Source organism: Acidisoma sp. C75 (genome assembly GCF_054665095.1).
In genome coordinates, this window is record NZ_BAAFHD010000010.1 from 1 (window position 1) to 113,288 (window position 113,288).

Annotated in this window: 107 protein-coding genes and 1 tRNA gene (1 of these 108 running past the window's edge); 51 read left to right on the plus strand and 57 right to left on the minus strand. The window is 66.2% G+C overall.

What is annotated here, in order from left to right:
* Positions 1–93: 93 nt before the first annotated feature.
* Positions 94–168 (minus strand) — tRNA-Gly (locus ACYQ7X_RS13730).
* Positions 169–390: 222 nt separating this feature from the next.
* Between ACYQ7X_RS13730 and ACYQ7X_RS13735 the strand changes: the two genes are divergently transcribed.
* From ACYQ7X_RS13735 to ACYQ7X_RS13745, 3 genes are read left to right on the plus strand one after another with little or no spacing between them, the layout of a single operon-like run.
* Positions 391–1,323 carry a tetratricopeptide repeat protein gene (locus ACYQ7X_RS13735; RefSeq protein ID WP_459697620.1) on the plus strand — a complete coding sequence of 311 codons (933 nt, stop codon included), beginning with the start codon at positions 391–393 and terminating at the stop codon, positions 1,321–1,323.
* 18 nt (positions 1,324–1,341) lie between these two features.
* Positions 1,342–2,010, plus strand: a complete 669-nt coding sequence (locus ACYQ7X_RS13740; RefSeq protein ID WP_459697621.1) for an LON peptidase substrate-binding domain-containing protein — start codon at positions 1,342–1,344, stop codon at positions 2,008–2,010.
* Between the two features lie 32 nt (positions 2,011–2,042).
* Positions 2,043–2,267, plus strand: coding sequence for a Trm112 family protein (locus ACYQ7X_RS13745; protein ID WP_459697791.1), 225 nt, complete (start codon positions 2,043–2,045; stop codon positions 2,265–2,267).
* 88 nt (positions 2,268–2,355) lie between these two features.
* Here ACYQ7X_RS13745 and ACYQ7X_RS13750 read toward each other — a convergent pair whose 3' ends face one another.
* Positions 2,356–4,440, minus strand: a complete 2,085-nt coding sequence (locus ACYQ7X_RS13750; protein WP_459697622.1) for an FUSC family protein — start codon at positions 4,438–4,440, stop codon at positions 2,356–2,358.
* A gap of 142 nt (positions 4,441–4,582) precedes the next feature.
* Entirely contained in the window at positions 4,583–7,276 is a 2,694-nt protein-coding gene (acnA, locus tag ACYQ7X_RS13755) for an aconitate hydratase AcnA (RefSeq protein ID WP_459697623.1), read from the minus strand.
* Positions 7,277–7,505: 229 nt separating this feature from the next.
* Between acnA and ccmA the strand changes: the two genes are divergently transcribed.
* Positions 7,506–8,129 (plus strand): heme ABC exporter ATP-binding protein CcmA, encoded by a 624-nt coding sequence (gene ccmA / locus ACYQ7X_RS13760; RefSeq protein WP_459697624.1) that lies wholly within the window; start codon positions 7,506–7,508, stop codon positions 8,127–8,129.
* The gene (ccmB, locus tag ACYQ7X_RS13765; protein WP_459697625.1) at positions 8,126–8,794 is read left to right on the plus strand and encodes a heme exporter protein CcmB; all 669 of its coding nucleotides are present in this window, start codon (positions 8,126–8,128) and stop codon (positions 8,792–8,794) included. The genes ccmA and ccmB overlap by 4 nt, the downstream gene beginning before the upstream one ends.
* 75 nt (positions 8,795–8,869) lie before the next feature.
* On the opposite strand, the gene ACYQ7X_RS13770 is transcribed toward ccmB, so the two are convergent.
* The gene (locus tag ACYQ7X_RS13770) at positions 8,870–10,132 is read right to left on the minus strand and encodes an ammonium transporter (protein ID WP_459697626.1); all 1,263 of its coding nucleotides are present in this window, start codon (positions 10,130–10,132) and stop codon (positions 8,870–8,872) included.
* A gap of 83 nt (positions 10,133–10,215) precedes the next feature.
* Positions 10,216–10,554: a P-II family nitrogen regulator gene (locus ACYQ7X_RS13775; RefSeq protein ID WP_459697627.1), complete on the minus strand. Its 339-nt coding sequence runs from the start codon at positions 10,552–10,554 to the stop codon at positions 10,216–10,218.
* Positions 10,555–10,800: 246 nt separating this feature from the next.
* Between ACYQ7X_RS13775 and ACYQ7X_RS13780 the strand changes: the two genes are divergently transcribed.
* On the plus strand, positions 10,801–12,015 hold the full coding sequence (locus tag ACYQ7X_RS13780) for a UbiH/UbiF/VisC/COQ6 family ubiquinone biosynthesis hydroxylase (RefSeq protein ID WP_459697628.1): 1,215 nt from the start codon (positions 10,801–10,803) through the stop codon (positions 12,013–12,015).
* A 16-nt stretch (positions 12,016–12,031) separates the two neighbouring features.
* Here ACYQ7X_RS13780 and gpt read toward each other — a convergent pair whose 3' ends face one another.
* Both gpt and ACYQ7X_RS13790 read right to left on the minus strand, forming a co-directional pair.
* On the minus strand, positions 12,032–12,520 hold the full coding sequence (gpt, locus tag ACYQ7X_RS13785; RefSeq protein ID WP_459697629.1) for a xanthine phosphoribosyltransferase: 489 nt from the start codon (positions 12,518–12,520) through the stop codon (positions 12,032–12,034).
* Entirely contained in the window at positions 12,520–12,864 is a 345-nt protein-coding gene (locus ACYQ7X_RS13790) for a tRNA-binding protein (RefSeq protein WP_459697630.1), read from the minus strand. The genes gpt and ACYQ7X_RS13790 overlap by 1 nt, the downstream gene beginning before the upstream one ends.
* Before the next feature lie 172 nt (positions 12,865–13,036).
* On the opposite strand from ACYQ7X_RS13790, the gene ACYQ7X_RS13795 reads away from it, so the two are divergent.
* From ACYQ7X_RS13795 to ACYQ7X_RS13810, 4 genes are all read left to right on the plus strand, one after another.
* Positions 13,037–14,137, plus strand: a complete 1,101-nt coding sequence (locus ACYQ7X_RS13795; protein WP_459697631.1) for a S1C family serine protease — start codon at positions 13,037–13,039, stop codon at positions 14,135–14,137.
* An 80-nt stretch (positions 14,138–14,217) separates the two neighbouring features.
* Complete coding sequence (locus ACYQ7X_RS13800; RefSeq protein WP_459697632.1) at positions 14,218–14,904, plus strand: winged helix-turn-helix domain-containing protein; 687 nt, start codon at positions 14,218–14,220, stop codon at positions 14,902–14,904.
* Positions 14,905–14,925: 21 nt separating this feature from the next.
* Positions 14,926–16,443: a sensor histidine kinase gene (locus ACYQ7X_RS13805; protein ID WP_459697633.1), complete on the plus strand. Its 1,518-nt coding sequence runs from the start codon at positions 14,926–14,928 to the stop codon at positions 16,441–16,443.
* A 20-nt stretch (positions 16,444–16,463) separates the two neighbouring features.
* Positions 16,464–16,625, plus strand: a complete 162-nt coding sequence (locus ACYQ7X_RS13810; protein WP_459697792.1) for a DUF2256 domain-containing protein — start codon at positions 16,464–16,466, stop codon at positions 16,623–16,625.
* Here the strand turns inward: ACYQ7X_RS13810 and ACYQ7X_RS13815 are convergent.
* From ACYQ7X_RS13815 to ACYQ7X_RS13840, 6 genes are all read right to left on the minus strand, one after another.
* Complete coding sequence (locus ACYQ7X_RS13815; protein ID WP_459697634.1) at positions 16,606–18,111, minus strand: glycosyltransferase family 39 protein; 1,506 nt, start codon at positions 18,109–18,111, stop codon at positions 16,606–16,608. The two genes, ACYQ7X_RS13810 and ACYQ7X_RS13815, sit on opposite strands and share 20 nt — an antisense overlap.
* A gap of 309 nt (positions 18,112–18,420) precedes the next feature.
* The gene (locus tag ACYQ7X_RS13820) at positions 18,421–19,500 is read right to left on the minus strand and encodes an OmpA family protein (RefSeq protein WP_459697635.1); all 1,080 of its coding nucleotides are present in this window, start codon (positions 19,498–19,500) and stop codon (positions 18,421–18,423) included.
* A 350-nt stretch (positions 19,501–19,850) separates the two neighbouring features.
* Positions 19,851–20,471, minus strand: coding sequence for a DUF2155 domain-containing protein (locus ACYQ7X_RS13825; protein WP_459697636.1), 621 nt, complete (start codon positions 20,469–20,471; stop codon positions 19,851–19,853).
* Entirely contained in the window at positions 20,461–20,721 is a 261-nt protein-coding gene (locus ACYQ7X_RS13830; RefSeq protein ID WP_459697637.1) for a hypothetical protein, read from the minus strand. Before ACYQ7X_RS13830 ends, ACYQ7X_RS13825 begins: the two co-directional genes overlap by 11 nt.
* On the minus strand, positions 20,718–21,239 hold the full coding sequence (gene mlaD, locus ACYQ7X_RS13835; RefSeq protein ID WP_459697638.1) for an outer membrane lipid asymmetry maintenance protein MlaD: 522 nt from the start codon (positions 21,237–21,239) through the stop codon (positions 20,718–20,720). Before mlaD ends, ACYQ7X_RS13830 begins: the two co-directional genes overlap by 4 nt.
* A gap of 1 nt (position 21,240) precedes the next feature.
* A complete protein-coding gene (locus tag ACYQ7X_RS13840) occupies positions 21,241–21,612 on the minus strand; it encodes an NADH:ubiquinone oxidoreductase subunit NDUFA12 (RefSeq protein ID WP_459697639.1) in 372 nt (123 codons plus the stop codon).
* 175 nt (positions 21,613–21,787) lie between these two features.
* On the opposite strand from ACYQ7X_RS13840, the gene ACYQ7X_RS13845 reads away from it, so the two are divergent.
* Positions 21,788–23,323 carry a TSCPD domain-containing protein gene (locus ACYQ7X_RS13845; protein ID WP_459697640.1) on the plus strand — a complete coding sequence of 512 codons (1,536 nt, stop codon included), beginning with the start codon at positions 21,788–21,790 and terminating at the stop codon, positions 23,321–23,323.
* A gap of 154 nt (positions 23,324–23,477) precedes the next feature.
* Positions 23,478–24,797, plus strand: a complete 1,320-nt coding sequence (locus ACYQ7X_RS13850) for a UDP-glucose dehydrogenase family protein (RefSeq protein WP_459697641.1) — start codon at positions 23,478–23,480, stop codon at positions 24,795–24,797.
* A gap of 69 nt (positions 24,798–24,866) precedes the next feature.
* On the opposite strand, the gene ACYQ7X_RS13855 is transcribed toward ACYQ7X_RS13850, so the two are convergent.
* Genes ACYQ7X_RS13855 through gnd form a run of 3 tightly spaced genes read right to left on the minus strand, consistent with a single transcriptional unit; the run spans position 24,867 to position 28,164 of the window.
* A complete protein-coding gene (locus ACYQ7X_RS13855; RefSeq protein ID WP_459697642.1) occupies positions 24,867–25,652 on the minus strand; it encodes an ROK family protein in 786 nt (261 codons plus the stop codon).
* Positions 25,637–27,172, minus strand: coding sequence for a glucose-6-phosphate dehydrogenase (gene zwf / locus ACYQ7X_RS13860; RefSeq protein ID WP_459697643.1), 1,536 nt, complete (start codon positions 27,170–27,172; stop codon positions 25,637–25,639). The genes ACYQ7X_RS13855 and zwf overlap by 16 nt, the downstream gene beginning before the upstream one ends.
* On the minus strand, positions 27,169–28,164 hold the full coding sequence (gnd, locus tag ACYQ7X_RS13865) for a phosphogluconate dehydrogenase (NAD(+)-dependent, decarboxylating) (protein WP_459697644.1): 996 nt from the start codon (positions 28,162–28,164) through the stop codon (positions 27,169–27,171). Before gnd ends, zwf begins: the two co-directional genes overlap by 4 nt.
* Before the next feature lie 236 nt (positions 28,165–28,400).
* On the opposite strand from gnd, the gene ACYQ7X_RS13870 reads away from it, so the two are divergent.
* Both ACYQ7X_RS13870 and hydA read left to right on the plus strand, forming a co-directional pair.
* A complete protein-coding gene (locus tag ACYQ7X_RS13870) occupies positions 28,401–28,916 on the plus strand; it encodes a hypothetical protein (protein WP_459697645.1) in 516 nt (171 codons plus the stop codon).
* Between the two features lie 87 nt (positions 28,917–29,003).
* Positions 29,004–30,461 (plus strand): dihydropyrimidinase, encoded by a 1,458-nt coding sequence (gene hydA, locus ACYQ7X_RS13875; RefSeq protein ID WP_459697646.1) that lies wholly within the window; start codon positions 29,004–29,006, stop codon positions 30,459–30,461.
* 3 nt (positions 30,462–30,464) lie between these two features.
* On the opposite strand, the gene ACYQ7X_RS13880 is transcribed toward hydA, so the two are convergent.
* Positions 30,465–31,496 (minus strand): LLM class flavin-dependent oxidoreductase, encoded by a 1,032-nt coding sequence (locus tag ACYQ7X_RS13880; protein ID WP_459697647.1) that lies wholly within the window; start codon positions 31,494–31,496, stop codon positions 30,465–30,467.
* A 382-nt stretch (positions 31,497–31,878) separates the two neighbouring features.
* Here ACYQ7X_RS13880 and rpsB point away from each other — a divergent pair, with 382 nt between their 5' ends.
* From rpsB to add, 19 genes are all read left to right on the plus strand, one after another.
* Entirely contained in the window at positions 31,879–32,670 is a 792-nt protein-coding gene (gene rpsB, locus ACYQ7X_RS13885; protein ID WP_459697648.1) for a 30S ribosomal protein S2, read from the plus strand.
* A gap of 190 nt (positions 32,671–32,860) precedes the next feature.
* Positions 32,861–33,769, plus strand: a complete 909-nt coding sequence (gene tsf, locus ACYQ7X_RS13890) for a translation elongation factor Ts (RefSeq protein WP_459697649.1) — start codon at positions 32,861–32,863, stop codon at positions 33,767–33,769.
* Between the two features lie 232 nt (positions 33,770–34,001).
* Complete coding sequence (gene pyrH, locus ACYQ7X_RS13895) at positions 34,002–34,724, plus strand: UMP kinase (RefSeq protein WP_459697650.1); 723 nt, start codon at positions 34,002–34,004, stop codon at positions 34,722–34,724.
* Positions 34,725–34,783: 59 nt separating this feature from the next.
* Complete coding sequence (gene frr / locus ACYQ7X_RS13900; protein ID WP_459697793.1) at positions 34,784–35,305, plus strand: ribosome recycling factor; 522 nt, start codon at positions 34,784–34,786, stop codon at positions 35,303–35,305.
* A gap of 121 nt (positions 35,306–35,426) precedes the next feature.
* Positions 35,427–36,101 (plus strand): polyprenyl diphosphate synthase, encoded by a 675-nt coding sequence (gene uppS / locus ACYQ7X_RS13905; RefSeq protein ID WP_459697794.1) that lies wholly within the window; start codon positions 35,427–35,429, stop codon positions 36,099–36,101.
* Complete coding sequence (locus tag ACYQ7X_RS13910) at positions 36,098–36,964, plus strand: phosphatidate cytidylyltransferase (protein ID WP_459697651.1); 867 nt, start codon at positions 36,098–36,100, stop codon at positions 36,962–36,964. Before uppS ends, ACYQ7X_RS13910 begins: the two co-directional genes overlap by 4 nt.
* Positions 36,961–38,118, plus strand: coding sequence for a 1-deoxy-D-xylulose-5-phosphate reductoisomerase (locus ACYQ7X_RS13915; protein ID WP_459697652.1), 1,158 nt, complete (start codon positions 36,961–36,963; stop codon positions 38,116–38,118). The genes ACYQ7X_RS13910 and ACYQ7X_RS13915 overlap by 4 nt, the downstream gene beginning before the upstream one ends.
* Before the next feature lie 37 nt (positions 38,119–38,155).
* Positions 38,156–39,268, plus strand: a complete 1,113-nt coding sequence (rseP, locus tag ACYQ7X_RS13920; RefSeq protein ID WP_459697653.1) for an RIP metalloprotease RseP — start codon at positions 38,156–38,158, stop codon at positions 39,266–39,268.
* Between the two features lie 338 nt (positions 39,269–39,606).
* Complete coding sequence (gene bamA, locus ACYQ7X_RS13925; RefSeq protein WP_459697654.1) at positions 39,607–41,886, plus strand: outer membrane protein assembly factor BamA; 2,280 nt, start codon at positions 39,607–39,609, stop codon at positions 41,884–41,886.
* Between the two features lie 29 nt (positions 41,887–41,915).
* Positions 41,916–42,740 (plus strand): OmpH/Skp family outer membrane protein, encoded by an 825-nt coding sequence (locus tag ACYQ7X_RS13930; RefSeq protein ID WP_459697655.1) that lies wholly within the window; start codon positions 41,916–41,918, stop codon positions 42,738–42,740.
* Positions 42,741–42,751: 11 nt separating this feature from the next.
* Positions 42,752–43,801 (plus strand): UDP-3-O-(3-hydroxymyristoyl)glucosamine N-acyltransferase, encoded by a 1,050-nt coding sequence (gene lpxD, locus ACYQ7X_RS13935; protein ID WP_459697656.1) that lies wholly within the window; start codon positions 42,752–42,754, stop codon positions 43,799–43,801.
* 98 nt (positions 43,802–43,899) lie between these two features.
* Complete coding sequence (gene fabZ / locus ACYQ7X_RS13940) at positions 43,900–44,322, plus strand: 3-hydroxyacyl-ACP dehydratase FabZ (protein WP_459697795.1); 423 nt, start codon at positions 43,900–43,902, stop codon at positions 44,320–44,322.
* Positions 44,319–45,134, plus strand: coding sequence for an acyl-ACP--UDP-N-acetylglucosamine O-acyltransferase (lpxA, locus tag ACYQ7X_RS13945; protein WP_459697657.1), 816 nt, complete (start codon positions 44,319–44,321; stop codon positions 45,132–45,134). Before fabZ ends, lpxA begins: the two co-directional genes overlap by 4 nt.
* Before the next feature lie 13 nt (positions 45,135–45,147).
* A complete protein-coding gene (locus tag ACYQ7X_RS13950) occupies positions 45,148–45,987 on the plus strand; it encodes an LpxI family protein (RefSeq protein WP_459697658.1) in 840 nt (279 codons plus the stop codon).
* A gap of 116 nt (positions 45,988–46,103) precedes the next feature.
* On the plus strand, positions 46,104–46,499 hold the full coding sequence (gene gloA, locus ACYQ7X_RS13955) for a lactoylglutathione lyase (protein WP_459697659.1): 396 nt from the start codon (positions 46,104–46,106) through the stop codon (positions 46,497–46,499).
* A 394-nt stretch (positions 46,500–46,893) separates the two neighbouring features.
* Entirely contained in the window at positions 46,894–50,517 is a 3,624-nt protein-coding gene (locus tag ACYQ7X_RS13960) for a vitamin B12-dependent ribonucleotide reductase (protein WP_459697660.1), read from the plus strand.
* A 271-nt stretch (positions 50,518–50,788) separates the two neighbouring features.
* Positions 50,789–51,625, plus strand: a complete 837-nt coding sequence (gene olsC / locus ACYQ7X_RS13965) for an ornithine lipid ester-linked acyl 2-hydroxylase OlsC (RefSeq protein ID WP_459697661.1) — start codon at positions 50,789–50,791, stop codon at positions 51,623–51,625.
* A gap of 27 nt (positions 51,626–51,652) precedes the next feature.
* Positions 51,653–52,252, plus strand: a complete 600-nt coding sequence (locus ACYQ7X_RS13970; protein WP_459697662.1) for a nitroreductase family protein — start codon at positions 51,653–51,655, stop codon at positions 52,250–52,252.
* On the plus strand, positions 52,249–53,256 hold the full coding sequence (add, locus tag ACYQ7X_RS13975) for an adenosine deaminase (RefSeq protein ID WP_459697663.1): 1,008 nt from the start codon (positions 52,249–52,251) through the stop codon (positions 53,254–53,256). The genes ACYQ7X_RS13970 and add overlap by 4 nt, the downstream gene beginning before the upstream one ends.
* An 80-nt stretch (positions 53,257–53,336) precedes the next feature.
* On the opposite strand, the gene ACYQ7X_RS13980 is transcribed toward add, so the two are convergent.
* Both ACYQ7X_RS13980 and ACYQ7X_RS13985 read right to left on the minus strand, forming a co-directional pair.
* Positions 53,337–54,521: a BaiN/RdsA family NAD(P)/FAD-dependent oxidoreductase gene (locus ACYQ7X_RS13980; protein WP_459697664.1), complete on the minus strand. Its 1,185-nt coding sequence runs from the start codon at positions 54,519–54,521 to the stop codon at positions 53,337–53,339.
* The gene (locus ACYQ7X_RS13985) at positions 54,518–55,681 is read right to left on the minus strand and encodes an AI-2E family transporter (protein ID WP_459697665.1); all 1,164 of its coding nucleotides are present in this window, start codon (positions 55,679–55,681) and stop codon (positions 54,518–54,520) included. The genes ACYQ7X_RS13980 and ACYQ7X_RS13985 overlap by 4 nt, the downstream gene beginning before the upstream one ends.
* Positions 55,682–55,948: 267 nt before the next feature.
* On the opposite strand from ACYQ7X_RS13985, the gene ACYQ7X_RS13990 reads away from it, so the two are divergent.
* Both ACYQ7X_RS13990 and ACYQ7X_RS13995 read left to right on the plus strand, forming a co-directional pair.
* Positions 55,949–56,359, plus strand: coding sequence for a rhodanese-like domain-containing protein (locus ACYQ7X_RS13990; RefSeq protein ID WP_459697666.1), 411 nt, complete (start codon positions 55,949–55,951; stop codon positions 56,357–56,359).
* Positions 56,360–56,379: 20 nt separating this feature from the next.
* A complete protein-coding gene (locus ACYQ7X_RS13995; protein ID WP_459697667.1) occupies positions 56,380–56,925 on the plus strand; it encodes an ester cyclase in 546 nt (181 codons plus the stop codon).
* Between the two features lie 37 nt (positions 56,926–56,962).
* Here ACYQ7X_RS13995 and ACYQ7X_RS14000 read toward each other — a convergent pair whose 3' ends face one another.
* The 4 genes from ACYQ7X_RS14000 to ACYQ7X_RS14015 form a co-directional block, all read right to left on the minus strand.
* Positions 56,963–57,844 (minus strand): DUF2272 domain-containing protein, encoded by an 882-nt coding sequence (locus tag ACYQ7X_RS14000; RefSeq protein ID WP_459697668.1) that lies wholly within the window; start codon positions 57,842–57,844, stop codon positions 56,963–56,965.
* Entirely contained in the window at positions 57,841–58,926 is a 1,086-nt protein-coding gene (mtnA, locus tag ACYQ7X_RS14005; protein WP_459697669.1) for an S-methyl-5-thioribose-1-phosphate isomerase, read from the minus strand. Before mtnA ends, ACYQ7X_RS14000 begins: the two co-directional genes overlap by 4 nt.
* A complete protein-coding gene (locus ACYQ7X_RS14010) occupies positions 58,923–59,441 on the minus strand; it encodes a UPF0262 family protein (protein ID WP_459697670.1) in 519 nt (172 codons plus the stop codon). The genes mtnA and ACYQ7X_RS14010 overlap by 4 nt, the downstream gene beginning before the upstream one ends.
* Positions 59,442–60,228: 787 nt before the next feature.
* Complete coding sequence (locus ACYQ7X_RS14015) at positions 60,229–60,702, minus strand: hypothetical protein (RefSeq protein ID WP_459697671.1); 474 nt, start codon at positions 60,700–60,702, stop codon at positions 60,229–60,231.
* Positions 60,703–60,784: 82 nt separating this feature from the next.
* Here ACYQ7X_RS14015 and ACYQ7X_RS14020 point away from each other — a divergent pair, with 82 nt between their 5' ends.
* A complete protein-coding gene (locus tag ACYQ7X_RS14020) occupies positions 60,785–61,369 on the plus strand; it encodes a hypothetical protein (RefSeq protein ID WP_459697672.1) in 585 nt (194 codons plus the stop codon).
* A gap of 247 nt (positions 61,370–61,616) precedes the next feature.
* Here ACYQ7X_RS14020 and ACYQ7X_RS14025 read toward each other — a convergent pair whose 3' ends face one another.
* The 5 genes from ACYQ7X_RS14025 to ACYQ7X_RS14045 all read right to left on the minus strand — a co-directional run bounded on the left by ACYQ7X_RS14025 (position 61,617) and on the right by ACYQ7X_RS14045 (position 67,638).
* Positions 61,617–62,678 (minus strand): glycosyltransferase family 4 protein, encoded by a 1,062-nt coding sequence (locus tag ACYQ7X_RS14025; RefSeq protein WP_459697673.1) that lies wholly within the window; start codon positions 62,676–62,678, stop codon positions 61,617–61,619.
* Between the two features lie 10 nt (positions 62,679–62,688).
* Positions 62,689–63,255, minus strand: a complete 567-nt coding sequence (locus tag ACYQ7X_RS14030) for a GNAT family N-acetyltransferase (protein WP_459697796.1) — start codon at positions 63,253–63,255, stop codon at positions 62,689–62,691.
* 41 nt (positions 63,256–63,296) lie between these two features.
* Positions 63,297–65,252: an RNA polymerase sigma factor RpoD gene (gene rpoD, locus ACYQ7X_RS14035; protein ID WP_459697674.1), complete on the minus strand. Its 1,956-nt coding sequence runs from the start codon at positions 65,250–65,252 to the stop codon at positions 63,297–63,299.
* 78 nt (positions 65,253–65,330) lie between these two features.
* Positions 65,331–67,169: a DNA primase gene (dnaG, locus tag ACYQ7X_RS14040; protein WP_459697675.1), complete on the minus strand. Its 1,839-nt coding sequence runs from the start codon at positions 67,167–67,169 to the stop codon at positions 65,331–65,333.
* 10 nt (positions 67,170–67,179) lie between these two features.
* Positions 67,180–67,638 carry a GatB/YqeY domain-containing protein gene (locus ACYQ7X_RS14045; protein WP_459697676.1) on the minus strand — a complete coding sequence of 153 codons (459 nt, stop codon included), beginning with the start codon at positions 67,636–67,638 and terminating at the stop codon, positions 67,180–67,182.
* A 98-nt stretch (positions 67,639–67,736) separates the two neighbouring features.
* Between ACYQ7X_RS14045 and carA the strand changes: the two genes are divergently transcribed.
* The 9 genes from carA (at position 67,737) to ACYQ7X_RS14090 (ending at position 79,581) form a co-directional block, all read left to right on the plus strand.
* Positions 67,737–69,146, plus strand: a complete 1,410-nt coding sequence (gene carA / locus ACYQ7X_RS14050; RefSeq protein WP_459697677.1) for a glutamine-hydrolyzing carbamoyl-phosphate synthase small subunit — start codon at positions 67,737–67,739, stop codon at positions 69,144–69,146.
* Between the two features lie 4 nt (positions 69,147–69,150).
* Entirely contained in the window at positions 69,151–72,393 is a 3,243-nt protein-coding gene (gene carB, locus ACYQ7X_RS14055) for a carbamoyl-phosphate synthase large subunit (RefSeq protein ID WP_459697678.1), read from the plus strand.
* Between the two features lie 84 nt (positions 72,394–72,477).
* The gene (greA, locus tag ACYQ7X_RS14060; protein WP_459697679.1) at positions 72,478–72,951 is read left to right on the plus strand and encodes a transcription elongation factor GreA; all 474 of its coding nucleotides are present in this window, start codon (positions 72,478–72,480) and stop codon (positions 72,949–72,951) included.
* A gap of 11 nt (positions 72,952–72,962) precedes the next feature.
* Entirely contained in the window at positions 72,963–74,162 is a 1,200-nt protein-coding gene (locus ACYQ7X_RS14065) for a threonine ammonia-lyase (RefSeq protein WP_459697680.1), read from the plus strand.
* A gap of 291 nt (positions 74,163–74,453) precedes the next feature.
* Complete coding sequence (locus tag ACYQ7X_RS14070) at positions 74,454–75,527, plus strand: LacI family DNA-binding transcriptional regulator (RefSeq protein ID WP_459697681.1); 1,074 nt, start codon at positions 74,454–74,456, stop codon at positions 75,525–75,527.
* A gap of 137 nt (positions 75,528–75,664) precedes the next feature.
* Positions 75,665–77,425, plus strand: a complete 1,761-nt coding sequence (locus ACYQ7X_RS14075; protein WP_459697682.1) for a cation:proton antiporter domain-containing protein — start codon at positions 75,665–75,667, stop codon at positions 77,423–77,425.
* Positions 77,400–78,569, plus strand: a complete 1,170-nt coding sequence (locus ACYQ7X_RS14080; protein WP_459697683.1) for a benzoate/H(+) symporter BenE family transporter — start codon at positions 77,400–77,402, stop codon at positions 78,567–78,569. Before ACYQ7X_RS14075 ends, ACYQ7X_RS14080 begins: the two co-directional genes overlap by 26 nt.
* Before the next feature lie 67 nt (positions 78,570–78,636).
* The gene (locus ACYQ7X_RS14085) at positions 78,637–79,260 is read left to right on the plus strand and encodes a PadR family transcriptional regulator (RefSeq protein ID WP_459697684.1); all 624 of its coding nucleotides are present in this window, start codon (positions 78,637–78,639) and stop codon (positions 79,258–79,260) included.
* 6 nt (positions 79,261–79,266) lie between these two features.
* Positions 79,267–79,581 carry a DUF2218 domain-containing protein gene (locus ACYQ7X_RS14090; protein WP_459697685.1) on the plus strand — a complete coding sequence of 105 codons (315 nt, stop codon included), beginning with the start codon at positions 79,267–79,269 and terminating at the stop codon, positions 79,579–79,581.
* A 1-nt stretch (position 79,582) separates the two neighbouring features.
* Here the strand turns inward: ACYQ7X_RS14090 and ACYQ7X_RS14095 are convergent, their stop codons facing one another.
* Positions 79,583–80,383 carry an exodeoxyribonuclease III gene (locus tag ACYQ7X_RS14095; protein ID WP_459697686.1) on the minus strand — a complete coding sequence of 267 codons (801 nt, stop codon included), beginning with the start codon at positions 80,381–80,383 and terminating at the stop codon, positions 79,583–79,585.
* A gap of 18 nt (positions 80,384–80,401) precedes the next feature.
* A complete protein-coding gene (locus ACYQ7X_RS14100) occupies positions 80,402–80,746 on the minus strand; it encodes a HesB/IscA family protein (protein ID WP_459697688.1) in 345 nt (114 codons plus the stop codon).
* A 52-nt stretch (positions 80,747–80,798) separates the two neighbouring features.
* Between ACYQ7X_RS14100 and ACYQ7X_RS14105 the strand changes: the two genes are divergently transcribed.
* The 6 genes from ACYQ7X_RS14105 to ACYQ7X_RS14130 are packed head-to-tail and all read left to right on the plus strand — an operon-like array spanning position 80,799 to position 87,078.
* Positions 80,799–81,947: a deoxyguanosinetriphosphate triphosphohydrolase gene (locus ACYQ7X_RS14105; protein WP_459697689.1), complete on the plus strand. Its 1,149-nt coding sequence runs from the start codon at positions 80,799–80,801 to the stop codon at positions 81,945–81,947.
* Positions 81,948–81,955: 8 nt separating this feature from the next.
* Complete coding sequence (locus tag ACYQ7X_RS14110) at positions 81,956–83,743, plus strand: arginine--tRNA ligase (protein WP_459697797.1); 1,788 nt, start codon at positions 81,956–81,958, stop codon at positions 83,741–83,743.
* Complete coding sequence (locus tag ACYQ7X_RS14115; protein WP_459697690.1) at positions 83,744–84,598, plus strand: SPOR domain-containing protein; 855 nt, start codon at positions 83,744–83,746, stop codon at positions 84,596–84,598. It begins immediately after the preceding gene.
* 5 nt (positions 84,599–84,603) lie between these two features.
* A complete protein-coding gene (gene nagZ, locus ACYQ7X_RS14120) occupies positions 84,604–85,596 on the plus strand; it encodes a beta-N-acetylhexosaminidase (RefSeq protein ID WP_459697691.1) in 993 nt (330 codons plus the stop codon).
* Complete coding sequence (locus ACYQ7X_RS14125) at positions 85,593–86,297, plus strand: site-2 protease family protein (protein ID WP_459697692.1); 705 nt, start codon at positions 85,593–85,595, stop codon at positions 86,295–86,297. Before nagZ ends, ACYQ7X_RS14125 begins: the two co-directional genes overlap by 4 nt.
* Before the next feature lies 1 nt (position 86,298).
* On the plus strand, positions 86,299–87,078 hold the full coding sequence (locus ACYQ7X_RS14130) for a segregation and condensation protein A (RefSeq protein WP_459697694.1): 780 nt from the start codon (positions 86,299–86,301) through the stop codon (positions 87,076–87,078).
* Here the strand turns inward: ACYQ7X_RS14130 and ACYQ7X_RS14135 are convergent.
* The 27 genes from ACYQ7X_RS14135 to terL form a co-directional block, all read right to left on the minus strand.
* The gene (locus ACYQ7X_RS14135; RefSeq protein ID WP_459697695.1) at positions 87,047–87,478 is read right to left on the minus strand and encodes a hypothetical protein; all 432 of its coding nucleotides are present in this window, start codon (positions 87,476–87,478) and stop codon (positions 87,047–87,049) included. The two genes, ACYQ7X_RS14130 and ACYQ7X_RS14135, sit on opposite strands and share 32 nt — an antisense overlap.
* A 45-nt stretch (positions 87,479–87,523) precedes the next feature.
* Positions 87,524–87,982: a hypothetical protein gene (locus tag ACYQ7X_RS14140; RefSeq protein WP_459697696.1), complete on the minus strand. Its 459-nt coding sequence runs from the start codon at positions 87,980–87,982 to the stop codon at positions 87,524–87,526.
* A 55-nt stretch (positions 87,983–88,037) separates the two neighbouring features.
* The gene (locus ACYQ7X_RS14145; protein WP_459697697.1) at positions 88,038–90,119 is read right to left on the minus strand and encodes a hypothetical protein; all 2,082 of its coding nucleotides are present in this window, start codon (positions 90,117–90,119) and stop codon (positions 88,038–88,040) included.
* Positions 90,119–92,089, minus strand: coding sequence for a phage tail protein (locus ACYQ7X_RS14150; protein ID WP_459697699.1), 1,971 nt, complete (start codon positions 92,087–92,089; stop codon positions 90,119–90,121). The genes ACYQ7X_RS14145 and ACYQ7X_RS14150 overlap by 1 nt, the downstream gene beginning before the upstream one ends.
* A 122-nt stretch (positions 92,090–92,211) precedes the next feature.
* Positions 92,212–93,300: a hypothetical protein gene (locus tag ACYQ7X_RS14155; RefSeq protein ID WP_459697700.1), complete on the minus strand. Its 1,089-nt coding sequence runs from the start codon at positions 93,298–93,300 to the stop codon at positions 92,212–92,214.
* 21 nt (positions 93,301–93,321) lie between these two features.
* Complete coding sequence (locus ACYQ7X_RS14160; protein ID WP_459697701.1) at positions 93,322–95,877, minus strand: right-handed parallel beta-helix repeat-containing protein; 2,556 nt, start codon at positions 95,875–95,877, stop codon at positions 93,322–93,324.
* 4 nt (positions 95,878–95,881) lie between these two features.
* Positions 95,882–96,373 (minus strand): phage fiber-tail adaptor protein, encoded by a 492-nt coding sequence (locus ACYQ7X_RS14165; RefSeq protein ID WP_459697702.1) that lies wholly within the window; start codon positions 96,371–96,373, stop codon positions 95,882–95,884.
* Between the two features lies 1 nt (position 96,374).
* The gene (locus ACYQ7X_RS14170) at positions 96,375–97,616 is read right to left on the minus strand and encodes a glycine-rich domain-containing protein (RefSeq protein ID WP_459697703.1); all 1,242 of its coding nucleotides are present in this window, start codon (positions 97,614–97,616) and stop codon (positions 96,375–96,377) included.
* Between the two features lie 8 nt (positions 97,617–97,624).
* Positions 97,625–98,299 carry a hypothetical protein gene (locus ACYQ7X_RS14175; RefSeq protein ID WP_459697704.1) on the minus strand — a complete coding sequence of 225 codons (675 nt, stop codon included), beginning with the start codon at positions 98,297–98,299 and terminating at the stop codon, positions 97,625–97,627.
* Positions 98,300–98,308: 9 nt separating this feature from the next.
* On the minus strand, positions 98,309–99,436 hold the full coding sequence (locus tag ACYQ7X_RS14180; RefSeq protein ID WP_459697705.1) for a baseplate J/gp47 family protein: 1,128 nt from the start codon (positions 99,434–99,436) through the stop codon (positions 98,309–98,311).
* Positions 99,437–99,463: 27 nt separating this feature from the next.
* Positions 99,464–99,829 carry a hypothetical protein gene (locus ACYQ7X_RS14185; protein ID WP_459697706.1) on the minus strand — a complete coding sequence of 122 codons (366 nt, stop codon included), beginning with the start codon at positions 99,827–99,829 and terminating at the stop codon, positions 99,464–99,466.
* A 2-nt stretch (positions 99,830–99,831) separates the two neighbouring features.
* Entirely contained in the window at positions 99,832–100,404 is a 573-nt protein-coding gene (locus ACYQ7X_RS14190; RefSeq protein WP_459697707.1) for a phage baseplate assembly protein V, read from the minus strand.
* Between the two features lie 9 nt (positions 100,405–100,413).
* Positions 100,414–101,511 carry a hypothetical protein gene (locus ACYQ7X_RS14195; protein ID WP_459697708.1) on the minus strand — a complete coding sequence of 366 codons (1,098 nt, stop codon included), beginning with the start codon at positions 101,509–101,511 and terminating at the stop codon, positions 100,414–100,416.
* Positions 101,498–101,683 carry a hypothetical protein gene (locus tag ACYQ7X_RS14200; protein ID WP_459697709.1) on the minus strand — a complete coding sequence of 62 codons (186 nt, stop codon included), beginning with the start codon at positions 101,681–101,683 and terminating at the stop codon, positions 101,498–101,500. The genes ACYQ7X_RS14195 and ACYQ7X_RS14200 overlap by 14 nt, the downstream gene beginning before the upstream one ends.
* A complete protein-coding gene (locus ACYQ7X_RS14205; protein WP_459697710.1) occupies positions 101,684–102,424 on the minus strand; it encodes a hypothetical protein in 741 nt (246 codons plus the stop codon). It abuts the gene before it with no gap.
* A 1,312-nt stretch (positions 102,425–103,736) separates the two neighbouring features.
* Entirely contained in the window at positions 103,737–104,039 is a 303-nt protein-coding gene (locus ACYQ7X_RS14210; protein ID WP_459697711.1) for a hypothetical protein, read from the minus strand.
* A 166-nt stretch (positions 104,040–104,205) separates the two neighbouring features.
* The gene (locus ACYQ7X_RS14215; RefSeq protein ID WP_459697712.1) at positions 104,206–104,544 is read right to left on the minus strand and encodes a hypothetical protein; all 339 of its coding nucleotides are present in this window, start codon (positions 104,542–104,544) and stop codon (positions 104,206–104,208) included.
* Positions 104,544–104,975 (minus strand): hypothetical protein, encoded by a 432-nt coding sequence (locus tag ACYQ7X_RS14220; RefSeq protein ID WP_459697713.1) that lies wholly within the window; start codon positions 104,973–104,975, stop codon positions 104,544–104,546. The genes ACYQ7X_RS14215 and ACYQ7X_RS14220 overlap by 1 nt, the downstream gene beginning before the upstream one ends.
* Positions 104,976–104,990: 15 nt before the next feature.
* Complete coding sequence (locus ACYQ7X_RS14225) at positions 104,991–106,550, minus strand: phage tail protein (RefSeq protein WP_459697714.1); 1,560 nt, start codon at positions 106,548–106,550, stop codon at positions 104,991–104,993.
* 15 nt (positions 106,551–106,565) lie between these two features.
* Entirely contained in the window at positions 106,566–107,402 is an 837-nt protein-coding gene (locus ACYQ7X_RS14230) for a hypothetical protein (RefSeq protein WP_459697715.1), read from the minus strand.
* Entirely contained in the window at positions 107,402–108,055 is a 654-nt protein-coding gene (locus tag ACYQ7X_RS14235) for a hypothetical protein (RefSeq protein ID WP_459697716.1), read from the minus strand. Before ACYQ7X_RS14235 ends, ACYQ7X_RS14230 begins: the two co-directional genes overlap by 1 nt.
* Positions 108,055–108,432 carry a hypothetical protein gene (locus ACYQ7X_RS14240; RefSeq protein ID WP_459697717.1) on the minus strand — a complete coding sequence of 126 codons (378 nt, stop codon included), beginning with the start codon at positions 108,430–108,432 and terminating at the stop codon, positions 108,055–108,057. The genes ACYQ7X_RS14235 and ACYQ7X_RS14240 overlap by 1 nt, the downstream gene beginning before the upstream one ends.
* 181 nt (positions 108,433–108,613) lie before the next feature.
* A complete protein-coding gene (locus ACYQ7X_RS14245) occupies positions 108,614–108,922 on the minus strand; it encodes a hypothetical protein (RefSeq protein ID WP_459697718.1) in 309 nt (102 codons plus the stop codon).
* A 6-nt stretch (positions 108,923–108,928) separates the two neighbouring features.
* Positions 108,929–110,251 (minus strand): DUF4043 domain-containing protein, encoded by a 1,323-nt coding sequence (locus tag ACYQ7X_RS14250; RefSeq protein ID WP_459697719.1) that lies wholly within the window; start codon positions 110,249–110,251, stop codon positions 108,929–108,931.
* Positions 110,252–110,284: 33 nt separating this feature from the next.
* Positions 110,285–110,695: a hypothetical protein gene (locus ACYQ7X_RS14255; RefSeq protein WP_459697720.1), complete on the minus strand. Its 411-nt coding sequence runs from the start codon at positions 110,693–110,695 to the stop codon at positions 110,285–110,287.
* Positions 110,682–112,091, minus strand: coding sequence for a phage portal protein (locus tag ACYQ7X_RS14260; RefSeq protein WP_459697721.1), 1,410 nt, complete (start codon positions 112,089–112,091; stop codon positions 110,682–110,684). The genes ACYQ7X_RS14255 and ACYQ7X_RS14260 overlap by 14 nt, the downstream gene beginning before the upstream one ends.
* Before the next feature lie 33 nt (positions 112,092–112,124).
* Positions 112,125–113,288, minus strand: the 3' portion of a protein-coding gene (gene terL, locus ACYQ7X_RS14265) for a phage terminase large subunit (RefSeq protein ID WP_459697722.1). 189 nt of this gene lie beyond the right edge of the window; 1,164 of the gene's 1,353 nt are visible here — the last part of the coding sequence; its start codon lies off the right edge, out of view — the gene reads right to left on this strand; its stop codon occupies positions 112,125–112,127.

Below are 113,288 nucleotides of genomic sequence, written 5' to 3' on the forward strand. Positions count from 1 at the left end.
TGCAACCCATCGACAACCCGTTCGGCACGAGGTTGTCACCCATCTCTTAGGAACAAGGTGTTACCTATCTGTCCAGACTGGACAAAGGAAATCTGGAGCGGGCGAAGGGATTCGAACCCTCGACCCCAACCTTGGCAAGGTTGTGCTCTACCCCTGAGCTACGCCCGCGCTCCGTGAGCCGGGTTTTATGCGGGGTGCTCGGCAAATGCAAGAGCAGCCCCGCCATGCATGTAACCCCCTAGCTCGCCCGCACGTCCTGGCGAGCAACCGCCGGGGCGCTCCGCTGCGGCGCCTTGCCGGCTTCGGGCCGAGCGGCCCCTGGTCCATTTTGGAATGACCGCGAACCGCATTATGATCCGCCGCAACGCTCATAGAGACGGACGATCAGCCATGGACCTCACATTCGGCCAACCCGCCGGGCAAGGCGCTCAGGAGCCCTTCATCCTCGATGCCACCCAGGCGACCTTCATGAAAGAGGTGATCGAAGCATCGCGCCGCCTTCCGGTCATCGTCGATTTCTGGGCCACTTGGTGCGGGCCGTGTAAAACGCTGACCCCGGCGCTGGAAAAGGTGGTTACCGCCGCCGGGGGCCGGGTGCGGCTCGTCAAGGTCGATATCGACCAGAACCGGGCGCTCGTCTCCCAGCTCATGCAACTCGGCATCCCCCTCCAATCCGTGCCCACCGTCGTCGCCTTCTGGCAGGGGCAGATCGCGGATGTGTTCCAGGGCGCACTGCCGGAGAGCGAGCTTCGCCGCTTCGTCGAGGCGCTGCTCAAGATGGCGGGCGGCTCGATGCCGGCGACGGATCTGCTCGAAGCAGCGCGGGCCGCGCAGGAGGAAGGGGATCTCGAAACCGCTGCCGAACTGTTCCAGGCGCTGATGCAGGAGGAGCCGGAGAGCCCGGAAGCCTGGGGTGGGCTCATCCGGCTTTTGCTGGCCGCCGGCCGGGAAGAGGAGGCGGAGACGCTGCTCGGCCAAGTCCCGGCCAAGATCGCGGAACATGCCGAGGTATCCGGCGCCCGCAGCGCGCTTGCGCTCGCGATGGAGGGGCGCCGCGCCTCCGGCCAGCTGCGTGAGTTGGAAGCAAGGCTCGCCGCCGATCCGGACGACCATGAGGCGCGCTACGAATTGGCGACCGCCCTCAATGCCACTGGCCGCCGTGAGGAGGCGGCCACCGCGCTGCTCGATATCATGAAACGCCAGCGCGGCTGGAACGACGATGCGGCGCGGCGGCAGCTGCTTAAATTCTTCGAGGCCTGGGGCCTGGAAGACCCGGTCACCATCGCCGCCCGCCGCCGCCTCTCCGCCCTGCTGTTCAGCTGAAGCGCCATGGCATCCGGGATGAGGCCGTTCCATCCAGCGCCGGGCCAGCTGCCGCGGCAGATTCCGGTCTTCCCCTTGCCGGGTGCCTTGCTGCTGCCGGGCGGCCGCCTGCCGCTCAACATCTTCGAGCCGCGCTACCTCGCGATGGTCGAAGAGGCCATGGCGCATGGCCGGATGTTCGGCATGATCCAACCGGATGCGATGCGGCCCGAGGAGGAGACCGGCCCCGCGCTGTTTCGCGTCGGCTGCCTCGGCCGGATCACCTCTTTCGCCGAGACGGAGGACGGACGCATCATCCTCTCGCTGCTGGGCCTCACCCGGTTCGTGGTGGAGGAAGAATTACCGCTGCGCCTCGGCTTCCGGCGGCTGCGGGTGGATTACGAGCCTTACCGCGCGGATCTCACCGGGGTGGCGGAGCCTCTGGACCTGCCGCGCGAGGAGCTTCTCACCTCGCTCGAAGGCTATTTCGCCCGCCATCAGCTGAGTGCGGATTGGGAGGCGGTGAACGCGCTTGAGGACGAAGACCTGCTGACGGCGCTTTGCATGATGTGCCCGTTCGAACCCTCGGAGAAGCAGGCGCTTCTCGAAGCAGGCTCCTTGCAGGAGCGGGGCAGGATTCTGCAGGCATTGCTGACATTCGGCCTGCATGCGCAGGATCCGGAAAGCGGCACGACGCGGCTGAGCTGAAGGATAGAACCATGACCGACCCCATCGCGCCGATGCCGGCCGATACCGAGAGCCTGGCGCAGGCGGAGCAGAGCGCGGCCGAACAGCCGGTGGACCCGCGCCTGCTCGAAATCCTGGTCTGCCCGGTCAGCAAGCAGCCTCTGGTCTATGACCGCGCGCGGAACGAACTGATCAGCCGGGCGGCTGGCCTCGCCTATCCCATTCGCGGCGGGATCCCGATCATGCTGGCCGATGAGGCGCGGGTAATCGACGGCTGAGATTATGGCCGAACGACCGGCCGAGCCAGAAGTCTAACCCGGATGTCGTTTCGCGTGGTCCGGTGATCTTTGCGGCCGAAAACTCAGCCTAGCTATCGAGTTTTGGCAAGGTGCCGGCGATGAGCTCGATCTGCCGGCTGAGGCGGAGCAGGGCATCGGCCACGGGCGCCGGCACCTGCTCTTCGAAGCGGGGCCGGGGGGCGAGAACGGGGGCGAGGCGGCTGCCCGGCGGATGGCTGAGCATTCCCGCCAGGCTGTCAACCGCCCAGCGCCGCCAAAGGGCGAGGGCAGGGGGCGCTGGGGTTCCGGCCGGCCAGACCACGCGCAGCACCGTCAGACGACCGGAGATGCGCCGCAGGGCCGCGTCGATCGTGAGGGCTGCGTTGAGATGGCGGTTCGGCACCAGGCGCGGCTCCAGCATGCTGCGGCTGAGCGCCGATTCCAGAGAGTTGCTGGCAATGCCGGCCTCGCGCCGGATGGCATCCGATTGGGCGGCGCTGCCCTCGCCCAGCAGTTCGCCCAAGACGATATCGATGAAGCGGGCGTGCAGCGCGATTGCGGCGCGCACTTCGCCAAGGGCCCGTTGCGGCTGCCGCCCGGGCCAGAGCGCGAGGCTGCAGACAAGCGCGAGCGCGCCGCCGATGACGGTGTAGAGCGCCCGCATCAGCGCGATGGTGACCTCCGAAGCGCCGGGCGTGGCCGCCTCCACCAGCAGGATGATCATGGGTGTGAGCGCAGCCAGGAAGAGCCCGAAACTGACCTTCCGCAGCGTGAAGGCGATCACCGCCAGGGGGAACATCGCGAGGCTGACGGTGAGCGGGGTATGCAGCGCGAGGCTCAGCAGGGCGGCGATCAGCCCGCCCAGCACCGTGCCGCCGATCCGCTCCAGCATCCGCTGCCAGGTGAGGCTGAAATGCGGCTGCATCGTCATCAGCAGCGTGATCGTCAGCCAGCGCTCATATTCATGCTCGTTCTGAAGGGTATAGGAGAGGCAGAGCAGCGCCGCGAAGCCCGCCATGCCGGCATGGCGAAGATGGGAAGAGGAACCGTCGAGATTGGCGCGGATCGGCGCCCAGAGCCGCTCGCGCCAGCCGAGAGCCGGCTTGCCGTCGGGCAAAGACCCTGGGCGGAGGTTTTCCGGCGCTGAGAGGGTGACGGTGACGAACAGGCGCTCGGTCACGGTTTCGCCCAGGCGGCGCAGCGGGTCATAGGCGCTGAGCTGGCCGAGCAGGGCACCGATCCGCTGCAGGCTCTGCGTCATGCGCGCAATATCCGGCGCACGATCGGCATCGTTGCTATGGGCGAGCACGAGGATTTCGTTGCGCAGATGGCGCAGCAGGGCGAGGGCGAGGGCGCGGTTGGGCACATGCTCGGCATCGAGGATATCCGCGAGGCCGCTGACGGCGGCGAAGGCCTGGTCGAGCGCTTCGAGGCGGAGCCAGGCGCGGCTGACACGCGGTTCGCCATTGCCATGCACCCGGGCGAAATCGAGGATGTTGATGCGCGCCGTCTCGATCGCGGCGCGGCCACCTCCGCGATACACGCGGCCATTGTGCTCCCAGCGGGCGGCACGCTCCTCATCGCTGAGGCGGCTTGCCAGGATATCGCGCATGTCCTGGATCATGGCGGCGAGCGCGCGATAGCAATCGCCGATCCCATGGCGCAGCGGCACGGTCGGCTGGATGCGCCAGATCAGGCTGGTGAGCACGATCGCCCAAAGCGATCCGGCCGCGAACATTCCGCCTGAAATCACGGCATGCGAAAGGCTCGGCTGCGGGATATCCACCGCCAGCACGATCCAGACGGACAGCAGATTGCCTACCTGCATCCCGGACGGGCCATAGATTCGCGCGAAGCTCGCGCAGGCGATGCCGATCCCGGCGAGCGGCACGGCAAGCCATAGCCCTTGTGCCCGGGCAAGGCCGTAGAGAATGCCGATGAGGCAGCCGAACAGGGTGAAGGCGAAGAGCGGCGGCAGTCGCTCCTCGCCCGGCGTGCCGGCATCGGCCAGGCAGGTCAGCAAGGCGCCGAGTGCGGTGAGCAGCAGCAGCGGGAAATCGAACCAGGCGTGCAGAACCACGAGGGCGGCGACCGAGAGCCCCGCGCGCACCCCCTCCTGGATACTGAAGCCGGTCAGGTCGATCGTGAAGGAGGAACGTCTGAGATCGGTCACGAAGGAGCAGCACTCATCTCGGCCAAGCCCTCTTTATGAGGGGGAAGCGGCGCCGCGCCCAGGGGCAGGATTGCCGCCAAAGAAAAAGCCGCGCGGCGGGGCCGCGCGGCTTTCCGAGAGGCCAGGCGGGCGCTCCGCGCGATCAGGCCGCCTTGGCCATTTCGCGCAGCACGTAATGCAGGATGCCGCCATGCTGGTAATAGGCGACCTCATCGAGCGTATCGACGCGGCAGAGCAGCTTCACCTCATCCCGCTGGCCGCTCGGCCGGTGGATGACGAGGGTGAGGTCCATGCGTGGGCGCAACTCCTCGAGGCCGAGGATATCGAGCGTCTCCTGGCCGGTGATCTGCAGGCTTTTCCGGTCCATGCCGTCCTTGAAGGTCAAGGGCAGCACACCCATGCCGACGAGGTTGGAGCGGTGGATGCGCTCGAAGCTCTCGGTGATCACCGCCTTCACCCCGAGCAGCATGGTGCCCTTGGCCGCCCAATCGCGCGAGGAGCCGGTGCCGTATTCCTTGCCGCCGAAGACGACGAGGGGCGTGCCCTCGGCCTTGTAGAGCATCGCGGCATCATAGATCGGCATGACGCGGCCGGACGGGTAATGCGTGGTGACGCCACCCTCGGTTCCGGGCGCCATCTCGTTCTTGATGCGGATATTGGCGAAGGTGCCGCGCATCATCACTTCATGGTTGCCGCGCCGCGCGCCGTAGCTGTTGAAGTCCTTCTGCTGCACCTGATACTGCAGCAGATATTCGCCGGCCGGGCTGCTCTTCTTGATGCTGCCGGCGGGGCTGATGTGGTCGGTTGTGATGCTGTCGCCGAGCACCGCGAGAATGCGGGCGCCGGTGATATCGCCCACGGCTGCGGGCGTCATCGTCATGCCCTCGAAATAGGGCGGGTTGCGGACATAGGTCGAACTGTCGTTCCAGGCATAGGTCTTGCTGCCGGCTTCGACCTCGATCTCCTGCCACTGGCGGGGGCCTTTGAACACATCCGAATAGCGGGCCTGGAACATTCCGCGGCTCAGCGTGCTGCCGACGATGCCGTTGATCTCGTCCGCGGTCGGCCAGATGTCCTTGAGATAGACCGGCTTGCCATCGGGCGTTGATCCAAGCGCGGTTGTCGTGATGTCCTCGTTCATCGTGCCGAGGAGCGCGTAGGCGACGACCAGCGGCGGGCTCGCGAGATAATTCGCCCGCACATTCGGATGCACCCGGCCTTCGAAGTTGCGGTTGCCGGAGAGCACGGAGACGGCGACGAGCTTGTTGCTCTCGATCGCGTCCACGATCTCCTCATCCAGCGGGCCGGAATTGCCGATGCAGGTGGTGCAGCCATAGCCGACCGTCTGGAAGCCGAGCGCGTCGAGATCGGCGGAGAGGCCAGACTTCTCCAGATACTCCGTCACCACCTGGGAGCCGGGGGCGAGCGAGGTCTTGACCCAGGGGCGGGGCGTGAGGCCGAGCGCGCGCGCCTTGCGCGCCACGAGGCCGGCGGCCACCAGCACATAGGGGTTGGAGGTATTGGTGCAACTGGTGATGGCCGCGATCACCACATCGCCATGGGTGATGGTGTAGTTGCGGTCGCCCACCTTCGCATGCACGCCGGTATCATTGGCCGGCACGCCGAGGCCCTTGGTGAGTTCGGCCTTGAAGGCGGAGGAGGCATCCTTCAGCGCCACCCGATCCTGCGGGCGCTTCGGCCCGGCGATCGACGGTTCGACGGTCGAAAGATCAAGCTCCAGCGTGTCGGTAAAGACCGGGTCGGGCGTCGTCGTATCACGCCACAAGCCTTGCGCCTTGGCATAGGCCTCCGCCAGGGCGATGCGCTCATCCGTCCGGCCGGTCAGCCGCATGTATTCGACGGCGAGCTTATCGAGCGGGAAGAAGCCGCAGGTGGCGCCGTATTCGGGCGCCATATTGGCGATCGTCGCGCGGTCGGCGAGCGGCATATGGTCCAGCCCGGGGCCGAAGAATTCCACGAATTTGCCGACCACGCCCTTCTTACGCAGCATCTGCGTGACCGTCAGCACGAGGTCGGTCGCCGTCACGCCCTCTTTCAGCTTGCCGGTGATGCGGAAGCCGATCACATCAGGGATGAGCATGGCGATCGGCTGGCCGAGCATGGCGGCTTCAGCCTCGATCCCGCCGACGCCCCAGCCGAGCACGCCGAGGCCGTTGACCATCGTCGTGTGGCTATCGGTGCCGAAGAGCGTATCGGGATAGACATAGGTTTCGCCATCGGCTTCGGCGGTCCAGGCGTTCTGGGCGATGTATTCGAGGTTCACCTGATGGCAGATGCCGGTGCCGGGTGGCACGACGCCGAAATTGTCGAAAGAGCCCTGGCCCCAGCGGAGAAAGGTATAGCGCTCGCCATTACGCTCGAACTCGATATCGACGTTCTTTTCGAGACTGTCCGCTGTGCCGCTGACATCGACCTGCACGGAATGGTCGATCACGAGGTCCACTGGGATGAGCGGGTTCACCTTGTCCGGATTGCCGCCGAGCTTGAGGATGCCATCGCGCATGGCAGCGAGATCGACGACCGCCGGCACGCCCGTGAAATCCTGCATCAGGATGCGGGCGGGGCGGAACGGCACTTCGCGGCTGGAGGTGCCGGCCTCAAGCCAGCCGGCCATGGCTTCGGCATCCTCCACCTTGTAGGTCCGGCCGTCTTCGAAGCGGAGGATGTTCTCGAGCAGCACCTTGAGGCTGACGGGAAGGCGGGAGAGGTCGCCAAGGCGCTTCTCAGCGGCGGGGATGGAGAAGTAGGTGTAGCGCTTGCCGCTGACATCGAGCGTCTGCTTCGTGCCCAGACTGTCCTGCCCGCTCATCTTCATGCTGCTGTGTCCCTATAGGAGGAGCGCTCCCGCGCGGGAGGCGCCAAGAATCCAAGAGGCTTAAACCATACCCGCCGCCTTGGGTCCACGCCGCAGGCATAAAGAGCCGCCATGTTTGCCGCGGGTGCGTGATAGGCGGCCGGCGCCGCTTTGCGGTCGATCGGTCGCGGCCTAAACCATGGGACCATGGCGGGCCGCGCCAGGTCCGGCGCGCGAAGGGAGAGAGAGCGTGAGTTTGCTGGAGGCGGAGCGGCTCGCGGCCTTTCGCGGCGATCATCTCGTGCTTCAGGAGGTGAGCTTCACGCTCCGCCCGGGCGAGGCGCTTCTCCTGCACGGGCCGAACGGCGCCGGCAAGACCACGCTGCTCCGCCTGCTCGCCGGCTTCCTGCGGCCGGCGGCGGGGCGGCTTTTATGGGATGGCGGCAATGTGCTGGATGATCTGCCGCTGCACGGCCTCCGCATCGGCTGGCTCGGCTATCAGGACGGGATCAAGCCGGGGTTGACGGTCGCTGAAAATCTCGCGCCTTGGCAGCGCGCGGCGCATGCCAGTGGCGCCGGTCTGGGGCAGGGGCAGAGGATGGCGGCGCTTGCCGCTATGGGCATGGACGCCTTCGCGGATCTGCCGAGCCGCATGCTTTCGGCCGGCCAGCGCCGGCGCCTCGCGATCTGCCGCCTGATCCTGGCGGAGGCGCCGCTCTGGTTGCTCGACGAGCCGACGGTCGCGCTGGATAGCAAGGCGATCGGCCAATTGGGCGCGCTCCTCGCCGCGCATCGGACCGCGGGCGGCATGGTGATCGCCGCCACCCATGTCGATCTGCCTTTGCCGCAGGCGGCACGGCTCGATCTCGTATGAAGGCGGCGGTTCTCCGGCTCCTGCTGCGCGAGCTGCGCCTCGCTTATCGCCACGCCGCCGATAGCGTCGCGGCGCTGCTCTTCTTCCTCCTCGTCGTCGCGCTCTTCCCGCTCGGCCTCGGGCCGGATGCCGGGCAGTTGCGCGCGCTTGCGCCCGGGGCGGTGTGGATCGCCGCCCTGCTCGCGGCACTTCTGCCGCTGGACCGCTTGTTCGGTGCCGATTTCGAGGATGGCTCGCTGGATCTGCTGCTGTTGCAGGGCTTGCCGGGCGGTGTCGTCGCGCTCATCAAGGCGGCCGCCCATTGGCTTTCCACCGGGCTGCCGCTGCTGCTCGCGGCGGCACCCGCCGCCATCATGCTGCGCCTGCCGGGAAGTCGGGTGCTCCCGCTGCTGCTCAGCCTGCTGCCCGGCACGCTCACCTTGTCGCTGCTCGGCAGCCTCGGCGCCGCCCTGGTGATCGGCGCGCGCCGCGGCGGTGTGCTGCTGCCGCTGCTCGTTCTGCCATTGGTGACCCCGATCCTCATCTTCGGCACGGCTGCGGCCGGCGCATCCGGCACCGGGCTCGCAGCGCATCCGGCCTTTCTCATCCTCTGCGCCTATCTCTGCCTCTGCCTGCCGCTCTGCCCTTGGGCCGCCGGAGCCGCGCTCAGGGCGGCGGTAGAGTAGGCTAGGCATGAAAAAGCCCCGGAAGAGCTTGCTCTTCCGGGGCTTCCCGCAGGCTCCGACCTAGCGGGGCCGAGGTTAGACGATCTGCTCGCCGTGCAGCGTGATATCCATGCCTTCGACTTCCTCGTCCCGCGTGATGCGCAGGCCCATCGTCATGTCGATGATCTTGAGGATGACGAAGGACATGCCGCCCGACCAGACCAGGGTCGCGAGGACACCGACGCACTGGATCAGCAGCTGGTGGAAGCTGCCGCCGGTGCCGCCATAGAGGGGCCCGAAGGCGAAGACACCGGTGAGCAGCGCGCCGATGATGCCGCCGATGCCATGCACGCCCCAGCAGTCGAGGCTGTCATCGTAGCCGAAGAAGTTCTTCACCGTGGTCGAGAAGAAGTAGCAGCCGACGCCCGCGGCGACGCCGATGATGATCGAGGGGCCGGGCAGCACGAAGCCGGAGGCGGGGGTGATGGCGACGAGGCCGGCGACCGCGCCGGAGACGATGCCGAGGAGGCTCGGCTTACCCTTGGTGATCCATTCGGCGAACATCCAGGCGAGGGCGGCGGCGGCGGTCGCGATCTGCGTCGCGGCCATCGCCATGCCGGCGCGGCCGTTGGCGGCGACCGCGGAACCCGCGTTGAAGCCGAACCAGCCGACCCAGAGCAGGCTCGCGCCGATCATCGCATAGCCGACGTTGTAGGGGTGCATGTTGTCATGCCCGTAGCCGACGCGCTTGCCGAGCACGAGGGCGCACATCAGGCCCGCGACGCCGGCATTGATATGCACGACCGTGCCACCCGCGAAATCAAGCACGCCGAGGGCGCCGGCCCAGCCGGTGGCAGACCACACCCAATGCGCGATCGGGCTGTAGACGACGATGGACCACACGACCATGAAGACGCACATGGCGCTGAACTTCATACGGTCGGCGAAGGCGCCGCAGATGAGGGCCGGGGTGATGATCGCGAAGGTCATCTGGAACATCATGTAGACGCTCTCGGGGATCGTCTGATCATTGGTGCCGAGAAAGAAGTCCTTGTCCCAGGTCTTGCCGAAGCCATTCAGCATGAAGCGGGAGAGGTCGCCGATATAGGCGTTGCCGTTGGTGAAGGCGAGGCTGTAGCCGCAGACGCACCAGACGATGGTGACGAGGCAGCAGATCGCGAAGGACTGCATAAGGGTCGCCAGCACGTTCTTCTTGCGCACCATGCCGGCGTAGAAGAGGGCGAGGCCCGGAATCGTCATCATCAGCACCAGCGCCGTGGAGGCAAGCATCCAGGCCGTATTGCCGGTGTCGATCTTCGGCGCGTCCGCCGCGAAAGCCGGAGCCGAAAGCGCCAGCATCGGCAGCGCCAGGGGCAAGGCCCGGGATAGGCGCCGGGAGGTTTTTGAGGATAGCATGGATAGTCCAGTCATCCGGGTTTCCTTCACAGAGCTTCTGCGTCGAGTTCACCCGTGCGGATCCGCACGGCGCGTTCGACTTCCATGATGAAGATCTTGCCGTCGCCGATCTTGCCGGTATGCGCGGCTTTCATGATCGCTTCGACCACCTGTTCGGCGAGTTCGGAGGGAACGGCGACTTCGATCTTCACCTTCGGCAGAAAGTTCACGTGGTATTCCGCGCCGCGGTAGATCTCCGTCTGTCCCTTCTGGCGGCCGAAGCCTTTGACTTCGGACACGGTCAGTCCTTGCACGCCCAGCGGGGTCAACGCTTCGCGCACATCGTCGAGTTTGAACGGCTTGATAATGGCCATGACCAATTTCATCTCGGCCTCCTCTCTTCGTGGCTCAGTCCTGGTCCGCGCCAAAAGGGCGAGGCCCGTATTCCCGCACGGGAGGTATTCAAGAGCCGTGCCAAAGCGCGGAGGAGCCGGCTGGGCTTATTCCCGGCGCGTTATCTCTTTCGCGTGAGCATCCCTGCATAATTTTTAGGCAAGAGACGGTGGTGAGGCTGCTCTGCTTCGCGCCTGCCCGGCCCGCGCGTATAGAGAGGAGAAGAGAAGGGGTAGCCGATGAGCCTGAACGAGCATTTCGATCTCTGTATCCTGGGCGCAGGCCCGGTGGGCGCAGCCCTCGCTTGCCGGATGGCCGAAGCCGGGCTGCACGTTCTGATCATCGACCGTGCCGCCCTGCCGCCGATGGAAGATCCGGATTTCGACGGCCGTGCCTATGCGATCGCCGCGGGCTCGGTCCCTCTGTTGCAAGAGGCCGGGCTGTGGCAGACGCTGCCGATCTTGCCTTGCCCGATCGAACAGATCCATGTCTCCGATGGCCGGCCGGGACAGCCAGCCTCACCGCTCTTCCTACATTTCGATCGCCGGGAACTCGGCGCGGAGGCCGGCCCCTTCGGCTGGATGGTCGAGGCGCGGGCGCTCCGCGTCGCGCTCAACCGGCGCCTGCACGCAGGCCAGGGCATCACGCTCATCGCGCCGGCCGAAGCACGGGTGCGGCGGGATGCGGAGGGTGCCGAGATCACGCTTGCGGACGGGCGGGCTTTCACGGCGGCCCTGGTCGTCGGCGCGGAAGGGCGACGCAGCCCGCAGCGTGCGGCCGCGGGCATCCCGGTCATCCGCTATCCGTACCGGCAGAGCGGGGTGGTTTGCGCCATCGCCCATGATGCGCCGCATGAGAATACCGCCCTCGAGCATTTCCTGCCGGGCGGCCCCTTCGCGCAGCTGCCTCTCGGGCCACTGCCGGAGGCGCCGCACGTCTCGGCGATCGTCTTTACCGAGAAGACCGCGGTGGCGGAGGCTCTTGCCCGCCTGCCGGAAGCGGCCTTCACGCGGGAGGTGGCGCGGCGGCTCGGCGGCCATCTCGGCGCCATCCGGCTGCTCGGCAAGCGCTGGGTCTATCCGCTCTCCGCCCTCCTCGCCACGCGCTATGTCGATCGGCGGCTCGCGCTGGTTGGCGACGCGGCGCATGGCATCCACCCGATCGCGGGGCAAGGCTTCAACCTTGGCCTGCGGGACGCGATGGCGCTATCCGCCTTGCTCATCGAAGCCCAGGCGGAGGGGGGCGATCTCGGCGATGCCGCGCTCCTCGCCCGCTATCAGCGCCAGCGCCGGCCGGACAACCTCGCCATGCTGGCCGCGACCGATGCGCTCGACCGGCTGTTCAGCAACGATCACCCGCTGGTGCGGGCGGCGCGCGATCTCGGTATCGCGACGGTCCATCGCCTGCCGCCGGTCAAGCGGTTCTTCATGCGCCGTGCGATGGGCATCGGTTGAGACGAGGGGCGGGGCTTCAGCCCTCGGCCTTCGGCGTCCGCGCGATGGGGGCAACGAATTGCGGCGCGGCATCGGTATCCCAGGGGAATAGAATCCAGGTCTTCTGGCTGACCTCGGTGACGAAAGTATCGACCGCATCCTTGCCGAGCGGCTTCGCATAAACGGTGGCGAAATGCGCTTTCGGCAGGAGGCTGCGCACCACCCGCGCTGTGGTGCCGGTATCGACCAGATCATCGACGATGAGGAAGCCTTCGCCATCCCCGGCCGCCGTCGGTGCCTTGGTGACCACCGGACGGCCGATCTGCTCCTCCTGATAGGTCTCGATCGAGACGCTCTCAATCAGCCGGCACTCCAATTCGCGGGCGATGATGGCGGCGGGGATAAGCCCGCCGCGGGTGACGGCGACGATGCCGCGCCACGGCCCCTGGTCGATAAGCCGCCAGGCGAGCGCCCGCGCGTCGCGATGCAACTGGTCCCAGGTGACCGTGTAATATTGCTGGGCCATCAGAAAAGCTTTCCCCCGTCGGGCACCTTGAAATCCGGCGCGATCAAAACGATCCCGCCTTGCGCATCCGGCAGGCCCAAGGTCAAGACCTCGCTGACGAATGGGCCGATGCGCCGGGGCGGAAAATTCACCACCGCGCAGACCTGCCGCCCGATCAGCTGATCGGGGGCGTAGTGCAGGGTGATCTGGGCGGAGGAGCGCTTGATGCCGATTCCCTCCCCGAAATCGATCCACAGCTTGATGGCCGGCTTGCGCGCTTCCGGGAAGGCCTGAGCCTCGGTCACGGTGCCGACGCGGATGTCGATCGCCTCGAAGTCCTCGATCGTGACCGTGCTGCCCGCCATGAGCCAGAATCCCTTGAATGCGAATCGCGCTGCGATGAAAGAATGGCGCAATCGGGGCCGGTGAGGCCAGGGGTTGCGCGGTGGATGGAGCTTGGCGGCGGAAGCCGCTAAAGCTCGGCGGTGAGCGAGGTTCCGGCTGGCAGGGTGGCCATGGCGGGCGAAAAGGGGCGGGATGAACGCGGTGATGGTGCGCGCAGGCAATCTGCGGGAGCGGGGGCCAGGTGCTGCTTGGGCAATTCTCCCGGCAGCGCCCCGTCTCTGCCTTCTGCTGCTCGTGCTCCTCGCCGGTTGCGCCGGCGGCCAGGGGGCGCTGGCGCAGAACGGGCCGCCGAGCTTTCGCGCCCTCGCCAAGCTCGTGCTGCCGGCGGTCGTCAGCATTTCCGTGACGGAGAGCGCCGCCGCGGCCGCCGCTGAGGCGAGCGACCAGGGCGACCAGCCGCCCATCCCGGATCGCCACGGCAAGGTGCTCGGTGCCGGTTCGGGCTTCATCATCGACCCGTCCGGCATCATTGTGACCAACGATCACGTGGTGAACGGGGCGAGCAAGATCATCGTCTCTCTCAATGACGGCAGCCAGCTGCCGGCACGTGTCCTCGGCGTCGATCAGCTGACGGATATCGCTGTGCTCAAAGTGGCGGCGAGGGGGCCGCTGCCGGCCGTGCATTGGGGCAATTCCGACGATGTCGAAGTGGGGGATTGGATCCTGGTCGCCGGCAATCCCTTCGGTCTCGGCAGCACGATCACGGCGGGGATCATCTCGGCGCGCGGGCGCGATATCATGAGCGGCCCGTTCGACGATTTTCTGCAGCTCGACGCGCCGATCAACCCAGGCAATTCCGGAGGCCCGACCTTTGATATGGCCGGTGGCGTCGTCGGCGTGACGACCGCCATCATCTCGCCGACCGGCGGCTCGGTCGGCATCGGCTTCGCGATCCCGAGCAAGATCGCGCAATCCGTCGTCGCCCAGATCCGCGCCCACGGCCATCTCGATCGCGGCTGGCTTGGCGTCGGCGTCGAGGATAGTGGGAATAGCGGGGCAAGCGTGCGGATCACCACGATCGAGCGCGGCGGCCCCGCGGCCCGCGCCGGGCTGCAGGTGGGGGATGTGATCGAGAGCGTCAACGGGCGGCCGGTCGGCTCCGCGCTCGGCCTCATCCGCGCGATCGCCGAGATCCACCCCGGGCGGCGCGCGGCGCTGCGGCTGCGCCGCCGCGGGCATGCCTTCACCGCCGATGTAACGGTAGGCTTGCGGCCCGAGACAAGCGCACCATGATGGGCAATCATCCGGCATGCGCCTGCGCTTCGGATCGTTCCGAGCGCGGCCATGAACCGGGCCAGTGAGGGGATAGGGGAATGCGGATTCTGCTGGTTGAGGATGACCGCGATGTCGCCGGCTTCGTCATGAAGGGCCTGCGCGAGGCGAATCACGTGGTGGAACACGCCGCCAACGGGCGCGACGGCCTCTTCATGGCGGCGAGCGAGCAGTTCGACGCGATCATTCTGGACCGCATGCTCCCCGGCGGGGTGGATGGTCTGCGCCTGCTGGAAACGCTGCGCGCGCAGGAAAACAAGGTGCCGGTGCTGTTCCTCTCGGCCCTCGGCCAGGTGGATGACAGGGTCAAGGGTCTCAAGGCGGGAGGGGATGACTATCTCACCAAGCCTTTCGCTTTCGCGGAGCTGCTCGCCCGCGTGGAAGCGCTGACGCGGCGCGGCAAGTCCGACAGCCCGGTCACCCGCCTGGTCGTGGGCGATCTGGAGATGGATCTCCTCTCGCGCAGCGTGAAACGCGCCGGGCAGAAGATCGACCTGCAACCGCGGGAATACCGCCTTCTCGAATATCTCATGCGCCATGCGGGCCAGGTCGTCACCCGAACGATGCTGCTCGAAGGCGTGTGGGATTATCATTTCGACCCGCAGACGAACGTGATCGACGTGCATGTCTCCCGCCTCCGCCAGAAGGTGGACAAGCCCTTCCCGAAACCGCTGCTGCATACCGTGCGCAATGCCGGCTACATCATGCGGCCGGATAATGAGGGCTAGGCCGCGGCCGGGCGTGGCGTGATGCGGCTCATCCCCGGCATCCCCTCGCTGAGCGAGTTGCGGGAGAGCCGGTTGCTGCGCTCCGCCGGGCTGCGCTTCGCGGCCCTCTATGCGGTGATCTTCGGCCTCAGCGCCGTCGCGCTGGCGATCTTCCTGTGGTGGGCGACGGCCGGGCTGCTCAACCGCCAGGTGGAAGCGGCGATCAACGCCGATGCGCAGGGCTTGGGTGAACGCTACCAGGAGGGCGGCATTCCGGCGCTGATCCTCACCATCCAGGACCGGCTTGCGCAGAATGTGGACGAGAATGCGATCTATCTGCTGGTGGACAATGATTACCACCTGCTTGCCGGCAACCTCGCGGCCTGGCCCAACGAGGTTTCGGGCGCGGATACCTGGTTCGAGCTTTCCGTCCAGCGTGCAGGCCGCAGCGCCTTGGCGCGCCTGCGCCGCTTCGATCTGCCGGGCGGCTTTCATCTGCTCATCGGGCGGGATATCGGCTCGCGCGCCAAGCTCCGCTCGCTCCTGACGGCAGGGCTCCTCTGGGCGGTGCTGGTCATGATCACGCTCGGCTTCGCTGGCGCCATCGCCATACAAAGCCTGTTCCGCCGCAGCCTCGCCGACGTTTCGGCCACCGCCAATGCGATTTCCCGTGGGGATCTCTCCAACCGGGTACGCATCTCCGGGCGGGGCGATGAGTTCGACCGTCTGGCCGAGACCATCAACGACATGCTGGACCGGATCGCCCGGCTGATGGATGGCGTGCGCCAGGTCTCCAACGCCATCGCCCATGATCTGCGCACACCGATTACGCGGGCGCGGGCACGGCTCGAAGATGCGGCGCTGCATGCGCGCGATGCGAGCGACCTTCTCGCCGCGATCGAGCGGGCGACCTCCGATCTCGATGGCATCGTCTCGGTGTTCCAGGGCCTGCTGCGCATTGCCGAGATCGAGGCCGGAGCGCGGCGCTCGGCCTTCGCCTCGCTCGATCTGCATCCGCTGCTCGCCGATATGCATGAGCTTTACGGCGCGGCGGCGGAGGAGCAGGGGCTGCAGATCGACTTTCTCGCCAAGCCGCCTTTGCCCGTGTTCGGCGATCACGACCTGTTGCAGCAGGCCGTCGCCAATCTTTTGGAGAACGCTCTCAAATTCTCTCCCCCAGGCAAGCCGATCCTGCTCGGCGCGCGGCGATTGGGCGACCGGATCGAGATCGTCGTCGCCGATTCGGGCCCCGGCATTCCGCCGGAGGACCGCGCGCGGGTGACCGAGCGATTCTATCGCGGCGAAAGCGCCCGCAGCACGCCAGGCTCGGGGCTCGGCCTATCGCTCGTCCAGGCGGTGGTTCAGCTGCATAACGGCACGCTGGACCTGCAGGACAATCATCCGGGCGTGCGCGCCGTGATCTCCCTGCCGGCCGAGTTCAGCACCAGCCGTCGCTTGGCGCGGGCGGAGCGAGCGGTCGCGCAGGCGGAGCCGACGGCGGCTGCCCCTCTCCCCGTCTCTCCCGACGATCCGGCGGCTCCTGGCGCTGGCTCTGCGTAAGGGGCGGCGCCGTGCCAAAGATGCGGAAGAAGGCGGATCTGCCGGCAAAGACCTGCGCCACCTGCGGCCGCCCTTTCGTGTGGCGGCGCAAATGGGCCAAGGTCTGGGCGGAGGTGCTCTACTGCTCCGATGCCTGCCGCGATCGGCGGGGAGGCGGGCCGCTCAAACCCGCGGTGGAATGACCGTGATGACGAAGGAAACCGGGCGCGCGACATGCCCCCAGAAGTGGTGGGCGAGCGTTACCGTGGTCCGGCTCGCTTTCGGGGTGAGGAACTGCGCGGTGTTCGCGAGGCATTGCTGGTCGGTCGTCAGGCAGATCGAGAGCAAGCCGTGCCGGGCGATGGCCGCCGGCGTCACCCACAAATTCTCGAAGTAGTTGAAGTTGACGAAGCTGTGTGGCCGGTCCTTGCTGTAGAAGGCGGTTTCGTTGTCGTACCAGGAGGAGCCGGCGACGTATTCCAGCGGCAGCCCCGTCTTCTCATGCCAGATGTGGGTGGCCACGGCGGCAACTTCCTGGAAAGGCTGCACCTTCATCGCTGCCGGGGAGTGCCAGGTGCGCCACCAGGCAAAGGCGGGCGCGGTGATCAAGGCACCGAGGGCGAGCGCGACCGCCAGGGGCGCCGTGAGGCGGAACAGCCGCCGGCAATCGGAGAGCCGCGCGAGGTCGATCGCGAGCAGGGGCAGAAGCGGGAAGGTCCCGATCATCATCTCGGAGGTGATGAGGGTGCGGGTCGCGATACCGCTCACCATGGTGAGCAGGAAGGGCATCAGCGTCAGCGTCGCCACCACGCCCCGCATCGGGTCGGCCGGGCCGCGGGCCTCGCGGCTCCGCCACCGCGCCAGCGCCACGATCACCACCGCGCTGATATTCATCCCGATGACGCTGAAGAAGGCGTCGATCGCGTAATGCTTCACCCAGGACCATGGCCAATCGAGCCGGCTGACGAGATAGTGCAGCGGCGGCGCGCGGTTTTCCACCGCCCACCAGACATGCGGCGCGAAGATCGCCCCGGCGATCGCAACCGATAGCCAGGGCGAAGCCGAGGCGAAATACCGGCGCCGGGAGGGGTGCTGCAAAGCGGCGAGGAACAGCGTCGCGACCAGGATCAGCGCGTAGTATTTGGACATCATCGCGAGCCCGACGCAGAGGCCGAGCCAGGCCGCATCCTTCGCCCGCCGCCCTTGCAGCGAGCGCATGAAGAAATGCAGGGTCCAGGGCCAGATCGAGATGAAGATGATGTTGGCGTCGTATTTATAGGCGTAGAAAGTATAGAGCGGGGTCAGCAGCAGCAGCGCCCAGGCGGCCCGCTGGCGGAAACCGGTGGCGAAATTGCCGATCGCCCGCCAGGCGCCGAGCAGGCCGATGCCGGCATTGAGGCTGCTGAGTGCCGCGAAGGCCCAGAGGCTGCGGGGGAAGATGCGAAACCAGATGCCGCAGACCGCCGCCCAGAAGGGCGGGTGCTGATTGTAGCCGAGCTGGAATTGCCGCCCCCAGGCATAGGCCTCCGCCATATCGTGCTTGATGGCAACGGGCGCTTCCGTAATTGAGAAGAACCCCGTCCAGATGAGGACGAAGGCCAGGAGAATTCCGAGGATCGCATAAGGGCTGGGCTCTGCGGCATCAGGGCTTCGTGTTCCGCTGGGGCGGAGGGCAGCGTCAAACATCATCGTGCGCACAATACATCCGATTTATCCGGTGCCTCAGAGGCGTGGCGCAGGCATAGCCTTCCCGAGCGCGTGGATGAAGCATCTTTCGCGCGCGGCTTGCCCGCGATGGGCGTGCGGAGAGGCTCAAGGGCTTTTCTGCAGGTTGGCCGGTGAGGCGCAGGTGTCAGGCTGGTCAAGCCGCTCGGGCTTGGGCCGCTCTGGCCCAGCGATGCGTCAGCCAGGGTCGCGCTGCCGATAGTCCGGGCAAAAGAAAAGGGCGCCCTGTTGCCAGGGCGCCCTCCACCACGCGGTAACGTCCTTTGCAGGAAATTACTTGATGATGATTTCGACGCGGCGGTTCTGCGGCTCGCGAACACCCGGGCCGGTCGGAACCAGCAGATGGGTCTCGCCGTAGCCGGCGATGGAGATCGCGGAAGCCGGAACGCCATCGGCGATCAGCTGAGCCTGCACGCTCTTCGCACGGCGGATGGACAGGCCCATGTTGTAGGACGGCGTGCCCGAGGTATCGGTGTAGCCGTTAACCTGGATCTGCGTGTACTGCACGTGGGTCGAGTTCGCGGCCGCCTCGGCGATGATTTCCTTGGCGCGCGGCGTCAGGTTGTACTTATCCCAGTCGAAGAAGACGAGGTAGGTACGAGCCGGGGCCGGGGCCGGGGCCACAACCGGAGCGGGCGGCGGCGGGGGCGGGGACGGGGTGTTGAAGGCGTAGCGCAGGCCAACCATGACGGTCTGGTTGGAAACCGGGCCGAAGGTGTAGGAGGCCGGGGCGCCGTTGTAAGAGCCGTTGAAGCTCTCTTTGCCGGTCTGCCCGATGTAGGAGTACTGCGCGGTGATCGACAGGCCCGGAGCCGGCGGAACCGGAACCGAGAAGCCAACGATGCCCTGGTAGGCAAAGCTGCCATGGGTGCCGTTGATGTTGGTGACGCCCGCGGTATCGACGGAGTTATCCTTCATGCCCGTCCAGAGGTAGCCGGCGCCGGCACCGATGTACGGGTAGATGTAGGGGCTGCCGATGTCGATGTCATACAGCGCGTTGACGAACCCGCCGTACTTCTGGGTGTAGCCATGGTAGTCGAACTTCGGGTCGATGTAGCCCGGCTTCCACTGCTTGTTCTGATCGCGCAGGTAGATGCCTTCGACTTCGAAGCGCAGACCGTTGCCGAGGCCGTAGCCGAGGCTCGCCTCGCCAGTGAAGCCGCCCTTGTAGAAGATGCGGCTGCCACCGAGACCACCCGGAGCCGAGGTCACCTTCTGAGTACCCTGATAGTTATAGCCGGCGCCAGCGCCGACATAGAGACCAGTGATCGGCTGGGCCTTCGCAAGGCTAGGAAGTGCGAAAGCCGGAACCGCCAACACAGTCGCCGCCATAAGCGCGCTGCGGAGCTTCATTCTACTTCTCCTCTTTGACCGACGCATACCATTCAGCCCGGGCGGGTCGCGCAGAAGCGTTGCCTGCTGTTCGGTGCGCCTAGATTTACCATCTTCCACGGGCTTTCCCAGCCTTTTCGCTGCGTTTCCGTCACACAGTGACAAAATGGCAACAGTGATGCCCGGCATCGCAAAAGCTGGAAAAACTCTAAAGAATTCCGTCCCTTATACGCAGGGATGCGATCGGTGCGGAAGGCGACAAAATTGCGCTGCACCGATGTCTGAAACACTAACCCGTGAGTGGCGCGAAGAGGCAGGCGCCGGAAGGCCGATTTGGCGAGAAAACACCATCGGGCGGCGCGCTAAAGGGTTCAGTGGCAGCCGGTCAGCGAGATATCGGTCGCTGAATCGGAGACACCGGAAAGAGCCGGCTCGGCCTCGAAAATCCAGCCTTTGAATTCGGGCGGAGAGCCGGCGGGCGCATGCGTGTCCACCACCTGCACGAAGGCGGCGGCGTCAGGCGGCATGTTCGGCGGGCGCACCCAGCAGGCGAGAACCGTCACGGTGAGAAAGCGCACCGCGAAGGGCGTGCCCACGGTCGCCGTCATCCGCTTCGAACTGCCATAGATCTTGTCGAGGATCAGGAGATCGGCACTGGTTTTCGCGGCCCAGGCGGTGGGCGCGGGGACCATCGGGTTATGCGTACCGGGCGGCGGTTCCGGCGCGGGTGGCACCGTCATCGGCGCCGGGGCCTGTTGGCTGCCCGGGCCGAGCAGATTCGATTCGCTCGTATTGGGTGGGGGAGGCAGGGGCTGATCCTGGATCGCGCCGGCCGCGGCGCCGGCATCGGGTGCCACTGTCGTCGCGGGTGCGGTCGGCGCGGTCGATTGGGCCAAGGCCGGCACGGCCGGGCCGGTGATAAGGCCCAGGCCGACGAGCAGGCCAAGGCATCGTGTGAGGGGGCGCATCGTCGCGCCGCGCTCATCCCGCATCCTGGCTCTCCGGCGGTCGGCGCGGGTCTTGCAACTGATCGACCAGGCTGTGGAGATAAGCGCGCAAGGCGGTGGCATCGACGCCCATAAGAACCGCATCCTCGAAACCGTCCCGCAACACCTGGGTCAGCTCGGCATCATTGGCCCGCAGCATGCGCAGCTTCTCGCGGCAATCGACAGGCTGGCCATTCGCACCGGGCCAGAGATCAGCCGCCGGGTCGATCCGGTCGGCACCGCCGGCACCCGTCACGGCGCCGAGCCCTGGCTTTGCCCGGAACCGCCACTCGTGCCGGTCGCGCTATTCTTCTTGAGGGATGAGACCAGGTCGGTCACGCTGAAGATGAACTTACCCAGGAGATCTTCGAGGCTGACGGAGCCCTGGGTGACCGTGATCGCGCCGCCCGGCTTGATCATCGTCTCTGATCCGCCCGGCACCAGCGACAGGTATTTCCCGCCAAGCAGGCTCTGGCTGGCGATGGCGGCCGAGCTATCGGTCGGCAGGGCGATATCCTTCGCCACGGTGAAGTCCACTTTGGCGAGGTAGGTTTGCGGGTCGATCGCGGTTTCGGTGACGGTGCCGACCTTGACACCCGCCATGCGCACATCGGAGCCGACCGAGAGCCCGTCGATACGATCGAAGCTCGCCGTGTAGATATTGCCGGGGATCGAGGCGGCGCCGGAGGTCGCCAAGGCATAGGCGAGAAACCCAGCCGCGACGACGAGAACGACGAGACCCGCCAGAACCTCGGCGGCATTACGCCGCGCCATGTTATTCGCCCGGCGCCCAGGCGTCATAATCGCCCGTGGCCCGATGCCGGTGGCCGCCGCGATAATCGTGTCCTGCCGGGCGATAGCTGTACGGCGTGCCGGTGCGGTTCGGGAGATGCGGCTTCATCCAAGGCCGGCGCGCGGTCTCGGGGATCGGCGCATCGGTGGTGTAGTGCAGCCAGGCATGCCATTCGGGCGGCACCGTGGTCGCCTCGATCGGCCCGCCATAGACCACCCAGCGCCGGGCCCGCAGGCCGGGGCGGGCGGATTTCTCTTCGAAATAGCGGTTGCCGAACCCGTCCTTGCCGACGGCGCGTCCACGCAGCCGGGTAAACAGGGAGGTGCCGATATAACCGATCTTCGCGAGCTTCATAGCCGCTCTATAGGCGATGCCTCGCCGCTGGTCCATCCGGGCTTCTATGCGGGCGCGGCAAAGATGCGACGGCGCCCCGCACCGGGCGGGTCGCCATCTAGAATTTGTGGATTGCCTGTTGCCCGACCCCTAGATGATGCTTTCCCGAGTCGTTTGAATGCGTTAGCTTGCCGGCATGAAGACGAACAAAGCTTGGCATGGTGTGCGGCTGCGCTGGGTAGAGGCGGCGCCCGATCCGGATGCGGCGGCCCTGCAGGTCCAGCTTCCTGCCGCCTGGGAGCCGGCGGCTGCCATGGCGGTGGCCCAACTGGCAGAGCCCGGCACCCGGCGTGTGAGCCTGCCGGAGGAAGCTGGGCGGTGGATCGGCCTCGCCGCCGCGCGGGCCGATGCGGCCGGGCTTGGGGCGGCCGAGGAGGTCTGCGCCCGCCTGCACGATCTGCTCCTGCGCCGCCGTGGCGCGCCTGGCCTCGCCAGTTGGCGCCCGGGGCTCGCGCCTCAGGAGACGCCGCCACGCTTCGTGCTCAATCTTCCCGCCTTTCATGACGCTGAGAGCGGCTTCGATCACGCGGCCTTCGCCGTGGCGGCGGAATGGGGCGCGCTCAGCCTCGCGCTCATTCACCCCGGCGCGCGGCGTCTCGCGGTGGGCTTCGCCGATCTCGATGGTCTGCTCGCCCGCATGGGCCTCGCCTATGAGGGCGCCGCGGCGCGGGATGTCGCGGCAGCGATCGCGACGCTGCTGCGTGGCCGCGCCGAATGCGCCTCCGCCCGGCTCGCCGATGCGGCCGGGCCGCAACTGTTGCCCGATATGTGGCAATGCCCGGCCCTGGCCTCCTGCCCGGCGCCGCTTGCCGCGGCGGCGGCGGAAGCCTTTCACGCCGCCGCGCATCTCGGCGGTTGCGCGCATGCCCAGGTGGTGGCTCTGACGCCGGCGGATATGGCGGAACTGCTGCTCGGCGTGGAGACCACGGGCTACGCCCCGGCCTTCGCCCGGATCGACGGCGCGGGGCGGCTGACGGGCGCCGCGCGGGGTCTGCTCGCGGCGCGCGGACTTTCCGCCGAGGCGGCCCTCGCCGCGACGCTCGGTGGCGATGCGCCGCTCGCCTTGCCGGGGGCGGAGGCTGCGGCCGCCATGCGCGCGGCGCTTCTGCCGCTCCTGCCGCTCCCCGCCGTGCCGCGGGACCGCAGCCAAGGAAAGATGGACGAGACGCAAGGGCACGCTGGCCCGCTCCCTGCCCATGCGGTCGATCTGCCGCGCCGGCGGAGCGGCATGATGCAGCGGGTGACGATCGGCGGCCACCGCCTCTATCTGCAGACGGCGGAATATCCCGGCGGCCAGCTCGGCCAGATCGACATTACCCTGCAGCGGGAGACGCCCGCCTATCGCGCCCTGATGGATGCTTTTGCGAGCGCCGTGAGCATCGGGCTGCAGCATGGCGTGCCGCTCCGCGCCTTCGTCGAGGCTTTCGCCGGGTCGCGCTTCGGCGCGGCGGGGCCGGTGGAGGGAGATGGGCAGATCGCGCTTGCCACCTCCGCGCTCGACTACGTCTTCCGCCATTTGGCCGAGACCTATCTGGGCGAGATCCTGCCGGAGCCGGACGAGGCCGATTTCGCCCATGGCGCCTCCGCAAGCGAGGCGGCGCCCACCCTGCCGCTCGACTGGCCCGAGGATACGCCCGAGACGCGCCGCCGCCGCTTCCGCCTCGTCGGCTGAAGCCCGCCGCAAAAGCGGCGCAGATCCGTCACAGAATCAGCGGGATGACATCGCAAGCCGGACATGGTGTGGTTGGTCGGCCTGAGGGCCTTGACCCGAGGCTGTGTTCTCGAGGTCTGGGAATGCGCCGGATGCGGCGGGCAAGGAGGTTTGCGTGCGTATAACGATGATCGGCGGCGGCTATGTCGGCCTGGTCTCCGGGGCCTGCTTCGCGCAGTTCGGCATGGAGGTCGTGATCGTCGAGGCCGATTCCAAGCGCCTCGGCGCGCTCCAGGAAGGCCGCATCCCGATCTTCGAGCCCGGGCTCGATACGCTGGTCGCCGATAACGTGGCCGCCGGGCGGCTGTCTTTCACCAGCGACATGGACGCGGCACTCCGCGGCAGCGAGGTCGTTTTCATCGCCGTCGGCACGCCGACGCGCCGCGGCGATGGCCATGCCGATCTCACTTACGTCTATCAGGCGGCCGAGCAGGTCGCCCGCAAGCTCTCCGGCTACGCGGTGATTGTAACGAAATCGACCGTGCCGGTCGGCACCGGGCGCCAGGTCGCGGAAATCGTGCGGGCGACGCGCCCGGATCTCGATTTCGATGTCGCCTCCAACCCGGAATTCCTCCGCGAAGGCAGCGCGATTGCTGATTTCATGCGCCCGGACCGGGTGGTGATCGGGGTCGAGAGCGAGCGGGCGGAAGCGGTGCTCCGCACCCTCTACCGGCCGCTCTTCCTGATCGAGACGCCGATCATCGTCACCTCGGTGGAAACGGCGGAACTCACCAAATATGCGGCGAACTCCTTCCTCGCCATGAAGGTCACCTTCATCAACGAAGTCGCCGATCTCTGCGAGAAGGTCGGCGCGGATGTGCATGATGTCGCGCGCGGCATCGGGCTCGATGGCCGCATCGGCCGCAAATTCCTCCACCCTGGGCCTGGCTTCGGCGGCTCCTGCTTCCCCAAGGACACGCTTGCCATGGCCCGCATCGGCCAGGATGCCGGCGCGCCGCAACGCCTGGTGGAGACGGTGGTGGCGGTGAACGATGCTCGCAAATCCACCATGGCGCGGAGGGTAACGGCGGCCTGTGGCGGCTCGGTGCGCGGCAAGAAGATCGCCGTCTGGGGGCTGACCTTCAAGCCGGAGACGGATGACATGCGCGATGCGCCCTCGATCCCGGTGATCAGCCGCCTGGTGGAGGAGGGGGCCGAGATTCACGCCTTCGATCCAGAAGGGATGGAGGCGGCGAAGCCGCATCTGCCGCCCGGGGTAGTCTATGAAGGGGATGCCTTGGCCGCGGTTGCGGGCGCTGACGCGCTGGTGGTGCTGACGGAGTGGACGCTGTTCCGCGCGGTGAGCCCCGCCCGGCTCGAATCCCTCATGCGAGGCCGGGTCATCGTCGATCTGCGCAATATCTTCGACCCTGCGGCCATGCGCGCGGCCGGTTTCGCCTATAGCTCGATCGGGCGGCCCGCAGCGCAGGCGTGAAGCCGCTCTCGTGTGCGCGATCGCCCGGGCAGGCTCCGGCCAGAGATGTCTCCCTGACCGGACGCGGCGTTAACGGCCGATATCGTATTCCGGGTGCCGCCCGCGGCGGGGAGACCAGAGCGCCGCGCCGCCATCGATCCCCGCCTCGTTCGAAACCAGGCTGACGGTTTTTGGCAGGTCGAGCGTCACATGCTTCGAATTGCCGCCGCCGATATAGAGATGGTCGAAATGCGTGAGGTTGCGCACCGCCTCGATCACCCGCTCCACCCGCTTGTTCCAGCGCTTCTTGCCGATCTTCTCGAAGGCTTCGTTCCCCACATAGGTATCGTAGGTGTACTTCTTGTGGATCGGATGGGTCGAAAGTTCGAGATGCGGCGCCAGGTCGCCATTGTAGAAGATGCCGGTGCCGCAGCCGGTGCCGAGAGTGAGGATGAACTCCAGCCCCTCGCCCTTGATCACCGCGAGGCCCTGCATCTCGGCATCGTTGACGATCTTGGTCGGCACATCGCCCAGCCGTTGCGAGACCAGGGCGGCGAGGTTGACGCCGTGCCAGACCTCATCTCCGAGATGCGGGGCGGTAAGGATGATATTGGCCCGTACCGCGCCCGGAAACCCGATCGCGACGCGATCGAAATGCGGTAGCGGCTTCACCAGGGTGGCGATCGCTTCGACCAGCACCCCGGGTGGCGCGGGATGCGGGGTCGGCACCCGCACCTTGTCCACGATCATCTTGCCATGCCGGTCGATCACGGAGGCTTTGAGCCCGGTGCCGCCGATGTCGATGGCCAGGATGTTCTGGGCCTCGTCCGCGGCCGCAGGCTTCGCGGCGTTTTCTGTCGTCAGATCGGTAGCCAAAAGTGCCCCTCCCGTTCGAGCAGTTCGTTCGCTTCTTCGGGCCCGGCCGAGCCCGCGGCGTAGTTCGGGAAGGAAGCGTCATGCGCCTCCCACCTGTCCACCACCGGCTGCACGATCTTCCAGGCCGTCTCCAACTGGTCTGCGCGCTGGAAGAGCGTTGCATCGCCGATGAAGCAATCGAAGATCAGTGTCTCGTAGCCGGTGGCGGGCGCCTGGCGGAACCAGTCATCATAATTGAAGTTCATCCCCACGCGCTCGAAGGTCAGGGTCGGCCCCGGGCGCTTGGCGTTGAACTGGAGCTGGATGCCTTCTTCCGGCTGGATCGAAATGATCAGCCAGTTGTCACCGAGGGAATCGACCCGCGTCTCGCGGAACATGGCGAAAGGCGCCTGCTTGAAGCGGATGGCGATTTCCGTCTTGCGCTTGGTCATGCGTTTGCCGGTGCGGAGATAGAACGGCACGCCCGCCCAGCGCCAGTTGTCGATCTGCAGCTTCATCGCGACGAAGGTTTCCGTCCCGCTATGCGGCGACACATCGGGTTCGCTGCGATAATCCTGCACCGGCTGGCCGTTTATGACGCCGGCCGCATATTGCCCGCGCACCGCATCCTCGGGCGAGAGGGGATGGATGGAGGTAAAGACCTCCGCCTTCTTCGCGCGGATCGATTCCGCATCGAAGGCGGCCGGTGCCTCCATGGCCGTCATCGCCAGCAGCTGGAACACATGGTTCGGCACCATGTCCCGTAGCGCGCCGGTCGCCTCGTAGAATTTGCCGCGCCGCTCCACACCCACCGTTTCCGCCACCGTGATCTGGACATGGTCGATCCGATCCCGGTTCCAGATCGGCTCGAACAGACCATTGGCGAAGCGCAACGCCATGATGTTCTGCACCGTTTCCTTGCCGAGGAAATGGTCGATCCGATAGACCTGCTCTTCTTCCAGAACCGAGAGCACCTGCTTGTCGAGCGCGATCGCGGAAGCGAGATCGTGTCCGAAAGGCTTTTCGATGACGACGCGGCGCCAGCAACCGCCTTCCTGCTTCGTGAGCCCGGCGCGGCCGAGATGCTCGACCGTTGGCCCGAAGAAGCGTTCGGCGACCGCGAGATAGAACAGTACATTGCCGCCGAGGCCACCCTGGCGATCGCATTCCGCCAGATGATCGCGAAGCTGCTCGAAAGTCGTGTCGCTCGAGAGATCGCCCGAGAGATAGGTCATCCGGTCGGTGAGGCGCTTCCAGGCCGCCTCGTCGATCACCTCGCCCGGCTCGGTTCCCTCACCACCCTTCTTGAGGGTGGCTTGCAGGAAATCATGCAGGGTTTTGCCCCAGGCTGCCGCTTCCTGCTGCACGAGATCGACGCCGACCAGCGCGAAGTTCTTGGGCAGCAGCCCGGAGCAGGAGAGGTTGTAGAGCGCGGGCATCACCAGGCGCTTGGTGAGATCGCCGGCCGCGCCGAAGATCACCATGGCGCAGGGCGGCGCCTCTGGCGGTGTCCGCGCCGCTGCTTTCGCCTGCGTGCTCATTCGACGACGCTCGGCGTCGTGCTGTGACCCTCGACATGGCCGCCGAACTTGTTGCGCATGGCCGAGAGCAGCTTTTCGCCGAAGCTGTTGCCGATGCGCGAGCGGAAGCGCACGAAAAGCGCGGCCGTCAGCACTTCGGCCGAGACTGCTTCTTCGATCGCGGCGTTGATCGTCCAGCGGCCTTCACCCGAATCATCCACCTTGCCGGAGAATTCCTCGAGGTTCGGGCTCTCGTTGAGCGACATGGCGGTGAGGTCAAGCAGCCAGGAGGAGATGACGCTGCCGCGGCGCCAGACTTCGGCGATATCGGCGAGGTCGAGCGAATAGCGCTCATGCTCTGGCAGGGTGGTCGAGCTTTTGCCGCGGAGGATCTCGAACCCCTCGGCATAGGCCTGCATCAGGCCGTATTCGATGCCGTTGTGCACCATCTTGACGAAGTGGCCGGAGCCGGCGGGGCCGGCATGGATATAGCCGTGCTCGGCGCGGTGATCGCCTTTGAAATCCGGCGTCCGTTCGATCGAGCCGAGCCCGGGTGCCAGGGTCGCGAAGATCGGGTCGAGGTGATCAACCACCGTCTTTTCGCCGCCGATCATCATGCAGTAGCCGCGCTCGACACCCCAGACGCCGCCCGAGGTGCCGACATCGACGTAGTGCAGCCCCTTCTCCTTGAGCGCCGCGGCGCGGCGGATATCGTCCTTATAGAAGGTATTGCCGCCGTCGATGATGATATCGCCGGCTTCGAGGATGCCGGCCAGTGTGTCGATCGTCGACTCGGTGATCTGCCCGGCGGGCAGCATGACCCACACGGCACGGGGCTTTTCCAGCGCCGCGACAAGTTCGCGCAGCGAATGGGTCGGCTTGGCATGCTCCTTGGCGAGGTTCTCAACGCTTTCGGGATTGACATCGAAGACGGCAACCGAATGGCCGTCCTTCATCAGGCGGCGGGCGATATTGCCCCCCATGCGGCCAAGACCGATCATACCGAGTTGCATGCGAGCCCCCTCTGGTGAGTAAGAATTAGACGTTATCGTGATGACGATGCCGAGACTAGCTACGCTTGCTCTTACACTTTCGTGTAAGGCCGCCCGGCCTCTCCGCGGAGGCTGGCCGGGCGGAGGCCAAGCGTGGCGCTCTGCCCTGCTTCGGGCCTCAAAAAGTCGCAGTCGAATGCCAATCTGCGGGCATAGGCGTCGGGTGCTTACCCGGATGCGATGAGGATGCCTTCGACATGCGGCTTTCCTGGACGAGGCTGATCGCGTGCTGTGTCGCCGGAGCGGCCCTCACCTCGCTCGGAGGATGCTACTACCCTTACGGAACGAGCGGCTATGGCTATCCTTATGGCGCCAGCAGTTACGGCTACAGCGGCTACACGGCGAGCCCGGGCTATGCCGCGGTCTATCCTGCCCCCTCGGTGATCGTCGGCGGTGGCAGCTATTGGGGCGGCGGCGGTGGCGGCTACTGGCAGGGTGGCGGCTGGGGCGATCATCCGCCGCCGGAGGGCTGGCACGGTGGCTGGCACGGCGGCGGCCCTTGGCACGGTGGCTGGCACGGGGACGGCCCTTGGCACGGTGGCTGGCACGGGGATGGCCCTTGGCACGGCGGTTGGCACGGGGATGGGGGGCATGGCCCCTGGCATGGTGGTGGCCCCCCGCCGCCCATGGGTGGGCCGCCGCCGATGCGCCCCTTCGGCGGCCCTGCCCCGGGCCCCGCGCCCTTTCGGCCCTATAATCCGCGCGGCGGCTGATCCGGGCCTTGCGGTCCCTGCCGATCTGCGGTCGATTGAGAAACTGTATCCAGTTCGATCGTCGGGTGCTGAGCGGGGAGCAGGCAAGTGGCAGGGTTTGACCGGGTTGTGCGCGGCGGCGTGATTGTCACCGGCGCGGATCGCATGCGGGCCGATATCGGCATCCGGGGAGAGGTGGTCGCGGCGATCGGCCGCGATCTCGACACGGCTGGGGCCGAGGTGATCGACGCGGGCGGGCTTTTCGTCCTGCCGGGCGGCATCGATACCCATTGCCATATCGAGCAGTTGCAGCCCGACGGCTCGGCCTATGAGGATAGCTTCGCCCAGGCTTCCGCCGCCTGCTTCGCCGGCGGGACAACGAGCGTTATCACCTTCGCAGCGCAATTTCGCGGGCAGCGCCTGGGCCCGGTCGTCGAGGAATATCACCGCCGGGCGGCGCGCGGCATGGTCGATTACAGCTTCCACCAGATCATCAACGATCCGTCGGACGCGGTGGTGCGGGAAGATATCCCCGCGATCGTCGCTTCCGGCATCCGCAGCCTCAAGGTGTTCCTCACCTACGACGATGTGCGGATCGACGATCGGCAATATCTGCGCGTGCTGGCGGCCGCGCGCCGCGCCGGCGCCTTCGTCACCGTGCATGCCGAGAACTATGACGCGATCGCCTGGCTGACCGAGGCGCTGCTCAAAGCGGGCATGACGGCGCCGAAGTATCACGCGTGGGGCCGGCCCACGGTGATCGAGCGGGAGGCGACCCACCGCGCTATCGCGCTCGCCGAGCTTGTCGATCAGCCGATCCAGATCTTCCACGTCTCCGGGCCGGAGCCGGCGGAGGAGATCGCCCGCGCCCAGGCGCGCGGCGTGAAGGTCTGGGGCGAGACCTGCCCGCAATATCTCGTCCTCTCGGCAGAGGATATGGACCGGCCCGGCTTCGAGGGGGCGAAGTTCATCTGCAGCCCGGCGCCGCGCGGCCGCGCGGAAAGCGAAGGATTGTGGGAGGCGATCCGCGCCGGCACGATCGACATCATCTCCTCCGACCATAGCGGCCACAGCTTCCATAAGGAGGGGATGGGCAAGCGGAAGAACGGCGCGGATGCGCCCTTCACTCTGATCCCGAACGGCGTGCCGGGGCTCGCCGCACGCTTGCCGCTGGTCTTCAGCGAAGGCGTCTCCGCCGGGCGGATCGATCTTGAGCGCTTCGTGCGCCTTACGGCGACCAACCCGGCCAAGCTCTTCGGCCTCTACCCGCGCAAGGGCACGATCGCGCCGGGGGCGGATGCCGATCTCGTGCTCTGGGATGCCGGGCGGGAGGTGACGATCACCAACCGCCTGATGCAGCATGCGATCGATTACACGCCGTACGAGGGAATGCGGGTGACCGGCTGGCCGGCGATGACAATCGCGCGCGGCCGGGTCGTGATGAAGGACGATCTGGTGACGGCGGAACCCGGCTCGGCGAAATTCCTGCCGCGCGGCCCTTATGAGATGATCCGCCCGCGCGGCGTGCTGCCCAATGGCTTCGATGCCGCATCACTCATGGCATAAGGCTTAGGCCGCGGCCTCGGCGGGAGCGAAGGCCTCGGCCAGCAGGGCGTAGGAGCGCAGACGCGCCGCGTGGTCGTACATGATGTTCACGACCATGACCTCGCCCGCGCCATATTCCGCGGCCACCTCGTGCAGCCCGTCCCGCACCTCCGCCGGCGTGCCGAGGATGAGCCGGCGATCCCGGCTGCTCTTCGCCTGATCCGCCTCCAGAAAGCGCGCCGCCTCCTCGGGTGAGGGCACGGCGATCAGCTGGCCGCGATGCAGCAGCTTGAACAGCATGCGCGACGAGCTGGCGAGATGCTCGGCCTCGGCCCTGCTATCGGCGGTGATCGACCAGACGGCGACCATCACCATGGGCTCGGTGATGCCGCGCTGCGGATCGGGCCTGAAGGCATGGCGATAATGGGCCGCGAGATCGGCGCCGTGCGGATTGATGAAATCGGCGATGCAGTAGGGCAGGCCGAGGCTCGCCGCCCAGGCGGCGCTATCCGGCGAGGTGCCGAGCAGCCAGGGTACCGGTTTCTCGGCGCCCCCGGGCAATGTCTTCTGGAGAGAGGCGAAGGGGTGCGTCTCGGGGATCGTGCCGTCCAGATAGCCGAGCAGTTCCGCGAGCTGTTGGGGGAAGTCGTCCGGCGCGCGCTCCCGCCGGTCCCGCTGCAGGGCATAGGCCGTGCGCCCGTCCGAGCCCGGCGCGCGGCCGAGGCCGAGATCGATGCGGCCAGGAAACATGCCGGCCAGCATGCTGAAGGTCTCGGCGACCTTGAAGGGGCTGTAATGCGGCAGCATGATGCCGCCCGTGCCGATGCGCAGCCGCTCGGTCGCCATCGCGACGGGGCCCACGAGAACCTCGGGGCTGGCGGAGGCGAGCCCCGGCGTCGCGTGGTGTTCGGCGATCCAGAAGCGGTGAAAGCCCGCCCGGTCGGCAAGCTTGGCGAGGTCGATCACCTGGCGGAGCGCCTGGCCGCCGGAGCCGTTGGCGGCGATCGGCGCCTGATCGAGCAGGCTGAGGCGAAGGGCTGATGCGGGGTCGGTCATGAAACGGCAAGCTGGTCCTGATCGGCGGGAAACTCAAGCGGTGCCCCGCGCCCCAGAGGCGGTATGAGCTATGCCGGCGGAAGCAGGAACGGGAAGGGCACCACCCAAGGCCCCGTCACTGCCGCTCGCGCGCTGGCCGCCTTTTGCGAACCGCCGGACGTCAGGTTCTCGGAATGGCTGCCGCGCCGGGCGCTCCGCCCTCTCCGGCTTGCAATGGCTGGCGGGATGCGCGATAGCTCCCGCGTCCTCGCCTCCGGCCCGCCGGGGCGCTTGGGCAAATTCGCACGCGGGGCGCCTTTCTCGGCCAGTTGGACCGGGTCCGGTGCTTTGAACGGCATGGCCCCGCGGAGGATCAACCGGACGACAGGAAAGGAGCTCGCTCATGGCGATGCCCGAATTCACTCTGCGCCAGCTGCTCGAAGCCGGCGTTCACTTCGGACACCACACCCGCCGCTGGAACCCGGCGATGGCGCCTTATCTCTTCGGCGTCCGCAACCAGGTCCACATCATCGACCTGCAGCAGACCGTGCCGATGCTCGATCGGGCGCTCCGCGCGCTGCGCGACACGACGGCCGCCGGCGGCCGCGTGCTCTTCGTCGGCACCAAGCGCGCCGCGGCCGATCATGTGGCCGAGGCCGCGCGCCGCTGCGGCCAGTATTACGTGAACCACCGCTGGCTCGGCGGCATGCTCACCAACTGGAAGACGATCACCGCCTCCATCAAGCGGCTGCGCCAGATCGAAGAGCTGGTGGCCGGCGACACCCAGGGCCTGACCAAGAAAGAGGTGCTGGAGATCACCCGCGACCAGGAGAAGCTGGAGCGCGCGCTCGGCGGCATCAAGGAAATGGGCGGCCTGCCGGATATCCTCTTCATCATCGACACCAACAAGGAAAAGCTCGCTGTTCAGGAAGCCAACAAGCTCGGCATTCCGGTCGTCGCGGTGCTCGACAGCAATTCCGATCCGCAGGGCGTGACCTATCCGATCCCGGGCAATGACGACGCCATCCGCGCGATCATGCTCTATTGCGATCTGGTGTCGAACGCGGTGCTCGACGGCATCAGCGCCGAGATGGCGGCCTCAGGCCGCGATATTGGCGCGGCTGAGGAACTGCCCTCCGCCGTGCTTCCGGCCGAGGAAGAACCCGTCGCCGAAGAGGCCGTGGCCGAAGGCTAACACGCGCGACCCGAGGGGAGAGGCGCCGCTCTCCGGCAGCACTCCCCTCGGGACGGCTTCTTTCTATGTCAGGCGGATGACGGGGCGCGCCTGCCCCTTCTCCGACGGGCGAGGGCCGGTTTATAGCCTCGTCCCTGGAATTGGATCGCGGCGCCCGCGCAGGGTGCCGCGCAAGCATATGGAGACCGAAATGGCGGAGATCACGGCCGCGCTGGTGAAAGACCTGCGCGAGAAGAGCGGCGCCGGCATGATGGACTGCAAGAAGGCGCTCAACGAAACGGGCGGCGATATCGACGCCGCGATCGACTGGCTGCGCAAGAAGGGTCTTTCGGCCGCGGCCAAGAAGTCCGGGCGGGTTGCCGCCGAGGGCCTCATCGGCGTCGCCAGCGCCCCGCAGGTGGCCGCCATGGTGGAGGTCAACGCCGAGACCGATTTCGTGGCGCGCAACGAGACCTTCCAGGAGTTCGTCGAGGCGGTGGCCAAGATCGCCCTTGATGCCGGCGAGGATATCGAGGCGATCAAGGCCGCACCCTTCCCGGGCACCAGCCATACGGTGGCCGACCAGTTGACCCAGCTCGTGGCGACCATCGGCGAGAACATGACGATCCGCCGCGCCCGCGTGCTCCGCGTGCCGTCGGGCGTCGTCGCGACCTATGTCCATGGCGCGCTCAAGCCGGGGCTCGGCAAGATCGGCGTTCTCGTGGCGCTCGAAGCGCCGAGCGAGATCGACGGGCTGGAGCAGCTGGGCCGCCAGGTCGGCATGCATGTCGCGGCCGCCCGGCCCGATGCGCTGGATGTCGATTCGGTCGATCCCGCGGCGCTCGATCGCGAGCGCGCGGTGCTTTCCGAGCAGGCGCGGGCCTCCGGCAAGCCGGAAGCGATCATCGAGAAGATGGTCGAGGGCCGGATCCGCAAATACTACGAGGAAGTGGTGCTGCTGGAGCAGGTCTGGGTGCATGACGGTGAGAGCCGGGTGCGCGCCGTGGTGCAGAAGTCCGGCGCCAAGCTGGTGGGCTTCGATCGCTTCCAGCTCGGTGAAGGCATCGAGAAGCAGGTCTCCGACTTCGCGGCCGAAGTGGCGGCGACGGCGGGGGTCTGACGCGAGCGGGGGGAAGCCGGGCCGCGGCGCTTGGCGCCAGGCTGCCCGGCCGAACCGCCCTCGCCGGGCCTCCTCGCGGCCCGACACTCATTCCCGCCCGTCTGCGGCCGCCTGCCGCTCTCAGCCAGAGGCTTGTGGCGCCCCGGCGCTCTCTTTAGGGTGCGGCGCGGGCCAGGGCCGCCTTGGCCCGCATGAGACCGCAGCGGTTCACCCCGGAACCCCCAAGGGAACAATGAACGGTCAGCCTCTCTACAAGCGTGTGCTGCTCAAGCTCTCGGGCGAAGCTCTGCTGGGCGCGGGCGAATACGGCCTCGATACCAATACCGTCCGGCAGATCGCCCAGGATATCGGCGCCGTCACCGCCATGGGAGTGGAAGTCTGCGTCGTCATCGGCGGCGGCAACATCTTCCGGGGCGTCAAGGGCGCCGCCGCGGGGATGGACCGCGCCCAGGCCGATTACATGGGCATGCTGGCGACGGTGATGAATGCGCTGGCCATGCAGAGTGCGCTCGAACTCTCGGGCCTGCCGACGCGGGTGCAATCCGCGATCCCGATGGCGAGCCTGTGCGAGCCCTATATCCGCCGGCGGGCGATGCGGCATATGGAGAAGGGCCGCATCGTCATCTTCGCCGCCGGCACCGGCAACCCCTTCTTCACGACCGATACCGCCGCCGCCCTGCGCGCGGCCGAGATGGGGTGCGATGCGCTGCTGAAGGGCACCCAGGTCGATGGCGTCTATTCCGCCGATCCGAAGAAAGTGCCGGATGCGCGGCGCTTCGAGACCCTGACCTATCTCGATGTGCTGGCCCAAGACCTCAAGGTCATGGATGCGGCGGCAATCAGCCTTGCGCGTGAGAGCAAGCTGCCGATCCTGGTCTTCAACCTGCACAAGCCCGGCGCCTTTGCCTCCGCCATGCGGGGCGAGGGCGCCTATACCGTCATCCGCGACGTTTGAGGAAGGAGGGGCCCTTGCCCATCGACCTGAACTCCCTGAAGCAAGATCTCACCCGCCGAATGGAAGGCGCGGTGGACACGCTGCGCAAGGATCAGAGCGGCCTGCGCACCGGGCGCGCGAGCCCCGCGCTGCTGGAGCCGGTGCGGGTCGAGGCTTATGGCACGCTGACGCCGCTGACCCAGGTGGGCACCATCGCGGTGCCCGAGGCGCGGATGATCACCGTGCAGGTCTGGGATCGCAGCCTGGTCAATGCCGTGGTCGCCGCGATCCGCGATTCGGGCCTCGGCCTCAACCCCGGCGCCGATGGCCAGATGGTGCGGGTGCCGATCCCGCAGCTCACCGCAGAGCGCCGCGTCGAACTCGCCAAGGCCGCGAATAAATATGCCGAGAATGCCCGCATCGCGGTGCGCGGCGTGCGGCGCGACGGGATGGAGCAGATCAAGGCGGCCGAGAAGAAGAGCGAGATCAGCAAGGACGAGGCCGAGGACTGGTCGGGCGAGGTGCAGAAGCTCACCGATAGTTTCGTGAAGCGGATCGATGAACTCGCGGCCGAGAAAGACCGCGAAATCCGCCAGGTTTGAGAGCTTTCGGGGCATGACGCGTGCGCCCGCCGCCGAGCGCAAGACAGGGCGGACCCCGCGGCTAGCCTCCGAGGAGGAGAGCGTGCCGCCCGCGCGCGTGCCGGTGCATGTGGCGGTGATCATGGACGGTAACGGCCGCTGGGCGAAAGCCCGCGGCATGCCGCGCATCGCGGGCCACAGGGCGGGGGCGAAGGCTGTGCGCCGCACGCTGGAAGCCGCGACCGAGCAGGGCGTGCAGTGGCTGACCCTCTTCGCCTTTTCGAGCGAAAACTGGCGACGGCCGGAAAGCGAGGTGATGGAACTCACCGGCTTGCTTCGCCAATATCTGCGCAGCGAGGTCGCGGAACTCGCCCGCAACGGGGTGCGCTTCCGGGTGATCGGCGATCGCGCCCGCTTCTCGGACGATCTGCGGGCCGAGCTGGAGGCTGCCGAAGCCAAGACCGCGGCCGGCACGCGGCTCAACCTCAACCTTGCCCTCTCCTATGGCGGGCGGGGCGAAATCGTCGCCGCGGCGCGAGCGGTGGCGGAAGCGGTGCGGGCCGGAGAACTCGACGTGGCGGCCCTCGACGAGGCGGCCTTCAGCCGCTTTCTCTTCACCGCCGGCATGCCGGACCCGGATCTCCTGATCCGGACCAGCGGCGAGCAGCGCCTCTCCAATTTCCTGCTCTGGCAATGCGCCTATGCGGAACTCGTTTTCACCGATGTCCTCTGGCCGGATTTCGATGCGGACCATTTCGCCGAGGCGCTGGCCGCCTTCGCGCGGCGGGATCGTCGCTACGGCGCGCGCGTGGCGTGACAGGGGGGCAGGTGGCGGAGCAGCAGCAGATGCCGGCGGACCGGGGGCGGCGGACCGGCCGCTGGGGTGATCTCGGCAAGCGCGTCAGCTCGGCGGCCATCCTGGCGCCGCTCGCGCTCGCCTGCCTCTGGTTCGGCAAGGAAGCCTGGGTCGTGCTCATCGCCATCGGTAGCGCGGGCTGTGCCGCCGAGTGGACGCGGCTTTGCGGCGCCAACCCGAGGCGGGGTGGCGGGGCGCTGCTGTCCCTCGGCATCGCGCTTCTGCCCTTCGTCACCTATTTCGGAGGCTTCGCGCCAGCCGCGCTCGCGGCCCTGGTGCTGCTCTTCCTGGTCTGGGGCGCGATGGGGGGCGGCGCCCGAGCGCTTTGGCTCGCCGGCGGCGTGCCCTATCTGGCGCCGGCGGCGATCGGGATGATCGTGCTGCGCCATACCCCGGTCGTCGGCCGGTGGGACATGCTGTTTCTGGTGCTGATCATCTGGGCGAGTGATATCGGCGCCTATGTCGTCGGGCGCATGGTGGGTGGGCCGAAGCTCGCGCCGAGCATTTCGCCGGGCAAGACCTGGTCCGGGGCGGTGGGGGGGTTGATCGCCGCCGCGCTCATCGGGCTGGCGGTCGCCCTCGCCCTCGGCGGGCGGCTGCCGGTGGCGCATGCGGCGGGCATCGCCATGCTGCTCGGCATCGCCTCGCAACTGGGCGATCTGCTGGAAAGCGGCTTCAAGCGGCATTTCGGCGTAAAGGATTCGGGCCGCTCGATCCCGGGCCATGGCGGCCTGCTCGATCGGCTGGATGGTATGTTGACGGCGGTACCGATCGCCGCGGTGGTGGCGGTTCTGATCGGGGAGGGAGTATGGCTGTGGCAATGAGAACGATCAGCATCCTGGGCAGCACAGGAAGCGTCGGCACCCAGACGCTCGACCTGATCCGTGCCGAGCCTTCCCGCTATCGGGTGCGGGCTCTGGTGGCCGGGCGGAATGCCGAGCTTCTGGCCGAGCAGGCGCTCTCCTGCCGGCCGGAGATTGCGGTAATCCACGATCCGAAGGGCCTGCCGCGCTTGCGCGAGCGGCTGGCGGGCAGCGGCATCGCCACGGCCGCCGGGCCGGAGGCCGTCTGCGCCGCGGCCGATATGGCGGCCGATTGGACGATGGCCGCGATCATCGGCATGGCGGGGCTCCACCCGACGCTCGCGGCCATCCGCCGCGGCGGGGCGATCGCTTTCGCGAATAAAGAGGTGCTGGTCTCGGCCGGGGATATCATGATGGACGCTGTGGCCGCGGCCGGCGCCCGCCTGCTGCCCGTCGATTCCGAGCATAACGCGATCTTCCAATGCTGGGAGCCGGCCAATGCGCGGGCGGTGGAGCGGATCATCCTCACCGCATCCGGCGGCCCATTCCGCGAGACGAGCCGTGAGGCCATGGCCGCGATCACGCCGGAAGCGGCGCTCCGCCATCCCGTCTGGTCGATGGGCGCCAAGATCACCATCGATTCGGCGACCATGATGAACAAATCGCTCGAGGTGATTGAGGCCGCTCGCCTCTTCCGGCTGCGGAGTGCCGCGGTCGAGGTGCTCGTGCATCCGCAATCCGTGGTGCATGGCATCGTCTGCTATTCCGATGGCAGCATGCTGGCGCAGCTTGGCGCGCCCGACATGCATATCCCGATCGCCCATGCGCTGGGCTGGCCGGACCGTCTGGTGACGACGGCGAAGCGGCTCGATCTCGCGGCGCTTTCCGGCCTCGATTTTCTCGCCCCCGATGCCGAACGCTTCCCCGCGCTGCGCCTCGCCCGCGAGGTGCTGGAAGCCGGCGGCGGGGCGCCCGCGATCATGAATGCCGCCAACGAGGTGGCGGTTGCCGCCTTCCTCGCCCGGCGCATCGGCTTCCTCGATATCGTCGGCACGGTGGAGGCGGTCCTCGATCAGCTCGGGGCGCCGCCGGCGCCCGATCTCGATGCCATCATCGGCCTCGATGCCGCCGCTCGGCAGGCGGCCGATGCTCTGATATTGTCCCGCGCCGCCTGAAGCCTTCGCCGCGCCTCATCCTTCAAAGCCAGGGACTATGACCGATCTCGTCAGCCTGCTCCGCACCCTCATTTCCTTCGCCGTCGTGCTCGGCATCCTCGTTTTCGTGCATGAGATGGGGCACTACCTCGCCGCCCGCTGGCGGGGGGTCTATGTCGAGACCTTCTCGATCGGCTTCGGTCAGGCGATCGCGCGGTGGTCGGATCGGCGCGGCACGGTCTGGAAGCTCGCCTGGATACCGCTTGGCGGCTATGTGAAACTGCACGGCCAGGAGCGGCCCGAGGACGCGACGCCGGAAGAGCGTGCCGCCTGGCAGACGGGCCGCACCTTCCACGAGAAATCCGTCTGGTCCCGGATGATCGTGATCGCGGCCGGGCCGGTGGCCAATTTCCTGCTCGCGATCATCCTCTTCATCGCCCTCTTCCTGGCCGTGGGCAAGCCGATCCCCGAGCCCATCATCGGCCAGATCGTCGCGGGCTCCGCCGCTTCCCACGCCAATCTCAAGCCCGGCGATCTCATCACCTCGGTGGGCGGCAAGCCGGTCAAGACCTTCGCCCAGATCCAGCATGCCGTCGCCCCCAATCCGGGTAAGGACCTCAGCATGAGCGTCAAGCGTGGCGACACGCTGATCGTGCTGCAGGTGAAGGTCGGCGCGGTGAGCAACGGCCATGGCGGGGAGCGGGGCGTGCTCGGCATCGTCGAGGGAGCGCCGCGCTTCGAGCGCCTCGGCCCGGTCCAGGCGGTGGTGCAGGGGGTGGTGCAAACCTGGACGATCGGGGCGCAGACCCTCGTCGGGTTGTGGCAGATCATTGCCCACCACACCGGCCTCAACCAATTGGGCGGCCCGCTGAGGATCGCCTCCCTCTCGGGGCAAGTCGCGCAACTCGGGCTCGCGAGCTTCGTCTCCTTCATCGCCGTGCTCTCGGTCAATCTCGGCCTGATCAACCTTTTCCCCATCCCCGTGCTCGATGGCGGCCACCTCGTTTTCTATATCGCCGAGGTGGTGCGTGGCCGGCCGATCCCGCCCAAGGCGCAGGAAATCGGCTTCCGCGCGGGCTTCCTCCTGCTGTTCTGCCTCTTCGCTTTCGCGACCTGGAATGACGTGAACCAACTCGGCGTGGTGCGCTGGGTGGCGCATCTCGCCGGCTAAGGTTAAGAGAGCTTGGCTTTTTGGCCAGAAATGCCTTGCCGCGATGCTCGGGGCTGAGATAGGGCAGGGCCACTGGGTTTGCCTGGGTCCGGTTTCCGAGGAAGCGTGGATTCGCCCGGGATCAGGGCAGGTCTTGGCCCGCACGGGCTGGACGGCGCCCCTGGCTGGCGGCGGCGCCCGGTTCGGCCCGCCGGTTCATGGTTTGCCCGCCTGCCGATCGGGCTGGTTCTGCTGACCGGCATCTGCCGGAACTGAGGGAGACGCGTTCTTTGCTTCGCACTCGTGCTGCGCTGTTAGCCACAGCCTGCCTCCTGCCCGCGCTCGTCCCCGGTGCCGCGTTGTCGCAGACCATCAAGAGCCCCGCCCCGCGCGCCCGCCATGCGCAGGCGCCGGTGCCGGTGGGCGACACCATCCATGCGGTGATCGTCAAAGGCAATCACCGCATCGAGGCGGGGACGATCGAATCCTACATGCTGCTCGGCGCGGGCGATCCGTTCGACGCGCGCAAGATCGATCAGAGCCTCAAGACGCTCTACGCCACAGGTCTCTTCAAGAACGTCTCGATCGCCCGCCAGGGCAATGATCTCGTCGTCAATGTCAGCGAAAACCCCATCATCGCCCAGGTCGCCTTCGAGGGGAATCATGAGCTGATCAAGAAGGATCTGGCCAATATCGTCTCGCTGCGCGCCAACGCGGTCTATACGCCGCAGGCCGCCGAGCAGGACCGCCAGGCGATCCTCGATGCCTATGCCCAGAAGGGCTATTATACGACCACGGTGGTTCCGCAGATCATCAAGCTGCCGGAAAACCGCGTTAATCTGGTCTATAAGATCAATGACGGCAAGGCGAGCTACATCAGCCGCATCGCCTTCGTCGGTGACAATCATTTCAGCCAGAGCACGCTCCGCGATGTCATCAGCAGCCGTGAGAGTGCCTGGTGGCGTTTCCTCTCGAACGCGGATTCCTACAATCCGGCGCGTGTCGCGCTCGATCAGGATCTGCTCCGCCGGTTTTATTTCCGCAGCGGCTATCCTGATTTCAAGATCCTCAACACCGAGTCTGAACTCGCGCCCGACCGCTCCTCCTTCTACCTGACCTTCGTGCTGGACGAGGGGCCGCGCTATCGCATCGGCAAGATCCATCTCGTCTCGCATCTGCATAACCTCGATGCCAAGACGGTGCGGAAGGATCTCGAGATCGCGCCCGGCGATTGGTACAATGGCGACGCGATCACCCATAGCGTGCAGGCGATCACGACCGACGTGCAGGGCCGCGGCTATGCCTTCGTCGATGTGAAGCCGATCGAGGAGAAGCGCGTCAATGCCCGTGGGCAGCACGTCGTCGATCTGACCTTCGAGATCGACGAGGGGCCGCGCGTCTTCCTCGAGCGGATCAACATCACCGGCAACAGCCGGACCGAGGATAAGGTCATCCGCCGCGAGTTCACGATCGCCGAGGGCGATGCCTTCAACGCGGAGAAGATCAAGAAGTCCCGCCTGCGGTTGCAGGAGCTGCAATATTTCAAGACGGTCGATATGACGACGCAGCCGGGCTCGGCGCCGGATAAGATCGTCCTCAACACCAATGTGCAGGAGCAGGCGACCGGCTCCTTCACCATCGGCGGCGGCTATTCGACCGATAGCGGCGCGCTCGTGAATCTCGGCCTCAGCGAGCGCAACCTCATCGGCACCGGCATCACCGCGGCGATCAACGGCGTGCTGGCGCAGAAGGCGACCCAGCTCGACCTTTCGGTGACCGACCCCTATTTCCTCGACCGCAACCTGCTGCTGGGCGGCGAGGTTTTCGACACGACCAACAACAATCAGAGCATCTCGCAGTTCGATGAGCAGCGGCTCGGCTTCACCGTCCGCACCGGCTATGCCTTCAACGATTTCCTCTCGCAGACCGAGAGCTACTCGCTGGTTGATCGTAACGTCTATAACGTCGCCTCGACAGCCAGCCTCTACGTGAAGAACGAGGCCGGCTGGTCTCTCCTCTCGCAGATCGGGCAGACGATCACCCTCGATCACCGGGACAGCACGCTCGATCCGCACAAGGGTTATATCCTCCGGCTGTCGACCGATCTCGCTGGCCTCGGCGGCACGTCGGATTTCGTGCGCGTCAAGCTCGACGGCGCCTATTACGTGCCGCTCGACTACTTCACCGGCAACAGCAACTGGACGCTCGAATTCCGGGCCGGCGCCGGCTACCTCTATCGGTACGGCGGCAACTACTACCTGATCGATAACTTCTTCCTGGGCGGCGATAATATGCGCGGCTTCCAGCAGGGGGGCGCCGGCCCGCATGATATCGCGACCGGTGACAGCCTCGGCGGCGACACGCTTGCAACCGGCACCGTCTCGCTCCACTTCCCGCTGCCGATTTCGCCCGATATCGGCCTGACCGGCCGCGTATTCACCGATATCGGCACGCTCTTCGGGGTGACGGACAGTTTCGGTGACGTCTATCAGAACGACGCGCCGCGCGTTTCGGTCGGCGTCGGGTTCTCCTGGAACACACCCTTCGGGCTGATCAATATCGACCTCGCCGACCCGATCGTTAAATACCAATACGATCAGACGCAGGTCTTCCGCTTCGGCTTCGGCACCAGTTTCTAATTCCCCGGCTTCGGTAAGGTTTCTTCCCTTTGCGATACCTCTCTCGTTCCCTGTGCCTCGCGGCGGCTCTCCTCCTCTCTTCCGCGGGTTCGGTCTATGCCCAGTCGTCCCCCGGCTGGTTCGTTCCTGGCCAGGCCAAGGGCCAGGCGCCACAGCATGCAGCCCGCCCCGCCGCCGGCTCCATCCAGGTGCCGGATCTCGGGCCTGCCTTGCCGAGCGCGCCGAAGCTTGACGTTGCGGCACAGAAAGCTGCCGAAGCCCAGGCCAATGCGCCGATCCCCGCGCTGCCGCCGTTGATGAAGGAAAGCCCGCCGCCCGCGCCTGTGATCGGTGTGATCGGCGTGCCTGACGTTCTGCAGGCCTCCACCGCGGCCCAGGGCGTGCAGAAGGAGATTGAGAAGCGCCGGGCTGAGCTGACGGCCGAGGTGAAAAAGGAAGAGGATATCTGGCGCCGGGTTCAGGCGGCGCTGGCTGATCCGCGGGCGCATCTCTCCCAGGAAGAGCTGCGCAAGCGCGAACTTGCCTTGCAGCAGCGGATCGCGAGCTCGCAGCTCGCCTTCCGCAACCATGAGGCGCGCATCCAGGCGGCCGCCCAGGTGGCGCTCGGCCAGATCGAGCGGACGCTCGTGGCCGTCATCCGCCAGGTGGCGAACAGCCGGGGCATGAATATCGTGCTGCATCGCAGCCAGGTCGCCCTCAATATGAACGAGTTCGACATCACGGCCGAGGTCTTGAAGCAGCTCAATCAGGTGCTGCCCTCGGTGACGGTGCCGCCGGATGCCGCCTTTGCCAATGTCACTGCCGCCTCGCTTCAGGATCAGCAGCAGGCGCAGCAGGCGGCCCTCGGCCAGTAAGGGCGGGGTCCATGGCTGAGGCTTTGGCCGGAGATCCGCGCTTTTTTCGCCAGGCGGGCCCACACCCGCTTTCCACAATCGCCGCGGCGTCGGGAATCGACGCCGCGGGCCTGCCGGCAGACCGGATCTTCTCCGGCGTCGCCCCGCTGCAAACCGCGGGAGCCGGGCAGATCAGCTTCCTGACGAATACGAAATACCTCGACATCCTGGCCGCATCGCGCGCCGGCGCGGTGGTGATCGAGCCGGGGATGGCATCCCGCGTGCCGCCGGGCATGTTGGCGCTGCCAACGCCCCGCCCAGTCGCGGCCTGGGCGCGAATCGCGGCGCTTTTCCACCCTTCCGAGGTGGTGAGGCCCGGCATCCATCCGACTGCCGTGGTCGACCCGACGGCGCGTGTTTCGCCCGAGGCCGAGATCGGCCCGCTCTGCGTTATCGGGGCGCGGGCGGAGATCGCCGCGGGCTGCCTGATCGGGCCGCTCGTCTCGATCGGCGAAGGCGTGGTGATCGGCCAGGATAGCCGCATCTGCTCGCACGTTTCCATCAGCCACAGCCTGATCGGGGAGCGGGTGCTGATCTATCCCGGCGCGCGCATCGGGCAGGACGGCTTCGGTTTCGACCCTGAGCCGACGGCGCGCGGCTTCGTCAGCGTGCCGCAACTCGGCCGGGTCATCATCGAGAACGATGTGGAGATCGGGGCCAATAGCATGGTCGATCGCGGCTCCTCGCAGGATACCGTGATCGGCGCTGGCTCGCGTCTCGACAATGCGGTGCAGATCGCCCATAACGTCCACCTTGGCCGCTGTTGCGTCATTGTTTCCCAGGCCGGCATCTCTGGCTCGACCATCCTCGGTGATTATGTAACCCTGGCCGGTCAGGCAGGGATCGTTGGTCATGTGCGGATCGGTGATGGCGCCCGCATCGGAGCCCAGGCCGGCGTGATGGCGGATGTCGTGCCGGGGGCGACGGTGGTTGGCAGCCCGGCGGAGCCGGTCAAGGAGTTTTTCAAGCAAGTCGCCTTCCTGCGCCGCATGATGCGGCGGGAGGGCGCGGCGAAGCGTTAGTGTGGTGCGGGCCTGAGGCGATGGATGCAGAGATTGATCAAGGCCGCGAGGTGACGCGCGAGACGGGCGAGCGGCATAATGTGAGCCTGGCGGAAATCATGCTCGATATTCCGCATCGCTACCCGTTTCTTCTGATCGACAAGGTCGTCGATATCGAGAAGAACGTCTCGGCCGTCGGCATCAAGAACGTCACTATCAACGAGGGGTTTTTCCAGGGGCATTTCCCCGGCCATCCCGTGATGCCCGGCGTGCTGATCATCGAAAGCATGGCGCAGACGGCAGGCGTGCTGGTGGTCGAGACCCTCGGCCCCGAATCCCGCGGCAAGCTTGTCTATTTCATGTCGATCGAGAGCGCGAAATTCCGGCGGCCGGTGGTTCCCGGCGATCAGCTGCATGTGCATGTGAGCAAGGACCGGAACCGCGGCAATGTCTGGAAGTTCCATGGAGTCGTGCGGGTGGATGGCGTCTCGGTCGCGGAAGCGAGCTTTTCCGCGATGATCCGGGATCGCGACGCATCGTGAGCTCGGTTCACCCGACGGCGATCGTCGAAGCGGGGGCCAAGCTCGGCACGGGGGTCGAGGTCGGGCCATGGTGCCATGTCGGCCCGCATGTGGTGCTGGAAGATCGCGTCCGGCTGGTGTCGCATGTCGTGGTGGATGGTGACACGCGGATCGGCACCGGCGCCACGCTCTATCCTTATGCGAGCGTCGGGCTGCCGCCGCAGGATCTCAAGTTCAAGGGCGAGTTGACGCGCTGTGAAATCGGCGCGGGAACCCAGGTGCGCGAGCATTGCACCGTCCATCGCGGCACGGCGACGGGCAGCGGCGTCACCCGCGTCGGCGCCAATTGCCTGCTGATGGCGGTGGTGCATGTGGCGCATGATTGCGTGCTGGGCGATGGCGTGATCATCGCGAACAACGTGGTTATGGGCGGGCATGTCGCGATCGGCGACAGCGCGGTGATCGGCGGCAGTGCCGCGATCCATCAATTCGTGCGGATCGGGCGGGGGGCCATGGTGGGCGGCGTCTCCGGGGTGGAGGCGGATGTCATTCCCTATGGGCTGGTGATGGGCAACCGCGCCCGGCTCTCCGGCCTCAATATCATCGGCCTGCGGCGGCGGGGGTTGGATCCAGCGGCGATCCGGCGGATGCGGGCGGCGTTCCGTCTGCTCTTCGCGGGGGATGGGGTTTTTGCCGCCCGGCTCGCGGAAGCGCGGATGCGCTTCGGCGATGACGCGATGATCGGCGAGATCATCAGCTTCATCGATGCGCCGAGCAAGCGCGGCCTGGTCCGCCGCAATACCCGCGCCGTCGAGACTGACGACGCGGCCTGAGGCGGAGCGCGCCATGCCGCTGCCCGCGCTCGGGATCATTGCCGGCAGCGGGCCTTTGCCCGGCCAGGTAGCCCGTGCGGCCGAAGCGGCGGGGCGGAGGGTTTTCATCATCGGCCTTGAAGGCCATGCCGAGCCGCGCGTGCTGGCGCCGTTTCCCCATGCCTATCTGCGCTTCGGTGCCGCCGTGCGCATCATCGCCCTCCTCAAGGAACAGGGCTGCGAGGATCTGGTGCTGGTCGGCCCCGTGCGCCGGCCGTCCTTCCGTGATCTGCGGCCCGATGCCGAAGGGCTGAAGCTGCTCGCCCGCATCGGACGGGCCGCCTTCATGGGCGATGATGGCCTGCTGCGAGCGGTGATCCGCGTGCTGGGAGAGGAAGGCTTCCGGGTGATCGGCGCGCATGAGGTCTTGGGCGGGCTGGTCGGCCGCCCCGGGCTGCTGACCAAGGCGGCGCCGGACGCTCAGGCCGAGGCCGATATCGCGCGTGGCATCGCCGTCTGCCGGGCTCTCGGCGCGGTCGATGTCGGGCAGGGCTGCGTCGTGCAGTCCGGCATCGTGCTGGCGGTGGAGGCGGTGGAGGGCACCGATGCCATGCTCGCCCGGTGCGCGGGCCTTGCCTGGCCGGGCCCGGGGGGTGTGCTCGTCAAGCTCGTCAAGCCAGGGCAGGAGCGGCGCGCGGATCTCCCGACGATCGGGGCGGAGACCGTGCGCCGCGCCATTGCCGCCGGGTTGCGGGGAATCGCCTTCGAGGGCGGCGGCACCCTCATCGTCGATCGGGACGGGACGATCGCTGCCGCCGACGCCGCGCAGTTCTTCCTCCAAGGGCTCGATCCGGCGGCGCTCGCGGCAAACTGAACGCGGCCCTGGCGGGCAGGCGGCTTGGCAGGGGCCGCGGGGTGACGCAGTGTGCGCCAGCGTTTGGACCCTACCGCCGCGCGGGCTTCCCGCCGGCGCAACCGAGGAAAAGCCCCATGAGCGAACAGTTCTCCTATCTTCACACCATGTTGCGCGTCGGCGATCTGGAGCGCAGCATCGCCTTCTACACGCAGCATCTCGGCATGCGCGAACTCCGCCGGGCCGACGTGCCGGACGGCAAATATACGCTCGTCTTCCTCGGCTACGGGGACGAGAAGAGCCATACCGTGCTCGAGCTCACCTATAACTACGGCGTCGAGCGCTATGAGATGGGCACCGCCTTCGGCCACCTCGCGGTCGGCGTGCCGGATATCAAGGCGAGCTGCGAGCAGATGCGGGCGGCGGGGGTGAAGATCACGCGGGAGCCGGGCCCGGTGAAATTCGGCACGACCATGATCGCCTTCATCGAAGATCCGGATGGCTACAAGATCGAGCTGATCGAGCGTCACTGAGGCGAATCCCTTCCCCCGGCCAACGCGCGTTCCTCGGATCGGCCCGCCTCTCATGGCGGCGGGTGTGCTCGCGGGTCGGGGGGGGGGGGGCTGCGATCATCCGGCGCCAGGCGGGGCGGGCGCCGGATTCTCTCTCTCACATCACCACGAGTCGCGGCCGCGCCGGGTATTCAGGAAGCCTGGGCGGCCGAAATTTTGACTCCATGCCCCGTCCGGAAGAGCGTAGCATGATGCTCGACCGGCGCCGCCGCCACGCTGCGCATGCGTGGAATGGAAGCGTGTCAAGCACAAGATATCGTTGCTCTGGACCGGTTTGCCCACTAGATTTGGTTAATCGGCGGTCGCGCCAGACCGTCCTTCCCGCCATCTGGGCTTGCTCACAGAGGATCATCGCATGCGCTTCGAACGCGAACTGACGGCTGACCGCGACGGCCGCTACGGAGATATCGACTTCGTTCGGGCGACCAGCGAGATCCGCAATCCGGATGGCTCGGTGATCTTTCGCTTGGCCGATATCGAGGTGCCGAAGGGCTGGTCCCAAGTTGCCTGCGACGTGTTGGCGCAGAAGTATTTCCGGAAAGCGGGCATCCCGGCGGCGCTGAAACCGGTGGACGAGCCGGGCGTGCCGGCCTGGCTGCGCCGTCATGAGCCGGACCTGGAGGCGCTCGAAAAGCTGCCCGAGGCGGAGCGCAGCGTGGGCGAGAAGCGCGCCCAGCAGGTCTTCGATCGGCTGGCCGGCACCTGGACCTATTGGGGCTGGAAGGGTGGCTATTTCGATAGCGAGGAGGATGCGCGCGTCTTCCGCGACGAGCTTTGCTTCATGCTGGCCAAGCAGATGGCGGCGCCCAACTCCCCGCAATGGTTCAATACCGGCCTGCATTGGGCCTATGGCATCGATGGCCCGGCCCAGGGGCATTTCTATGTCGATCCGGCGACCGGGCAGGTCGTCGAATCCAAGAGCGCCTATGAGCATCCGCAGCCGCATGCCTGCTTCATTCAGTCGGTCGCCGACGATCTCGTGAACGAGGGCGGCATCATGGATCTCTGGGTACGGGAGGCGCGGCTCTTCAAATACGGCTCGGGCACCGGCTCCAACTTCTCCCGCTTGCGGGGCGATGGCGAGCGGCTTTCGGGTGGCGGCCGGTCCTCCGGCCTCATGAGCTTCCTCAAGATCGGCGATCGCGCGGCGGGCGCCATCAAATCCGGCGGCACCACGCGCCGCGCGGCGAAGATGGTGACGGTGGATGTCGATCATCCCGATATCGAAGCCTTCGTCGATTGGAAGGTGATTGAGGAGCAGAAGGTCGCGGCGCTCGTCGCCGGCTCGAAGATGACGAAGCGGCAGCTCGATGCGGTGATCCGCGCCGCGCGCGAGGCAGCCCCTGATCTCGGCGAGGCCGCCTATGACGTGGCGAAGAACGGCGCGCTCAAGGCTGCCGTGCGCAAGGCCCGCGATTGCGCCATTCCGGAGAACTACGTCCGCCGCGCGATCGACGCCGCGCGCCGTGGCGCCGAGAGCTTCGACTTCCGCACCTACGATACCGACTGGGATAGCGAAGCCTATCTGACGGTCGCGGGGCAGAACTCCAACAACTCCGTGCGGCTGACGAATAATTTCCTGCAGCGGGTGATCGATGACGGGGAATGGGTGCTGACGCGGCGGACCGACGGCAAGGTCCACAAGACGCTGCGCGCCCGCGCGCTATGGGACAAGATCGGCCATGCCGCCTGGGCTTCGGCCGATCCGGGCGTTCAGTTCGATACCACCATCAACGAATGGCACACCTGCCCGGCCGGTGGGCGCATCAACGCCTCTAACCCGTGCTCGGAATACATGTTCCTGGATGACACGGCCTGCAACCTCGCCTCCCTCAACCTGCTCGCCTTCCGGCGCGAGGATGGCAGCTTCGACACCGCGCTCTATACCCATTGCGTGCGCATCTGGACGGTGGTGCTCGAAATCTCGGTGCTGATGGCGCAGTTCCCGAGCCGGGAGATCGCGCGCCTCTCCTATGATTATCGCACGCTCGGTCTCGGCTATGCCAATCTCGGCGGCCTCTTGATGGCCGAAGGCATTCCCTATGACAGCGACGCCGGGCGCGCCATTTGCGCGGCCGTCAGCGCGGTGATGACGGGCGTCGCCTATCGCACCTCGGCCGAGATGGCGGGTGAACTCGGGCCTTTCCCGAGCTTCGTGCCGAACCGCGAGAGCATGCTGCGGGTAATCCGCAACCATCGCCGCGCGGCGATGGGCGAGACTGCGGGCTATGAGGGGCTGACGGTGCTGCCGGTGCCCTTCATCCGCGCCGATTGCCCGGATAAGGGCCTCGGCGGAGCGGTGGCCGATGTCTGGCACGAGGCGCTGGCGCTGGGCGAGAAGCACGGCTACCGCAATGCCCAAGTCTCCGTCGTGGCGCCGACGGGAACGATCGGGCTGGTGATGGATTGCGACACCACCGGGATCGAGCCTGATTTCGCGCTGGTGAAGTTCAAGAAGCTTGCCGGCGGCGGCTATTTCAAGATTATCAACCGCATCGTGCCGCAGGCGCTGGCGACCCTCGGCTATAGCCCGGCGCAGACGGACCGCATCATCCGCTATGCCGTGGGCCACGCGACGCTCGCCGGCGCCCCGGCGATCAACCATGAAAGCCTGGCCCCGCTCGGCTTCCAGGAGGCCGATCTGGCGAAGATCGAATCCGCCCTGGTGAGCGCCTTCGATATCAAATTCGTCTTCAACAAGTGGACGCTGGGCGAGGAGGTGCTGACCGGACGGCTCGGCTTCACCACGGCTGAAATCGAGGCGCCGGGCTTCGATCTGCTGAGCGCGCTCGGCTTTTCCCGTGCGCAGATCGAGGCCGCCAATACCTATGTCTGCGGCGCCATGACGCTCGAAGGCGCGCCGGAGCTCGACCCCGCGCACCTGCCGGTCTTCGACTGCGCCAATCCTTGCGGGCGCATCGGCGTGCGTTTCCTCTCGGCGGAAAGCCATATCCGGATGATGGCGGCCTCCCAGCCGTTCATCTCGGGGGCGATTTCCAAGACCATCAACATGCCGAACGCAGCGACGGTCGAGGATTGCGAGGAGGCCTATATGCTCTCCTGGCGTCTTGGCCTCAAAGCCAATGCGCTCTATCGCGACGGTTCCAAGCTCAGCCAGCCGCTATCCTCGCAACTCATCGAGGATGAGGAGGAGGCGGAAGAGCTCATCGCGGCGCCTGCCACGGCGCAGGCGGTGGCGATGGCCGAGAAGATCGTGGAGCGGGTGATCCACCGGGCCGAGCGGCGGCGGCTCCCCGATCGGCGCAAGGGCTATACCCAGAAGGCGACGGTCGGCGGCCACAAGGTCTATCTCCGCACCGGCGAATACGAGGATGGCAGCCTCGCCGAAGTGTTCATCGACATGCACAAGGAAGGTTCCGCCTTCCGCTCGCTGATGAACAACTTCGCGATCGCCATCTCGATCGGCCTGCAATACGGCGTGCCGCTGGAGGAGTTCGTCGAAGCCTTCACCTTCACCCGCTTCGAGCCGGCGGGCATGGTGCAGGGCAACGAGGCGATCCGCATGGCGACCTCGATCATCGACTATATCTTCCGCGAACTGGCTGTCTCCTATCTGGCGCGGAACGACCTCGCCCATGTCGATCCGGCCGATCTCATGCCCGATACGGTGGGCAGCGGCGCCAATGAGGGCAATCTGCCGCGCTCGGGCAGCGAGACGGCCGAACAGGCGCGCGCAAGGCTTGCCGATATCCAGCGCGGGGTGAGCCTCGGCTTCGTGCGCGGCACGATGGGAAGTGGCGGCCTCGCGGCTGGGGCGAGCCCCGCCGCGGCCGGCGGCGGGACGAGCTTCGTCGCGGAGGCCGTGTCGGCCGCCGATGACCGGGCAAGCCGCATGCGGGAGGCAAAGGTGAAGGGCTATGAGGGGGATAGCTGCCCCGAATGCGGCAATTTCACCATGGTGCGCAACGGCACTTGCCTCAAATGCGTGACCTGCGGCTCCACCAGCGGCTGCTCGTAAGCCGCCGCTCACTCGGTGACGGATGGCGCCAGCTTGGGAAGGGATGATCTTCGCCCTTCCCACCCTGGCGCGCTCCCGCCAGCAGGGTTTCTGCTGGGGTGATCCTGTTCAACTATCGGTGAGTGTTCCGGTGATCCATCCTGGCGGAGCCTCGGCGGGCCGGGGGAGCATTCCTCGCATAAAGCGCCGGTCTCGCCAAAGCTGAGGCTCTATCGTATCAGTGATCTGGGTCAGGACGCCTTGGCGGATGCCCAGCCTGCGGAGATCAGCGATGAACACCATGATGCAACCCGGAAAATCCGGCGCCGCCGAGGAACCGAAGCAGACCTTCGAAACACCGGGTATTCGCCCGATGTCCCGCCCGAGCCTCACTACGCGGGTCGTGATGAAGCTCGTCTCCTGGGTGGAGAGGCTCAACCTCAGCTGCGCCAAGCTCGGCAACCCGCCCGTCTATGATACTGCGACCTTTCCTTGGGCTGCCGAGATCGAGAAGGAATGGCATCTGATCCGCGCCGAGTTGGAGCGGGTGTTGCAGCGCAAGGCCGACCTGCCGAGCTTCCACGACATCTCGGCCGATGTCGCAACGATCTCGACCGACAATAACTGGAAGACTTTCTTCCTCACCGGCTACGGACTGACCTCGGAGAAGAATACCAAGCTCTGCCCCGAGACCTGGCGCATCGTGCAGAAGATCCCCGGGCTGCAGACGGCGATGTTCTCCATCTTCGAGCCGGGCAAGCATCTGCCGCCGCATCGCGGCCCCTATAACGGCGTGCTGCGCTTCCATCTCGGCCTCATCGTTCCCGACCATCCGGACAAGATCGCGATCCGCATCGACCGGCAGGTGTGCAACTGGCAGGAAGGCCGCGCGCTTATCTTTGACGATGCCTTCGAGCATGAGGCCTGGAACCATTCCGACGAGACGCGGGTGGTGCTCTTCGTCGATTTCAACAAGCCGCTGCGCTTCCCGGCCAACCTCATCAACGCCGCACTGCTGCGCATCGCGATCTTCACCCCCTTCATCAAGGAAGGGGCGACCAACCACAATGAATGGGAGAAGAAGTTCTATGCAGAGGCGGAAGCCCTGCGGAACGCCCCCAAGCATTGAGCGATGGCAACAGAGCAAGGACGAGATATGACGAAGAGCGCCAATTTCCGCACGGCCGATCATGAGATCGCGGATATCTTCCTGGAACGCTGGTCCCCCCGCGCCTTCACGGAAGAGGAGATCCCCGAAGCCGATCTCTTTTCTATGTTCGAGGCGGCGCGCTGGGCACCGTCTTCCTATAATTCCCAGCCATGGGTCTTCATCTATGCGCGCCGCAGCTCAGCCCATTGGGGCAAGCTGCTTGGCCTGCTGAACGAGTTCAACCAGTCCTGGGCGAAGCGGGCCGGTGCCCTCGTGGTGATCGCTTCCAACTCGGTCATGCTGCCGCCCGGTGCCGAGAAGCCCGTGCCCTCGCATAGCCATTCCTTCGATGCTGGCGCCGCGTGGGGCGCTTTCGCGCTGCAGGGTGCGATGCTCGGCTGGCATGCCCACGGCATGGTCGGTTTTGACATGCAGCGAGCCTTCGCCGAACTCGGCCTGCCGCAAGGCTATCGGGTGGAAGCGGCGGCCGCGGTCGGCCGACTTGGGGACAAGTCGATCCTGCCGGAAGGCTTGCAGGCACGCGAGACGCCGAGCCCGCGCAAGCCGACCGGCGAATTCGCCTTCGAGGGCAAGTTCGGCGGATGACGCCACCCTCCGCCGATCTGGCGCGCCTGAAGCGCCTGCCCAAGGCGGAGATCCATGTGCATCTGGAGGGGTGCCTCTCCCGCTCGCAGATCGTCTCCCTCGCCCGCACGGCGGGGGAGGCGCTGCCCCGGCCGCCAGAGCATCTATTCACCTTCGCCAACCTGTCGGACTTTCTTGGCTTTCTTGATTGGAGCTGCGGCCTCGTGCGGAGCGAGGCCCAGCTGGAGGGCATTGCCTATAGCTTCGCCGAACGCCTGGCGCGCGACGGCACCGGCTATGCCGATGCGATCCTCAACCCGACGCATTGGGAAGCCTGGCGCCTTCGGCTGCCGGAGATGATCGCGGCCCTCGACCGGGGCTTCCGCGCCGCGGAGGCGGACGGGCTACCGCCGGTCGGGCTCTGCCTCAGCCTCTTGCGCCAGCAGACGGCGGACGAGGCGACGGAGCTGGTCGATCTCATGATCGGCTTGAAAAGCCCGCGCATCGTCGCGCTGTCGATCGATGGCAATGAAGCGGCGGCCGGGCGCACCGGCCCGCGCTTCGCCGCCGCGTTTCGCCGCGCTGGGGAGGCGGGCTTGCGCCGCACCGCCCATGCCGGCGAATCGAGCGGGGCCGAGGGTATCCGAGACGCGATCCATTTGCTTGGCGCCGAGCGGATCGACCATGGCGTGCGCGCCGCCGAGGATCCGCAGCTCATGGATGGGCTTCGCGCGCTCGGCGTGCCGCTCGACATCACGCCGGCGAGCAATGTCCGCCTCGGGCTCTTTCCCGATTACGCGAGCCATCCGATCGACCGGCTGCGCCGCCATGGCATCGCGGTTTCTATCGGCACGGACGACCCGGAATTGCTGGAGACCGATCTGCCGAGCGAATATGCGCGTCTCGCCGCCGCCTTCGGCTGGGATGACGAGGTTCTGCGCGAACTGGCCCATACCTCGATCACCGCATCCTTCGCCCCGCCCGAGATCAAGCGCGACCTGCTCGACGCTCTCGGCCGCTGGTAACGCAGCGCCGCTGGTAGCGGAGCTTTGCGCCCACCGGCGCGCGGCGCGCAGCCCCACCCGGCCGAGGGTCGGGCGACGCGCTACGCCGCTTCACCGGCCGCGAAGCCCGAAGCCCAGGCCCATTGGAAGTTGTAGCCGCCCAGCCAGCCGGTGACATCCACCGCCTCGCCAATGAAATAGAGGCCCGGGCACGCCGTCACCGCCATGCTGCGGGAGGAGAGCGCGCGGGTATCGACGCCCCCGCGCGTCACTTCCGCTTTCGCGAAGCCTTCGGTGCCGACGGGGGTGAGGTGCCAAGCCTGCAGCCGGGCCGCCAGCGCGGCCAGCGCCTTGTCGCTCATCTCGCCGATCGGCCGCTGCTCGTCAGGCGCCATGGCAGTGGCTAGGCGCTGGGGCAGGAACTCGGCAAGCGCGGTGCGGAGCGCGATCCGCGGGCGGCTCGCCTTGCGCTCGCGCAGCAAGGCCGCCGCCTCCTGGCCCGGCAGAAGATCGAGGGTGAGGCTGCCCGCCGTGCCGAGATAGCTCGAAATCTGCAGAATGGCGGGGCCGGAAAGGCCGCGATGGGTGAAGAGCATTGCCTCGCTGAAGGCGGCCTTGCCCGTGCGCGCCGTGACCGGGCAACTGGTGCCGGAAAGCCCGCGCATGAAGGAGAGATCGGGTTCGGCGAAGCAGAGCGGCACCAGCGCGGGCTCGGGCGGGATCACCGGCACGCCGAATTGGGCCGCGATGCGGTAGGCGAGCCCGCTGGCACCGAGTTTCGGGATCGAGAGCCCGCCGGTCGCGACGATCAGCGAAGCGGCGGAGATTGCGCCGCCACCCGCGGTCTCGATCACGAAGCGCCCGCCGTCTTGCCGCACCGTCTCGATGGCCGTCCCCATCCGCAGAGAGACGCCCGCGGCCGAACATTCCGCCAGCAGCATGGCCAGGATCTGCCGCGCTGATCCATCGCAGAACAATTGGCCGAGCGTCTTTTCGTGCCAGGCGATGCCGTGCCGATCGACAAGCGCGATGAAATCCGCCGGGCGATAGCGGCTGAGCGCTGATTTGGCGAAGTGCGGATTGGCCGAGAGGTAGCAACTCGCCGGCGTCTCGCGATTGGTGAAGTTGCAGCGCCCGCCGCCGGAGATGAGGATCTTCGCTCCCGGCTCGGCATTGTGGTCGATCAGCACGACGTGCCGGCCGCGCCGCCCTGCCGTCATCGCCGCCATCAGCCCGGCGGCCCCGGCGCCGAGGATCGCGACCTCGGCCCGCTCCTGCCGGCTCATCCTTCCAGCAGATGGCCGAAAGCCCGGAAGGGCCGCAGCCGGTCGAAGATGATCTTGACGATGGCGAGCATGGGCACCGCAAGAATGGCGCCGGCCACGCCCCACATCCAGTACCAGAAGATGAGGGACAGCATCACGGCGACCGGATTGATGGTGAAACGGCTGGCAAGCAGCATCGGAGTGATGATTTCACCCTCGGCGACATGAATGCCGAAATAGAGGCAGGCCGGCAGGATGGCGACCCAGGCGAGGCCCGCCGTCACGATGCCGACCGCGAGAAACAGCAGGATGCCGACAAACGGCCCGAGGATCGGCACGAAGTTGAGACAGAAGGCGACGACGCCCCAAAGGACAGGCCCGGGAACGCCGCAGATCCACATCACGAGCCCGGTGGCGCAGCCCACCACCGCGTTGATCACGGTGATCGTCAGCAGATAGGCGGAGAGATCACGCTCCATATGCTGCGAAATTTCCACCGCCTCGCGCTTGTCGTCGAAGCGCGGCAGCACCTCGACAAGGCGGCGCAGGAAGGTCTCCCCGAAAACCAGGAGGTAGAAGAGCACCAGCAGGGTTTCGAGCAGATGGGAGGCGATGGTGCCCGTGCCGCTGAAGACGGCGGTGATCATGCTGACGGGGTTCGAGAGCACCGAGGAGGCGCCGCCGAGATGAACACCCATCTGGTTGAGCAGTTCTTGCAGATGGACGACCATCGGCTGCAAGACGGCGAAGCGCTTCTGCAAGATCGGCCAGGCTTGCGGAAGCTGCGAGGCCCAGCGCGAGGCCGGGCTGGAAAGCAGGGCGCCGAGACCGACGAAGACGCCGAGGAGCAGAATGAGGCAGACGAGCGCGCCCACGGCTTTGGGGATGCGGATGCGCTCCAACACTTTGACCAGCGGCTGGAACAGCAGCTTCAGCACCAAAGCGAGCACCACCGGCAGCACGATATCCCGCGCCACATAGAGGCAGGCGAGCACCGCGATCATCGTCAGGATGCCGAGGAACACCGTGTTCCAATTGCGCGGCAGCGGCATCTGCTGGCTGCGGTTATCCGCCGCGTCCGGATTGCTCACCGGAATGCCGAGAGCCCGGCCGAGCTTGCCGCGCGGCTTTGCCGCCGGTGCCGGGCTGGTATCGTGAAGGCCGGGTATGGGGAGGTTCATGCGCGGGTCCGGTTGGCAAAGGCGAGGGTGATTTAGCCGCAGCCCGGGTGGAGGGCCAGAGAAACCACCCGCCGCCGGCCCCGCGCCCTGCCGGGGAGAGGGAGAGATGGTGCGGCGGCGTCTGCCGCCAAGCCATGATGCCCGCCGGCCCTCGCTTTGAAGATGGCGGGCGGGCGCGCACCGCGTGCCTCCTGCCCTTGCCACCGGCGCAGAGTCACTGCCTTCTGATAGGGCTTGTTATCCTGCATAGTCTGAGAGGCAATAACGATGGTCGATGACATTGAACCACGGAAAGTCTGGGAGGCGATGAGCAGCGAGCCGCGCGCGCAGCTGTGCGATGTGCGGACGGAGGCGGAATGGACCTTCGTGGGCGTGCCGGATCTGCGCCCGCTGGCGCGCGAGCCGATTCTGATCCCCTGGCAAAGCTACCCGAGCATGCAGCGCAACGCGCAATTCGTGGACCATCTGCGCTCGGCCGGCCTCGCCCCGGATCAGCCGATCTATTTCATCTGCCGCAGCGGCGCCCGCAGCATGGCCGCGGCCGAGGCCGCCGCCATGGCCGGCTTCACGCGCGTCTATAACGTGGCCGAGGGATTTGAAGGCCCGCTCGACCCGGAGGGCCACCGCGGGCGCGTGGGCGGCTGGAAGGCCGCGGGCCTGCCCTGGCGCCAAGGCTGAGCGTGGAGGGGAGGGGAGCGATGGGCAAGCCCGATCTGGTCGCGCTCTGGGAAGAGCACTGCCGGCATGAATTCGAGACCCGCGATGTCGATGCGACGATGGCGACGATGGTGGCCTCGCCCTACGTCAATCACATCCCGACGATGACCGGCGGCGTCGGCCACGATCAGCTCAAGCGGTTCTACAAATACCATTTCATCAGCGGCAATCCGCCCGACTTCGGCCTGACCTCGATCAGCCGGACGGTGGGGGAGGACCGCATCGTCGATGAATTCATCATGCACTTTACCCATACGACCGAGATCGACTGGCTGCTTCCCGGTGTCGCCCCGACCGGGCGGGCGGTCGATATTCCGGCTGTCGCCATCATCCAGTTCGAGGGCGACAAGCTGGTGCACGAGCACATCTACTGGGACCAGGCGAGCGTCCTGGTGCAGGTCGGGCTTCTCGACCCTGCGGGCCTGCCGGTGGCGGGTGCGGAGACCGCGCGCAAGGTGAGGGACAAGAGCCTGCCGAGCAACCGCCTGATGGCGCGCTGGGCAGCAAGCGAAGGCAAGCCCATCTGAACAGACGCACGAGGCGGGGCTGCGACGCCCCGCCGCGTCATTCGTTATAGGCCACGCGAATGACCGCGAGCCAGTTATAACGCGGATCGAGCACGGTGCCGTCGGGCTCGGCCAGCATGCCCTCATCGGTCACCGGAACATGGGTGAGCGCCACGGCATCCTGCACATTGCCACCGATGATGCTGATCTGGCCCGGCGCTTTGGCAACGACGATGCCGCAATGGGCCGCAAAGCGGCCGGCCGGCAGTTGCGCATAGGTGAGGTCGGCGGCGCGACCGCGCCCGGTGCAGATGAGATCGCCAAGCGCCGGCGCATAGGCATTGGGGGGCGCCGCGGCGATGGCATAGGGGCCGCCCTGGTTGAGCGTCTGCTCCACCGCGTCGTCGATATAGACGCTGTGCGCCTCGGCATAGGGGAAGGCCGCCCCCGCCCCCGCCATCCGCATGACGAAGGAGATGAAGGCGGCCGACCAGGCGAAACTTCCGTCATCCTGGGGCGGAAAAACTTCACCCTCGGCATCGTGCTTACCGGTCCAGCCTGCGCTCGTCAGGCTGTTATTCATGCCGATCCACCAATAGAGGCCGACGCGCTGCCAGAAGCCGGGCTGTCGTTCGGCCTTGGTATCAGGGTCCACGGGGCCGGCCGTGCGCGGATCGGCATCGTACACCACCTGCCCCCAGGCGCGCCATTCGGCATAGGCGATGGCGATCGCGGCGGTCCGGCTGAACTGGCCGAAGCAGTGGCGGATGAAGGGCGGCTCCTGCGGGTCATCCGTCTGCGCGAGGCAGGTGGCGAGCGAGGGCGGGCGCAGCCAGGCGCCGGAGCGGGATTGGCGCCCAGGCCCGGCGCAGGCGGAGAGCGCGAGGCCAAGGCACAATAGCGCAGGCGCGGCGCGCCACCCGGGCAGGCGGCGGATCACGCGTATTCGGGAAAGAGCGAGAGGAGCCCTGCCTCGCTCGCCGGCACGCAGCCGCGTTCGGTGATCAGCCCCGTCACCAGCCGCGCGGGCGTCACATCGAAGGCCGGATTGGCGGCAGCGCTGCCGCGCGGCGTCACCCGGATAGTGGCGAGGCCGCCATCCTCGGTTTGACCGGTCATCTGGGTAACTTCGCTCGCCGACCGTTCCTCGATCGGGATTTCGCGCACTCCGTCGCGGATCGTCCAGTCGATGGTGGTGGAGGGCAGCGCGACCCAGAAGGGCACGCCATTATCCCGTGCCGCAAGTGCTTTGAGATAGGTGCCGATCTTGTTGGCGACATCGCCCTCGCGCGTCACCCGGTCCGTCCCCACGATCACGAGATCGACCGCGCCGTGCTGCATGAGGTGGCCGCCGGCATTGTCCGCAATCACAGTATGGGGCACGCCGTGGCTGCCCAACTCCCAAGCGGTGAGCGAGGCGCCCTGGTTGCGCGGGCGGGTTTCGTCCACCCAGACATGGAGATCGATGCCCTCGTTATGCGCCTTATAGATCGGCGCCAGCGCGGTGCCCCAATCGACGGTCGCGACCCAGCCGGCGTTGCAGTGGGTGAGGATGTTGACACGGCGGCCCGGCTTGGTGGCGGCCTGGATGAGGCCGAACCCGTGGCGCCCGATCGCTTCGTTCTGCGCGACATCTTCATCGGCGATGGCCGCCGCTTCGGCATAAGCCACCGCGAGCCGTGCCGCCGCGGGCAGGGGGCGCAGGCGCGCAAGCATGCGGTCGAGCGCCCATTTCAGGTTGACGGCGGTCGGCCGTGTGGCGGCGAGCATGGCGGCATCGCGCTCCATCGCATCGCTCGAAGGATCGCGGCGGAGCGCGAGGCAAAGCCCATAGGCGGCTGAGGCGCCGATGAGCGGCGCACCGCGCACGCGCATGGTGCTGATGGCTTCCGCCATCTCCTCTGCCGTGGTGAGGCGCAGGATGCTGAGGGCCCAGGGCAGCTTCGTCTGGTCAATGATGCGGACGGACCATCCGTCCTGATCCATCCAGATGCTGCGATAGGAAATCCCGCCGATATTCATGCTTGGTTACTCTGTGCTGAAGGCCCGGTGATATGCTGATGGAGAACGACGATAAGGCTGAAAAGCCGGCGGGCGGTGTCCTGGTCGAGATCCACCTTGCTTGCCAGCCGGGCAGAGACGAGGGCCGCCGCCTCATTGTGTAAGCCGCGCCGTCCCATGTCGATCGCCTGGATGCGCGCTTCCCGGCCCTCCTGCACGGCCGCGGCGTAACTGTCGAGCATCAGGACATAATCCTTGATGATCCGGCGTAAAGGGCCGAGGGCGAGGCCGATGACGGTGATGGGTTGCATTGCCTCGTCACGGATGTCGAACAGGAGCCGCCCGTCCTGGATGGACAGCGCGAGCACGAAGGGGCCGTCTCCGGCGCCACGGGGCGCGAAAAAGCTGCCCTGCTCGAGATCCTGCACCGCTTGCGCGCGGTCCGCCTCGATCATCGGCGGCAAGCGATTCGCCATCGCCTCGCTCAGAATGACGCGTGACAGGCGAGGCTCGCGCGGCTTCACGGTTTCGCTCATGCCGCCGCCGGTCTTTTGGAAACGTGCCGCGCACCGTCCGGCCGCGCGTCATCGCGCCGCGCCGCGCCGGCGCGGTTTTGCATCCGGCGGGGGAGGCCGCGTTGCGCCCTGTTCAACCGAAGCTGCGCGCAGGAGAGGGACGATCGTCTCGGCAAGCAGAAAATCCTGACCTCTTTGTAAAACTTATGGTCTCATGCAGTGACACGATCAGAGAACGAACGCGGCCGGTTCAAGCCTCGGCGGGGGCGCCACAAGGCGGAGGCGCTGGGGATCTATAGTCGAATTCGGCCTTGCGAGGAAGCATGTGCGGCCAGCCTGGACTCCTGCGAATCGGCGCAACCGCGCGCACCGCGCCGGCCGAACGTGGTTGGGTGGCATCCGATACCGCTGCCCGCCACCCTGGAATGGCTGTATTGCGGTGCGGCCGAGCGGCTGCCGCCCGGATGCGCCGACCGAGGCTTGCGCGGGGATTCAGCAAAATAAACGGACATAGATATAATAAAGAAGAGTTCAAATTCTGTGGGGTTTGGTTGATGCGTCTCTCTGCCCTGCCCATGGGTTCCGGCGGCATCGCCCCGCCAATAAAACTTTGGCAGCCTCTTTCATGTGATCGCCTTTTTCTTGACACCATGATTCGAGACTTGAGATAGCGTGGAGACGGAGTCGTTCCGCGATGCTTGTCTTTGGTCAAGATCGGCCGAGGCTTGATGATCCATCGGTGGCGGAGCGGGATAGGAGAGGCTGCCCCAAGCGGCTTCGCGAGGCGGCAAATTGTTTTGAGTTGGAATTAGAGGGCGGAGGAGACGCTGCCTGTACTGGCAAGAACCAAGCTCTGGCGTAGCGGGGAAGCGCTTTCCTTCAGGCGAATGAGGCAGGCCCGAACGGTCGGGCCGAGACGGATTGCAAAACGATTAATCAGGATCAAGGAGTTTAATGCCGTGACAAAGGATAGAGCGGGCGAAACGGCGACTGCCCCGCAAGCCCAGGCCCTGGCGATGCGCGCGCCGACGCGCCGCGCGCCTGCGAAGCGCGCAACCGCGACCGCCGCGAAGCCGGCCAGCCGCAAGACCGTGGCGGCAAAGACGCCCGCCAAGAAGGCTCCGGCGAAGACCGCGGCGAGCAAGCCGCGCGCTGCCGCGAAATCCACCAAGGCAGCTGCGCCCACGCGCGCTAAGGCTAGCGCGAGCGCCAGCAAGTCGGCGAAGACCACCGCGCGCAAGACGACCGCGACCGCGACGCGGCGGACGACGGCTGCGGCCAAGCCGGCCGCCGCACGCAAGACGGCGACAACCGCGAAGCGCGGCGCCGCCAAGGCGGCTGCGCCCGCGCGCAAGACAGCGACGGTGCGCAAGGCGGCTCCTGCCGCGGCACGCAAGACCACGACCACCGCGAGCCGCAAGGCAGCGACGCCTGCGCGCAAGGCCGCGACCACCGCATCGCGCAAGGCGCCGGCGGCTGCCGCGCGGAAGAGCGCCGTAGCCTCGCGCAAGACCACAGCGGCCAGCGCGCGCAAGCCTGCGGCGACGCGCAAGGCGACGCCCGTCGCCGCCCGCAAGACCGCGGCAAGCGGCCGCAAGACCGCCGCTGTCGCCGCGCGCAAGCCTGCGTCGGCGAGCCGCACGACGGCCACCACGCGCAAGGCACCGGCACGGGCCGCAGCGCCGCGCCCTGCCGCGAGCAGCCGCAAGACTAGGACCGCGACCGCCACGCGTGGCCGCCGTGCGGCGGCCACGCCGATGGTCGAGATCGAAGCCCTGACGCTGCCGATGAGCGAGGCGACACCCGCCCCGGTCGAGAAGAAGACGCGCCGCCCGCGCAAGGCCAAGGAGGCAGTGATGCCGGCCATGCCGAGCGATGAGATGCCGCATGAGCCTTCCGAGGCGATGGATGGCGGCCTGAGCGAGGGCAGCGAGTCAGACGAAGGCTAACCAACGCCTGTCTTCGTCGCGGTGGTCGCCACCGCGACGAAGATCAGGCATGGTCGATGAAGGGTCTGTCTGGGTTCAGGGAACGAGCAGAGACCGGCCGAGCCTCGGTGCCCGGGCGAGACACATCGCCCGGGCATGCTGCGTTTTTGTGTCCGATATCTCCACCGATGAGAGGGAGACGCATGCCTGGCTGACGCCCGCGCTCGTCCCTCGCTTGCGGAAGCGGCGCCGCAGCCAGTGCCCGCCCTCAGACTTCCTCGATGGCCCCTGGTTCGACTAGAGCGCGAAAGAGCGCAGCCTGATCTCCCCAGTCCGGCAAGGCTTGCCCGGCTTGCCAGGAGGCTTCCGAGAGGGCCTGGCGCACCGCGGGGTCGAAGATCAACCGTCGCAGCGCCTTCGAGAGCTGCACAGCGTCCCCCGGTTCGACGATCGCGCTTCCCAACTCGGGGATGACTTCCGGTGCCGCCGCGCCCCGCGTAATGGCCAGCGGCAGCCCGTGGCGGACAGCCTCCGCCACCGCCATGCCATAGCCCTCATAGATACTGCCGGAGACGAAGACATCGGCTGACTGCCATAGCGCCTCCATCTCGGCATCCGATTGCGGGCCGAGAAAGCGAAGCCGATGGCCGATGCCGAGATCGGTGCTCAACTGCATCAGATAGCCCGCGTGCCCGGGATCGACCGTCGCGTCACCGCAGATGGTGAGAGACCAGTCAAGGTCCGGCAGTCGCTCCAGAGCGCGCAGGACGGTCTCATAGCCTTTCCGAGGGATGAGGCTGGCAACGGCGAGCAGGTGGCAGCCCGCGCCGCCCGATCCGACGCTGCGCGCCGCGCGCGGCACGCCCGGCGTCAGCACGGTGATCTTTGCCGGGTTGATGCCGATCGTCTCGACGAGGTAGCGCTTGCCCGCCTCGCTTGGTACCGCGATCTGGCGGACATGCGGCAGCAGGTCACGCTCCGTCGTTTCGAACAGGCGACGCTCGCCCTCCGGCAGTTGGGGCTCGGCCGACATCGCATGGTGCAGCATGATCAGAGCGCGGGAGAGTTTGCCGCCCAGCCCGGCGAAAGCGTAGAAGCAGAACCCGTCGATGACGAGGGGCATGCGAGGGATGGTCGCATCCGCCTCCATCTCCGCGATGAGCCGTGCGGCTTCTGCCCGGGCCGCCGCGTCCGGCATCGGATGCTGGCCTCCAAGTTGATCGAAGCGCACCGCTTCCCCAGCCCTGCCGAGGACTGCGGCGAGACGACGGCCGAAAACCATCGCGCCGGTCGTTGCCGGGAAGTTTCCTGGCACGATCCACCGGATCATCGTCGTCCGCTCAAATCTTCAGATGGTCGGGGATGGTGAAGCCGAGCCGGTCCGGAATGTCCCAGACTTCGCGCACGGCGCGCGTGCGGCGGAAGCCGACCTTCTCATAGGCCGGCAGCGCTCGCGGATGATCGGCCGTGCAGGTATTGACCGTCATGCCGCGAATAGGGCCGGACCAGGCATTCTCCACCGCATGGCGCAGGAAGGCAGTGCCGAGCCCGCGCCCCAAAGCATGCGGCATGAGGCCAAAATAGTTGAGGTTGACCATCGGCCAATAAGAGGCGTCGAGTTCGTAGAAGCCTGCCGGCTCGTCATCGAGGTAGAGCACATGGATCGCCACCTGCGGATTATGCAGGACGGCGGCCAATTCCTCATCCGGCATCACCCGGCGCAGCCACCACAGATAGGGATGCCCGACCTTGGTCTGCAGATCGCGATAGGCTTCCACCGTCGGCTGGCGGAGCGGGCGGACGCTCGCATTCGGCGGCAGGGCGGGCACCGGCGTCGTCGGCCGTTCTGTCATTCTGAGGAAGGTTACGACCACGCCGACCCGTGTGGTCGGCTCCGCATCCCGCATCATTCTGCCTCTCGCCCGCCCCAGCAATCCGCCAAGCACGCTCAATCGTCCAGGAAGCTGCGGAGCTTGCGGCTGCGGCTCGGGTGTTTGAGCTTGCGCAAGGCCTTGGCCTCGATCTGGCGAATGCGCTCCCGCGTCACGTTGAACTGCTGGCCGACTTCTTCCAGCGTGTGATCGGTATTCATGCCGATCCCGAAGCGCATCCGCAACACGCGTTCCTCGCGCGGGGTGAGGCTTGCCAGCACACGGGTCGTCGCTTCGCGCAGATTGGCCTGAATGGCGGCATCGAGCGGGATGACGGCGTTCTTGTCCTCGATGAAATCGCCGAGGTGGCTGTCTTCCTCGTCGCCGATCGGCGTTTCGAGGCTGATCGGCTCCTTGGCGATCTTGAGCACCTTGCGCACCTTTTCGAGCGGCATGCCGAGCTTCTCGGCCAGTTCCTCGGGCGCAGGCTCGCGGCCGATCTCGTGCAGCATCTGGCGCGAGGTGCGGACGAGCTTGTTGATCGTCTCGATCATATGGACGGGGATGCGGATGGTGCGCGCCTGATCGGCGATCGAGCGGGTAATCGCCTGGCGGATCCACCAGGTGGCATAGGTGCTGAACTTGTAGCCGCGGCGATATTCGAACTTATCGACCGCCTTCATCAACCCGATATTGCCTTCCTGGATGAGATCGAGAAACTGCAGGCCGCGATTGGTGTATTTCTTGGCGATCGAGATGACCAAGCGAAGATTGGCCTCGATCATCTCCTTCTTGGCGCGCGCGCTATCGCGCTCGCCCCGGCTCACCGTTGCATAGACGCGGCGGAACTCCTCGATCGAGAGGCTCGCATCATTGGCGATGCCGGCGATCTGCGCCCGGAGATCGGTGATCTGCCCGCTATGCTTCTGGGCGAAGAGCTGCCAGCCCTTGCCCTTGAGGCTGCCGACACGCTCCATCCAATTGGGGTCGAGCTCGTGTCCGCGATATTCCCGGAGGAAATCGTCGCGCGGCACCTTGCAGGATTCGGCGAGGCGCAGAAGCTGCCCTTCGAGCGCGGTGAGGCGCTGGTTGAGCTCCTTGAACTGGGCGACCAGTTCCTCGATGCGGTTGTTGTGCAACCGCACCTGCCGCACGCGCGCGACAAGTTCCTCACGCTGCTTGGTGTAGCTCTTCTCCGAGCGGAGGTTCATCTCCTCGCCGCTCGTGATCGATTCGAGCCGCTTGTTCTGAACCTTGTGCAGCTTTTTGTAGAGGTTCTCGATCTCGTCAAAGGTCGCGAGCGTCTCGGGCTTGAGCTTCTCTTCGAGCGCGGAGAGGGAGAGGTTACTACCCTCACCATCCTCGTCCTCACTGTCATCCCCGGCGTCGAAGCTGGCGGGCGCGGGTGCCGGCTCCTCGGCCTCGCCTTCGCTTTCCCCTTCGCCTTCGGCGGGCGGATTGCCCATGCCCTGGGTCGCCTCCAGGTCGATCACGTCGCGCAGGAGGATCTTTCCCTCCTTCAGCGCCTCATGCCAGCCGACGATGGCGCGGAAGGTCAGCGGGCTTTCGCACAAGCCGCCGATCATCATGTCCCGCCCGGCTTCGATCCGCTTGGCGATGGCGATTTCGCCCTCGCGCGAGAGCAGCTCGACGCTGCCCATCTCGCGCAGATACATCCGCACCGGATCGTCGGTGCGGCCGGCATTCTCGGCGTTGACATTGCCACCGGCCTCGGGGGATTCCTCCTCCTCGGCATCGAGCGGCTTGGCGGCGACAGCGTCACCCTCCTCGCCCTCTTCGCTTTCGATGACCTGGATGCCCATCTCGCTGAGCATGGACATGACGTCCTCGATCTGCTCGGAGCTGTTCTGCTCCGGGGGCAAGACGGCGTTCAGCTCATCGAAGGTGATATAGCCGCGCTCCTTGCCCTTAGAGATCAGGCGCTTGACGGCGCCCGACTGGGTATCGAGCGTGGTTTCGGCGTCGGCATCGGGCGCGGGGGCCTCGGCAGTCGCATTCGGCTTGGTTGCCATCTTCACCCCTCTCCGCCGCAAAACTCGGTCGTCATCATCATCGTCGTCATCTTGTCCCGGTCAGGGATTGGCCGATCGTCACAGGCCCGTCTCGCTCTCGCCACGGCGTATGCGCTCCCAGGAAGCAGCCAGGGCGATCAATCTGCGCTGATTTGTCTCGGAAAAATCGACTTCGCACGCTCGCTGAGCTGCCCTGACATCCGCCTCGATGTGAGGCCCGCGCATGAACCCGTAAATCTGCCACCAGTGCGACGCCGCATCGGCCGGCGCCGCATCCGGCATGGTGCAAGCCGGCAGCGGGCGCGAGCCGAGGACGGACGAAAGTACCGCATCATATCCCAGCGAGCGGAGATGGCCATTCAGCGCCGCCCTGTCAAGCTGCGGATGGTCATCCAACCATGCAAACAAAGCATCCCGCAGCCGGGAAAATTCCTCGGGGAGGTCAAGGTTGCTAAGCGGTTCTTCAAGATCGGGCAGCAGCACGGGGTGGGTCAGCAGAATGGCAAAAAGTACGCGCGCCCGCTCGGCGACCTGGCGGTCTTCGGTCGCGACCGGGCGAGGGCCGGTCGGCACGATCGGCGGTGGGGCGGGCCCGACCCGGCCGCCTGGCCCGCGCGTCACGAAGCGCTGGCCGCGCGCGGCGCGCTGATCGGCATAGAAGAGATCGCGCAGGGCGCGGAGGTAGGAGCTGGAGAGAGCGCGATCGGGGATGGCGCGGGCGATCTCGCCCAGCCGGCGGTCAAGCTTCGCCCAGGTCTCGGGCGATGTCGGGCCGACCTCGCGCTTGAGGAGGCCGTACAGCGCCGGCACCAGCGCATCGCGCGCCAGGGCTTCGGCCATGCCTTCGCGCCCATGGCGAAGGAGAAGGCTATCGGGATCCTCCCCGGGGGGAAGCGAGACCACACCGATCGAGCGTTCGGCGGTGAGGAGCGGCAAGGCAAGGGCCACGGCACGCAGGCCAGCGCGGGCGCCCGCTGCATCGCCATCGAAGCAGAAGACCGGCCGCTCCTCATACTGCCAAAGCGTCTCGATCTGCTCGGCGGTGATCGCGGTGCCTAAAGGAGCGACGGCGGCGAAGCCTGCCTGGGCGAGGGCGATGACATCCATATACCCTTCCACCACGACGAGGCCCTGGCGCGGCGCTTCCGCCCGTGCTCGCCGGCGGCTCGCGAGTATCGCGCGGGCGATGTCGAGCCCGTAGAGATTGCGGCGCTTGGAAAAGAGCGCGGTTTCCGGCCCGTTGAGGTATTTCGGCTGGCCATCGCCCATGATGCGGCCGCCGAAGCTGATCATCCGGCCCCGCGCGTCCCGGATGGGAAACATCACCCGACCGAAGAAGAAATCGGCGAAGCGACCGTCCTCGCCGCGCTTCATCAGCCCGGCCTCGACGAGGCGCGGCTGATCGATCCCGGCGCGGGCCAGTTCGGCGGCAAGCTCCCCCCGTCGGCCGCCGGAGAAGCCGAGCCCGAAGCGGCGGATGGTCTCCTCGGTCAGCCCGCGCTTGCGCAGATAGTCGCGCGCCGCCTGGCCCTCGGGCGCTGCCAGGAGGCGCTGGTAGAGGGTCGCCGCCGCTTCCAGCACCTCATGCAGATCGGCGCGGCGTTTCTCGGCCGCGGCAGCTTCGGGCGAGGGTTTCGGCACGTCGAGCCCGGCCTCGGCGGCCAATTGCTCCACCGCTTCCATGAAGCCCGCATTCTGCGTCTGCATCACGAAGCTGATGGCATCGCCATGCGCGCCGCAGCCGAAGCAATGGTAGTGATCGGCATAGACGTAGAAGGAGGGCGACTTCTCGTTATGGAACGGGCAGCAGCCCTTCCAATCCCGGCTGGAGCGGGTGAGCTTCACGCGCCGGCCGATGAGCGTGGGCAGCGGCGTGCGCGCCCGCAGTTCTTCGAGAAAGGAGGGGGGAAGCGCCATCGGCGGCGCTTCAGCCGGCCAGCTGTTCTTTCACGATGGCGCCGATGCGCGCCATGTCGAGCGCCGCACCGTGCCGCGCTTTCAGCGCCGCCATGACCCGGCCCATATCCTTCATCGCGCTGGCGCCGGTCTCCGCCATGGCCGCGCGGACCGCCGCCTGCATCTCGGCCTCGTCCAGGGCGCGGGGCAGGAAGTGCTCGATCACCAGGATCTCGGCCTGCTCGCGGGCGGCGAGTTCCGGCCGGTTGCCCTTCTCGTAGAGTTCGATCGCTTCGCGCCGCGGCTTGATCATGGAGCGGAGCAGCGCCAGCACCTCATCATCGGGGATCTTCTCCACCCCCTTGGGGCGGGCGGCAATATCCGCCTCCTTCAGCTTGGCCATGATGAGGCGGATGGCGGAAAGCCGTCCGCTATCCCCGGCCTTCATCGCCTCCTTCATCGCCGCCGTAATCTCGTCTCGGATGCTCATTCACGTCTCTCCAGCGGCCCGTCGCCAGTATGGGAATTTTCTTCCCGAGCGCTGGCGACGCGGTTGAATTGGGAAATAACTTCCCGTATGTGAAGCCCATGCCTCTTTCAGTCAATGATATCGTACAACGTCTCGGCGGTCCCGAAGCGGCGGCGCGGCTGACCAATGTCAGCCAGGAGGCGCTGCGCAAGTGGAAACAGTCGGGCGCGATTCCGTCGAAACATTGGCGCACCATCATCGCCGCCGCCGGCCTCCGCTTCGAGGATATGCCCGGCAGCGCGAGCGACCCCCAAGCGAAGGACGTTCCGACCATGCCGGATGCCGCCGAGACCGCGATGCCCCTGCCGCCCGAAGGGGCGACCGCCGTGCTGGTGCTGGCCGATGGCAGCCTCTGGTGGGGGCGCGGCTTCGGCGCGCACACGCCGGCGGGTGAGGGGCGGGTGGGCGAGGTCTGCTTCAATACCGGCCTCACCGGCTATCAGGAGACGATGACCGACCCTTCTTTCGCCGGCCAGATCGTCACCTTCACCTTTCCGCATATCGGCAATGTCGGTGCCAATCCGGAGGATGACGAGGCGCCGAGCCCCGCCGCCCTCGGCCTTGTCACCGCCCAGGACATCACCGAGCCTTCCAACTGGCGCGCCACCCGCCATTTCGCTGGCTGGCTGCAGGCCATGGGCCTACCCGGCATCGGCGGCATCGATACCCGCGCGCTGACCGCCCGCATTCGCGACGGCGGCGCGCCGAGCGGCGTGCTCTACTACCCTGCGAGCGGGAGTTTCGATATCCCGGCGCTGACGGCGCAAGCGACTGCCTGGCCCGGCCTCGAAGGCATGGATCTCGCGAAGCAGGTCTCCTGCACCCAGAGCTACGACTGGGATGCGATGGTGTGGCAATGGGGCATGCCGCAGGCTCGGCAAAGCGCGCCCCGCCATCATGTCGTCGCGGTCGATTACGGCGCCAAGCGCAACATCCTGCGCAGCCTCGCTTCCGCCGGCTGCCGGGTGACGGTGGTGCCCGCCACCGCGACGGCGGAAGAGATCCTGCGCCATGAGCCGGACGGGCTGTTCCTCTCGAACGGGCCGGGAGATCCGGCGGCGACCGCGGCATACGCGGTGCCGGCGATCCGCGGCGTAATGGAGAAGGGCCTGCCGATCTTTGGCATCTGCCTCGGCCACCAACTGCTCGCGACCGCGCTTGGCGCGCGCACCTACAAGCTCGCCCGCGGGCATCGCGGCGCCAACCAGCCGGTCAAGGATCTGGCGAGCGGAAAGGTCGAGATCACCAGCCAGAACCACGGCTTCGCGGTCGATGAGAAGTCGCTGCCCGAGGGGGTCGAGGTCAGCCATGTCAGCCTCTTCGACGGCAGCAACGAGGGAATTCGCGCGCCGGGGCAGAAGGCTTTCTCGGTGCAGTATCACCCTGAGGCGAGCCCTGGCCCCTCCGACAGCCACCACCTGTTCCATCGCTTCGTCGCGATGATGGATGCCGAGAAGGCGAAGGGTTGAGATCATGCCGAAACGTACCGACATCCGCTCCATCCTCATCATCGGCGCCGGGCCCATCGTCATCGGCCAGGCTTGCGAGTTCGACTATTCCGGGGCCCAGGCCTGCAAGGCGCTGCGTGAGGAAGGCTATCGGGTCATCCTCATCAACTCGAACCCGGCGACGATCATGACCGATCCGCAGATCGCGGATGCGACCTATATCGAGCCGATTACCCCGGAATTCGTCGAGCGCATCATCATGCGCGAACGGCCCGACGCGCTGCTGCCGACCATGGGCGGGCAGACCGCGCTCAATACCGCCCTCGCGCTGGAGCGGGCCGGGACGCTTGCCAAGCACGGCGTCGAGCTGATCGGCGCGAAGGCCGACGTGATCGACCGCGCCGAGGACCGGCTGAAATTCCGCGATGCGATGACCGAGATCGGCCTCGAAAGCCCGAAGAGTGCGATCGCCCATACGATGGAGGAAGCGCGCGCCGCCCTCGCGCTGGTGGGCCTGCCGGCGGTGATCCGGCCGAGCTTCACGCTTGGCGGCACCGGCGGCGGCATCGCCTATAACAAGGCGGAGTTCGAGCGGATCGTCTCCGGCGGGCTCGAAGCCTCGCCCACGACCGAGGTGCTGATCGAGGAGAGCGTGCTCGGCTGGAAGGAATACGAGATGGAGGTCGTGCGCGACAGCGCCGACAACTGCATCATCGTCTGCTCCATCGAGAATGTTGACCCGATGGGCGTGCATACGGGGGACAGCGTGACGGTGGCGCCGGCACTGACGCTGACCGACAAGGAATACCAGCGCATGCGCGATGCCTCGATCGCTTGCCTGCGCAAGATCGGCGTCGATACCGGTGGTTCGAACGTTCAGTTCGGGCTGAACCCCGCCGATGGCCGCATGGTCGTGATCGAGATGAACCCGCGCGTCTCCCGCTCCTCGGCGCTCGCCTCCAAGGCGACCGGCTTTCCGATTGCCAAGATCGCGGCGAAACTCGCCGTCGGCTACACGCTGGACGAGCTGAACAACGACATCACCCGCACCACGCCGGCGAGCTTCGAGCCGACGATCGACTATGTGGTGATCAAGATCCCGCGCTTTACCTTCGAGAAGTTCCCAGGGACCCCCGCGCTGCTCTCGACCAGCATGAAGTCGGTCGGCGAAGCGATGGCGATTGGCCGCTCCTTCGCGGAAGCGCTGCAGAAGGGCCTGCGCAGCATGGAGACGGGCTATGCCGGCCTCGATGCGATCGAGCCGCCGGGCGATGGCACGGCGGAAGCCTTCCGCGCTGCATTGTCCGAGCCGCGGCCGGACCGACTGCTGATGGCCGCACAAGCCATTCGCGCCGGGCTGCCGCTTGCCGATATCCACGAATGGTGCAAGTTCGACCCCTGGTTCCTGGGCGAGTTGAAGCGCATCGTCGATGCCGAGGCCGTTGTGGCGGCACAGGGACTGCCGCAGACGGCGCTCGGCCTCCGCGCTCTCAAGGCGCTGGGCTTTTCCGATAAGCAACTGGCGCGGATCGCCGGGCAGACGGAACCTGCGGTCGCCGCCTTGCGCGCCCGGCTCGGCGTGCAGCCGGTCTATAAGAGGATCGACACCTGCGCCGCGGAATTCGCCTCCGCCACACCTTATATGTACTCGACCTTCGCGGCCGGCTTCGGCCAGCCGGTCTGCGAAAGCGACCCGACCGACCGGCGCAAGGTGATCATCCTCGGCGGCGGCCCGAACCGGATCGGCCAGGGCATCGAGTTCGACTATTGCTGCGTCCATGCCGCCTATGCGCTGAAGGAGGCCGGCTACGAGACCATCATGGTCAACTGCAACCCGGAGACCGTGAGCACCGATTACGATACCTCCGACCGCCTCTATTTCGAGCCGCTGACCGCCGAGGATGTGATTTCCCTCGTCCGCCGCGAGCAGGAGCGGGGCGAGGTTCTCGGCTGCATCGTGCAATATGGCGGGCAGACGCCGCTCAAGCTTTCCCAGGCGCTTTCGGCCGCCGGCATTCCGCTGCTCGGCACCAGCGCGGATGCGATCGATATCGCCGAGGATCGCGAGCGCTTCCAGGAGCTGCTCCACAAGCTCGCGCTGCGCCAGCCGGAGAATGGCATTGCGCGCTCCACCGCCGAGGCTGAGGCGATCACCGAGCGGATCGGCTATCCGGTGGTGATCCGCCCGAGCTACGTGCTCGGTGGCCGGGCGATGGAGATCGTGCATGATAAGGCGCAGCTTGCGCGCTACATGCGGGAAGCCGTGCGGGTTTCGGGCGAAAACCCTGTCCTTATCGACCGCTATCTGAACGACGCGATCGAGGTGGATGTGGACTGCATCGCCGACGGGCGGGATGTCTATGTCGCCGGCGTCATGGAGCATATCGAGGAGGCCGGGATCCATTCGGGAGACAGCGCCTGCTCGCTGCCGCCTTATTCCCTTTCTCCGGCCATCATCGAGGAGCTGAAGGCGGAAACCGTGGCCCTTGCCCGGGCCCTGCACGTCGTCGGCCTCATGAACGTGCAATATGCGATCAAGGACGAGACGATCTACGTGCTCGAAGTCAATCCGCGCGCATCGCGCACGGTGCCCTTCGTCGCCAAGGCAACCGGGGTACCGGTGGCCAAGATCGGCGCCCAGGTGATGGCGGGGGCCAGCCTCTCGGGCTTTGATCTCGCGGACCATTCCGCCGGCCCGCATGTCGCGGTCAAGGAATCGGTCTTTCCCTTCGCGCGCTTCCCCGAGGTGGATACGATCCTCGGGCCGGAGATGAAATCGACCGGTGAGGTGATGGGGCTCGATACCAGCTTCGCCCGCGCCTTCGCCAAGGCGCAGCTTGGCGCCGGGGTCCGGCTGCCGATGGCGGGCACCGTGTTCCTTTCGGTCAAGGATACGGACAAGGGGGCGCTGGTGCCGCTGGCGAGACGGCTGGTGGAGATGGGCTTTTCGATCATGGCGACGCGGGGCACCGCGGCCCGCATCCGCGAAGCCGGCCTCGAGGTCAAGACGGTCGCCAAGGTGCTGGAGGGGCGGCCGCATTGCGTCGATGCGATCCAGTCCGGCGAGATTCAGATGGTGGTCAATACCGCATCCACCCCGCAATCGGTGAAGGATAGCTTCGCCATCCGCCGCAGCGCGCTGACCGAAGGGGTGCCGCACTTCACCACCCTGGCGGGTGCCCGTGCCGCCGTTCACGCGGTGGCGGCCATGAAATCCGGCCCGCTTGAAGTTGCGCCGCTACAGTCCTACTTTCGTTCCCCATTCTGAGGCAGGGGCCGGTTCGCCAACGCGATCCGGCCGGATTGCTGTGTAACCGAGGTCCGCAAGGACTGGTGACTGCGAGGGCGTTGCGTGCAGAAATTTCCGATGACCGGGCCGGGGCTTGTCAGACTGGAGACCGAGTTGCGCCATCTGCGCAGCGAGGAGCGCCCGGCGGTTATTCGAGCGATCGCCGAGGCGCGCAGCCACGGCGATCTGAGCGAAAATGCCGAATACCATGCCGCGCGGGAGCGGCAATCCTTCATCGAGGGGCGTATTCAGGAGTTGGAGGAGATCATCTCGGCGGCCGAGGTGATCGATCCCGCGACCCTTTCGGGCGACGCGGTGAAATTCGGCGCGCATGTCCATCTGGTGGATGAGGAGACGGAAAAGGAAGCGACCTACCAGATCGTCGGCGTGCATGAGGCCGATATCAAGCAGGGTCTGCTCTCGGTCTCCTCGCCGCTCGCCAAGTCGCTGATCGGCAAGAAGAAGGGGGATACCGTCTCGGTGCCGGCGCCGGGCGGGGATCGTTCTTACGAGATCATCGCGGTCCGCTTCGGCTGAGCGGCGAGATCATGAGCCTTACCCTCGCCGATATCGAGGCGGCGGCCGGCCGCATCGCCGGGCGCGTGCTCCGCACGCCTGCCGTGCCGAGCGACAGTCTGAGCCGAGCGACCGGGGCGGAGATCGTTCTCAAGCTCGATAACCTCCAGGCAACCGGTGCCTTCAAGGAGCGTGGGGCGGCAAACCGGCTCGCCCTGCTCTCGGCGGAGGAGGCGGCGCGCGGCGTCATCGCCATGTCTGCCGGCAATCATGCCCAGGCCGTGGCCCGGCATGCCCATCTCCTCGGCATCCAGGCGACGATCGTCATGCCGAAGTTCACGCCCACTACCAAGGTGACGCGCACGGCCGCCTGGGGGGCGCAGGTGGTGTTGCATGGCGAGAGCCTGGCGGAAGCGGCAAGCCATGCGCATGATCTCGCGGCGCGTGGCGGGCTTACCTTCATCCACCCCTATGACGATCCGGGGATCATCGCCGGGCAGGGGACGCTCGCGCTCGAACTACTGCAGGATTTTCCCGATCTCGATATGATGGTTCTGCCGATCGGGGGCGGCGGGCTCGCTGCCGGCTGTGCCACCGCGGCGCGTGCGCTGCGCCCCGGGATCGAACTCCTCGGCGTCGAGGTAGAGACCTATAGCGCCATGGCCCAGCGCCTGGCGGGGGTACCCGTTGCCGTCGGTGGCCAGACCATCGCCGAAGGCATGGCGGTGCGGGATGTGGGCGAATTGCCCTTCGCGATGCTCAGCGCCATCGGGCTCGAAGTCCTGGTGGTGCCCGAAGCGGCGATCGAGCAAGCCGTCGGCCTGCTGGCGGAAGGCGCCAAAATGGTGGCTGAAGGCGCTGGCGCCGCGGCGCTCGCGGCGGTGCTGCAATTCCCCGATCGCTTTGCCGGCAAGCGCGTCGGCCTGCCGGTCTGCGGCGCGAATATCGACGCGCGCATCCTCGCCAATACCCTGCAGCGCAACCTTCTGCGCGATGGGCGCATGCTCCGCCTCGTTCTGGAAATGCCCGACAGGCCGGGAATGCTCGGCGATATAGCGACGCGGATCGGCAATGAGGGCGGCAATATCCTGGAGGTCGCGCACCATCGCCTCTTCAGTTCGCCGACCGTGCAAGCGGCGCAGCTCGAGGTGATGATCGAGGCGCGGGATGCCGCGCATGGCAATTTCATCGAGGCGAAGCTGCGTGAGGCCTATATCGTTCGGCGCCTTTAATGGGATGCGGCGGCGAGCAGACGGGGCGGGCAGGCTGAGCCACCCTGCGGGGCGATCGCTGATCCCGCGCTCGCCACCGCCGCTAAGGCCCTCGCTGGCGGGCACGCCCACGAAACGATTCATTGTGGTTGCGCCAGAAAAATGAGCTGACGCCTTCGTTTTACAGTGGCAGCGCGCTCCGCGAGTGCTTTATCAAGCATCTATGACGCTTGAGCCGACCATTCATCTCTGTCTTCCGACGAGTCTGGCGACCTGCCTGGCGCAGGGCTTTCAGTGATGAAGGGGAAAGATTTGGATGAGTCTCGTCTGCCCCCTCTGCACGCCAATGATGCGGAGCCGCCGCAAAAGGCACCCACGATCCGGGATGTCGCACGCGCTGCCGGTGTAGCGGTAAGCACCGTCAGTTATGTGATCAACCAGACCGGGCAAGTATCGGCCGAAACGCGGTTGCGCGTGGCGGAGGCGATCCGCCTGCTGCGCTATGAGCCGAACCTCATGGCGCGCAATCTCAAGGCTGGGCGCGCGCGGTCGATCGGGCTGATCGCGCCGGATCTGCGCAATCCCTATTTCGCCGCCATCGCCGCGGGGGTGCATGATGCGGCCCAGGCGCAGGATATCCTCGTCGTACTCTGCGTCACCCATGCCATGCCGCAGCGCGAGGCCTTCTTCACCCAGGTGGTCCGCGCCCGGCGGCTGGACGGGCTGATCTTCATGAGCGGAACTGGCATGCCCACCCCGGCACTGCTCGAACTGATCCGGCAGAAGAGCGTGGTTCTGGTCGATGAGAAACTGCCGGGCCTCGACGCGCCCTCGATCGTCTCCAAGAACCGGGAAGGGGCGCGGCTGGTGGCCGAGCATGTCCTCAGCCAAGGCCATCGCCGGCTGGCGATCATCGGCGGCCCGGCTGAGCTTTGGAGTTCGGGGGAGCGGCTGAAGGGCTACCGGGCGGCGGCGGCGGCCGCCGGACTCGATCCCGATGCAATTCCGGTGGTGGCGGGCGATTATGGCCGCGGTTCGGGCTTCGAGGCGGCGCGCGCCCTTCTCTCCGGCCCCGCGGCGACGCGGCCGACCGCGCTCATCTGCGCCAATGATCTCATGGCGCTCGGCGCGATGCTCTATTGCCGCGAAAACGGATTGGGCGTGCCGGAGGATGTCAGCATCTGCGGCTTCGATGACATCGATGCCGCGCGCTATGCCTATCCGGGCCTCACCTCGGTCGATCAGCAGGCAGAAACGCTTGGCCGCTATGCCTGCGATCTCCTGCTCCGACTCATCGATCCGCGGCTAGGCGGGGCCGGCGGCGCGACTTGCGCCGAATGCGACGTGAAACTCGTGATCCGCGGGTCGGTGGCGCCTCCGCGCTAGTTCAGGCGCAGCCGGTCGCCTCTGGCGGAAGCCTGGCTTGTTGCACGCCGCTCTTGGGGCGCGGAGCCGCCGGCGCCACCCGGTGACCGGGCGGGCAGGGCATGGTTAGATGGCCCGCTCCCCCAGAGGTATGGCCGATGCCGCACGACAATCCCCTCATCGCGCTCCTGGTCATCGGCCTCGGCCTGGCCTTCGCGCTCGGTTTCGTCGCGGTCAAGCTCCGCACCTCCCCGCTCGTCGGCTATCTGCTGGCGGGCGTCGTGGTCGGCCCCTTCACGCCCGGCTTCAACGCAGACCCGGTGCTTGCGCTGGAACTGGCGGAGGTCGGGGTCATCCTGCTCATGTTCGGCGTCGGGCTGCATTTTTCGTTGAAAGACCTGGTGTCGGTGCGGGCGATCGTGGTGCCTGGCGCCATCCTGCAAATGCTCGTCTCGGTGTTAGCGGGCCTCGGTCTCGGCCTGCTGTTCGGCCTCTCCTGGGGCGGTGGCTTGGCGCTTGGGCTGACGATCAGCATCGCGAGCACGGTGGTGCTGACGCGGGGGTTTCAGGAACGGCGCATGATGGAGAGCGAAGCTGGGCGCATCGCCATCGGCTGGCTGGTCAGCCAGGATCTGCTCACGGTGCTGGTGCTCGTGCTGCTGCCAATCTTCGCCCCTCTGCTAGGGGGGGCGCATGGCGGCGCCGTTCCCGCCTTCGGTGCATTGCTGCTGCTCATCGCCGAGACGATCGGGAAGGTTGTCGCCTTTGTCGCGCTCATGCTGCTGGTCGGGCGGCGGGTGATCCCGCTGCTGCTGCATCATGTGGCCCATACCGGGTCGCGCGAGCTCTTTCGCCTGGCGGTGCTGGCGGTCGCCCTCGGCGTCGCTTTCGTGGCGACGCATCTCTTCGGCGTATCCTTCGCGCTCGGCGCCTTCGTTGCCGGCATGGTGCTGAGCGAATCGCAGCTCAGCCTGCGCGCCGCCGAGGAGACGCTGCCGCTGCGCGACGCTTTCGCGGTTCTGTTCTTCATCTCGGTCGGCATGCTGCTCGACCCTGAGGTTATCGCGCGCGAGCCGTGGCGGTTGCTGGGCCTGTTGCTGGTGATCCTGGTCGTCACGCCGGGCACGGCGCTTCTGCTGCTGCGGGCGATGGGCCGCTCCTGGATCACAGCACTGACGATCGCCGCAGGCGTCGCCCAGATCGGCGAATTCTCCTTCGTGCTCGCGGCCCTCGCGCTTGATCTGCGCCTCATCGGTCAGGATATTCGCGATCTCGTGCTCGCCGCCTCGATCATCTCGATCGTGCTGAACCCCTTCCTGCTTTACCTGCTGCGCCACTACCGGCACCGCATCGACCGGCTCGACGGCATCCGTGCCGATTCAGTAGCCGATACCACCAAGCCGCCATTGCGGCGGACGGCGCTCGCCGATCACGTCATCCTCATCGGCTATGGGCGGGTGGGGCGCCGGCTAGCGGCGGGCTTGCGGGCGGCCGGCCAGCCGTTCCTGGTGATCGAGCTGGCCGAGGGTGCCGCCCATGATCATGCGGAGCAAGGGGGCGCGGTCATCCTCGGCAATGCGGCTGAACCCAGGGTCTTGGAGGCCGCCAATCTGGAGGCCGCCCGCCTGGTGCTCATCGCCATCCCGAATGCCTTCGAGGCAGGGCAGATCGTGGCGCAGGCCCGCGCGGTGCGCCCGAGTGCGGCGGTGATAGCGCGCGCCCATTCCGACGAGGTGGTGACGCATCTCGCTCACCTAGGGGCGGAGATCGTCATCATGGGCGAGGACGAGATCGCGCGGCGGATGCTGCAGCACGCCGAGAGCCGGCTGCGCGCCCAGGGCCCGCAAGAGGGTGCGGCCGCGGTCGGGCGGCGCATGGATGATGAGAGCGAGAATGCTGGCTTCGATACGGTCCGATAGTTCCTGGCAGGCGGCTTCCGCCGGGATTCTCGCAGCCTTCGTGGGCTTCGCTTCCTCCTTCGCCGTCATTCTGCAAGGTGTGCGGGTCGCCGGCGCGAGCCCGGCGGAGGCGGCCTCCGGCCTGCTCGCCCTCTTGATCGTTTGCGGGCTGTTCGGCATCGGCGTCAGCCTCTACACGCGCATGCCCATCCTCATCGCCTGGACCACCCCCGGCGCGGCCCTGCTCATCAGCACCCCCTCCATCCACGGCGGCTTCGCCTATACGGTCGGGGCGTTTCTCGTCTGCGGCGCCTTCATCGTGCTGGCTGGCTTGTGGCCGGCGATGAGCCGCCTCGTCGGCGCCATTCCGCGCTCTCTCGCCAGCGCCATGCTGGCAGGGATCGTGTTCGAACTCTGCCTCGCGCCTGTGCTCGGCCTGCGGGAACAGCCGCTCGCCATCATCGCGGTGCTGGCGGTCTGGGCCGCGGTCGGCCGGTTGCGGAAGGCGCTCGCTGTGCCGGCGGCCGTGGTCTGCGCCGTCGGGCTGGCGGCGCTCGATCTGCACGGCGGCGGGGCTCTCTCCCTGCGGCTCAGCCCGGTCTGGATCTGGCCGCGCTTCTCGGCGGCGACGATCATGAGCCTTGCCGTTCCGCTCTTCGTCGTCACCATGGCCGGGCAGAATATTCCGGGCTTCGCGGTCTTGAACATCCACGGCTACCGGCCGCGGCATGCGCCCCTGCTGGCCCTGACTGGCCTTGCCAGCATGATGGCGGCCCCCTTGGGAGGCATTCCCCTCAACCTCGCCGCGATCACCGCCGCTATGTGCGCCGGGGCGGATGCGCATCCGGACCCGCATCGCCGCTGGTGGGCAGCGGCGGTCGCGAGCCTCACCTATCTCGTCATCGGCCTGTTCTCGGGATTGGTGACGACCTTCATCGCCCTCTCCTCGCCAGTTCTGATCAAGGCCGTGGCGGGGATTGCACTCTTCGGCGCGCTGGCGAGCAGCCTTGCAGGCGCCACGGCTGAACCGGGCGAACGGGATGCGGCGATGGTGACATTCCTGCTCGCCGCATCCGGGCTGCATCTCTGGGGCATCGGGGGAGCCTTCTGGGGGCTGCTCGGCGGCGGTGCGGTGCTCAGCGTCCAAAGATACAAAAGAACATGACTTAGATATATCTTGACTCAGGGCAAATGAGATATATCTTGAGCGTGTCGAGCGAGAAGGAGACGACATGTTCGGACATCATAGGCATCGTTGCGAGGAGGGCTGGGCCCGCCGCTTTGCGCGGGACGAGGCGCTGGGGCCTGAAGGGCATGGCCCAGGGGGGCGCCATCATGGGCGCCACGGCCGCCACGCATTTTTCAAGGAGGGCGGTTTCGGTGACGGACGCGGCCGAGGCCGCTTCTTCGAGCAGGGGCAGCTCCGCCTTGTCATTCTGGCTCTCATCGCCGAGGCGCCGCGCCACGGTTACGAGGTGATCAAGGCTATCGAAGATCGCCTCGGCGGCGGGTATAGCCCGAGCCCCGGGGTGATTTACCCGACGCTGACGCTGCTCAGCGAGCTAGGCTACGCGACGGTCAGCGAAACGGAGGCGGGGCGGAAGCTCTACAGCATCACGCCCGAGGGGGCGGCGTATCTGAGTGAGAACAAGCCGCTGGTGGAGGCGATCTTCGCGCGGATCGAGCGTGCTTCCGCCTCAGCCGAGGCCGGGCGGCCGCCGCAAATCCTGCGCGCGGTTGAAAATCTCAAGACCGCGATGCGGCTGCGCCTCGGCCGGGGTGGACTTTCCGCGGCCGAAGTGGATGCCATCGCCGACGCCCTGGATCAGGCTGCCCGCGCGATCGAGAAGGCGTAGCGCCAGATGGACAGGCAAGATGAGGTTGCCGCGGAATGCCGGTGGGAAACCCCGCTCGCGGCCCGGTATATGACGCAGCTCTGCAAGCACTGGTCGCACCGGCTCTCGGTGACGCTGAACGAGCATGATGGGGAAATAGCGTTCGAAGGCGGGCGCTGCGCGCTGCAGGCTGGGCTGGATCATTTGCTGATCCGCATCACGGCGGAGGACGAGGCGCGGCTCCGTACGCTTGAGGGCGTCGTTATCCGCCACCTGCAACGCTTCGCCTTCCGGGATTTGACGGAGAAGGAAGCTGCCGCCCTCCCATGGCGCGCCGTTTAGCTCAGAGCGCGGGGATTTCAGCCGGGCGGTTCCAGTCCAGATCGATGACGATCGGCACATGGTCTGAAGGCTGGGGCGCGCCTCGCTCGGCCTTGTCGGGAGCCGCGGCGACCAGGAGCTCGGCGAGGCGAGGGGAGAGCAGCGCGAAATCGATACGCAACCCGCGGTCGCGTTCCCAGCAACCGGCCTGGTAGTCCCAGAAAGTATAGGCGGCGGAATCTCGGTGCAGGTCTCGCACGGCATCCGTGAGGCCTGCATGGATAAGCCGGCGGTAGCGGGCGCGGCTTTCCGGGCGCAACAGGGCATCATCAGGCCCGAGCGCGCCGGGAGCGAAATCCAAACGCGTCGGGCAGACGTTGAAATCGCCGGTGATGACGAAATCCTGCTCCTGCCGGAGCAGGGTTTCGGCCCGCTCGCAGAGCAGATCCATCCAGCGCAGCTTGTAGGCGAAGCCGGCCTCTCCGCCTGAATTGCCGTTCGGCAGATAGATGCCGATCACCGTCAGCCCTTCAGTCTCGACCTCGATATAGCGCGCTTGCCCGTCTTCGGGCGGCAGCCCCGGCAGAGCCCGATGGCGCACGCTGATGGTCTTGTGAGAAAGCGCGGCCACCCCGTTATAGGATTTCTGGCCGACCACCTCGGCTTGGTAGCCGAGTTCGGCGAAGACCGTGCGTGGAAACGCGGGTTCCTCGCATTTGATTTCCTGTAGCACCACGATATCGGGCCGCACGCGTTCGAGCCATTGCTTCAGATGGGTCTGACGCACGCGGATCGAGTTGACGTTCCAGCTGGCGATGCGCACGCGCGATGCCTTTGTGGATCAGTCGATCGAGAAGCTGGAGCCGCAGCCGCAGGATGCCGTCGCGTTCGGGTTGCGGATGGCAAAATGGGCCCCCATGAGGGCATCCGCGTAATCGAGTTCCGCACCGCCCAGAAGTTCGAGGCTGCTGGGATCGACGAGGACGCGCGCGCCGGCCCGCTCGATCACGAGGTCTTCGGGGGCGGGCGCTCCAGCATCCAGGTCGAACTTGTACTGGAAGCCGCTGCAGCCTCCGGCCAGCACCGCGACCCGCAGGGCCGCAGGGGCCGGCTGTGCCGCGAGGATCTCGGAAATACGGGCCGCGGCCCGCTCGGTGAGGCCGAAGTTCGACGGAATGGTGCTCATGGGGTAAATATACCCCCTCGCCGCAGCAGGTTGAAGGGCCCCGATAGCCGCCATGGAGCTTGCCCCTTATGCCGTCCGCGTGGAGCACGCGCGCGGCCGGCTGATCGCCGAACCGGAAAGTGCGTCCCGCAGCCCTTTCCAGCGGGATCGGGATCGTGTGATTCACTCCACCGCTTTCCGCAAACTGCAGTACAAGACCCAGGTTTTCGTCAATCACGAGGGCGATTTCTACCGCACGCGCCTCACCCACAGCCTGGAAGTGGCGCAGATTGCCCGCGCCATCGCCCGCGCCCTGCGCCTTGATGACGATCTGACGGAAGCCCTCGCGCTGGCGCATGATCTCGGCCATCCGCCGTTCGGCCATGCGGGCGAAGCAGGGCTCAACGGCGCCCTGCAGGCTTATGGCGGGTTTGACCATAACGCGCAGAGCCTGCGCGTGGTGACGCTGTTGGAACGCCGGTACGCCGGCTTCGACGGCCTCAACCTCACCTGGGAAACGCTTGAGGGGCTGGTCAAGCATAATGGCCCGATCGCGCGCCCGGCCGGTTATGTCGCGGCCTATGATGCCAGGCACTCGCTTGATCTGGAGAGTTTCGCGAGCGCCGAAGCGCAGGTCGCCGCGCTCGCGGACGACATCGCCTATCATAGCCATGATCTGGACGACGGGCTTCGCGCGCGCTTGTTTACCATCGACGAGGCGGCCGATCTGCCGCTGCTTCGGGAATGCCTGGGTGAGGTGCGGCGGGCCCATTCCGGACTGCCCGAGGCACGCCTCCGGCATGAGACGATCCGCCGCGTGCTCGATCGGCTCATTCGCGATGTCATTGCCGAGAGCGCGTGCCGCCTGGGCGCCTTGGCGCCGGGCTCGGCCGGGGATATCCGGCATGCCGGCAGCCCCGTCATCGCGTTCAGCGCGGACATGGCCGGCGCCAATCGCGCCATCAAGAGGTTCTTGTTCGCCCGGATGTACCGCCACTGGCGGGTGGAGCGGGCCGCCTCCAAAGCGCGCAAGCTGACGGCCGCGCTCGCCGCACTGCTGGTAGAAGAGCCTAATCTTCTGCCGGAAGAGTGGGGGGAGGCGGCAGGCGCGGCGCAGAGCCAGAATGCGGCCGAGACGGTGCGGGACTACATAGCCGGCATGACCGATCGCTATGCGCGGGAAGAATTTCGCCGGTTGACCGACCCGGGCGTTCCGGGCTGATACGCCGCATGAGCCAGAATCTCTTTGCCGATCTACGAGACCATGTGGTGGCGGCGCTGCGCGCGTTGGTGCCCGATCTTCCGGATGCCGTCCTTGCCCGCGTGGAAGTGACCCCGACCCGCGATCCCGAGCATGGCGATATGGCCACCAATGCCGCGATGGTCGCCGCGAAACCAGCCGGCCAAAATCCGCGTCTGCTGGCAGCGCAACTGGCACAGGCCCTGGCAGACCTGCCGCTGCTGGCGAGCGCAGAGCCGGCGGGGCCGGGTTTCGTCAACCTGCGCCTCACGCGGGCAGCGCTCACAGGACAAATCCCGACGATCCTCGGCGCCGGCGAAGGCTATGGCGATAGCCGGATCGGTGGGGGTGTGCGGGTCAATGTCGAATACGTCTCGGCCAACCCGACGGGGCCGATGCATATCGGGCACTGCCGCGGCGCGGTCGTCGGCGATGCCCTGGCCGCCCTTCTGGCCAAGGCCGGCTTTGACGTTACCACCGAATATTACATCAACGATGCCGGCGGGCAGGTGCAGGCACTCGCCTGGGCTGCCTATTGGCGCTACCTGCAGGCTGCCGGCAGCACGATCACCCCGGAGGCGTTCGAGGCGCGCGCGCCGAACGGGCTGCAATATCGGGGAGACTATCTCATCCCGGTCGGCGAAGCCTTGTTCCGTACCCATGGCGCCGGCCTCGCCGCGCCCGGCCTCGCGATTGCGGATCCGAGCCTATGGTTCGTCCCGGTGCGCGATACTGCGCTGAGCATGATGATGGACTCGATTCGCGAGGATCTCGCCCTGCTCGGCGTCCATCAAGACGTCTTTTCTTCTGAAGCCGCCTTGTTGGCGGCGGGCGCGGCTGACCGGGTCATTGCGGAGCTGGCGGAGAAAGGGCTGATCTATCAGGGCGTTCTGGAACCGCCCAAGGGCAAGCTGCCGGATGATTGGGAGCCGCGGCCGCAAACCCTGTTCCGCGCCACGGCATTCGGTGATGACGTCGATCGGCCGCTACGCAAGTCAGACGGTACAAACACCTATTTCGCCAATGATATCGCCTATCATGCGGACAAGATCGCCCGCGGCGCCGACGTTCTGATCGATATCCTCGGCGCGGATCATGGAGGTTACGTCTCGCGCATGAAGGCGGTGGTCAGGGCCTTGTCCGCTGATCGTGTGCCGCTCGAAATCGTGCTGTGTCAGATCGTGCATGTCATGCGCGGTGGCCAGCCGATGCGCATGTCGAAGCGTGCCGGAACCTTCGTCACGCTCAGGGATCTGCTCGATGAGGTGGGCCGGGATGCGGTCCGCTTTACGATGCTGATGCGTAAGTCCGACGCGCAGATGGAATTCGACCTGGATCAGGCGGTGGCGCAGACCCGGGAAAATCCGGTCTTCTACGTTCAGTATGCTCATGCCCGGTGCTGCAGCGTGCTACGTGCGGCCGAAGCGGCACTCGGCAGTGCGGCCGTCGCTCCGGCGTCGCTCGCTGAGGCCGACCTCTCGGTGATCGACGATCCCCAGGAGCTTGCCCTGATCAGGGCCTTGATCAACTGGCCGAGGCTCGTCGAAGGTGCCGCCCTTGCGCGGGAGCCTCATCGCGTCGCCTTCTTCTTGTATGATCTGGCAAGCGAATTTCATATGCTATGGAACCGCGGGCGGGACGACTCGACGCTCCGATTCCTTCAGGCAGACGATCGGAGCGGAACGCTCGCGCGGCTGGCTTTGGTTTCGGCGACCGTGACAGTTCTCCGCTCCGGGCTTCGCGTGCTCGGGGTGACGCCCGCAGAGGAAATGCGCTGAATGATGGACGACGAAATCCGGATTCCTCCGCCTGGCTATCGCTCGACGGCGGAGCGGCGGGCGGAAGACATGAAGCGCATGGTCCTGATCGGCGCTGCCGCCGGGGTCGCGCTGCTCGTCTGCATCGTCGGCTACGTCGTGGTGGCGGGATCAGGGTCGGGCAGCGTTCCCGTCGTTCAGGCGCCGGCCACGCCAGTTAAGGAAAAGCCTCAAAATCCGGGCGGGCTCGCAATCCAAACGCCGACCGGCGCGCTGCCGACCGGCGGTTCGGGGCAGAGTATGAGCCTTGCTCCGGCGCCCGAGATGCCTGACCCGAGCGCGCTCGCCGCGGAGGCTCATCAGGAGCAGCCGCCCAGCCCGCCGTCATCGCCGGCCAGTTCGGCAACCCTCGGCTCTTCTGCCCTGCCGGCGTCTTCTGCGGCGGCAGGGGCCGCGGGCGGGAATGCTTCGACGCCACCGCCCGCAGCCGCCGTTTCCGTTCCTTCAGTGCCCGAGCACGCAGCCCCCTCACAGTCACGCCAGACCGCCATCGCTGTGCCGCCGCCCTCCCATGAAACGGCGAAGGTACATAATCTGGCACAGGAGTATCACCCGCCGGCCAGCCATGCCGGCCCGGTGAAGGTCCAACTCGCAGCGCTTGACAGCAAGGCGGCGGCTGAGCGGGCTTGGGAACATATCAGCCGCCGGATGCCTGGGCTTTTTGCCGGCCGGCATCCCATTTTCGTGGAGGCGCAGGTCGATGGGCGGACCTTCTGGCGGGTCAGGCTCGGCGGGTTTGACTCGACGGCGGCCGCCAAGGCTTTCTGCGAGAATGTTCACGCGCATGGCGGCGCCTGTACGATAGCGGCCTTCTGATCGCGATGAAGCCGGCCATCCTCGGCATCTCGGGCACGCAACTCCTGGCGGAGGAAGCGGCGCTCTTCCGCCGCCATGCGCCGGCAGGCGTCATCCTGTTCGGCCGTAACATCATGAGCCGCCTGCAACTGGCGGCGCTCGTGGGTGCGCTCCGCGATGTCCTGCCGGCTGAGGCGGTGATGATGGTGGATCAGGAAGGCGGCCGGGTTGCGCGTCTCAGGCCGCCAGACTGGGCGGCGCATCCCTCGGCCGGGATGATCGGCGCACTTTATGCGCGGGATCCGGAGGCGGGGCTTCGCGCCGCCTGGCTGCACGGTGCGGCCATCGGCGCGGAGTGCCGCGTGAGCGGCTTCGATATGGTGGCAGCGCCCGTGCTCGATCTCCGGCTTGCCGGGCAGAGCGATGTGGTGGGGGATCGCAGCTTCGGCAGCGACCCCGCAACAGTCGCGCAATTAGCTGGTGCGATGGCCGAGGGGTTGGCGGCCGCCGGCGTCATCGCGGTTGGCAAGCATGCCCCGGGGCATGGCCGCGCGCACGTCGATAGCCATCACGAACTTCCCCGTGCGGCGGCGGATACGGCGGCCCTCGCCGCCGACATCGCGCCTTTTGCGGCGCTGGCGCCCCGGCTGCCCTGCCTGATGACGGCCCATATGCTCTATGAGGGGATCGACGATGACAGGCCCGCGACCCTCTCGCCGACGGTTATCGGCTCATTGATCAGGGAGCGCATCGGCTTCGCCGGATTGCTGATTTCCGATGACCTTGCGATGAAAGCGCTGCGCGGCCTGCCGGCGGATCTGGCCTGCGCTTCGCTGGCGGCGGGGTGCGACATCGCGCTCTATTGCCCGGGCGATAGCGAAAACAACGCGCGCCTGCTTGAAGCTGTTGGTGATGATCGTGAACTGCCAGATCGCCTCGCTGCGGCCCGTCCTGCCGCCACGGCCCTCGATCTCGCGATGCTCGTGGCGGACCGACAGCGCCTGCTGGACCGATCATGACGCTCGATCGTGTAGTGCATGTGGCGCTGGCAGTGGTGGCGACGGGTCTTGCGCTCACCCTGCACGAGGCGGCGCACGGCTATGCGGCCTGGGCCCTCGGGGATGATACCGCCAAACGAGCCGGTCGGCTGACACTCAATCCGCTGCGCCATCTTGATCGGACGGGCAGCATCATCGTGCCTGCGGTTCTGGTCCTCGGCCAAATGCTTCTGCTGGGCCATATTGGCTTCATGTTCGGCTGGGCAAAACCGGTGCCGGTGGCGGCGGCGCGGTTCCGCTATCCTCGCCAGGAAATGGCCATGGTTGCAGCCGCGGGCCCCGCTACCAATTTTGGTCTGGCTTGGCTCGGCGCCGCCAGCCTTTGGCTGCTGCCGAGCCTCCCGCCGGGCTGGCAGCCTCTTGCCGCCGCGTTCCTGCACTATTTCATTCTGACTAACGTAGTCCTTTGTCTCTTCAACCTTCTGCCCATTCCGCCTCTCGATGGTGGTCGGATCGTCGTGGGTATGCTGCCGTTGCGCCTGGCTCGCTTCTGGGCCCGGCTCGAGCGGTCGGGGATCGCGCTCGTCATGCTGGCGATTTTTGTGCTCCCTTCGCTCTCCTCGTTCGTCGGCTATCCCATCGATCCGGTGAACGGTTTTCTGCGGCAGGTGGTTCCCTGGGCGATACGGCTGATCTTCACCATGGCGGGGCAATCTGTCTGATATGGAAGCGGAGACCGCAGCAGAGCCGGCCCTGCCCGCAGGTGCCGATAGCCTCATCCTCCGACTTGAAGGTTTCGAGGGGCCTCTCGACCTGCTTCTCGATCTGGCTCGAAGCCAGAAGGTCGATTTGGCACAGATCTCGATCGTTGCAATGGTCGATCAATATCTGGCAATCGTGGAGAGCGCCCGCCGCATCCGTTTGGAACTTGCCGCGGACTGGCTGGTGATGGCCGCCTGGCTCGCCTGGCTGAAATCCCGCTTGCTCGTCCCCGCAGGGGTCGATGAACAGGACGATACGGAAATCCTGGCGGATGCTTTGGCGTCCCGCCTTGTCGAGTTGCAACGCATCAGGCACGCGGCCGAATGGCTCGCGGCGCGGCCGCAGTTGGGGATCGATTTTTTCGCCCGCGGCAGCCCGGAGGATCTCACCGAGACTGATCGGTCCGGTCTCAAACTCGATCTTCCAGGCCTGCTGCGTGGCTACATCAGCGCAATCAAGAAGAGCGGCGCGGCGCGGCGCTACACGCCCCGGCCGATGGTGTGGTGGAGCGTCCAAGACGCGCTGCGCCGGCTTGGCTCGCTGATCGGTCACACGCTGGATTGGACGGAACTGTCGCTCTTCCTGCCGCCCGAGCCCCAAGCTGAACCCATGGCGCGTCGCGTCGCGCTTGCGAGCACATTGCTGGCAAGCTTGGAGATGGCCCGCTCGGGGGCGCTCGAGTTGCGGCAGGAAGAGCTTTTCGCGCCGATTATGATGCGGCGGGGGCCAGCGCAATCGTAGGCGCGGGCACCGTGGCAGGCGCCGCGGGGGCGGTCGCTGCAGCACCGGTTACGCGGAGGACGGTCGCGAGATGCGCCGAGACCTGGTCAGCGATCGCCGCGTCCGAGAGGTTCAGGTGCGAAATCGCTTCGGGCACTGCCTGCTTCACGTAGTTCACCATCGTATCCACGGTAGCCGTGCGGGTCGCCGGATTGGCGAGCGAAGCGATGCCGCCGGTCGCAACCGCCTGAAGGCCGATGCCGAAGGCCGTCTGCACCGCATTGCTCACGGCGGCCTGGTGCGTCTGGTCCAGGTTAAGTTTGAACATAGCATTCACCTTCATGACGACGACGGGCACGCAAGCGGCAAAGACCGCGGAAGCGAGCGTGAGGGTCGTGTTGGTCAGGGGCGAGAGATCCATGGGAGCATCCTTCTGTGGGTGATTGATAGGCGGCCGGTATCAGCCTCAACTGCGCATGGCGACGTTCGCGGCGATCTTCTCGATCATCTGGCTGACAGCCGCGAGGTGCGCCTCGATCGCTGGCAGCCGATCGACTTTTTGCGCGATCCTGGAGAAATCGGTTCTCGCCTCGGCCTTGAACTCGTTGAGGCCGGACGAGAGCCGCTGCTCAACGGCGGTCAGTTCGGGTTTGGTCGCACTTACCTCGCGGAGCTGATTGACCTGCTGCTGGAGAGAATGCAGGCTTGTCTGAACGGTGGCCGAGAGATCTTGTCTTGACTTGGCTTCCTGCGTCTGGATTTTGTCCAGGCTCCTTTCATTAAGGGCTTCGATGGTCTCCAACTCTTCGCGCGTCTCGTTGCGCAGTCTCGAATGTTGCCCTACCAGCCAGGCGAGCGCCGAAGAGTAGAGTGCAAAGAGTGTCAGGGTGACGGTTGCAACGCCGATCCAGTCACTCGCACTCATGCTCGGATCTCCATGTAGATGAGTCATAATATTCTCTGTTCAAATGGAGAGATCCCTAGCTGAGAGCGATTCCGTAGGTGGTCGCCTGCAGTGGAAAACTCATCGACCATTCGGAGCCGAGGTCGCCTGCCATGTCCCACTCCGCCGGCCATCCGATGGTCGAAAAGTTATCGGTGACCGCGTTCCCTCGGCCGATCTGGTTGGAGCCGTACGGGTAGAAGAGCAGGCAGGATGCGGCCGGCTGGGTGAGGGCGCTGCCGAGAGTGATCGACAGGTGGGTCGGATCAATCCGCCGCGCCGCGGTGGCCGAGACGATCGGCCCGGGTGCTGCGACGCTACCGCCATCCATCACCGCCCAGCCTGCTCCGAGCGCCGCCTGCAGCGGCAGCGTCAGGTCAGTCCCTTGGTCATGCCGAACCGTTATGATCACTTCCGTCGGGCTTTGCAGTTGCGCCGAGACGATGCTCGGTCCGGCAAGCGGCATCGCGGCCGGGATACTGTTCAGGGTATCGGCAAATCCGGCTGCCAAGGCTGCGCGGGCTGCCACATGCGCCCCGCGCAGCCCGAAGGTCTTTTCGTCCGTCTCGTCGCGGTGGCTGGCGTCGCCCCCGCTCCAACTTCCGGTCGCGGCATCGTAGGTGGCGCCGAGGGGGATGCTGTCTGCAGTCTGGGCCGCGAAAACAGCAAGATTCTGCGTCGCGTCGTTGCCGATGTCGGTGACAGCCTCGCGCACCATTTGCACGCCCGCATCCGTTTCGTAAGGGATCGCGTTCCACATCAGCAGCGGCAGATTGCTGGCGTTGCGCCCGATCATGCCGCGCGTGAGGCTCGCGAGGCGTTTCACCGTGCCGGCATAGAGCGCTTTCTGGCTATAGGGGGCCGTGCTGTCCTGTTCCGTCCAGGGCCAGACCATGGCTGCGATGTCGGCCAGATCTTCGCTCGGCGGAATTGCTGCGGCGCCCGTCAGATAGTCCTGCAGGGCAACTCCGTCGGGGCCAAGCGCCCAGGTCGATGGGTCAGAGCCGTCGCCAGGATTGGTCAGAAACGTGCCGCCGGCGGCGCCAGGGGCGAACAAGGGCGGGGTGGAATTCGAGATCGGGTGCCCGTTCACTTGGGTGTAGCGGGCGGGGCTGAAGTAGGTGCCGGAAGGCTGGAACACGACATTCCCGGCGAGCGCGCCCATATACCAGGCGAGCCCCTGCGCCATGGCGGCGGCCCCGCCCGATACGACGAAATAGCTCGAATTCGATTGCCCAATCACCAGAAGAGAGACCCCTTTGCGGCGGCCGAGCGTCCAGCGGCTGAGATAGGTGGTGAGCGTCCCGACCTCGCTATCGAGAAGGCTCCGGGGCCAGGTGGCGAACTCATGCAGCCAGAGCTGCGCCCCCCCTTGCAAGGTCATGTCGTGCAGCAAGGTGATTGTGCCGCTAATGCCGGATGGCAGCGGGTTGGCGATTGCCGCGCCGAGCTTGCTTCCGTCGAGCCAGACATCCACCCCACTGCCGGGAGTATTGCGGAGGATGAGAGCATGCGTATGCCGCCGGGTGATGCTCGTGGAGAGCACGGTCGGCGAAGCGCCTGGGAACAGCGTCAGAGTTGCTCCGGTCGATGATAGAGACAGAACGCTGACCCCGCCGACGGTGATGAGCGATACCGGCTTCGCATCCACCGAATAGGTGCCCTGCCTCCGGTTTGGGCGGCTCCAGACCAGGAGATGCGTCCAGGCGATATCGGGGGAGAGGCTGAGGTTCGGCGCCGTCAGCCCGGTATCGGCATCCAGTGTCGGGCTATAGGCGGCAGCGGTGGCGCTGGGCGCGCCAATGCCGCCGAGGAGGCCATTCAGGCGCGGCGTGGCGATGAGCGAGGCGGGCGTGGCCCCGCTGCCGGTGTAATAGTGGTAGGGCGTGAGAGGAGGTGCATTGCCCGATCGATCGGCGAGGCTCGCCACCGGCGCGTTCCAACTCGCCGCTGTGCTTGCATCCCACCAGGCGCCGAGCGTTGGGATCGATAGCGGCGACGGGAGATTGGACGGCGGCGGGGAGGCTGGCGGGGAAGACCCGGAGGAGCCGCCCAGGCTCGTCAAAAGCGTTGTGCCAAGCGCCACGAGCAGCGGTTTATTGGGCGCGACGAGCAGCATCAGCTCACCGTGACGGCGGCGGAGACGGCCGACACCTTGCCATCGCTGGTCGAAACCCAACCGTAATAGGTGCCGGCGGCCGTCGGTGCTGTCAGGTAGGCACCGTAGAGCGCATCGCCGTTGGCTTGGCTGTTGACATAGACCCCGGCGGTCCAGCTGCTCGGGGGAGTTGTGGCCGAGCTGGACCAGCCGAATTCGATGCTGGCGGTCGTGCTGCCGGGCGCGAGCACCGCATTGACACCGATATTGCTCTGCCCAGCCGAGTAGCTACCCGAAGGCGCCAGCTGGAAGCTGAGGGTCTGCGTGCCGCCGGTGGTGCTCCCGCCGCTGCCGGTGCCGCCCGAGGTGCCACCCCCGCCGCTGCTGGTGCCGCCGGTGCCGGAGCCGCCGCTCGTGCTGCCACCGCTCGAACCTGAGGTTCCGCTGCTGCCCGACTGGCTGTTCGTCGAGGTGACCAGGATGTTGGTCCCGGCATCGAGATTGATGATGAACTTCTCGTTGATCCCCTGATATTGCACCTGAACGTCCGCCTGCACGTAGCCAAGCGCGGTGCGGCTGGGCGGATTGTTGACGAGGTCGCACAAGACAGCGAAGGGCTGAGCGCCGGTGGTGCTGCCCAAAATCCCCTGGCCGAGGAGGCCGGAAAGATAGGAGAGCAATGTGCTGCGGATACGCCGCATCAGCGTCAAGTTGATCACCTGCCCGACATAGAGGCCCATGCCCGCGCTGAGGGTGGCCGCGATGTAGTTGGTCAACCGGGTGTAGTTGTCACCACTGGTGCTCGCATTGCTCGTGGTGTTATGCCCCAGGCGCAAAGACCAGAAATTCTGCCCTCCCGCCCCGGGCCTCGTCACGAGGTCGATTCCGTTTTCGAACAATGCGGCGAGTTCCGCATTGCTGTAGCTCCGGGTCAGACCCGATCCCGGAAGCCCGACGCTCTGGCTCCCGGCAATGCCGAACATCGGCTTGTTAAGGCCCGACTGTTCGGGAGAGAGGTTAGCGAGTCTGCCGGCCACAAAGCCTTGGGGGCTCACCAGGCGCTGGGTCTGGTTCGTTGGATCCCACCAATAGAGCCAATCGCCGAACAGAAGCTTGGTCGCCGTGCTGTCCAGCCCGACCGATGCCTTAGCTGAGGTTGCGGCGGCGATGCTTTCCCCGGCAACGCCGGTGAGGATGGCATAGGCACTTTCCGATGCCGCAAAAGCGTCCACCGTGGTCCACTCGGTCGGGTCCGTGCAGTCGCACAGATCAATGATGGAACAAGCCTGCCCGACGAGGGAATACATGCCCGACGCAGGGGACATCGTGCCGACGAGCCTGCTGCTGGTCACCGAGCTTGCGCCGTCAGTGCCGCCTGCGAGCGTATAGCTCCCCGCGGCTGGAGACCCGCCGACCGTTGAGGCGACCGCTGTGACATACTGCGATGCGCGGCGGGAGAGTTGTCCGCGCCCCGTGTTGATGGTGGCGGCCAGGTTGGACCAGAAGGCGGCGCCGGAGCCGGTGACGTTGTCAAACCGCTCAGCCGGCAGACCGGGCAGCACGATGGTCGCGGCCCAACTGTTCGCCTGAGTGCCAGGCGCGAGCGTCACAGTCACGCTATTGCCGAGCGTTCCCGGATAGCGTGCCAGGAAGCGAACCGAGCCGGTGCTTTCAGCGGCGGTCGCTGTCGTCTCGGTTCCGTCGGAGACGCGGACGCAGCGGAAGTTGTTGGCCCCTTGCTGCGCCGCTACGGCAACATGGGTTCCCATGTCGAAGAGTCGATTGCAAACGGGGCCGAAGGATGCTGCGTAATCCTGCATCGTGCCGACAACCACCGGCTCGCCGATCGGTCCCCAGCTCGCCGAGCCGACCATCCCGATGACATTGCTCGGTACCCCATTGAGGAGCAACACATTCGGCGGCACCAGTTGAACATAGAGATCCGGCACGACGAGCGCTGTCGTGTTGAGGGCACCTTGCTGAGAGATCATGGGACTCTTCTGAATCTGAAGGAGAGGGGCGGGGCAGCGCCTGGTTGACTGGTCTTAGCCGCAGGCTGCGCGTCGAGGGCTCATCGCGTCTAGAAACCCCACGCAGCCACTTCGATAAGCACTTACGCGACGGTAAAGCCTGCGCTCACCGCTTGGGCCGACCCGTCGGAGCTTTTCGCCCAGCAGTAGTAGGTGCCGGCGGTGGCTGGCATCGTCAGGTAGGCGCCCCAGAAGCTGGAGCCGTTGGCTTGAGTGTTGACGAGCGTGCCCGCCGTCCAAGTGGCAGGAGCGGCGGACGTAGAAGAGCTCACTCCGAACGCGACGGTAACAGTCGTGCCCGCGCCTGAAAGCGTCGCGTTGACCCCGACATTGGTTTGGGACAGGCTGTAGCTGCCGCTCGGCGCGGTCACGAAGACGAGGCTGACCGAGGGCGTGGTCGTCGTCCCGCCGCCGGATGAGCCACCGGTTGTGCCGCCGCCGCTCGTGGTGCCCGTCGTCGTTCCGGATCCGGAGGTCGCTGTGCCGGACTGGCCGTCCCAAAACACCAGGCTTCCGCCGGAATAGGTGAAGGCGGTCAACCGGGCGGAGAGTTTCTGGGGCAGCCCGGCATTGCCAGAGCCGACGGTGATGCCTTGCCCCATGGTGACTGTACCGGAGGAAAGGTTCAGCACATCGCAAGAGAAGCCGCTTCCCATATTCACGAAATTGGCGGTGAGAACGACGCTTTGCGAGCAGATGAGGATCGCGTTGTTATGGGCGGTCGCATCCAGAACGGTGTTGCTGGTAATTTCGACAACGCGCCTCTGTGTCAGCGGAATTTTGTTCGCGATATAGCTCCACAAGCCCGCAAGGCTTTGCTTCACCAGCGCGGCGCCACCCTGGTCAACGGCGAAGCTGTCGCTATCTGCGGCGGGCGCGGCGGCTTGGAGTTGATCCACGGTTTCGCCCGCAAGCAAACCGTCGATCGAGCCGCCGACCGCGAGCGTGCCGGCGCTCATAACGAGCCCCGCTCCGACCGATACGGTCTCGGGGCTTCCTGTACCGGTGGAAACCCGGCCGAGGAGGCTTCCCGTCGGCGTCAGGATGGCCGGTTGCAGGCCTTGCTGCAGGATTGCAACCGAGACGCTGTTGGTACCCGTCCCCTGGTCGATCGCCAGAAAGTCCGTCGGCGAGACTGCTGTAGCGGGAGGTAGGCTGGCGATCGTGGGCATCGAATCCTCTTTTCACGCATATCAGCCGAGGGCGACCCAACCGTTCGTGTCGGTGCCCGTCTGCTTGATCCAGAAGATACTGCCGGCCGAGCCGGTGAGATTGCGGTAGTCGGAGCCGGGGTTGCCGGCGACAACGCCGTTCGGGGAACCGCTGCCGACGATGGTCGAGCAACCAGCCGAATTGGTGCTGCTCACCCACCGCACCGCGCCGCTCCCGTTCGGCTGCAGGCGGATATCGCCCGAGATCGACTGCAGAGTGACGCTGCCATCGCTCGCCGGTGCCAGGTAGTCCAATTGCTGATAGCGGGTCGCGAGCCAGCCGCCCGTCTGGCCGAGCCACTCGGTCTCGGTGTTCGCAGGCGTGGTGATGGGCTGTGCCGTCGGGGTGGTTTGCAGAGGGTTGCTGCCAGCAGTCGCCCAGTGTGCCTCCGCCGAGGAGAAGACCCGGAGCCGGCGCCCGTTCGAAAGCGGGACGCCGATAAAGGCGGTTGCGCTGGCGCCAGAGCCACCGCCGCCGCTGATGGTTACCGTCGGCGCAGACGTATAGCCCGAGCCGAGCGACTGCATGCGAAAGCCGATCACGGCGCCGTTGCTGATAAAGGCCTGGGCAGAGGCTCCTGAGCCGCCACCTCCCGAGAAGCTCACCGCGGGCGCACTGGTATAGCCGCTCCCGCCCGCAGTCAGCTTGAGGAAGGTAAGATACGGCGCGTAGTTGCTGCCGTTCAACGAACAGATGCTCTGCAGCGGCTGGCTCGCCTGGGTGATGCTGATCTCGTCGATGATGTCAGGATAGAGAACGGTGTAAAGTCCGTTAAACTGGCCGACCGAGTTCACGAACGGATCGTAGAGATGAATGCTCGCCTGGCCGTTGATGAGATTGTCGGAGATCGCGGTGGTGTCCGTGAGCGGCAGCAGGCACAGGCTGAGATCGGCGCCCGGTACCGTGATGAAGTTGTTGCGCGCGATATGGACCGATTGCGGACCGTCAATCAGCAAAATGCCGCCGCCACCGCTCGGCATATCGATGACGTTTTCGACGATCGAACAGTCTTTCGAGGCGACGCCGATGACATTGCCCTGAGCATCGGTCTCGTTGTTGTAGATGACGATACCGTAGTAGCTGCAATTCAAGATGGAATTGCCAAAGACCCTCGGCTCCTGCGCACCTCCGGCATTGATGCCGATGCGTGCGGTAGAGATGTAGTTGTTGGACAGGTGGGTGAAGTTCGCGGCGCCGGCATCGATGCCGAAGCCTTGGTGGTTTGTGACCATATTGCCGGTGACAATACTCGCCCAGCAATTTGCCAGGATGCCGGCATTGGTCAGGTTCGTCCCGCCGTTGTTATAGACCAGATTGCCGCTGACCAGAAGATTGTATCCCTGCGCGACGATCCCATACTCGGCGTTGTCATGGCACTGGTTACCGCTGATGATGCTCAGCATGCCGTCGGCGGTTTGATTGCTGATCGTGGCCGGGGAAGCATCGGCGCTGGTATAGTCACCTACGACAATGCCGACATAGTTGTTCCAGCAGTGGTTGGCGGTGATAAGAGCGAGGCGGGATTTGACGGAGCCGCCGGTGTTCACATAATCGACTTGAATGCCGTTGCCTGTATTGTCATGGACGTGGCATCCGCTGATCGTCAGCCCATCCGCGGCTTGGCAGATGATGCCGTAGTTGTTGCTGAAGAACTCGCAACCCGTCACGGTATGGCGCGTAAACGCCGGGTCGGAGGGCTCAAACACCAGGCCAGCGTTGGAGGTGCAGTTAGAAAAGACACAGCGGTCGAACGTCGAGCGGAGGCAGGACTGAGGGATGACAACACCATCACCGCCCCCTGTCAGCTGAGCGTTCCCATCGAAGGTGACGCCTTCAACATGCACGAGCGGCGCAGAGAGTATGATCCAGGGAGATCCTGCCGTCTGGCTCAGCCGACGGATGGCGGTCTGGCCGGGAACGCCGATCAGGGTCAATCCCGTGGAATTAGTGAGCGAGAGCGCATTGTTCAGGATGTAGGTGCGCGGGCCTAGAATGATGGGCCGCAGCGATTTGATCGCCGCCTGGAACGCCGCCGTATCATCGGTCGCGCCATCGCCGACCGCGCCGAAGTCCTCGACCGTCAAGGCGTCGGCCAGCAGCGAGGAAAGGCTGCGCTGCGAGCTTGCCCCTGCTGGTGTCATCATCAAGGGAGAAGCGTCGAAGCCGGGAAGAGACGCGAGGCCGGATAGAAAGGTACCATAGCTGATGGTGGAGGCGACGCCCCCTTGCGAGAGGGGGACAAGGTCCGCAGGGGACGGCGCGCTGCCGTTCGGCAGACTAGGGATAACGAACGGTGCTGGCGCCGAAATGACGCCGTTCGACATCGACAGGTTGTTGCCGACAGTGATCGGTAGAGGTCCGGCGGAGGCCGTGCCGCTATTGCCGAGAAGAGCGCCGGGAGGCACAGAGATTGCGGGCTGCAAGCCGGCAAGCAGCTGAGCACGCGTAACTTTTCGAGAGCTTCCGCTTTGTGTAGCCATGAGTTCGTCGGCGTCTGAACTTGCGACTGCGGCCGGCAGCTGGTCGATCGTCGGCATAGTGTCAGCTTTCGATAAAAATGGGTTGCCCGGCGAGATCAAGGATCGCCGCCCCCGTTTCAGTGACGAGCTCGGTGCCGAGCGGCGGCGTCGCTGAGAGCGAAAGGCAAGGCAGGTACAAGGTGCGCTGGAAACTGCCGCCGCCCACCGTGGTGATCGCCAGGGTCACGCTGTAGGTGGTTCCAGTCTGGCCGGCCCCCAGCCAGAGAATGACTCGCTGGCCATCGACTGAACTTGTGGTCAAGGTCAGATCTCCGGCGAGGGCCGGCGCGATCGTCACGTCAAGAAAGGAGATACTGTCGCCGTGATCGCCCCAGAGAGCTGGGGAGATATCGAACACATAGTCCAAGACGTCGGCGGGATCTTTGGGCGGCCAGGCCGCTACGGTGCCTGGCGGCAGTTGGGGCGGAGATCCGCGCGGGGTCGGATCGAATCCGGTGATCGTCAGTACCCGGGCATTGCAAGGCTTCCAGGAATGATTGGCGGGCGTTGCCATATCAGTATTCCACGATTACGAGGCCGGGGGCTCCCTGGCCGCCATTGCCCGAGGAGTTGTAGGTGCCACCCGCACCCGAGCCCGGAGCCTGGCCATTGAGGGCAGTGCTTCCGGCGGTTGAAGCCCGCCCGCCGCCGCCGAGCACGCTGGCGCCGCCATGACCGCCGATCACCACAGAGCCATTCTGACCGTCGGCCCCGAAGCCACCATTGACCGCGAACTCTCCGCCGCTGCCAACGCCACCACCACCGCCCGGTGTCGAGGAGGCACTCTGGTATTGGCCGCCTTCGCCACCTGTGGCGCTCAGGAAGGTTCCGAAGCTCGATGTGCCGCCATTGCCGGCGGAGGCATGAGCGCCACTGCCAACCCCGCCCGCGCCGACGCCGATGGCGATCGTCGCGCCTGCGCTTACGGTGAAAGTTCCAGTCGCATAGCCACCGCTGCCGCCGCCGGCGCCCGCGTAGCTGCCGTCAGAGCCGCCGCCACCGCCGCCGCCACCGATCACGGTTGCGCGGATCAGCGAGACCCCTAGTGGCACGACGAAATTCTTAGAGGTCGAGAAGGCCTGGCGGCGCGAGAAGCCTGGAGCCAGTTGTGGAAGCTTGAACGGGATGAAGGGCGCGGTGGGATGGACCGCAATGTTCGCGGCGCTCACCGCCGTCTGACCGTTATTCACGGTAATCAGATAGAGCGCCACCCATCCGGCATCGGTAGATGGCGCAACTTCGCTGCCGGTATTCGCGGCGGCACCAGCCTTCAGCTGCAACTGTACCCGCTCGATCCGCTGGGTATTCTGCGGCACACCGGAATTGCTCGGGCCGGAATAAGGCTGCGCCGGGTTCGCGGCATTGACATAGGGGAGAACGATCGGGCTCGCATCTTCCTCGATGAAGCTCGCTTCAATGAGATAGATCACGCTCTGGCCGGAGCTCGCCGGCGGTGCCAGCGTGAAGTTTGTCGGCCCGAGATTGATGCCCATCTTCACGATCTGATCGGTCGGGTCAGCAGGCAGCGATCCATAGGCCAAGCTGTCGATCGGTCCGAACGACGTGATCGAGCCAGGGCCGACACTCACGGAAAGTGAGGCCGGCGTGGTCGGCGTGCAGGCAAGCCCGTCGATGATCGTTGCGGTGCCAAGCGTCGCTTGCGCAAGATAGCCGAGTGCCACCATCGTGTTGCGATTGAGCGAAAGAAAGTCCGTATCGAGAGGGATGGATGCGGGGTAGACGATCTGTCGATCCATGGGTTTCCTCAGTTTGAAAGGGCTGTCCAGGCGATGCTGGCAGCAGGCATGGACTGCGCCACGGCGGACAAAATTTCGGCATCGGTGACCGCACCTTCGAGAAGGCTGAGATCGCCCCAGGCGATGGCGCCAGTATTCCAGCCGCCAAGGGCAAAGCTGGTAGGGTTCGTGCCCCAGCCGGACAGGTTGGCAATACCCCCCCCATGCGGGCGATAGGCGGTGACAAAACATTGATAGGGCAGGCTGAGCGTTCCCCAGCCACCGGAGGTGTTCCAGGAGAGAGTGGGTGTGCTGAGGCCGCCGGTATCGGGCGGAAAGGCCGGCTCGAATATCGCGGGTGCACGGCCGGTCAAAGTGGTTACGTTGGCAATTAGGGCGGCTCGTGTCGTCCGCTCCCTTTGCATGTTGAAGAGGATACGGCGCCGAAAGGCCGCATCGCTCTCGTTCGGGTTTCGCGCCCAACTGGCTCCGCCATAATCATAGGCGATGAGATCGAGCCATCCCGACGATGCGGTTGCTACGCGCGTCTGCTGCCCTGCGAAGAAGATGAGGCGGAAAAGCCAGGCCCATGTCGATGCGAAGCCTGAGAGAACAGCCGCGAGGATCGGGGCCTGATCCGCAAACCACCCTTTCGGCAGGGCGCGCAGAAGCCGCGCCTGCATGTCTTGCTGGTCACCGATCATATTTAACGCCTAGGTGTTGATGGCCAATGTGCCGATTCGGATGACGCTCATGGGCGAGGCCTGCAGGTCTTGCATCGCCCCCTGCAAGGTCAGGCCGGCGACGTTCTCGATGCCGGAGATCGCATCGTAGGTTACTTGCGCGAGCTTGGTGTAAGGCAGGCTGCCGCCAACCGGGAGGCCGTTGATATAGGTCGTGAGTGCTGCACTCACCGCCGTGGTGACTGGGCCTGGGAGAGCCCCGCCGGAGAGGCTTAGCGTCATCGAGATATTCGCGAGAAGCTTGACGGGTCCGCTAACGGCGAAGATGGAGCCAACCGGCCGCACCGCTTCGATCGCCGCCTGCGCCGCCGCGATCAGGGCCGAGGGCGGCGTGCCAGAGCCATCGTCAACCGTCACCTGAAAGAAGCCAGGCCGAAAGGCACCGCTCGCATCGGTGTTTTCGAGAACGGTGCAACTCAAGCCTTGCTGGAGGTTGAGCACAGCAAAGGTGATCGCCTGGATCGTTGATCGTGATCGGCTATCGAGAAATCCCTGGAAGCGAGCCCTGAACGAGGCGTCCGGTTCGGCATCTACGCCGCTTGTCAGCGCCGCGGCATTCGTCACCGTGTCGATGCCGGGGATGGGGCTCGTGATCAGGGTAAGCATGTTCGGCAGGAGATTGCCGCCCGCACCGGATTGCACCGCAACGACCGGAACGCTGAGCGAACTGACGCCGGCGCCGAGGAGATATGCATTCGCCGTGGCGTTCCAGGCGGCATTGGCGCTGTCGGCGATGACGGAGAATTGCCGGCTTCCATCTGCCGTCGCAACGGTCACGCCGGCAGGAACGACGGCGGTCAAGGTCGGCGCATAGCGACTGAAGGTGACGAATCCAGTCGCCGCTACTGCCGGCAGCCGGGTGAAACCGAAATCAGCCCCGAAGCTGTCCGCGTCAGCCCCGGAGCTCGTGGCGAAGCGCGTCGTCTGCAAAACGAGAATGATCAGCCATTGCAGCCATAGGGCGATCGATGCGTTGGCCTCCATCAGCGCTCGCAGGACCGAGCCCACAGTGAAATCGAGGATCTGCGACGCACCGGCTTGCGCAGCCGCCGCAGCTTGCTGCACCAGGGTTGCGAAGTTGTTCAGAGAGAGCTGCATCGCTTGTTCCAATCCTGCCCATTCGGGTTATGGACCAACTGCGGTCGTAACGAGCTGAGCAGAGGCGTCGAAAGCGCTTGCGTAAGAGAGCGATACGGAAACAACGCTATCAGCTGATTGGACCGTGACAGTAGGTGATGGCGTCCGCGCCACCGCTTCTTCTAGGAAGATTTGGCTTCGGATGAGGGACGAGGTAAAGGCGGCATCCGCCGGTTGGCCGATCATCACCGGCAGGCCAGCTCCATAGCTGAGCTGCCAGATGTAATCGCCAGGGTTGGTCAGCAGGCGACGAAGGACGCGTTGCTGACCGAGAGTGTTCCCACTGGCGCACGACAAGTCACCGTCTGGCGCGAGCGAGAGATCGCCGCCGAAATCGTGGTTGAGATCAGACATGTTCACTCGATCTGAGGAATGGCCAATCCGGTGTTGCCAGAGCCGGGTTGGATGCCGGGGTGAATGTGCTCGTCGAAGATGGCCCGGAAGGTCTCGAGACTGCCATGGGCTCCGGCCTTGTCGGCTATATCTCCGCCGACTACGAGATCGCCGGAGATGGTCACCGTGCCGGTCAGCTTCCAGGTCGTCGCATTTCCTTCTATCGTCCCGTCGTTATGCAGCTTGAGGTAGCTGCCGGATTGATGAACCAGCCATAGCTCGCCGACGGGGGTCGCAGGCGGGCGGTTCGCGAGAGAAAAGAGCGAGCCGAGGATGATGCCGTGCTCTGCCTGGCCTTCTTGCGCGAGAATGATGACCTGTTGGCCTGGGCTGATCGGAGCGACCAGTCCCCAGCCGGCGCCTGACCAGGCTGTAGAGACGGGTAGCCAGCCGCTCAGAACGTTCTCTGGCTGCAACATAACGGTTGCGCAATATGTGTCTTGGTTGAAAGACTGAACAACCCCGCAGCGCAGCTGCGCATAGCCGCCGGCGACGAGCCCGGCTTGGCCTCGCACAGCATTCAGAAAGCCATCCATATCTTCGTCTCAGTTTGTCAGATTGACGGCGCGGATCGTTTGAGTGAATCCGGTGCGGACGGAGAAATGCCTCACCACTTCGTCGATGATGTAAGGCTGGTCAAAGGCAGTGTCCGAGCCTGCGAGGACAACGGGCTTCCGTGGTGCCAGGGAGAGTTCGCCGGGCATGATTGCTGAGATCACCCGCTGATGCCGGCTTAGATCGCTGAGCGTGTTGTTCGCCAGAGTTAACGCTTCGCTGCTGGTCAGATTGGGCCGGATCAGAACATAGGTCGCAGGCTGCTTGGCATAAGGCGAGGTGGAAACGACAGCCTTGCCTGAAGGCGACGCGCGGACCGTTTCGGAGATCATCGTTGCCTGGCGGCTGTTCCAGCTTTGGACGGTGACGACGATATCCCGTGCCAGACCGAGCGTACGCTCGAGATGAAGCGTCTGCAACGCGATCCCGGGTGAGCCTGGGTTCATCCAGGTCAGCACCGTGGGCAAAGCATCCGTCGCCGGGCTGGTGAAGAATAGGCTATCATTCTGGACGAAGACATCGAAACCTTCGGTCTCCGCGAGACCGCAGAGAAGATCCCACTCCGTCACGAGAGAGTGGGAGCGGTGGAGCGATGAAAGCGCGTGCCCGTCCGCGTAGTATCGCCCGACAGGTCCCGTCGTCGGGGTGACGACGGGTGTAAGGCCATGGCGGGCGGCAAGCGTCTGCGCGATCTCGCTCGCCGTGTTGTTGGCGAATGTCTCCGCACTCAGGCTGTCGATGAACACAGCGGAGAGATCCCTGCCGGAGAGCTGCACGGTTCCGGCGGCGAGGTCATAGGCAATGATATCGACGCTACCCGTGATGATTGAGGCCCATGTGGCGGTGGCGGCGGGCAGGCCGGGAATGCCGATGCCAAAGCGGATCTCGGCATAGAGGTCGATGGCGGTCGCAAACGTGGCGGCGGTAAAGTTCGGATCCGCTCCCAAGGCGAGCGTCACGTGAAAAGACCCGGCAACCTGATGATTGGCAAGGGTGACCTCTGCATCGAGCACGCCGGCAACGGAGGTGCCGTTCAGCCTGAGGTCAGCATAGACGGTTCGGGCGGGCATACCGTCACTGAGTTGCAACGCCGCCTCCGGCCTGGGCGTCGTAGTCGGGGATGAGCAGCGTATAGCCGCCGGGGAGGAGCGGATCGCTCAAGCGATTGAGCTGAGCGATACGGATCCACTGGGTCGCGTCGCCGAGTTCGGCTGCCGCGATCTCGAACAGGTCGCCGCCGATGCCAGTAACGGTGCGCATTCAACCTCCAAGGGCAGAGAGCAGGCTCAAGCCGCGGCCGACGTAACCCGCTGCGGCTGCAGAGTTGGCGAGAGAGGCGGAGGCGTTCGCCACCTGGCTCAGCCCAGAGGCACCCGCGACCGGTGAGCCCGCCGGCATGCCGAGATCGAAGCCGGACACCATGGCCCCGCTTTGGCTTGTGGCCGATTGCAGGCTCGCCTGGCTGGTCGATAGATCGGCCAGATTCTGTTGGTAGGCAGCGGCTCCGGGCGTCGTGCCGGTCGCTTGCGCAAGCCCGGTCTGCGCAGCGGCGAGCCCCGGCGGCGCGTCTGGCACGAGGGCGGCCGCGCTCGTCAGGTCGCCGAGGATCGACGAGGCCACCGAGGTGGCGAGGTTCACCGCGATCGCCAGCGGGTTGACCACTACTGTGCAACGGATCTGGTAGGGGATCCACCAGGACTTCCGATAGCTGAACAGGGCTCTCGACAGAATGACCATAAAGTAGTTGTCGCCCCAACTGAGCGGGACGGCAGCCCCTGATATCCTCAAAGTATCGAGCAGTACGGCGCGCTGCTCGGCATTGCTGCCGGATAAGACGCCGTTGAAGATGATGTCGTGGTCAGCACTGCCCAAGACATCGAGGACGCGGCTGCCGCCAGGCAGATCATGCACGACCGCGCGCTGATCGCCGCCATAGAGAATGAAGGTCGGAACCTCGAAGGAATCGAGGTTGATGGCGCCAAGCGTAACTGCGGTGGTCATCGCTCTCTCGGCCTCTAAAGGGGCATGCCGGGCCAGGCCGGTGCCATGCGCGTGTTGAAGCGGCGGCTGGCGCGCGGCGGATGCGATGCACGCTGGGCGATCGTCGAGGAAATCCAGGAAGCAAGGCTGCGGCCGTCCACCAGCAGATCACCGTAGAGTACGGGGGCGGAGTCGTTTGACGTGCTGTCGGCAAGATCTTCCGGCGGCGAGGCAGGCGTCTTCCTTCCCTCAACTGGCGTCGTCGCTTGCACCGGCGGCCGGGCCGTGCCGGGAGATGATGGGGGCAAGGGTGGCGGTTGTCCGGCGACCACCAGGGTGGGGCTATCCGGCTTCGGCGGCGCTCCGCCAGACGCCAGCGAGCCCAGAAGAGGATCCGGCGGCAGGGGGAGCGGTGGCGAGGGGAAGTTTGGCACCCTCGGCGCGGCATTGGCGGCGGGTTCCTTCGGCACAGATGCCGGCGCCGGCGGCAGCGCCGGCACTGCCTTGGCGGAGAGCCGGCGGTCCGCCGCTTCCCGCGGCAGCCGGCTTGTCAGCGGAAAGGTCGTGAAGCTCGCCGGCGCAATGCTCGGCCGCGCGGGCTGTCGGCCTGCGGCAGGAGGCGAAAAATCCTGTCGCGCGGGAGCGGGCTGTGCGGGAACGGGAAGCTCCGCTGGTTGACGAAGCACCTTCTGTAGTGGCTGAAGCGGCGCGGCTGGCGTGGAAGGCACAGGCTGAGGGAGCTGCAGGCCGGCCAGTGCCGTTGGCCTAGCAGGAGCGGTCGGGCGCAATGGCGGCGCGGATGCTTGATCTGGTGCGGGCATGTGAGCGGGCCGAGGTGATGCCGCGGGCGCGGGGGGCTGCACCGGCAAGGGCGGCAGACGTGAAGCGGGCTGATCCGCCTGCGTCTTGGCCGATGCCACGTGTGATAGGTCGACCGTTATTGGCTGCGGTGCCCCAATGGCGACCGGAAGGACGGTGTGTGGCCGTGGCTCCGGCAGTGTTTGGCGCAGGGGTCTCGGCTCATGCGCCGGGTGTCGGTTCGCCTCGGTCCGCGGCGTCGAAGAAAACGGCATCGGCGGCGGCTCCGCCGAGGGCCTGGCGGCATCAACCGGGGGCTTCGGTGCGGCGGCACTGCTAGGAGCCCAGGGAGATGCAGGCGTCGCCTGGCGAGGCTGGTGATAAGCAGGAAGATGCGCGCGCGCGATGCTTTCCATGCGCTGCGCTTGGGAGACAGTCCCGCGCTCGAGGGTAACGAAATCTTGCCGCATGCGTCGCATGGCTTCGGCCACGCCATTATCGAGTACCAGGGAAATTCCGATCGTCTCGATATCCGTCATTTGTTCGATTGCCTAAGCTTGTTTGCCAGAGCCAGTTGCAGAGCGGTCATCGTCGGATCGTCTGGCGAGAGAAACGGCGCCGGTGGGTGCGCCGATGAGCCCCGCTCCCGCTGCACCAAATCCGGGTGGGCCACTTCGAGCCGCGCGCGCCTTTCGCCAATCTGGTGCATGCCGATCGCCGCCGGTTCGAGGCCCGCCTTTGCAGCCGCGGCGCTGCGCAGGACACAGAGTGCTTCATCAAGAATTGATCGTTCTATCGCCGTCCAATCCTCGGTGGTGGTGGAGGAGCGCGCCCGCATGCTCAACTCTCCCAAGTCATGCGCTGCCAATCGTAGTGCGCACCTGCCATCTCCCCGAAGGCAACCGCGAATGCCTTCCGGTCCACGGCGGACAGGCTGAAGGCGATGTCGAACGGCACCCCGTTTTTGACCAGCCATAGACACTCGATCAAAACAGGGTGCCGGCTCAGTTTCCCGCGGAAGACTGCATCTCCGAGGCGTCGGGCGGCGGCGTCAGCAAAGCACCCGCGGCCCGCATGCCCTCATCCCCGAGCTTGGTGACCAAGGCTTCGATCTGCGTCTCGGATGTCGGTGGCGGGACTGGTATGCCGTCGATCGCGATGACAGAGCAGGCGACCATCGCCATGCCCAGATAGGGCTGGTTCTGCGCGAGCACCGGCCCTACCGCTTTGAAGAGACGCAGTTGATCGAGCGCGTGAGGCTGCCGTACCGTCAGATGCCGGCCGAGGGCATCGACGGTTTCGGCTAGTCCCTGGTCCTCTGAGAACTGGCTCGAGGCTGTCATCACGAGACGCGGCTCCGGCTGGAAGCGAAGAACTCCAGCGTCTGCTTCACGCTTGCATCGCCCTTATAAGCACCGGCAGAGGCGAGCTTGAACACGACACCGTTGAACTGATAGGTCGAGGTGGAGCCATCGACTTCGTCGATATACTGATAGAGAGTTCCCGGCGCCGGGGTGATACCGTTGATGTAGCTTTGCTCGATCTGCGAGAGGAGATCGTCAGCGGCCGAGGAACCGCGCTCGAGCTCGAAGACGCCGTCCCAGCCTTTGGGGAGTTCCGCCCCGAGGATGACGCCGTCGAGGCGATCGACACGAACCGAGGCGGTAACCTGCTTCGCCTCGAAGCCGGTGACGTGTTCGAGGTCGAGGCGCCCGGTAGGGCCGATGACGACCACCTGACAGTCCTTGCCGGTGTTGAACGAGTTGAGGGCCATGCCCGGGGTGCTCCGTTAGTAGTTGGGTCCGTTGGTAAGCGTCTGGCTCGTAACCTGCACCGTCTGGCCGCCTTCGAGGTTGACGAGGAAAAATTCGTTGATGCCCTGGTATTGAACCTGCACGTCTGCTTGAACGTAGCCGAGAGCAGTGCGCGCTGCCGGATTGTTCGAAAGATCGCACACCACCGCAAACGGCGTACCGGCACCGGTGCTTCCGAGCAGCCCTTGCTGCAGCATGCTCTGAAGGTAGGAGAGGAGTGTGGCGCGGATGTTCTGAAACAGGCTCGTATTGATCACCTGGCCGACGTAAAGGCCCATCCCCGCATTGAGCGTGGCGGCGATGTAGTTGGTCATGCGCGTGTAGTTGTCGCCATGCTCCGCCGCATTGGAGGAGGAGTTGTGGCCGCAGCGCACACCCCAGTAGCTTCCGCCGGGTTGCGGGTTGCAGATCACGTCGATGCCGTTCTGGAACAGTGTCTGCAGATCGGCACTCGAATAGGTTGTGGTTTGGCCGGAACCGGCCGCGCCGCTCTTCTGGCTGCCGGCGACGCTGTAGAGCTGCTTGTTGAGGCTCGACTGTTCGGGAGAGAGATTGACAAGCCTGCCGGCGACGAAGCCTTGCGGAGAGACGAGGCGTAGCTGCGCGTTGGTGGGATCGTTCCAGTAGAGCCAGTCGCCGAACATCAGCTTGCAGGCATAGCTGTCGAGGCCGGCAGTCGCTTTGGTGGACACCGCATTTTCGATCGTGTCGCCGGCAGGGCCGGTCAGGATCATATAGACCCCTTCCGAAAGACCGAAGGCCGCTTGCGTCGTATATTGCGAAGGGTCGATCGCGTCCGCCAGCAGCGCGACCGAGCAACCTTGGCCGCGCAGCGCATACATGCCGGTGCGGGGGATGCTGTCCTGCCCGATGAGGTTGGTCGTGGAAACACCGGTCGCGCCATCGGTGCCTGGCGTGCCCTGGCTGAAACTGAAGCTGCCGGCTGTCGGCGCGGCGGTGCCGCCGGCATAAGCGGCCGTCAGCAGCTGCGACGGCCCGCGGAGAGGACCGTTGCCGGCATTGATGGCGAGGACCATCGCCTGCCAAAGCGCGGCCCCGCTGCCTGTGATATTGTCATAGACCTCGGGGGCGGAGCCGGGGAAGCCGACCGTCAGGCGGGTACTGCCCGCCTGCGACCCGGCGGAGATCGAGACCGACAAGTTGTTGCCGGAGCTGCCGGTGTAAAGGGCGGTGAATTTCACCGCGCTTTGCACCGTCAGGGTCGCGGCCGTATCCGTCCCATCCGTGGCGCGCACGCAGCGGAAGTTCTGCGCGCCCTGCAGAATGGCGGTCGCCACCTGCGTTCCCATGTCATAGGTACGCGGCAGAACGGGGCCGTAGGCCAGGCTGTAATCCGCCATGCTGCTGACGATGACGGGTTGGCCGACCGGGCCCCAGCTCGCGCTGCCGACGACGCCGAGGATATCGGTCGGCACACCGTTGAGAAGAAGCGTTTGCGGCGGCACGATCTGCACGTAGAGGTCGGGCACCACCAACGCCGTCGTGTTGATAGCGCCCTGTTGAACGATGGGCATGAATCTTCCCTTGGCTTAGCCGAGAAGCGCGGCAAGGTTCCCGGCCGGGGTCGAAAGCGTGCCCGTGCCGAAGACCATCGCGGGCTGCGCGGCGGTGAGGATGGTGGCGTAGTCCGCGGCATAGAGAAGGTCGCGGCGATACAGGTTGGCGTTCTCCAGGTCGTCCGTCGTCGTGCCGCCGGCGAGTGTGAGCCTGGCGCTGGTTCCATCGGCGAGTGTCAGGAAGGTCGTCGCGGCGAGAGCGGCGTCGATCGTCGAAGCCGCCGCGTCCCGCAACTGCGGCGTGGGGCACCAGCAGGTGACGCGGAAATTCTGCTTCTGCCGCCGCGTCTCCTTGAAGGCGCTTTGTGCCTGCTCCACCCTGGCGATCAATCCGCTGGCGCCTGGAAGTGCGACTGTGCTGCCGGAGTATTGCGTGAAGATGCCAGCGGCCGTGATCTGCGCCGCCAGCGCGGCGGCGATCAGTGCGGTGGAGTCGCGTGCCTGAACGAGATAGATGAAGGTCTTGCCGTCAACGGCAATGCCCACCATCTGGCCGGCGGCCGGGGTGCCGCCGAAGATGATGATGTTGCTGCGCGTGGTGATGGTCAGGCTTGGCGCGGCGGCGGTCGTCACGTTCCAGCGGGTCGGATACCGCGTCGTGTCTCTTGGCTCGCCGGCCGGGAAGACAGTGACGTTGCAGACACCAGCTGCGATATCCGCATTCAGAGCATGGGCGATCGGCCAGCCGCGATAGACGCGGAAGAGGGCCGTGCCGTTATTAACGGAGGAGACGCTGCCGCTGCCGTTCGGATAGAGCGTCGCCGCAATCGCGGTGACGAGGGCATTTTCGATGTCTGATTGATCGGCCATCAGGCGATCGCCTCCACAGCGGCTATCCGCCAGCCGAGCGCATTCGGCTCCACCGCGGTGATCACCGCGGAGAAGCCCGTCTCATCCGAAAGGATGTCGCCTGGCAGCATGGTGAGGCACACCTGCTGCGGCAGGGGAGGAAGAAGAACCGTCCAGAGCGGCGGCCCGGGCTCGTCCGGCAATTCACCGCCGCGGCGGCCGCCCGTTCGGCCCATCAGCACGCTGGCAGGCCAATTCTGCAGAAGCAGCATCATCTCGCTGCTTTGCACCCCGCCATAGCCGTTGATGCCGACCGCCGCTGCGCCATCCGGCCGCGTCACCGAGATCGCGCGATTGGTCTGCACGCAGAGCGTCGGGAGGAGCGGAGGCTGTGCGGCAATGAAGAAGATGCCGAGCGGGCCGCGCAAATAGTCGCCCGGCCGCGTATAGGCGGTATCCATCATGGCCGACCAGAACGGCTCGTTCGGCGCGGGCGCGGGGCGCCAGCCCTGGCCTTGCCCGGCGAGGGAGACCTTGAGCAGCAGTTTCTTGTTCAACGGGTCGGTGGGGTCGATCGCGCCTGTTGGCCGGAGCAAGGTGTAGTCCTCGCCGGTCGCCAGGGCGGCCTTGCCTAGTCCGTAGGAAAAGCGATCGCGCAGCCGTTCGGTATCCATCAGACCACCAAGGTAATGCCGGAGGAGGCGAAGCTCGGGCCGGGCGGCAGGCCGAGAAAGTTGCAGAGCCGCCGGCGCCATTCGTCGAGCAGGGTCAGCCGGTCGCGCAACTCGTCCTTGTTGCGTGTCCAAACCGCCGCCTGGTCTGTGTCGAGCCCCTGCGCGGATTGCGGCACGCCCACTTCGAGGCCGCGAAGGGTGCCGAGATAGGTCCGGACAACGCTTTCTTCTGCGGGCGACAGGTTGTTCAGTCGATATTCCAGAAGCCCATAGGCTTGAAAGAAGCGCCATCCTTGAAAGCCGCTGGCTCCGGCGCCATAGGCCGGATAGCCACAGAAGCGGCGAACATCGGTCTTCTCGCTATCGGTGAAGGCCATGAGGCTGGTTTCCCAAAAAAGGTGCCCGGCCGGCCGCGCTCGGGCCGGCCGGGCTTCCGCCTATCGTCCCGCGGCGCGCCGGCGCCGATCCGGGCCGGATGAAGCGATCCGGCCGGGTGGCGACGCGCGCCAGAACGATAGGCAAGAGCAGTCTCCGCAATCGCTTGCGAGCGGGAGAGCTCTAGTAGGCCGAGCCGGATCCGCGAGTGAGATACAGCGTCCCGCTGCCCGAACTCAGGAGAGCGGCTGCGGCCGTGACCGTCGCGCTGACGCCAAGCAAGACGCGCCCACCCGCGGGGATCGGCAGATCGGCAAGGCTCGCGGTCGTCTGCAGCCCCGCGCCGAGGCGCAGGAAGGCGGTGGAGGCGGTTGCGTTGAAAACGAGGAGCGACGGGCCGGCGCCGCCCAGCAGGATTGCCGTGCTGGTGGTGCTGGCGGAGATGGTTACCGTCGCCTCCGGCGTGAAGGCGGCAATGCTACCGCTCGCCATCGCGCCTTACCCCGCGTGCTCGACCATGACCGCTCGCTTGAAGGCGGCATTGGTCGCCGTCGGCACGGTGAGCGGCGTGGTCGTGGTGTCGGAGGGCGCGCAGAAACCGCCGATCCAATACCAGCTCTGCGCGATGATCTGCTGCAGCCGGTCGATCGGCTCGCGCGTCACCATCGCGATGTTATCGACGGTCGCGACGATCGAGTCTTTCGGTGCCACATCATCCGCGCCCATGCCGGCGAAGTCGCCCTCGATGAGTGCGCCCTGGCCGCAGATGATCGGGCGGCGGATGTTGAGACCGGGGATCGTCGGGTGCGGCTGGACGAAGGCCTCGGTGGTCGGGATGAAGCGGAGGCCGAGGAAATCGTTGACCATGCCATCCGCGAAAACGGCGTTGCTCGAAGTCGCACCCGTGAAGAGGGTCTTGAAGTCGGGGTCAGCGAAAAGCTGGCGGGCGGAGACGGGATCGAGGTAGCAGTTATAGACGCCGTCGATTTCCGGCACCGCGTTCTTGCGCAGCGTTGCCACGGCATCCAGCAGGCTGCCCATGGCCAGGCTGTCGGTCGCCTGCAGAAGCGAGGTATTGCTCCGCCCGCCCGGCCGCAGGATGGCGCTGGCGGTGGCGGCCTGCACGGTGCTTCCCGCCGCACCGTCCGTCGTCGTCACATTCGTCGCGAAGGTCAGCGAGCCGGAGATCCCGAGCGGCGTGGTCGAGATGTTGGTGCTGTCGGGCACGGCGCCGACCAGCGTATAGACATCGCTGCCGACGGTGACGGTCAGCGGATTGCCCGCCGAGACGGGAAACTGCACGCCATTGACGAAGACCGTGGTGAAGCCGCGGATGTCGTCCACGGCGATCGTCGGGCCGGCGCTGCCCAGCGCCGTGGTCACGCGGGTATTGCCGCCGAAATAGGCGTTGAAGAGCGCGTTGCGGGCGAGCTCGTCGAGGCTGCGGGCGGCCTGTTCGCCGTTGGTATAGGCGTTCTGCAAGAACTGGCTCGCGATGCCGACGCGGCTCGTCACCATGTTCAGATCGGCGGTCGCTGCGTAGAAGTTGAGGGTCAGCGTATATTGCTCAACGCCCCAGCTGCTGGGAGTGAGGCCGTTGTCCAGGTTGGTGTTGAGCGAGGGCGAGAGCGGCGTCGTCACGCTCGGCTTCAGGCCCGCACGCGTCTTGGTGAGGGTTTCACCGATGCCGACCGCGATCTCTTCGCGGTCGGCGACGGCGCGATAGCCGAGGCGGGAACGCAGCGCCTGCTGGAACTCGCGTTCGAGGAAGCCCTGCTGGATGATGGGTTGCAGAGCGACGGGAAAATTCTGGATGCCCATGGCGATCCTTTCGGCGTTTTATGGGTGAAGAGATCAGAAGCGGCGGAGGATCGCGGCGCGGGCGGCTCGGTATTCCTCGTTGGTCATCTCGGTCGCGAGCTTGGTGCGCGGCGGCTGTGAGGGCGGCGGCACCGCGTTGGTGGTGGTCGAGGCGGGCTGGAACAACCAAGGCTTGTCGCGGCGAAAGCGGTCCATCAGGGTCGAGCAGCCGGCAACCTCGCCGCGCTCGGTGATGGTAAGCCCGCTCGTATCGACGAGCTTCAGCCCGTCGAGGTCGATCATGCCGGCGCGCAGCGCCTCGGCCTTCAGTTCGGAGAGGACGAGGTTGTTGCGGGCCTGGGCGGTCAGCGCCTGCACCTGTTGTTCTAGTTCGGCTGCGCGGGCACGCAGGGCATCGATCGTCTCGCCGGCGCCGTCACCGGGCGGGGCGTCAGGTGTCGTCATGCTTTGCTTCCTTTTGGATCCGCGCGAGTTCGGCGCCGACATTCTCGATGCCGTAGGCATCGGCGATGCTGCGCACCGCGGTTTCGCGGCTAATCAGGGCGGACTGGGCAAGGGTTGTCAGGGTCTGCGCTTCCGCCAACTGGTCGGCCGCACTCGGCGGATACCAGCGCGGCCAATCGAGCGTGATGCGTGCCTCGGGCGAGATCTTGGGCATCGGCTTGCCGATAACGGTGATCGGGTAGCGCGCCGCAGCCCGCAAAATCATTCGCATGAGTGGCAGCAGGCCGTTATCGCCGTAGGAAACGCGCAGATTGTCCGCAAGCCATATCAGGCCTTGGTTCATCAATTCGAGCGCACGCCCGGATTGGGCGGCGGCGATGCGGTCGGCCGAGGAGCGGTTGCCATGCACGCTTTCCAGGGCCAACTCGCGCAAGACCCTCACATAGTCGATCACGGCATTCGCGGCCGAGCCGCCGATTTCGAGCAGCCGCGCATCACCATCCTTACTGACAACGAGTGCATTGCCGGCACCCTTGATGATTTCGCGGTCGGTGGTCGCCGGTTCCTTGATCAACAGGGTCGGGTCTGAACTATAGGTGAGGCCGCGGCCCGCCTGGGAAAGCTGGTAGTCGATCTCGATGCTCGTCTCCACCGCGGCGCGAAAGGTGCAGGCGCCATCGATGCCTTCGCCGCCCGGCAGGTTGCGGATCCAGACCATCGGCACGAAGCCGAGGCCGTGGCGGCTCGATCGGGCGGGATCGGGGGCAGGGCCGCCGGGCGGCTCGTAGCCAACAGGCCAGGGCAGGTACCAGGTCTCGCTTTCCGTCGTCCATTCGCGCATGAACCAGTATTCGATGCCCGGTTCGGCGATCTCATAGCCTTGCGCCAGCAAGGCGCTGCCACGCACCTTGTAGCGTTCGGTCACGCTCGCCAGCGTGTCCGGGGCATCGGGCTGCCATGTCGGCATCAGGAAAAGGCTGTCCATCACGCAGACATGGACACGGCCCTTCAGGATACGGAGCAGCAGAGCGACCGACCCGATCGAGCCGCGCAGCGCCGCTTCAACCATCACGCTGTTCAAACGGGCGTCCCGCACGAGGTCGGCGAGGACAGCGCGGGTTTCGTGGTCGGCGCAGAGGAGGGTGGGAAAATGCCCTTCGCTGAAGAGCAGAGCGATACTGTCTTCCACCACCGTTCGGCAGAGCGCGTAGCGGATGGAGGGGCGGCGTTGCCGCAGCGGGATGTATTCGCCTCCCGCGCCCCGCTCCTCGTGGAATTGATAGGGCAGCACGTCGTAGAGCGTTCCGTTGAGCACACGGCGCATGAGATCGAGCGTCGCCGTGCGCGTGGGGTAGTCGGGGTCGCGCGGGGTCAGCGCGCGGATCGCGTCGAACATGCCTGTATCCGGTATGAGAGAGGGGGCGCGAAGTCAGCGGGAAAGCAGCGGCACGTGCAGGCGCCGAGCCGGGCCTGAGGGCGAGACCAGCGTCATGAAGGCGCGAGACAGCGCATCCACCTGATCATCCTTGTGGCTGTTCGGAAAGTCTCTGAGTTCCTCGATGAACATCCGGTTCCAATCACTGCGCAGCAGGCGGAGATTGCCGGCCTCTACTTGCGCCGCGACGGGGCTTGCGCGGGTCAGTTTCGAGCCGGTCTCGGGCGAGGCATGTACGGTGAAGCCCGCGAGGCGCCGTGTCAGGTAGGAGACCTGAGCCTGGCCCGCTTGCCCGGGGTCTTGCGGCAGGGCGATTGTCACCGCGGGGCCGTCCCGCTGCGCGGCGCCGAGGATGGCGCTTTCCACCTCGCCGGGTGAGCCTCGCAGCCGTGTCACGTCGGAGATGACGAAGCGCTCATCAGCATCGCGTTCCAGTTTAAGGCCGACGGTCCAGTCAGGATCGCGGCCCGGGGCCGGCACGGCGGAGGCGAGATCCCAGGCTCGTACGGCGCGTACCGTCGGCGGCACGGCGTCGCAGAGGCCAAGCCGTTCGGTGAGGAAAAGCCCACCCGATGGCGGGCGGGGGTTTTGTTGAAACAACGCGGCAAAGGCGCGTTCGCCCATCGCCATGCGTTTGCGGTGCAGCGCCGCCCCGTCTTCCCATTCCGGCCAGAGTGGTGCGCCTTCCGCGCGGCCCAGCGGATCGGGCGTCGTCGCGAGAGCGGGCAGGCGGAGAACGCGCCAGGCGGGTTCGGTGTCGAGGATGCGGCCGCCAAGATCATCCTGGTGCCAGCGCGTCATCACCAGCACAACCCGGCCCCGCGGCTTGAGGCGGGGGATGAGGTCCATCCGATACCAATCCCAAAGGCGCTCGCGCGCGGCGGGAGAATCCGCGTCGGCCCAGGATTTGATCGGGTCGTCGATAATTGCGAGGTCGGCGCGCCGGCCGGCGATCGGCCCGCGGATGCCGGTTGCGAAATACTCCCCGCCGAGGCTGGTGCGCCACCGGTCCGCCGCCCTCTCTTCGGGCGCCAGGCGATAGCCGAGAAGTTCGGAATGCGCTTGTACGAGCGCGCGGGTGCGCCTGCCGAAGTGGCTTGCGAGGCTCTCCGTATGGCAGGAGGTGATGAGCGCCGCGCGCCGGTGCGTCGCCAGGAA

Coding starts and splice junctions, on each gene's coding strand:
- ACYQ7X_RS13735 (WP_459697620.1), top strand. CDS start 391: ATGGACCTCACATTCGGCCAACCCGCCGGGCAAGGCGCTCAGGAGCCC.
- ACYQ7X_RS13740 (WP_459697621.1), top strand. CDS start 1,342: ATGAGGCCGTTCCATCCAGCGCCGGGCCAGCTGCCGCGGCAGATTCCG.
- ACYQ7X_RS13745 (WP_459697791.1), top strand. CDS start 2,043: ATGCCGGCCGATACCGAGAGCCTGGCGCAGGCGGAGCAGAGCGCGGCC.
- acnA (WP_459697623.1), bottom strand. CDS start 7,276: ATGAAGATGAGCGGGCAGGACAGTCTGGGCACGAAGCAGACGCTCGAT.
- ccmB (WP_459697625.1), top strand. CDS start 8,126: ATGAAGGCGGCGGTTCTCCGGCTCCTGCTGCGCGAGCTGCGCCTCGCT.
- ACYQ7X_RS13770 (WP_459697626.1), bottom strand. CDS start 10,132: ATGCTGGCGCTTTCGGCTCCGGCTTTCGCGGCGGACGCGCCGAAGATC.
- ACYQ7X_RS13775 (WP_459697627.1), bottom strand. CDS start 10,554: ATGAAATTGGTCATGGCCATTATCAAGCCGTTCAAACTCGACGATGTG.
- ACYQ7X_RS13780 (WP_459697628.1), top strand. CDS start 10,801: ATGAGCCTGAACGAGCATTTCGATCTCTGTATCCTGGGCGCAGGCCCG.
- gpt (WP_459697629.1), bottom strand. CDS start 12,520: ATGGCCCAGCAATATTACACGGTCACCTGGGACCAGTTGCATCGCGAC.
- ACYQ7X_RS13790 (WP_459697630.1), bottom strand. CDS start 12,864: ATGGCGGGCAGCACGGTCACGATCGAGGACTTCGAGGCGATCGACATC.
- ACYQ7X_RS13795 (WP_459697631.1), top strand. CDS start 13,037: ATGAACGCGGTGATGGTGCGCGCAGGCAATCTGCGGGAGCGGGGGCCA.
- ACYQ7X_RS13800 (WP_459697632.1), top strand. CDS start 14,218: ATGCGGATTCTGCTGGTTGAGGATGACCGCGATGTCGCCGGCTTCGTC.
- ACYQ7X_RS13805 (WP_459697633.1), top strand. CDS start 14,926: ATGCGGCTCATCCCCGGCATCCCCTCGCTGAGCGAGTTGCGGGAGAGC.
- ACYQ7X_RS13810 (WP_459697792.1), top strand. CDS start 16,464: ATGCGGAAGAAGGCGGATCTGCCGGCAAAGACCTGCGCCACCTGCGGC.
- ACYQ7X_RS13815 (WP_459697634.1), bottom strand. CDS start 18,111: ATGATGTTTGACGCTGCCCTCCGCCCCAGCGGAACACGAAGCCCTGAT.
- ACYQ7X_RS13820 (WP_459697635.1), bottom strand. CDS start 19,500: ATGAAGCTCCGCAGCGCGCTTATGGCGGCGACTGTGTTGGCGGTTCCG.
- ACYQ7X_RS13825 (WP_459697636.1), bottom strand. CDS start 20,471: ATGCGGGATGAGCGCGGCGCGACGATGCGCCCCCTCACACGATGCCTT.
- mlaD (WP_459697638.1), bottom strand. CDS start 21,239: ATGGCGCGGCGTAATGCCGCCGAGGTTCTGGCGGGTCTCGTCGTTCTC.
- ACYQ7X_RS13840 (WP_459697639.1), bottom strand. CDS start 21,612: ATGAAGCTCGCGAAGATCGGTTATATCGGCACCTCCCTGTTTACCCGG.
- ACYQ7X_RS13845 (WP_459697640.1), top strand. CDS start 21,788: ATGAAGACGAACAAAGCTTGGCATGGTGTGCGGCTGCGCTGGGTAGAG.
- zwf (WP_459697643.1), bottom strand. CDS start 27,172: ATGAGCACGCAGGCGAAAGCAGCGGCGCGGACACCGCCAGAGGCGCCG.
- gnd (WP_459697644.1), bottom strand. CDS start 28,164: ATGCAACTCGGTATGATCGGTCTTGGCCGCATGGGGGGCAATATCGCC.
- ACYQ7X_RS13870 (WP_459697645.1), top strand. CDS start 28,401: ATGCGGCTTTCCTGGACGAGGCTGATCGCGTGCTGTGTCGCCGGAGCG.
- ACYQ7X_RS13880 (WP_459697647.1), bottom strand. CDS start 31,496: ATGACCGACCCCGCATCAGCCCTTCGCCTCAGCCTGCTCGATCAGGCG.
- rpsB (WP_459697648.1), top strand. CDS start 31,879: ATGGCGATGCCCGAATTCACTCTGCGCCAGCTGCTCGAAGCCGGCGTT.
- tsf (WP_459697649.1), top strand. CDS start 32,861: ATGGCGGAGATCACGGCCGCGCTGGTGAAAGACCTGCGCGAGAAGAGC.
- pyrH (WP_459697650.1), top strand. CDS start 34,002: ATGAACGGTCAGCCTCTCTACAAGCGTGTGCTGCTCAAGCTCTCGGGC.
- frr (WP_459697793.1), top strand. CDS start 34,784: ATGGAAGGCGCGGTGGACACGCTGCGCAAGGATCAGAGCGGCCTGCGC.
- uppS (WP_459697794.1), top strand. CDS start 35,427: ATGGACGGTAACGGCCGCTGGGCGAAAGCCCGCGGCATGCCGCGCATC.
- ACYQ7X_RS13915 (WP_459697652.1), top strand. CDS start 36,961: ATGAGAACGATCAGCATCCTGGGCAGCACAGGAAGCGTCGGCACCCAG.
- rseP (WP_459697653.1), top strand. CDS start 38,156: ATGACCGATCTCGTCAGCCTGCTCCGCACCCTCATTTCCTTCGCCGTC.
- lpxD (WP_459697656.1), top strand. CDS start 42,752: ATGGCTGAGGCTTTGGCCGGAGATCCGCGCTTTTTTCGCCAGGCGGGC.
- fabZ (WP_459697795.1), top strand. CDS start 43,900: ATGCTCGATATTCCGCATCGCTACCCGTTTCTTCTGATCGACAAGGTC.
- ACYQ7X_RS13950 (WP_459697658.1), top strand. CDS start 45,148: ATGCCGCTGCCCGCGCTCGGGATCATTGCCGGCAGCGGGCCTTTGCCC.
- gloA (WP_459697659.1), top strand. CDS start 46,104: ATGAGCGAACAGTTCTCCTATCTTCACACCATGTTGCGCGTCGGCGAT.
- ACYQ7X_RS13960 (WP_459697660.1), top strand. CDS start 46,894: ATGCGCTTCGAACGCGAACTGACGGCTGACCGCGACGGCCGCTACGGA.
- olsC (WP_459697661.1), top strand. CDS start 50,789: ATGAACACCATGATGCAACCCGGAAAATCCGGCGCCGCCGAGGAACCG.
- ACYQ7X_RS13970 (WP_459697662.1), top strand. CDS start 51,653: ATGACGAAGAGCGCCAATTTCCGCACGGCCGATCATGAGATCGCGGAT.
- add (WP_459697663.1), top strand. CDS start 52,249: ATGACGCCACCCTCCGCCGATCTGGCGCGCCTGAAGCGCCTGCCCAAG.
- ACYQ7X_RS13980 (WP_459697664.1), bottom strand. CDS start 54,521: ATGAGCCGGCAGGAGCGGGCCGAGGTCGCGATCCTCGGCGCCGGGGCC.
- ACYQ7X_RS13985 (WP_459697665.1), bottom strand. CDS start 55,681: ATGAACCTCCCCATACCCGGCCTTCACGATACCAGCCCGGCACCGGCG.
- ACYQ7X_RS13990 (WP_459697666.1), top strand. CDS start 55,949: ATGGTCGATGACATTGAACCACGGAAAGTCTGGGAGGCGATGAGCAGC.
- ACYQ7X_RS13995 (WP_459697667.1), top strand. CDS start 56,380: ATGGGCAAGCCCGATCTGGTCGCGCTCTGGGAAGAGCACTGCCGGCAT.
- mtnA (WP_459697669.1), bottom strand. CDS start 58,926: ATGAATATCGGCGGGATTTCCTATCGCAGCATCTGGATGGATCAGGAC.
- ACYQ7X_RS14010 (WP_459697670.1), bottom strand. CDS start 59,441: ATGAGCGAAACCGTGAAGCCGCGCGAGCCTCGCCTGTCACGCGTCATT.
- ACYQ7X_RS14025 (WP_459697673.1), bottom strand. CDS start 62,678: ATGATCCGGTGGATCGTGCCAGGAAACTTCCCGGCAACGACCGGCGCG.
- ACYQ7X_RS14030 (WP_459697796.1), bottom strand. CDS start 63,255: ATGCGGGATGCGGAGCCGACCACACGGGTCGGCGTGGTCGTAACCTTC.
- rpoD (WP_459697674.1), bottom strand. CDS start 65,252: ATGGCAACCAAGCCGAATGCGACTGCCGAGGCCCCCGCGCCCGATGCC.
- dnaG (WP_459697675.1), bottom strand. CDS start 67,169: ATGGCGCTTCCCCCCTCCTTTCTCGAAGAACTGCGGGCGCGCACGCCG.
- ACYQ7X_RS14045 (WP_459697676.1), bottom strand. CDS start 67,638: ATGAGCATCCGAGACGAGATTACGGCGGCGATGAAGGAGGCGATGAAG.
- carA (WP_459697677.1), top strand. CDS start 67,737: ATGCCTCTTTCAGTCAATGATATCGTACAACGTCTCGGCGGTCCCGAA.
- carB (WP_459697678.1), top strand. CDS start 69,151: ATGCCGAAACGTACCGACATCCGCTCCATCCTCATCATCGGCGCCGGG.
- ACYQ7X_RS14065 (WP_459697680.1), top strand. CDS start 72,963: ATGAGCCTTACCCTCGCCGATATCGAGGCGGCGGCCGGCCGCATCGCC.
- ACYQ7X_RS14075 (WP_459697682.1), top strand. CDS start 75,665: ATGCCGCACGACAATCCCCTCATCGCGCTCCTGGTCATCGGCCTCGGC.
- ACYQ7X_RS14080 (WP_459697683.1), top strand. CDS start 77,400: ATGCTGGCTTCGATACGGTCCGATAGTTCCTGGCAGGCGGCTTCCGCC.
- ACYQ7X_RS14085 (WP_459697684.1), top strand. CDS start 78,637: ATGTTCGGACATCATAGGCATCGTTGCGAGGAGGGCTGGGCCCGCCGC.
- ACYQ7X_RS14090 (WP_459697685.1), top strand. CDS start 79,267: ATGGACAGGCAAGATGAGGTTGCCGCGGAATGCCGGTGGGAAACCCCG.
- ACYQ7X_RS14100 (WP_459697688.1), bottom strand. CDS start 80,746: ATGAGCACCATTCCGTCGAACTTCGGCCTCACCGAGCGGGCCGCGGCC.
- ACYQ7X_RS14105 (WP_459697689.1), top strand. CDS start 80,799: ATGGAGCTTGCCCCTTATGCCGTCCGCGTGGAGCACGCGCGCGGCCGG.
- ACYQ7X_RS14110 (WP_459697797.1), top strand. CDS start 81,956: ATGAGCCAGAATCTCTTTGCCGATCTACGAGACCATGTGGTGGCGGCG.
- ACYQ7X_RS14115 (WP_459697690.1), top strand. CDS start 83,744: ATGATGGACGACGAAATCCGGATTCCTCCGCCTGGCTATCGCTCGACG.
- nagZ (WP_459697691.1), top strand. CDS start 84,604: ATGAAGCCGGCCATCCTCGGCATCTCGGGCACGCAACTCCTGGCGGAG.
- ACYQ7X_RS14125 (WP_459697692.1), top strand. CDS start 85,593: ATGACGCTCGATCGTGTAGTGCATGTGGCGCTGGCAGTGGTGGCGACG.
- ACYQ7X_RS14130 (WP_459697694.1), top strand. CDS start 86,299: ATGGAAGCGGAGACCGCAGCAGAGCCGGCCCTGCCCGCAGGTGCCGAT.
- ACYQ7X_RS14135 (WP_459697695.1), bottom strand. CDS start 87,478: ATGGATCTCTCGCCCCTGACCAACACGACCCTCACGCTCGCTTCCGCG.
- ACYQ7X_RS14140 (WP_459697696.1), bottom strand. CDS start 87,982: ATGAGTGCGAGTGACTGGATCGGCGTTGCAACCGTCACCCTGACACTC.
- ACYQ7X_RS14145 (WP_459697697.1), bottom strand. CDS start 90,119: ATGCTGCTCGTCGCGCCCAATAAACCGCTGCTCGTGGCGCTTGGCACA.
- ACYQ7X_RS14150 (WP_459697699.1), bottom strand. CDS start 92,089: ATGATCTCTCAGCAAGGTGCCCTCAACACGACAGCGCTCGTCGTGCCG.
- ACYQ7X_RS14155 (WP_459697700.1), bottom strand. CDS start 93,300: ATGCCCACGATCGCCAGCCTACCTCCCGCTACAGCAGTCTCGCCGACG.
- ACYQ7X_RS14160 (WP_459697701.1), bottom strand. CDS start 95,877: ATGCCGACGATCGACCAGCTGCCGGCCGCAGTCGCAAGTTCAGACGCC.
- ACYQ7X_RS14165 (WP_459697702.1), bottom strand. CDS start 96,373: ATGGCAACGCCCGCCAATCATTCCTGGAAGCCTTGCAATGCCCGGGTA.
- ACYQ7X_RS14170 (WP_459697703.1), bottom strand. CDS start 97,616: ATGGATCGACAGATCGTCTACCCCGCATCCATCCCTCTCGATACGGAC.
- ACYQ7X_RS14175 (WP_459697704.1), bottom strand. CDS start 98,299: ATGATCGGTGACCAGCAAGACATGCAGGCGCGGCTTCTGCGCGCCCTG.
- ACYQ7X_RS14180 (WP_459697705.1), bottom strand. CDS start 99,436: ATGCAGCTCTCTCTGAACAACTTCGCAACCCTGGTGCAGCAAGCTGCG.
- ACYQ7X_RS14185 (WP_459697706.1), bottom strand. CDS start 99,829: ATGTCTGATCTCAACCACGATTTCGGCGGCGATCTCTCGCTCGCGCCA.
- ACYQ7X_RS14190 (WP_459697707.1), bottom strand. CDS start 100,404: ATGGATGGCTTTCTGAATGCTGTGCGAGGCCAAGCCGGGCTCGTCGCC.
- ACYQ7X_RS14200 (WP_459697709.1), bottom strand. CDS start 101,683: ATGCGCACCGTTACTGGCATCGGCGGCGACCTGTTCGAGATCGCGGCA.
- ACYQ7X_RS14205 (WP_459697710.1), bottom strand. CDS start 102,424: ATGACCACCGCAGTTACGCTTGGCGCCATCAACCTCGATTCCTTCGAG.
- ACYQ7X_RS14210 (WP_459697711.1), bottom strand. CDS start 104,039: ATGCGGGCGCGCTCCTCCACCACCACCGAGGATTGGACGGCGATAGAA.
- ACYQ7X_RS14215 (WP_459697712.1), bottom strand. CDS start 104,544: ATGACAGCCTCGAGCCAGTTCTCAGAGGACCAGGGACTAGCCGAAACC.
- ACYQ7X_RS14220 (WP_459697713.1), bottom strand. CDS start 104,975: ATGGCCCTCAACTCGTTCAACACCGGCAAGGACTGTCAGGTGGTCGTC.
- ACYQ7X_RS14225 (WP_459697714.1), bottom strand. CDS start 106,550: ATGCCCATCGTTCAACAGGGCGCTATCAACACGACGGCGTTGGTGGTG.
- ACYQ7X_RS14230 (WP_459697715.1), bottom strand. CDS start 107,402: ATGGCCGATCAATCAGACATCGAAAATGCCCTCGTCACCGCGATTGCG.
- ACYQ7X_RS14235 (WP_459697716.1), bottom strand. CDS start 108,055: ATGGATACCGAACGGCTGCGCGATCGCTTTTCCTACGGACTAGGCAAG.
- ACYQ7X_RS14240 (WP_459697717.1), bottom strand. CDS start 108,432: ATGGCCTTCACCGATAGCGAGAAGACCGATGTTCGCCGCTTCTGTGGC.
- ACYQ7X_RS14245 (WP_459697718.1), bottom strand. CDS start 108,922: ATGGCGAGCGGTAGCATTGCCGCCTTCACGCCGGAGGCGACGGTAACC.
- ACYQ7X_RS14250 (WP_459697719.1), bottom strand. CDS start 110,251: ATGGGCATCCAGAATTTTCCCGTCGCTCTGCAACCCATCATCCAGCAG.
- ACYQ7X_RS14255 (WP_459697720.1), bottom strand. CDS start 110,695: ATGACGACACCTGACGCCCCGCCCGGTGACGGCGCCGGCGAGACGATC.
- ACYQ7X_RS14260 (WP_459697721.1), bottom strand. CDS start 112,091: ATGTTCGACGCGATCCGCGCGCTGACCCCGCGCGACCCCGACTACCCC.